The 114,417-nt window shown below is 61.3% G+C and carries 100 protein-coding genes and 1 pseudogene (1 of these 101 only partly in view); 65 read left to right on the top strand and 36 right to left on the bottom strand.

Annotation, left to right across the window (positions count from 1 at the left end):
- The 4 genes from AC07OE_RS13115 to AC07OE_RS13100 all read right to left on the bottom strand — a co-directional run.
- Window positions 1–1,442, bottom strand: the beginning of a protein-coding gene (locus AC07OE_RS13115) for a cadherin-like domain-containing protein (protein WP_495071012.1). 6,538 nt of this gene lie to the left of the window's left edge; 1,442 of the gene's 7,980 nt are visible here — the first part of the coding sequence; its start codon is at window positions 1,440–1,442; its stop codon lies off the left edge, out of view.
- A 4-nt stretch (window positions 1,443–1,446) separates the two neighbouring features.
- Complete coding sequence (locus AC07OE_RS13110; RefSeq protein WP_495071011.1) at window positions 1,447–2,274, bottom strand: hypothetical protein; 828 nt, start codon at window positions 2,272–2,274, stop codon at window positions 1,447–1,449.
- A gap of 842 nt (window positions 2,275–3,116) precedes the next feature.
- Window positions 3,117–3,701, bottom strand: a complete 585-nt coding sequence (locus tag AC07OE_RS13105) for a hypothetical protein (protein WP_495071010.1) — start codon at window positions 3,699–3,701, stop codon at window positions 3,117–3,119.
- 52 nt (window positions 3,702–3,753) lie between these two features.
- A complete protein-coding gene (locus AC07OE_RS13100; protein ID WP_495071009.1) occupies window positions 3,754–4,509 on the bottom strand; it encodes a helix-turn-helix domain-containing protein in 756 nt (251 codons plus the stop codon).
- Between AC07OE_RS13100 and AC07OE_RS13095 the strand changes: the two genes are divergently transcribed.
- The 3 genes from AC07OE_RS13095 (at window position 4,508) to istB (ending at window position 7,334) form a co-directional block, all read left to right on the top strand.
- Window positions 4,508–4,789: a helix-turn-helix domain-containing protein gene (locus tag AC07OE_RS13095; RefSeq protein WP_495071008.1), complete on the top strand. Its 282-nt coding sequence runs from the start codon at window positions 4,508–4,510 to the stop codon at window positions 4,787–4,789. The two genes, AC07OE_RS13100 and AC07OE_RS13095, sit on opposite strands and share 2 nt — an antisense overlap.
- 266 nt (window positions 4,790–5,055) lie before the next feature.
- Entirely contained in the window at window positions 5,056–6,570 is a 1,515-nt protein-coding gene (istA, locus tag AC07OE_RS13090; RefSeq protein WP_495071007.1) for an IS21 family transposase, read from the top strand.
- A 17-nt stretch (window positions 6,571–6,587) separates the two neighbouring features.
- Window positions 6,588–7,334 (top strand): IS21-like element helper ATPase IstB, encoded by a 747-nt coding sequence (gene istB / locus AC07OE_RS13085; RefSeq protein ID WP_495071006.1) that lies wholly within the window; start codon window positions 6,588–6,590, stop codon window positions 7,332–7,334.
- A 158-nt stretch (window positions 7,335–7,492) separates the two neighbouring features.
- On the opposite strand, the gene AC07OE_RS13080 is transcribed toward istB, so the two are convergent.
- Together AC07OE_RS13080 and AC07OE_RS13075 are read right to left on the bottom strand one after the other, a co-directional pair.
- Window positions 7,493–7,789: a hypothetical protein gene (locus AC07OE_RS13080; RefSeq protein WP_495071005.1), complete on the bottom strand. Its 297-nt coding sequence runs from the start codon at window positions 7,787–7,789 to the stop codon at window positions 7,493–7,495.
- Window positions 7,790–8,152: 363 nt separating this feature from the next.
- Entirely contained in the window at window positions 8,153–8,578 is a 426-nt protein-coding gene (locus AC07OE_RS13075; protein WP_495071004.1) for a winged helix-turn-helix transcriptional regulator, read from the bottom strand.
- Window positions 8,579–8,718: 140 nt separating this feature from the next.
- Here AC07OE_RS13075 and AC07OE_RS13070 point away from each other — a divergent pair, with 140 nt between their 5' ends.
- From AC07OE_RS13070 to AC07OE_RS13060, 3 genes are all read left to right on the top strand, one after another.
- Window positions 8,719–9,609, top strand: a complete 891-nt coding sequence (locus AC07OE_RS13070) for an NmrA family NAD(P)-binding protein (protein WP_495071003.1) — start codon at window positions 8,719–8,721, stop codon at window positions 9,607–9,609.
- 804 nt (window positions 9,610–10,413) lie between these two features.
- On the top strand, window positions 10,414–12,528 hold the full coding sequence (locus AC07OE_RS13065) for a hypothetical protein (protein WP_495071002.1): 2,115 nt from the start codon (window positions 10,414–10,416) through the stop codon (window positions 12,526–12,528).
- A 261-nt stretch (window positions 12,529–12,789) separates the two neighbouring features.
- Entirely contained in the window at window positions 12,790–13,551 is a 762-nt protein-coding gene (locus tag AC07OE_RS13060) for a S1/P1 nuclease (protein WP_495071001.1), read from the top strand.
- Between the two features lie 43 nt (window positions 13,552–13,594).
- Here the strand turns inward: AC07OE_RS13060 and AC07OE_RS13055 are convergent, their stop codons facing one another.
- The 3 genes from AC07OE_RS13055 to AC07OE_RS13045 form a co-directional block, all read right to left on the bottom strand.
- Complete coding sequence (locus tag AC07OE_RS13055) at window positions 13,595–13,819, bottom strand: DUF6597 domain-containing transcriptional factor (protein ID WP_495071000.1); 225 nt, start codon at window positions 13,817–13,819, stop codon at window positions 13,595–13,597.
- A 61-nt stretch (window positions 13,820–13,880) separates the two neighbouring features.
- Window positions 13,881–14,579, bottom strand: coding sequence for a hypothetical protein (locus tag AC07OE_RS13050; RefSeq protein ID WP_495070999.1), 699 nt, complete (start codon window positions 14,577–14,579; stop codon window positions 13,881–13,883).
- 178 nt (window positions 14,580–14,757) lie between these two features.
- Complete coding sequence (locus AC07OE_RS13045) at window positions 14,758–15,252, bottom strand: HAD domain-containing protein (protein WP_495070998.1); 495 nt, start codon at window positions 15,250–15,252, stop codon at window positions 14,758–14,760.
- A gap of 351 nt (window positions 15,253–15,603) precedes the next feature.
- Here AC07OE_RS13045 and AC07OE_RS13040 point away from each other — a divergent pair, with 351 nt between their 5' ends.
- Genes AC07OE_RS13040 through AC07OE_RS13025 form a run of 4 tightly spaced genes read left to right on the top strand, consistent with a single transcriptional unit; the run spans window position 15,604 to window position 24,308 of the window.
- Window positions 15,604–17,334: a ShlB/FhaC/HecB family hemolysin secretion/activation protein gene (locus AC07OE_RS13040; RefSeq protein WP_495070997.1), complete on the top strand. Its 1,731-nt coding sequence runs from the start codon at window positions 15,604–15,606 to the stop codon at window positions 17,332–17,334.
- A gap of 16 nt (window positions 17,335–17,350) precedes the next feature.
- Window positions 17,351–23,410 carry a hemagglutinin repeat-containing protein gene (locus AC07OE_RS13035; protein WP_495070996.1) on the top strand — a complete coding sequence of 2,020 codons (6,060 nt, stop codon included), beginning with the start codon at window positions 17,351–17,353 and terminating at the stop codon, window positions 23,408–23,410.
- 4 nt (window positions 23,411–23,414) lie between these two features.
- Window positions 23,415–23,921 carry a hypothetical protein gene (locus AC07OE_RS13030; RefSeq protein WP_495070995.1) on the top strand — a complete coding sequence of 169 codons (507 nt, stop codon included), beginning with the start codon at window positions 23,415–23,417 and terminating at the stop codon, window positions 23,919–23,921.
- A 9-nt stretch (window positions 23,922–23,930) separates the two neighbouring features.
- On the top strand, window positions 23,931–24,308 hold the full coding sequence (locus tag AC07OE_RS13025) for a hypothetical protein (protein WP_495070994.1): 378 nt from the start codon (window positions 23,931–23,933) through the stop codon (window positions 24,306–24,308).
- Between the two features lie 70 nt (window positions 24,309–24,378).
- Here the strand turns inward: AC07OE_RS13025 and AC07OE_RS13020 are convergent, their stop codons facing one another.
- The 5 genes and pseudogenes from AC07OE_RS13020 to AC07OE_RS13000 all read right to left on the bottom strand — a co-directional run.
- Window positions 24,379–25,644, bottom strand: a complete 1,266-nt coding sequence (locus AC07OE_RS13020; RefSeq protein WP_495070993.1) for a HipA domain-containing protein — start codon at window positions 25,642–25,644, stop codon at window positions 24,379–24,381.
- Window positions 25,645–25,655: 11 nt separating this feature from the next.
- Window positions 25,656–25,961 (bottom strand): helix-turn-helix domain-containing protein, encoded by a 306-nt coding sequence (locus tag AC07OE_RS13015; protein ID WP_495070992.1) that lies wholly within the window; start codon window positions 25,959–25,961, stop codon window positions 25,656–25,658.
- Between the two features lie 623 nt (window positions 25,962–26,584).
- A complete protein-coding gene (locus AC07OE_RS13010; protein ID WP_495070991.1) occupies window positions 26,585–26,767 on the bottom strand; it encodes a hypothetical protein in 183 nt (60 codons plus the stop codon).
- A gap of 107 nt (window positions 26,768–26,874) precedes the next feature.
- On the bottom strand, window positions 26,875–28,734 hold the full coding sequence (locus tag AC07OE_RS13005; RefSeq protein ID WP_495070990.1) for a hypothetical protein: 1,860 nt from the start codon (window positions 28,732–28,734) through the stop codon (window positions 26,875–26,877).
- 74 nt (window positions 28,735–28,808) lie between these two features.
- Window positions 28,809–29,702 (bottom strand): annotated as a pseudogene (locus tag AC07OE_RS13000) (YifB family Mg chelatase-like AAA ATPase); the annotation flags it as partial.
- A 251-nt stretch (window positions 29,703–29,953) separates the two neighbouring features.
- Here AC07OE_RS13000 and glnK point away from each other — a divergent pair.
- The 7 genes from glnK to AC07OE_RS12965 all read left to right on the top strand — a co-directional run bounded on the left by glnK (window position 29,954) and on the right by AC07OE_RS12965 (window position 37,040).
- Entirely contained in the window at window positions 29,954–30,292 is a 339-nt protein-coding gene (gene glnK, locus AC07OE_RS12995) for a P-II family nitrogen regulator (RefSeq protein ID WP_094476942.1), read from the top strand.
- 20 nt (window positions 30,293–30,312) lie between these two features.
- Window positions 30,313–31,848, top strand: coding sequence for an ammonium transporter (locus AC07OE_RS12990; protein WP_495070989.1), 1,536 nt, complete (start codon window positions 30,313–30,315; stop codon window positions 31,846–31,848).
- Window positions 31,849–31,959: 111 nt separating this feature from the next.
- Window positions 31,960–32,826, top strand: coding sequence for an aldose 1-epimerase (locus tag AC07OE_RS12985; protein ID WP_495070988.1), 867 nt, complete (start codon window positions 31,960–31,962; stop codon window positions 32,824–32,826).
- Window positions 32,823–33,734 (top strand): SMP-30/gluconolactonase/LRE family protein, encoded by a 912-nt coding sequence (locus AC07OE_RS12980; protein ID WP_495070987.1) that lies wholly within the window; start codon window positions 32,823–32,825, stop codon window positions 33,732–33,734. Before AC07OE_RS12985 ends, AC07OE_RS12980 begins: the two co-directional genes overlap by 4 nt.
- An 89-nt stretch (window positions 33,735–33,823) precedes the next feature.
- Window positions 33,824–34,981, top strand: a complete 1,158-nt coding sequence (glcE, locus tag AC07OE_RS12975) for a glycolate oxidase subunit GlcE (protein WP_495070986.1) — start codon at window positions 33,824–33,826, stop codon at window positions 34,979–34,981.
- Between the two features lie 15 nt (window positions 34,982–34,996).
- A complete protein-coding gene (gene glcF / locus AC07OE_RS12970; protein WP_495070985.1) occupies window positions 34,997–36,253 on the top strand; it encodes a glycolate oxidase subunit GlcF in 1,257 nt (418 codons plus the stop codon).
- Between the two features lie 34 nt (window positions 36,254–36,287).
- Complete coding sequence (locus AC07OE_RS12965) at window positions 36,288–37,040, top strand: FecR family protein (protein ID WP_495070984.1); 753 nt, start codon at window positions 36,288–36,290, stop codon at window positions 37,038–37,040.
- On the opposite strand, the gene AC07OE_RS12960 is transcribed toward AC07OE_RS12965, so the two are convergent.
- The 3 genes from AC07OE_RS12960 to AC07OE_RS12950 form a co-directional block, all read right to left on the bottom strand.
- A complete protein-coding gene (locus AC07OE_RS12960; RefSeq protein ID WP_495070983.1) occupies window positions 37,041–38,996 on the bottom strand; it encodes a hypothetical protein in 1,956 nt (651 codons plus the stop codon).
- 13 nt (window positions 38,997–39,009) lie between these two features.
- Window positions 39,010–42,864 (bottom strand): autotransporter domain-containing protein, encoded by a 3,855-nt coding sequence (locus AC07OE_RS12955; protein ID WP_495070982.1) that lies wholly within the window; start codon window positions 42,862–42,864, stop codon window positions 39,010–39,012.
- Between the two features lie 715 nt (window positions 42,865–43,579).
- Complete coding sequence (locus tag AC07OE_RS12950) at window positions 43,580–44,065, bottom strand: glutathione peroxidase (RefSeq protein ID WP_495070981.1); 486 nt, start codon at window positions 44,063–44,065, stop codon at window positions 43,580–43,582.
- Between the two features lie 106 nt (window positions 44,066–44,171).
- On the opposite strand from AC07OE_RS12950, the gene AC07OE_RS12945 reads away from it, so the two are divergent.
- Complete coding sequence (locus AC07OE_RS12945) at window positions 44,172–45,413, top strand: GGDEF domain-containing protein (RefSeq protein WP_495070980.1); 1,242 nt, start codon at window positions 44,172–44,174, stop codon at window positions 45,411–45,413.
- Here AC07OE_RS12945 and lplT read toward each other — a convergent pair.
- Entirely contained in the window at window positions 45,410–46,693 is a 1,284-nt protein-coding gene (lplT, locus tag AC07OE_RS12940) for a lysophospholipid transporter LplT (protein ID WP_495070979.1), read from the bottom strand. The two genes, AC07OE_RS12945 and lplT, sit on opposite strands and share 4 nt — an antisense overlap.
- Window positions 46,694–46,819: 126 nt before the next feature.
- Between lplT and alr the strand changes: the two genes are divergently transcribed.
- From alr to AC07OE_RS12925, 3 genes are all read left to right on the top strand, one after another.
- On the top strand, window positions 46,820–47,914 hold the full coding sequence (gene alr, locus AC07OE_RS12935) for an alanine racemase (protein WP_495070978.1): 1,095 nt from the start codon (window positions 46,820–46,822) through the stop codon (window positions 47,912–47,914).
- Complete coding sequence (locus AC07OE_RS12930; RefSeq protein ID WP_495070977.1) at window positions 47,911–49,134, top strand: HD-GYP domain-containing protein; 1,224 nt, start codon at window positions 47,911–47,913, stop codon at window positions 49,132–49,134. Before alr ends, AC07OE_RS12930 begins: the two co-directional genes overlap by 4 nt.
- Before the next feature lie 339 nt (window positions 49,135–49,473).
- Window positions 49,474–50,589 carry a hypothetical protein gene (locus AC07OE_RS12925; RefSeq protein ID WP_495070976.1) on the top strand — a complete coding sequence of 372 codons (1,116 nt, stop codon included), beginning with the start codon at window positions 49,474–49,476 and terminating at the stop codon, window positions 50,587–50,589.
- On the opposite strand, the gene AC07OE_RS12920 is transcribed toward AC07OE_RS12925, so the two are convergent.
- Together AC07OE_RS12920 and mgtA are read right to left on the bottom strand one after the other, a co-directional pair.
- On the bottom strand, window positions 50,586–53,180 hold the full coding sequence (locus AC07OE_RS12920; RefSeq protein ID WP_495070975.1) for a cation-translocating P-type ATPase: 2,595 nt from the start codon (window positions 53,178–53,180) through the stop codon (window positions 50,586–50,588). The genes AC07OE_RS12925 and AC07OE_RS12920 overlap by 4 nt on opposite strands.
- On the bottom strand, window positions 53,147–55,678 hold the full coding sequence (mgtA, locus tag AC07OE_RS12915) for a magnesium-translocating P-type ATPase (protein ID WP_495070974.1): 2,532 nt from the start codon (window positions 55,676–55,678) through the stop codon (window positions 53,147–53,149). The genes AC07OE_RS12920 and mgtA overlap by 34 nt, the downstream gene beginning before the upstream one ends.
- A gap of 130 nt (window positions 55,679–55,808) precedes the next feature.
- On the opposite strand from mgtA, the gene radA reads away from it, so the two are divergent.
- The 14 genes from radA (at window position 55,809) to AC07OE_RS12845 (ending at window position 68,911) form a co-directional block, all read left to right on the top strand.
- Window positions 55,809–57,176 (top strand): DNA repair protein RadA, encoded by a 1,368-nt coding sequence (radA, locus tag AC07OE_RS12910; RefSeq protein ID WP_495070973.1) that lies wholly within the window; start codon window positions 55,809–55,811, stop codon window positions 57,174–57,176.
- A gap of 89 nt (window positions 57,177–57,265) precedes the next feature.
- Window positions 57,266–59,032: a methyl-accepting chemotaxis protein gene (locus AC07OE_RS12905; RefSeq protein ID WP_495070972.1), complete on the top strand. Its 1,767-nt coding sequence runs from the start codon at window positions 57,266–57,268 to the stop codon at window positions 59,030–59,032.
- Between the two features lie 97 nt (window positions 59,033–59,129).
- Window positions 59,130–59,531 carry a DUF1924 domain-containing protein gene (locus AC07OE_RS12900; protein WP_495070971.1) on the top strand — a complete coding sequence of 134 codons (402 nt, stop codon included), beginning with the start codon at window positions 59,130–59,132 and terminating at the stop codon, window positions 59,529–59,531.
- Window positions 59,532–59,565: 34 nt separating this feature from the next.
- Entirely contained in the window at window positions 59,566–60,099 is a 534-nt protein-coding gene (locus AC07OE_RS12895; protein WP_495070970.1) for a diheme cytochrome c, read from the top strand.
- 15 nt (window positions 60,100–60,114) lie between these two features.
- Window positions 60,115–60,876 carry a cytochrome b/b6 domain-containing protein gene (locus tag AC07OE_RS12890; RefSeq protein ID WP_495070969.1) on the top strand — a complete coding sequence of 254 codons (762 nt, stop codon included), beginning with the start codon at window positions 60,115–60,117 and terminating at the stop codon, window positions 60,874–60,876.
- Window positions 60,877–60,954: 78 nt separating this feature from the next.
- Window positions 60,955–61,623 (top strand): response regulator, encoded by a 669-nt coding sequence (locus AC07OE_RS12885; protein ID WP_495070968.1) that lies wholly within the window; start codon window positions 60,955–60,957, stop codon window positions 61,621–61,623.
- 20 nt (window positions 61,624–61,643) lie between these two features.
- Entirely contained in the window at window positions 61,644–62,969 is a 1,326-nt protein-coding gene (locus AC07OE_RS12880; RefSeq protein WP_495070967.1) for an ATP-binding protein, read from the top strand.
- A 17-nt stretch (window positions 62,970–62,986) separates the two neighbouring features.
- Entirely contained in the window at window positions 62,987–63,394 is a 408-nt protein-coding gene (locus AC07OE_RS12875) for a glycerate kinase (RefSeq protein ID WP_495070966.1), read from the top strand.
- Window positions 63,395–63,442: 48 nt separating this feature from the next.
- Window positions 63,443–64,393: a branched-chain amino acid transaminase gene (locus tag AC07OE_RS12870; protein ID WP_495070965.1), complete on the top strand. Its 951-nt coding sequence runs from the start codon at window positions 63,443–63,445 to the stop codon at window positions 64,391–64,393.
- A gap of 5 nt (window positions 64,394–64,398) precedes the next feature.
- Window positions 64,399–64,605 (top strand): zinc-finger domain-containing protein, encoded by a 207-nt coding sequence (locus tag AC07OE_RS12865; protein WP_495070964.1) that lies wholly within the window; start codon window positions 64,399–64,401, stop codon window positions 64,603–64,605.
- Window positions 64,595–65,599 carry a lipopolysaccharide heptosyltransferase II gene (waaF, locus tag AC07OE_RS12860; protein WP_495070963.1) on the top strand — a complete coding sequence of 335 codons (1,005 nt, stop codon included), beginning with the start codon at window positions 64,595–64,597 and terminating at the stop codon, window positions 65,597–65,599. Before AC07OE_RS12865 ends, waaF begins: the two co-directional genes overlap by 11 nt.
- A gap of 206 nt (window positions 65,600–65,805) precedes the next feature.
- On the top strand, window positions 65,806–66,792 hold the full coding sequence (locus AC07OE_RS12855) for a substrate-binding domain-containing protein (RefSeq protein WP_495070962.1): 987 nt from the start codon (window positions 65,806–65,808) through the stop codon (window positions 66,790–66,792).
- Window positions 66,789–67,316: an Lcl C-terminal domain-containing protein gene (locus AC07OE_RS12850; protein WP_495070961.1), complete on the top strand. Its 528-nt coding sequence runs from the start codon at window positions 66,789–66,791 to the stop codon at window positions 67,314–67,316. The genes AC07OE_RS12855 and AC07OE_RS12850 overlap by 4 nt, the downstream gene beginning before the upstream one ends.
- A gap of 11 nt (window positions 67,317–67,327) precedes the next feature.
- Entirely contained in the window at window positions 67,328–68,911 is a 1,584-nt protein-coding gene (locus tag AC07OE_RS12845; RefSeq protein WP_495070960.1) for a methyl-accepting chemotaxis protein, read from the top strand.
- A 239-nt stretch (window positions 68,912–69,150) separates the two neighbouring features.
- On the opposite strand, the gene AC07OE_RS12840 is transcribed toward AC07OE_RS12845, so the two are convergent.
- Entirely contained in the window at window positions 69,151–69,801 is a 651-nt protein-coding gene (locus tag AC07OE_RS12840; RefSeq protein WP_495070959.1) for a nucleoside/nucleotide kinase family protein, read from the bottom strand.
- A gap of 134 nt (window positions 69,802–69,935) precedes the next feature.
- On the opposite strand from AC07OE_RS12840, the gene AC07OE_RS12835 reads away from it, so the two are divergent.
- From AC07OE_RS12835 to AC07OE_RS12820, 4 genes are all read left to right on the top strand, one after another.
- A complete protein-coding gene (locus AC07OE_RS12835) occupies window positions 69,936–70,922 on the top strand; it encodes a substrate-binding domain-containing protein (RefSeq protein WP_495070958.1) in 987 nt (328 codons plus the stop codon).
- 103 nt (window positions 70,923–71,025) lie between these two features.
- Window positions 71,026–71,982: an ABC transporter permease gene (locus tag AC07OE_RS12830; RefSeq protein ID WP_495070957.1), complete on the top strand. Its 957-nt coding sequence runs from the start codon at window positions 71,026–71,028 to the stop codon at window positions 71,980–71,982.
- A 1-nt stretch (window position 71,983) separates the two neighbouring features.
- Window positions 71,984–72,781 carry an ATP-binding cassette domain-containing protein gene (locus tag AC07OE_RS12825; RefSeq protein ID WP_495070956.1) on the top strand — a complete coding sequence of 266 codons (798 nt, stop codon included), beginning with the start codon at window positions 71,984–71,986 and terminating at the stop codon, window positions 72,779–72,781.
- A 97-nt stretch (window positions 72,782–72,878) separates the two neighbouring features.
- On the top strand, window positions 72,879–74,135 hold the full coding sequence (locus AC07OE_RS12820; protein ID WP_495070955.1) for an ROK family transcriptional regulator: 1,257 nt from the start codon (window positions 72,879–72,881) through the stop codon (window positions 74,133–74,135).
- Here the strand turns inward: AC07OE_RS12820 and AC07OE_RS12815 are convergent.
- From AC07OE_RS12815 to AC07OE_RS12805, 3 genes are all read right to left on the bottom strand, one after another.
- Window positions 74,132–75,412, bottom strand: a complete 1,281-nt coding sequence (locus tag AC07OE_RS12815) for a sensor histidine kinase (protein WP_495070954.1) — start codon at window positions 75,410–75,412, stop codon at window positions 74,132–74,134. The genes AC07OE_RS12820 and AC07OE_RS12815 overlap by 4 nt on opposite strands.
- A 2-nt stretch (window positions 75,413–75,414) precedes the next feature.
- Window positions 75,415–76,131 (bottom strand): response regulator, encoded by a 717-nt coding sequence (locus AC07OE_RS12810; RefSeq protein ID WP_495070953.1) that lies wholly within the window; start codon window positions 76,129–76,131, stop codon window positions 75,415–75,417.
- 142 nt (window positions 76,132–76,273) lie between these two features.
- Window positions 76,274–77,602, bottom strand: coding sequence for an AmpG family muropeptide MFS transporter (locus AC07OE_RS12805; RefSeq protein ID WP_495070952.1), 1,329 nt, complete (start codon window positions 77,600–77,602; stop codon window positions 76,274–76,276).
- Window positions 77,603–77,784: 182 nt separating this feature from the next.
- On the opposite strand from AC07OE_RS12805, the gene gntR reads away from it, so the two are divergent.
- The 3 genes from gntR to AC07OE_RS12790 all read left to right on the top strand — a co-directional run bounded on the left by gntR (window position 77,785) and on the right by AC07OE_RS12790 (window position 80,445).
- The gene (gene gntR / locus AC07OE_RS12800) at window positions 77,785–78,837 is read left to right on the top strand and encodes an HTH-type transcriptional regulator GntR (RefSeq protein WP_495070951.1); all 1,053 of its coding nucleotides are present in this window, start codon (window positions 77,785–77,787) and stop codon (window positions 78,835–78,837) included.
- Complete coding sequence (locus tag AC07OE_RS12795; RefSeq protein WP_495070950.1) at window positions 78,834–79,697, top strand: M48 family metallopeptidase; 864 nt, start codon at window positions 78,834–78,836, stop codon at window positions 79,695–79,697. Before gntR ends, AC07OE_RS12795 begins: the two co-directional genes overlap by 4 nt.
- Window positions 79,698–79,809: 112 nt before the next feature.
- A complete protein-coding gene (locus AC07OE_RS12790) occupies window positions 79,810–80,445 on the top strand; it encodes a PEP-CTERM sorting domain-containing protein (protein ID WP_495070949.1) in 636 nt (211 codons plus the stop codon).
- Window positions 80,446–80,502: 57 nt separating this feature from the next.
- Here the strand turns inward: AC07OE_RS12790 and AC07OE_RS12785 are convergent, their stop codons facing one another.
- Window positions 80,503–81,294, bottom strand: a complete 792-nt coding sequence (locus AC07OE_RS12785; RefSeq protein ID WP_495070948.1) for an exodeoxyribonuclease III — start codon at window positions 81,292–81,294, stop codon at window positions 80,503–80,505.
- 11 nt (window positions 81,295–81,305) lie between these two features.
- Between AC07OE_RS12785 and pyrE the strand changes: the two genes are divergently transcribed.
- Both pyrE and AC07OE_RS12775 read left to right on the top strand, forming a co-directional pair.
- Complete coding sequence (gene pyrE / locus AC07OE_RS12780; RefSeq protein WP_495070947.1) at window positions 81,306–81,989, top strand: orotate phosphoribosyltransferase; 684 nt, start codon at window positions 81,306–81,308, stop codon at window positions 81,987–81,989.
- Window positions 81,986–82,639 (top strand): DUF4124 domain-containing protein, encoded by a 654-nt coding sequence (locus AC07OE_RS12775; RefSeq protein WP_495070946.1) that lies wholly within the window; start codon window positions 81,986–81,988, stop codon window positions 82,637–82,639. The genes pyrE and AC07OE_RS12775 overlap by 4 nt, the downstream gene beginning before the upstream one ends.
- A gap of 41 nt (window positions 82,640–82,680) precedes the next feature.
- Here AC07OE_RS12775 and gatB read toward each other — a convergent pair whose 3' ends face one another.
- Genes gatB through gatC form a run of 3 tightly spaced genes read right to left on the bottom strand, consistent with a single transcriptional unit; the run spans window position 82,681 to window position 86,036 of the window.
- The gene (gatB, locus tag AC07OE_RS12770) at window positions 82,681–84,204 is read right to left on the bottom strand and encodes an Asp-tRNA(Asn)/Glu-tRNA(Gln) amidotransferase subunit GatB (protein ID WP_495070945.1); all 1,524 of its coding nucleotides are present in this window, start codon (window positions 84,202–84,204) and stop codon (window positions 82,681–82,683) included.
- 2 nt (window positions 84,205–84,206) lie between these two features.
- Entirely contained in the window at window positions 84,207–85,724 is a 1,518-nt protein-coding gene (gatA, locus tag AC07OE_RS12765; RefSeq protein ID WP_495070944.1) for an Asp-tRNA(Asn)/Glu-tRNA(Gln) amidotransferase subunit GatA, read from the bottom strand.
- 12 nt (window positions 85,725–85,736) lie between these two features.
- Window positions 85,737–86,036: an Asp-tRNA(Asn)/Glu-tRNA(Gln) amidotransferase subunit GatC gene (gene gatC, locus AC07OE_RS12760; protein WP_495070943.1), complete on the bottom strand. Its 300-nt coding sequence runs from the start codon at window positions 86,034–86,036 to the stop codon at window positions 85,737–85,739.
- Window positions 86,037–86,239: 203 nt separating this feature from the next.
- On the opposite strand from gatC, the gene AC07OE_RS12755 reads away from it, so the two are divergent.
- Genes AC07OE_RS12755 through mrdA form a run of 4 tightly spaced genes read left to right on the top strand, consistent with a single transcriptional unit; the run spans window position 86,240 to window position 90,708 of the window.
- On the top strand, window positions 86,240–87,283 hold the full coding sequence (locus tag AC07OE_RS12755) for a rod shape-determining protein (RefSeq protein WP_495070942.1): 1,044 nt from the start codon (window positions 86,240–86,242) through the stop codon (window positions 87,281–87,283).
- A 15-nt stretch (window positions 87,284–87,298) separates the two neighbouring features.
- On the top strand, window positions 87,299–88,219 hold the full coding sequence (gene mreC, locus AC07OE_RS12750; protein WP_495070941.1) for a rod shape-determining protein MreC: 921 nt from the start codon (window positions 87,299–87,301) through the stop codon (window positions 88,217–88,219).
- Window positions 88,216–88,746 (top strand): rod shape-determining protein MreD, encoded by a 531-nt coding sequence (gene mreD, locus AC07OE_RS12745; protein ID WP_495070940.1) that lies wholly within the window; start codon window positions 88,216–88,218, stop codon window positions 88,744–88,746. The genes mreC and mreD overlap by 4 nt, the downstream gene beginning before the upstream one ends.
- A gap of 12 nt (window positions 88,747–88,758) precedes the next feature.
- Window positions 88,759–90,708 (top strand): penicillin-binding protein 2, encoded by a 1,950-nt coding sequence (gene mrdA, locus AC07OE_RS12740; RefSeq protein ID WP_495070939.1) that lies wholly within the window; start codon window positions 88,759–88,761, stop codon window positions 90,706–90,708.
- A gap of 22 nt (window positions 90,709–90,730) precedes the next feature.
- On the opposite strand, the gene AC07OE_RS12735 is transcribed toward mrdA, so the two are convergent.
- The 4 genes from AC07OE_RS12735 to AC07OE_RS12720 all read right to left on the bottom strand — a co-directional run bounded on the left by AC07OE_RS12735 (window position 90,731) and on the right by AC07OE_RS12720 (window position 95,564).
- Entirely contained in the window at window positions 90,731–91,492 is a 762-nt protein-coding gene (locus tag AC07OE_RS12735; protein WP_495070938.1) for a sulfite exporter TauE/SafE family protein, read from the bottom strand.
- A gap of 285 nt (window positions 91,493–91,777) precedes the next feature.
- A complete protein-coding gene (locus AC07OE_RS12730; RefSeq protein ID WP_495070937.1) occupies window positions 91,778–93,496 on the bottom strand; it encodes a GMC family oxidoreductase in 1,719 nt (572 codons plus the stop codon).
- Window positions 93,493–94,767: a putative Na+/H+ antiporter gene (locus tag AC07OE_RS12725; protein ID WP_495070936.1), complete on the bottom strand. Its 1,275-nt coding sequence runs from the start codon at window positions 94,765–94,767 to the stop codon at window positions 93,493–93,495. The genes AC07OE_RS12730 and AC07OE_RS12725 overlap by 4 nt, the downstream gene beginning before the upstream one ends.
- A 5-nt stretch (window positions 94,768–94,772) precedes the next feature.
- A complete protein-coding gene (locus tag AC07OE_RS12720; protein ID WP_495070935.1) occupies window positions 94,773–95,564 on the bottom strand; it encodes an enoyl-CoA hydratase/isomerase family protein in 792 nt (263 codons plus the stop codon).
- A gap of 81 nt (window positions 95,565–95,645) precedes the next feature.
- Between AC07OE_RS12720 and AC07OE_RS12715 the strand changes: the two genes are divergently transcribed.
- Genes AC07OE_RS12715 through AC07OE_RS12695 form a run of 5 tightly spaced genes read left to right on the top strand, consistent with a single transcriptional unit; the run spans window position 95,646 to window position 99,939 of the window.
- A complete protein-coding gene (locus AC07OE_RS12715) occupies window positions 95,646–96,782 on the top strand; it encodes an MlaE family ABC transporter permease (protein WP_495070934.1) in 1,137 nt (378 codons plus the stop codon).
- Complete coding sequence (locus tag AC07OE_RS12710) at window positions 96,779–97,576, top strand: ABC transporter ATP-binding protein (RefSeq protein ID WP_495070933.1); 798 nt, start codon at window positions 96,779–96,781, stop codon at window positions 97,574–97,576. The genes AC07OE_RS12715 and AC07OE_RS12710 overlap by 4 nt, the downstream gene beginning before the upstream one ends.
- 12 nt (window positions 97,577–97,588) lie before the next feature.
- Complete coding sequence (locus AC07OE_RS12705) at window positions 97,589–98,596, top strand: MlaD family protein (RefSeq protein WP_495070932.1); 1,008 nt, start codon at window positions 97,589–97,591, stop codon at window positions 98,594–98,596.
- A 17-nt stretch (window positions 98,597–98,613) separates the two neighbouring features.
- Window positions 98,614–99,279, top strand: a complete 666-nt coding sequence (locus AC07OE_RS12700; protein WP_495070931.1) for an ABC-type transport auxiliary lipoprotein family protein — start codon at window positions 98,614–98,616, stop codon at window positions 99,277–99,279.
- A gap of 3 nt (window positions 99,280–99,282) precedes the next feature.
- The gene (locus tag AC07OE_RS12695; RefSeq protein ID WP_495070930.1) at window positions 99,283–99,939 is read left to right on the top strand and encodes an LON peptidase substrate-binding domain-containing protein; all 657 of its coding nucleotides are present in this window, start codon (window positions 99,283–99,285) and stop codon (window positions 99,937–99,939) included.
- Between the two features lie 24 nt (window positions 99,940–99,963).
- Here AC07OE_RS12695 and AC07OE_RS12690 read toward each other — a convergent pair whose 3' ends face one another.
- Together AC07OE_RS12690 and AC07OE_RS12685 are read right to left on the bottom strand one after the other, a co-directional pair.
- On the bottom strand, window positions 99,964–100,596 hold the full coding sequence (locus AC07OE_RS12690; protein ID WP_495070929.1) for a MarC family protein: 633 nt from the start codon (window positions 100,594–100,596) through the stop codon (window positions 99,964–99,966).
- Window positions 100,597–100,636: 40 nt separating this feature from the next.
- Window positions 100,637–101,383, bottom strand: a complete 747-nt coding sequence (locus AC07OE_RS12685) for an SDR family oxidoreductase (protein WP_495070928.1) — start codon at window positions 101,381–101,383, stop codon at window positions 100,637–100,639.
- 43 nt (window positions 101,384–101,426) lie between these two features.
- On the opposite strand from AC07OE_RS12685, the gene AC07OE_RS12680 reads away from it, so the two are divergent.
- From AC07OE_RS12680 to AC07OE_RS12670, 3 genes are read left to right on the top strand one after another with little or no spacing between them, the layout of a single operon-like run.
- A complete protein-coding gene (locus AC07OE_RS12680; protein ID WP_495070927.1) occupies window positions 101,427–102,173 on the top strand; it encodes an MgtC/SapB family protein in 747 nt (248 codons plus the stop codon).
- Window positions 102,174–102,198: 25 nt separating this feature from the next.
- Window positions 102,199–103,185: a Bug family tripartite tricarboxylate transporter substrate binding protein gene (locus AC07OE_RS12675; protein WP_495070926.1), complete on the top strand. Its 987-nt coding sequence runs from the start codon at window positions 102,199–102,201 to the stop codon at window positions 103,183–103,185.
- Window positions 103,182–103,871: a dienelactone hydrolase family protein gene (locus tag AC07OE_RS12670; protein WP_495070925.1), complete on the top strand. Its 690-nt coding sequence runs from the start codon at window positions 103,182–103,184 to the stop codon at window positions 103,869–103,871. Before AC07OE_RS12675 ends, AC07OE_RS12670 begins: the two co-directional genes overlap by 4 nt.
- 10 nt (window positions 103,872–103,881) lie before the next feature.
- On the opposite strand, the gene AC07OE_RS12665 is transcribed toward AC07OE_RS12670, so the two are convergent.
- Window positions 103,882–105,003 carry a magnesium transporter CorA family protein gene (locus AC07OE_RS12665; RefSeq protein WP_495070924.1) on the bottom strand — a complete coding sequence of 374 codons (1,122 nt, stop codon included), beginning with the start codon at window positions 105,001–105,003 and terminating at the stop codon, window positions 103,882–103,884.
- 86 nt (window positions 105,004–105,089) lie between these two features.
- Window positions 105,090–106,103 (bottom strand): porphobilinogen synthase, encoded by a 1,014-nt coding sequence (hemB, locus tag AC07OE_RS12660; protein WP_495070923.1) that lies wholly within the window; start codon window positions 106,101–106,103, stop codon window positions 105,090–105,092.
- A gap of 365 nt (window positions 106,104–106,468) precedes the next feature.
- Between hemB and AC07OE_RS12655 the strand changes: the two genes are divergently transcribed.
- The 9 genes from AC07OE_RS12655 to AC07OE_RS12615 all read left to right on the top strand — a co-directional run.
- Complete coding sequence (locus tag AC07OE_RS12655; RefSeq protein WP_495070922.1) at window positions 106,469–106,897, top strand: CopD family protein; 429 nt, start codon at window positions 106,469–106,471, stop codon at window positions 106,895–106,897.
- A gap of 12 nt (window positions 106,898–106,909) precedes the next feature.
- Window positions 106,910–108,004, top strand: coding sequence for a VanZ family protein (locus tag AC07OE_RS12650; protein WP_495070921.1), 1,095 nt, complete (start codon window positions 106,910–106,912; stop codon window positions 108,002–108,004).
- Between the two features lie 9 nt (window positions 108,005–108,013).
- Window positions 108,014–108,364 carry a (2Fe-2S) ferredoxin domain-containing protein gene (locus tag AC07OE_RS12645; RefSeq protein WP_495070920.1) on the top strand — a complete coding sequence of 117 codons (351 nt, stop codon included), beginning with the start codon at window positions 108,014–108,016 and terminating at the stop codon, window positions 108,362–108,364.
- Between the two features lie 69 nt (window positions 108,365–108,433).
- Window positions 108,434–109,063 (top strand): alpha/beta hydrolase, encoded by a 630-nt coding sequence (locus AC07OE_RS12640; protein ID WP_495070919.1) that lies wholly within the window; start codon window positions 108,434–108,436, stop codon window positions 109,061–109,063.
- Between the two features lie 33 nt (window positions 109,064–109,096).
- The gene (locus AC07OE_RS12635) at window positions 109,097–110,281 is read left to right on the top strand and encodes a D-alanyl-D-alanine carboxypeptidase family protein (protein ID WP_495070918.1); all 1,185 of its coding nucleotides are present in this window, start codon (window positions 109,097–109,099) and stop codon (window positions 110,279–110,281) included.
- A 113-nt stretch (window positions 110,282–110,394) separates the two neighbouring features.
- On the top strand, window positions 110,395–110,772 hold the full coding sequence (rpsL, locus tag AC07OE_RS12630) for a 30S ribosomal protein S12 (RefSeq protein WP_011466063.1): 378 nt from the start codon (window positions 110,395–110,397) through the stop codon (window positions 110,770–110,772).
- Window positions 110,773–110,951: 179 nt separating this feature from the next.
- On the top strand, window positions 110,952–111,425 hold the full coding sequence (gene rpsG, locus AC07OE_RS12625; protein ID WP_094477103.1) for a 30S ribosomal protein S7: 474 nt from the start codon (window positions 110,952–110,954) through the stop codon (window positions 111,423–111,425).
- A 144-nt stretch (window positions 111,426–111,569) separates the two neighbouring features.
- The gene (gene fusA / locus AC07OE_RS12620; protein ID WP_495070917.1) at window positions 111,570–113,672 is read left to right on the top strand and encodes an elongation factor G; all 2,103 of its coding nucleotides are present in this window, start codon (window positions 111,570–111,572) and stop codon (window positions 113,670–113,672) included.
- A 112-nt stretch (window positions 113,673–113,784) separates the two neighbouring features.
- Window positions 113,785–114,417 (top strand): GTP-binding protein (locus AC07OE_RS12615; protein ID WP_495070916.1); only part of this gene is annotated, 633 nt, incomplete at its 3' end.

The raw sequence follows: 114,417 nt of genomic DNA, 5'->3' as shown, positions 1-114,417 counted from the left end.
GCCTGCTCCAAAATGGATTGCATCACCCCATAAACACCTTTGCTACCTTTCCAGGTGGCCCCCGCGTCTGCACGTTGATCGGCAGGCAGCATTTGCAACAAGGTGTTTTGTACGTTAAGCGAGTCCACCATCAGTACCAGGCTGTGGGTGTCGCCAAAGTCGTTCAGACTGTACTTGTCTGTGAGTAACTTGATGTCAAGGTAACTCAGTGAGCGTGATAACGCTTCTGAAATGTAGTCGCCACGCTTGAGCGGCTGGTCTTCAATGAAGATCCCCACCGAGGTTCCGTAGTGCAACTGCGAGTTGGACACCGCAGACGGCGATGTGGCCCCCTGCACATCAGACTGGTTGCTCATCGGGTCGGACGCAATCTGGCTTTCTGTGAGCGCTTGTACCAAACCATCTACTAGACCAAATGCCTTGGTTTTAAGTCCCGTGAGTAGCACCGCCAGCTGGTAATCAAACGTGGCCTGTTCAATCTGGCTGATGGGAACGGTTGCCGGGTTGGTGGGAATGGTGGGGTCCGTCGAGCCAGATGAGAGCTTGGGCGCATCAGTGGCTTCCGTGATGATGGTCTGCATCCGGTCCAAGGCATTACAGACCATGAGCTGTTCTGGCGTGAGTGCGGGGTTTTCTTTACCCGCATTCAATTGGTGAACAGCTTGTTTGGCTGCACTAATGTCCCATTCTTTGTTGCCCAGTTTGGTACGGATTTGCGTCACTGCAGCCCGCAGTGCTGGGTCGGTAATCGCTCCGTCAATTTGGGTGCTGTCTGTACGCAGGCCATGGAAGTAGGCCATCACGCTGCCCAGGGTTCCCTGGTTGTTCTGGATGGTGCCAACGCCTGCACCATTGAAGGTGACGACCTTGTCTATGCGGTCTTGTGTGCCGTCTTCCCGGCGCAGCAGGTTGAACGCGGTGGCCAGGTGCCCGCCGAGGCTGTAGCCGGTGACGCTGAACTTGGCGCCATCGGGAATCAGCTTGGTATCGGTCAGGTGTTTGTACCAAGCCTCCATGTCGTCGATCTGCCCAAAGGCCCAGCCTTTATCTTTGATCTCCAGCGTGTTGGTGGCCTGGTTGTCTCGCGCCGCGTCGTCCAGAAATTCCGTGCTGCGGAAACTCATGACGTATTCGCCCGCCTTGGTGCCGGTTGCGGGGTCGTCCTTGATGGCTCTCAGCAACGTTCCAGAAAAACCCGTGGGAGTATTGGATTCGTGCTCGACAACCGTCCATTGGGTTGCAAATTCTGCGGCTTGGGTGGCGGTGAATTTGCTGGCGTGGTGATTTCCGATTACCAACATTGCTGGGTCTATGGCTCCAGCGTAAATCTTGCTAGGCGTCAGGACGACATCTTTTTTGGTCGCGTCCATGTCAAACAAAGCCTCTGCCGCCATTTGTACATTGGCGAACTTCAAATATTCAGAAATGGTTGGTGCGGTCATTTTTTTACTCTCCCTTTGGAATCAAAACTTGGTCTACGAATTTGCGGGTAGCCGCGCTTGCCCCTACCGCATGCCCCGGGCACTTGTCCGCGGTTAGCCATTCCGTCAGGCGTATGCCCCGCGGGCGATAGGCGTAACGGGTCATCTCTCCGAGCACTTCATTGGTCTTTAGGTCCAGCACTTTGACGGTGCTACTGGCCACGCCGATGGCACGCTCCTCTGGAATGACGTGGTCCTCAAAGGTCACGCCGTATCGGGGGGCAGGTGCGGTAGCCGGGGTTTTATCCAAAAAGAATTTGATGTAACCCTTGAGATATGACTTGTCGTATTGCCACGGCTCTTCTCTTCGACCGATGTACCGGTACCTTTGTCCGTCTTTGGCATCAACCACATCCACGTAGCGATAGCCTGGAAGCCCGCCAGGGCGCTTGTCGGTATTTATGTAGCCACGGTCTTCCCGTGTAACTGGTTCGCCTTTTGGGGAACTGGAATATTCATAGCCGAGGAAGGAAGTGATGTAGCTGTCCGCATAGGCTTCGATGGCAAACGCCGCCCCTGGCCACATCGGGTCTTCCAACTGGGTCTGGCTGCGATCCGGGCGCACCTTCATCAGTAGCACGCCCTCCACATCTGGCACCGTGCGGTAGATTTTTTCACCGGCTACGGTCTTACACTTTTCTTCGTAATATGCCTTCCCCGCCTGGGACATGGTGGACACCTTGTCGCGATCGGTGGAGGAGACCTGTGGGCCGTTTTGGCAGGCGCTGGCAAGAATAGCCAGCACCAAGATGGCTGTGAGCTTGCTGGTTCGAGTTAGTGTTGGCGTTTTCATAAAATCGTCCTTCTAAATTTTTTTGATGCGAGGGTGCTCTGAAAGTCAGATCGAACCGACGTTCGATAGAAGATGCACAGGCAGCCTACTAGTCCAGATGATGCGTTACGCGCAATAGATCTAAGGGCGTAGCGGAAACGGCATGGGGAATGCTCAGCAGCGGAGCTGATCGAGGCGAGGTCTCTGCGGAATATCGTGCAGGAGCCGCCAAGCGTCGCAAACACCTTGGCGCTAGCGTAGCTCGGCCGGCATTCTTAATGGGTGACATCAGCGAAGGCCACTAACAAACCAACAATCACGGCACACGGCTACATTCCTCTACCTGCTGAATAGTGAGTAATCCTACTGAGCTTGGCCGGATTGCGGTATCCCCAATATTGGGGACAAGACCACACGGAATCATCTTCGCCAAAATTGATATCCAGGATGTGGACTCCGATATGGCAACCCCGGTTCGCACGGCAATCACCATCGTGGTGCTCTCGGCATTTGCTGCCTATGTCGAAGAGCGCAGAATCCTGCACCCACTTGGTGGAAACGGGCGGTGGTGCAAAGTGCCGAAAAGGCAGTCTTGCCGGGCGCCGCAACAGCGTCCGCGACTTGGCCCCACGATGCAGAAACGCTAGCTGCGTTGATCTCTGGGCCACTTGGGCCGACTGTCTCGGACACGCAATCCCCTCAAATCCATCTCCTTCTGAATTGAAGGGACACTGAAACTACGGGCACTCTACACATCTTCACATTTTTCCGGTATCCCCCGTTCGGGTGAATTTGTAGTGAATTGGGGTGAGCACAGGCAGCTGAGCCGTAGTCGCTTGCCCACCAGTCATGGTGGGGGGCTTTCAGGTGACAGTGTTTCTGCTTGGAGCCTCTGTTTTATCTGCAACTTTGTCCAAAGCACCACATTCTTTGAGTAGCCCTCTCGGCTGAATGCATGACCTAGCTATCCACACGAGGGTAGGCGCGGAAATGAGGCCAATCAATGCAAAGCCCATCGCTTGTTCCCAACCAGGCGCTTTAGAAACCGCGATCGTTAACGACATCAAGGTAACCATGGTCACCAACATCGCAATCTGCAACCAGCCCAGGAGCGGCATCACGTAGCCTTTGTCGATTCGGAAACCTTGCCGGTCGGCCTTCAAGAAACCACTCCTCTTCAAGCGCTTGATTTCCGAGTCCAGAAGATCATGTTTCCGCTGGAACGCAATGACCTTGATGCGCATCAGCGTACAGGTCTCAAACCCAAAGCGTGCTTTGAAAAATCCAGGGTTTTCAATGGCAGTCTCATCCAGTTTTTTCGCTGGCCAGGTTGCTATCGCAAATTTGAAATTGCTCTGTGCATGGATCTCCAAATAGTTACCAGCAGCATTTCGCTGCTCGGCTGCAATATTGATTTGAACAATTTGGGCCTGCTCTTCAGTGTCCATGACATCTCCTGCTTTTTGAATTTCGTTGTTCGGGTGTTCAGGCGGGCGTGAATCAATCACTCTTATAGTCGCGCCCCGCATTGCGCTGGGAAGTGCCGATATTGATTTGTACAGTCGCACCCATGGCACGGGAGAGAACTGCCATTTTGTTGAAGGGTTTGCGGGACTCGAAGTGGGCAATAGCCGCAGCCAACAAATTGCGTTGCTGCTCGATCGGGTCCTGCGTCTCCAAATGCCCGTTGTACAACTCCAATGCGAGATCTTCGTCTTGAACAAGTGCGGTCATCTTCTCTACAAAGGTTGCAATTTCTGCTTCCTGCAGGACCTCATTGATTCGTCCATCCCGGATTAAATTTGCAACAAGCTTTGCTGTAGTGTTCTCTTCCATGACAGCAGCACGGGCCAACGCTACGTACAGTCGGATCGATCGCAGCAGGTCTAGATCGATACTGCCGGCACCCGCCATGGTCCCATCACCGGTCAGCAGCCAATCGGCAGAAATGCCGAATTCCAACCTTACTGCGCACAGAAAGTCAGCGCCAGGCCTCTTGTTACCCCGCACCATTTCACTCACGAATCCTGGCGACACCCCGATCTTGCGAGCGAACTCGCTCTGATTCAGCCCCGTGTGGGCCACTGCCTGGGCGAGTCGATCCGCAAAACCACCCAGCTTTGTGTCTGGGGAGTCGGGAGAAGGATTGTCTGAAATTCTCATTAGGTTTATATTTATGTCTTTGGAGAACTTATAAATTCTTAATAGAGATAGATTACTCCTTGTTGGATGATTTGTCACCTCACCGATCAACATGGATGCGATTGAAATCAACTACCGCCTGCGCCGTTTGGGAAAAACCCAAACCGACATTGCGCGAGAACTGGGGGTGCAGGGCGGGGTTGTCAGCAATGTGATTCACGGCCGCATCACGGCCCATGCCATCGCGCAACATATTGCGTTGCTTTTGGGGCAGACCGTCCAGGACATCTGGCCTGATCGGTATGTATTCAAACCCCGAACGTCAACGTCCAAGCGCCCAAAGCACGTTCAATTGGTGCCCATCGCAAATGAGGAGGGCCCTATGTCTGGATAGCCAGCCACTCACGTGGAGGACGCCGGAAAAGCAAAAGGGCCCAGACTGCAACATCTGGACCCTTTTTGGTGGTTCGCTAACTAACTTCAAGCGAATTATGCGATTCCCTCAGTCAGCCGTCAAGCACGCTTGATGGCCTGACAGCCCTCTTTCCCCCAATCCGAGACCCGTACGCGCAACGCGAGGATGTTGCACGTGGGTACTACAGGGAGAACACCAGTCACACACCCGTGTGGCTGGCCACCATGGTCAACAGGAGAATCACTATGCGCAAAATCAGGCAAGTCTTGCGCCTTGCCCTTGAGCAGGGATTGAGCAAGCGCGCCATTGCCAAAAGCCTCGGCGTCAGCCGGGACGCTGTCGCCGATTACGTCACGCGCGCGATGGCTGCAGGAGTCACAAGTCCAATTCCACCTGAGTTGGACGATGCCTATCTGGACCGTTTGTTGTTTCCCGCTGACCTGAGCCGACAACAGCGCCGGCCAGAGCCGTCTTGGGAAACAGTCCAACAGGACATGAAGGCCAAGGGCGCAACCCTGCAAACACTGCATCAGGAGTATTTGCAGACCCACCCCGATGGGATGGGCTACAGCCACTACTGCAATCAGTACCGCCAGTGGCAAAAGACGCTCAAACGATATATGCGTCAGCCGCACATCGCTGGTGAGCGTGCGTTTGTGGATTACGCCGGGCCTACGATTGCCATTCACAACATGCAGACGGGCGAAGTACGGACCGCGCAGATCTTCGTGGGAATATTGGGCGCCTCGAACTACACCTATGCCGAGGCCCATTGGAGCCAGAAGCTCCCCAACTGGATTGCAGCGCACGTCCGGATGTTCGAATTTTTCGGCGGTGCTCCCCAGATTGTGGTGTGTGACAACCTCAAATCGGCGGTAACCAAAGCCAGTCGGACCGAGCCGGTAATCCACTCTGCATACCAACACTTCGCTTCTCACTACAGCACGGTCATCCTTCCTGCACGGCCGCACCAACCGAAAGACAAAGCCAAAGTAGAAAACGCGGTGCTGATTGTGGAGCGCTGGATCTTGTTCCGACTTCGCAAACGCATATTTACCTCCCTCTCGGAGGCCAACGATGCGATTGTTGCGCTACTGCAGGACCTCAACAACCGGCCGTTTCAGAAGCTGGCGGGGTGCAGGCGCAGCCACTTTGAGGCCATCGACCTGCCTGCGCTTCAGCCTTTGCCAGCCCATGCCTTCGAATACACCGAATTCCGCCGTGTGCGGATCGGGATGGATGGACTCTTCGACGTGGATGGGACCCCATACAACGCACCGTTCATGCTCAGTGGGAAAGTAGTGGATTTGCGCATTACGCCTGGGACGGTAGAGGTTTTGCATCAAGGGCAGCGGGCTGCAAGCCATGAACGACAAGAAGGCGCAACCCCCGTCATCGAGTCACAGTATCTGAAGCCGGCAGATCGACACTTTGGGCAATGGAGTCCAGAGGAGTCCCTGACATGGGCTGCCGGTGCTGGAGAGAACGTGCGCGCCTATCTGGCAAAACAACTGGCTGGCAGCACGATCAAAGAGCACGGCTACCGGATGACGACTGCGATGAAACGCATGCAAACAGAGTACGGCAATGAGCGTTTGAATGCCGCATGTGGCAGGGCCTTGGAGATTGGTGCCAGTTCACTGAGCAGTGTGCGTTCCATCCTGCGCACAAAACTGGACCAGCAGGTCAACCCGGATACCACGCACCAGGAGGCTGCATTCGATCACTCCAACGTACGCGGCGCGAAGTATTACCACTAAACAAGGAACCCAACATCATGATGACGCAAGCAACCCTCAGCAAACTCCATGAGATGAAACTCTTTGGCATGGCCAATGGTTTCGAGAATCAGCTCGAAAGCCCCCAGTCCAGCAAGCTCAGCTTTGAAGAGCGATTCGGGCTTCTGGTGGATCAGGAGCACACGTACCGGGATAACCGCCGCCTGCAGCGGTTGTTGAAAGCCGCCAAGTTGCGGGAGACGGCATGTGTCGAGGACATTGACTACCGTGCAGAGCGTGGTTTGGACCGTGCCGAAATCGCATCTCTCTCGCTATGCAATTGGATCAAACATGGGCACAACCTGATTGTGACGGGCCCCACAGGTAGCGGCAAGACCTGGATGGCCTGTGCGCTGGCCACCCAGGCCTGCCGGCTGGGGATGACTGTAAGTTTCCAGCGACTGCCGTTGTTGATTGAAGATTTGGGTGTTTCCCATGGGGATGGAAGTTTCAGGAAACGTTTGGACCAGTTGGCCAAGGTCGATTTACTGATCCTAGATGACTTCGGCTTGGCCGCACTCAATGCCATTGGGCGCAACGATATGCTGGAAACCATTGAGTCACGATCTGGTGCTTTGGCGACACTGATCACCAGCCAGTTACCTGTGGATCGTTGGCATGACTATTTGAGTGGTGGAAATCCTACGGTCGCAGACGCCATTTTGGATCGCATGGTGAGCGGCTCTCAGCGACTGGAAATCAAAGGGGAGTCCATGCGCAAGAAACGCAAGCGTGCGGCTGCCTAATGCCAAGCTAAAAAGCAGAGTTCAACGCAACCCGCCCGAGTGGCGGGTTTTTACTGGAATGGGTGGCCTGGTTTGGATTGGAATAGGTGGCGCTTTTGAATCAGAACAGGTGGCGGGTTTGGACTGGAATGACTGGCTGTATTGGACTGGAATACGCATTAAGACGCTCCCATTGAATACCCAACTTCCGCACTCAAGGAAACCAGCGCAGCTGCAATCGACTCGGCTTCGGGTTTTAGTTTTGCAACAGCTAAAGTCCCCGAGCTCACGCCGCCGTAGTAGACATTCACGAACTGGCTGAAGTCTGGAGGAATCGTGTCACCGAAGTGCGCGAGTGCCTCAGAAATCGAACCGAGCACCATGGAGTCAATGGGCTGGCCTTCGATATGGACTTCATAGACACCGGCATCCAGGCGGGAAATGTAGAGATCAAGAACTGGGACTACAGCAATCATGAGACATACCTTTGTGCGGCGGTGATCAGGGCGAAGAAATGGGCGACCTCCGCATTGTCGGGTGGACTGACACCGCCCAGGCCGTGGTCACTACACACCTTCTTGGAGACCAAATGGGCCCAATGAAGGCGTGGGCGTTCCAAGGGAGGGGCACATTCTGCAGCCAAGGCGCCTCTGCGGCCTGACATGAATTGCATGGCCGTCACCGTGGACCAGTTGTTCCCCAGAGATTTCTTGAGTTTGGTCAACGCCAGTTGCATCTCGTCTTCTCCGGCCGCCAGTATCACTTCCGCGCACAGACGGGCCTTAGGTACTTCTTGGGGCGCCACGCGCCTGATGCCCGCAATTTTCTGATCGAGTGACTTAGACATGGGTTCGGCCCACGCGCACGCCTGCGCGCACCTTCATTACCGCTGAATCTTGTTCGTTGCTCGTGTCATACGCCTGCCGCGCGCTTTGAATCGACGTCTTGTTTCGCTCCGCCCATGCGGCAAGCGCGTGCACAGGCTCAACCAGTGACCTGCCTAGCGCAGTCAGCTCGTAGTCCACTCTTGGGGGGATCGTTGGAAACGCCTTGCGCGTGACCAGTCCATCACGTTCCAGTCCACGCAATGTGAGTGTCAACATGCGTTGAGAGATGCCGTTGACCAGCCGCATGAGCTCATTGAATCGTTTGGGGCCGTCTTTGAGGCTTCCAACGGTGTAGAGGCTCCACTTGTCCCCCACGCGATCCAGGATTTCCCGCACGACCCGACATTCGTCAGGCACCTCGGTGTTTCTAGGTGACATGGATGTGCCTTCTTGTGCAGTTCAAAGTGGTTCTCATACTATCCCAAGTAACAAAAGAGTACTGGTTGTTGCCGCCAGTGAAGGGGCCGCTCTGCTGGATGCCCGTCTGTCTCTCAATCCAACGCGAAAGGACTTCATCAATGTCAAAATCTCTACTGGTTACCGGTGCATCCGGTCAGCTCGGCCGCCAAGTCATCGAATCTCTGCTGGATATGCAAGTGGGGCACATCATTGCCACCACGCGCGAACCATCCAAGCTGGGAGATCTGGTGACCCAAGGTGTGGAGGTTCGTGCAGCGAATTTTGATGACCCGCAAACTTTGACCACCGCATTCGCAGGTGCCGACCGCCTGCTGCTGATCAGCACCGACTCGATCTACCAGCCAGGTCAGCGACTGGCACAGCATCGGGCGGCGATTGCTGCGGCCGAACGCGCTGGCGTGCAGCACATCGTCTACACCTCATTGCCTGCACCCCAGCCAAGCGAGACCAGTCCGATCGAAGACGACCACTTCTGGACTGAGCAGGCAATTGCGGCCAGCTCGATGAGCTGGACCTTCATGCGGCATGGACTCTATGCAGACAATCTCTTGTGGTCGCTTCCCCAAGCTGTAACCAGCGGAGTGTTGGCCACTGCGACGGCCAACCGGGGGCGTCACTGGGTGACACGTGCAGATTGCGCCCGTGCTGATGCAGCGGCCCTGGCGTCGGACGACACCTCTCGCAGGATTCACGAGATCACAGGTCCAGCGGCGGTGACCGCGGAGGAGCTTGCCGCGATGGTGACGCAGCTGACCGGGAAATTGGTCAAACATGTGAACGTCACCCCAGCTGCTTTGCACGATGGCATGGCCAGTGCTGGCTTGCCGCCAGCGATCGTGGGCGCATCCGTGGGTTTTGACCTTGCCACTGCACGTGGGTTTCACAGTACCGTGACCCCCAGCGTTGAGGAGCTGACGGGGCGTACCCCTACCTCTCTGAAGGACTTTCTGGCCAGCCAGAAGGCAAGATTGCAGGCGATGTCACAGTAGTCCGAATGGATCTTCAGTCTGACCCGTGGGGGGAATCCGCCCGTTCCAGCCCTTGCCCCAAAACGGGGCGCTGTTGTAAGACTGGGTTGACGGACTGCAATGTTAGTGCTGGCTAACGCTGTGGAGCCCATGAAATAGGCTATGGGTTCCGTATTTCTGGCCTTGAGAGGCCGTGTTTACACATGACTCTTCGAGGCACGGTCTGTGCTTTTGTGCTTTGGAGTAAGTGGGGAGCTTCGTAGAGGAATACCCCTAAGGTCCTTGCAAGGATGGCAACTGATGCTATATAAATAGGAGTGGGCATGGAGCTTGTGGCTGTACGCATGAGCAGCTTGCCCGCGTAAACGGCCCTTCGTATAATCGTGGGCTTTTCGCAAATTTGCCTGTTGGTGAATCGAAGAGGTTCAGTCCTAATAATTAAGGGCACAAAAAAGTGCTCGGGAGTGCCACGAATGGGAGCATTCGTGGGTAAACGGTCCTTGTGACCGGCATTTGACTTGGTGGAGCCGCATATGAATGAGCGTGAACGCTTAGATGTCTTGGTGAAGTTGGCTTTGGAATCCAGAAATGAGGCCTCGATCAGAAGCCAGCTGGCCAAAGTGCAAGCTGATGACAAAGTGCGCTCCCATCCCGCTCTTGACGGAGTTCTGAGTCGCGCGAAGGCAAGACAATTCGACAATAGCGACCGCCTGAATTACACGTACGGTCTCTAACCCAAGCCTTGGGCTTGCTGGGTAGAGAGGTAGATTGAAAAAACCGCCATCTGTGGCGGTTTTTTTTTGAACAGAATAAAAAGGGAGGACTATGCCGCTGAGCAATTTAACGCCATTGAGCGTCGTCGAATACAAAGAAGACTACATCATCAATTTCGTTCGACACAAAACGGGATGGAGCGAGCGCAATGAGGTCTCGCAAAAGACGCAACTGATCTACTTGAACCGCTATCTCCAGAGCAAGTCCATCGAATGCAAAACGATCGTCGCGGAAGACGAGTACATCGACAGGCACTTTCTGGAGGACTATGCGGAGTACTACGCGAGATGCTTTCCCTCCCATCCGCGGAAGTGTTCGCGGCTGCATTTTTTCAGTGAAACATTCGATGAGCACGACTTCAAAGAGGCGCTCGCCAACAGCGACAGCGAATTCAATACCAAACTACAGCAAAGTTATCTTGGCTTTGCTGTAATCAGGCCCATACCTCACACTTTTTTCGCGAAACTCTGTTTGCGCCCATTTGGAGCACATACCTCCAAGGTTGGTAGACGGGTCTTGAGGAAACAAGTTTCCGTGTCCTTGTTCGGGATTAGTCTGACCATCGACACAATTCCATTCATCGAACAAGATAAGGTTGTGTCGGCATGTGCCACCAGCGCACTATGGACGGCATTGAGTGCGACCAAAGACACGCATGTCTCCAATCTCCCTTCGCCCAGCGCCATTACGAAATCAGCGACCCATTTGCTCAATGAAGCGGCCAAGGTATTTCCAACAGCAGGACTGACACCACCGCAAGTGGCAAAGAGTTTGGCCCATTATGGGTTGGCGCCGACCGTGGTGTATCTCTCTCCAGACAACTTCATCGGTGATCTTAAAGAGCGGATTTACGCCTACATAAGCAATGAAACGCCGTTAATACTTGGCGGCGATGTGTATGAGAAGACCACAGATGGAAATAGACAATTGGGCAAGCACCTTGTCTGTGTGGTCGGCTACAACATGGATGAATCCACGAACGCAGGAGATCGCCATCTCTTGAGCGATGCCATCGACAAGATCTACATTCATGATGACCGCTTCGGGCCGTTCATCAAGGTGAAATCTGTCTTGGAGGAATTCGAATGCAACGACAAAAAGAAGTCAGGTCTGGTCTTGCAGGTTGACGATGTTCACGACAATTACTTCATCCCCGATGTTCTGATCATTGGTTTGAGCCATAAAGTTCGTATCCCGTATGACCACATCAGTGCGATCTCGGCGGCACTACAAGGTTACTTGCAATGGGCCACCGAAGATGTGTACGAGCTTCTGAAAGTTGAAGCTGATCCCTTGCGGGAAAAAAATGAGGTCATACATGAATCATTGCGCTCCATGCTGTACGGGGTTTGGGATGTCTCCCTGGTCACAAGTACCAAGGTCAAGGAAGAGCTGCGTGATCAGTCAGTTTTTTGGTCATTCAATGGGCTGGTGAACAAAACATCGTTGCTTTTGCAGAATCTACCCAAGCATATTTGGAGATGCAGGATCCATCAGCGGTGCGAGGATGGAAACAAGTTGCTCACCGATGTTCTCTTTGACGCGACGGAGATCCCGCAGGGCAGGCTTATGGTTGGGTACATTTCCTACAGTGAAGAGGCGCAGCGGATATGGCATTACGTTGAGTCTCAAATCAGAGAGCGTGTCTGGCAAAACTATGGTGGCTCCTCGGAGAGCAAAACTTACATTGGATGTGTCATCAAGTTCTTCAGCGAGCTGGGAAACAGCGCTACCCTAAACACCATGTATGGTCCGCTCGGACTGCCGCGGCGAGAGATGAAGCCTGGTGAGACGGATGACTCTCAGAATATTGCGCACAGAACCGATGTCTACACCATCCGCTCTGGAAGCGCATTGACCAACTTTGGTTTTCTTGAAAAAGCGAAGAAATACATTTGGGTGATCAATGAACTTGGGGACATAGTGATCGGGGAAGACGTTGCCAAGAACAATGAGTTCAAAGGCCATCCAACGCTGATCGATGGGAAACCTGGCCGCATTGCTGGGGAACTGTTTTTCACTGCTGATGATTCATCGTGGAAGGCCAACCTTCAATCCAGAGCGTATTCAGGCCACATAAAGAAAAATTCGCCTGAATCTGATATCTATTTGAACAATGTCATCCAAAGTAACTTGGCTCCACTGGATTGCCAAAAGGCAACCTAAATGGGCTCCGGTGTAGCACTGGGTGTTGCTTGCTTGTAGCCCTGTGAGATGAGCACTTCCAGAAAATCCGATTGGCTCATCCCTGCAATAGCAGGTTCTGCTCGCCTTGTAGCGGGTGAGCCATCCATGGGGTGGCCGTAGAGTGGATACTCATGCGCGAACGTCACGGCGAACTCCTCGCCAGCGCTCTTCCAGAGTGGTCGTAGACGAGTATCGGTCTGCCATGATGGCGTGGTACCTTGGTTCATCAGTGGAGTGCGCATGCCACGCTTCAAGAAAATCCTCCTGAGCCTCTGTCTGGTGGCCCATGTCCCTGCGGCTTTGGCCTGGGGTGCCGATGGTCACCAGATCATTGCCATGCTGGCTGAGGCCCAGCTCAGCCCCGCAGCGCGCAAAGAGGTGAATCGGTTGCTGGCGCTGGAGCCCGGTGCAACCTTGCCGAGCATCTCCACCTGGGCCGACGAACACCGCAATCCGGCGACAGCACCCTGGCACTACGTGAACTTCCCGAGAGGGGATTGCAACTACCAGCCAGAGCGTGACTGTCCTGACGGTAAATGCGTGGTGGCGGCCATTGAACGACAGCTGGAGATTTTGCGCACGCCTGGTGATGACGAGAAGCGCTTGACCGCCTTGAAGTACGTGGTGCACTTCATCGCCGATATCCACCAGCCCTTGCACGCGGGCTTTGGTGATGACCGCGGTGGGAATAGCTACCAGCTTCAGGCTTTCATGCGCGGGAGCAACCTGCATGCGGTGTGGGATACCGGGCTGATCAAGGCCTTGCAGCAGGAGAACGAGGCGATTGTTAAAAACCTTTTGACACGTCCATTACCGGGGCCGAAGTCTGCGTTTTCTGCGGCCGCCACGGCCATGGAGTCCTGCCGCATTGTGTCTCGTCCTGACTTTTACCCTGACCGGCTGGTAACGCCGGCCTATGTGGATAGCTATGTGCCCGTGATGACCTACCAGCTGGCGCTGGCAGGTTCCCGGTTGGCGCAGGTCCTCAATGAGCTGAAGTAGCCGCGATGGATATCTGATCGAGGTTGAACCGCATTGATAAAAGTTACTTCATGGAGCTCAGGCCAAACAAGTTGTCTGCCTGGTTGAACAAAATGTTCACACAGGCGTCGGGCATGGCGTGGAGACAAAAATCCTCTGCAAGAGGTGCCTCCGTTTTGAGCTCCCAGTAACAATGCACCAGGGCGGACAAATGCGCAGGGGGCTTGTCCACCGCATAGCGGACAGAGCGTGCGGTTTTCTCCACACCATCTGGAATAGGGTCATACATAGCTGGCCAAAAGGTGCAGGAGGAGGATAAGGAGACGCGAGGCAATAGGTGGATGCACCTGTTAACCGCGTGAGGCAGGGTGATGCATGGCCCCCTCTTTGGGATTGAGCCTCGGATTGCGCCACTCACGCTTCACGTCGCCATACTTGGCCAGCAGCTCCTGGCCATCCACTCCGTAAACCACGTGCGCGAGTTTGGCCATAGACACTAAGCCCTGTGTCTGCTGAAAATTCAGATACTGGAACAGGCTCATGCCGTAGACAGCTGCGGCATTGTTTCCCAGCGGAGTGCGGGAATCAAATCCAAATATGGCTTGGCTTGGGGTGTTGGTGCCCAAGTCCACACCGGCAAACACCGGGCCGCCTACGAAACCACCGCCCATATTGGGCGCGCAAATAGCGACATCGAGCACCTGGCCGTAAACCTCCACCCAAGAATGGTCAAGGCTTTCGTCTTCTACTTTCACCTCTCCGATGCACAGTGCCACATCTGTCTCGCGCAAGCCTGCTTGGCGCAACCGCATGTAGAGTACCGCTGACGTATCGTGACAGCCACCAAGGTATCTGCGGTCCACGACAAAACGCAGCATGGGCTCAAACGCAGCGTACAACTTCTCGCCTTCTGGCGTCTTGGCCGCAATTTCCTTGGCACGCTCCCTTGCGACTTCAATATATGTTTGGCGTTTTTCCCCATTCAACTTGCGGATATCACCCAGGACCAGTGACAGCCCTGCAAGTTTGCGACGTTTGGCCTCACCCATAGTGGACTTCCTTGTGTTCTGCGATGAAAGCAGCCATGGTAAGGGCCTGAGGGATGAAATTCGTCGTGTCTTCTCCACCATGAATTGATCTTCACCAATCCGGCACTGGTCAATACAAGCAGACTGGTCAGCAATTGCCGGAACGAAGTTCCGCGATTTCTCGCGTACGCAATCTGCATTAGGTGGAACCGTTCTTAAGCCTCCCAAATAGGGCGCGGGATGCCTCGGCGTCCAGTCCTATGCTCCCGTCGACCAGGAAAGTGTTGCGGCTGAAGGGGCGAAAGTTCCAGGAGCGATCGTCAACAGCCAGCCATTCCCGTGCGGCATAGCCTTGTTGCAACAACCAGGCGCGACATTCAGCTTCTCGCTCATAACCGACCAGCGTATCTGGAACGTCATCCAACTGCGGATACCGAGGCGTCACTGCGGTTACCCGTGCTGCAATATCTGCAGAAAAAAGTTCTCGCAATTCATCCAAAGAGCGAGTGAGACGCCAAGTACTGGATATGACGAGCTCAATGTCAGGGAAAGCCCGGGCTACTTCCTCGAAATAGTCCCGGTGCATGAAGTGCTTGGACGAATGGCAGAACTCCGGATGCATGACTCCATCGAAGTCCAGGAACAGGATTTGGACGGATGACGCGTGGCGAACGGGACGGTCAAAAGAATCCATAACGTGGGAGCGTTTGGTGGTTTCCTAGTGGATTCAATTCGATTTGAAATTACACGCACACAGAGGTCAAGTCTTGTCCCAAGGCATGTTGCTAGATCAGTGTGGACCACAGAAGACATCAAAGTGCACAGTCGTTCTTTTTTGGTGAACCCGAATCCAATCTCGAGTCCTCAAATCTGGATAGCGCTACTTCGTTAACTTGTTAGCACAAATTTGAGTTACGGCTCTATAACGAAGCTCAAATTCACTCTTTCGGGTGATATCCGAATGGACTATGCCGGGCTACATTTACGCCCAGTCAGTGCAGTCCCCCGGTCGTTGGTGGGTGCCATATGAGATCAAGCCCCACCCATGTCGGACCCGTCACCCGCTATTCATCGCTCGCACCCGCTTCGCTCCACACTTACGGCTGTCTTACTGATTGCGCTGTACGGAGTCGCCGGCGCCCAAACCCTGACCAACGCTGAACGTGATGCTGCGGAACAGCGCCGCATCCAGGAGCGCGATGCCCAACTGCGTGAGCAGCAAGAGAAGGCGCGGGACGTTCGCTTGAACGCGCCTACAGCCCAAGCACAGCGCCTGCCTGAATCAGAAGCCCCTTGTTTCCCCATTCGCCAGATCGAACTGCGCGGCAACAACGCAGGCCAATTCAGCTGGGTGTTAGACAGTCTGGCTGGCACACAAAAGGACGACAGTCCTCTGCGCAAATGCGTGGGTGCCCAAGGCGTGGGCGTGCTGCAGCAACGCGCTCAAGAAGCATTGGTAGCCAAGGGCTTTGTCACCAGCCGCATCCTGGTGCAACCGCAAGACCTCAGCACGGGCAATCTGGTGTTCACTGTGCTACCTGGAACGCTGCATGAAACACGGCCTGACGCCGGTATCCCGCAGCGCACCTTACGCAGTGCCATGCCCATGCGCGAAGGTGAGATTCTCAATCTGCGGGACATCGAACAGGCATTGGAGAACTTCCAGCGTGTGCCCACCACGCAGGCCGACATCCAGATCGCTCCGGCCAGCACGCCAGACCAAAGCGACCTGGTCATTCACCGCCAGACGGGTTTCCCCTTGCGGGCCAGCTTCAGCCTGGACGACAGTGGGTCTAAATCCACAGGCCGCTACCAAGCCAGCGCCACCTTGTCGTGGGATAACCCCTTGGGGCTGAACGACCTGTTCTACATCAGTCAGGGCAATGACGCCCAAGGCGGCGACCCCGGGCCACGCGGCAACCAGAGCAACACACTCCACTACTCGCTCCCGTGGGGCTACTGGACCTTTGGCCTGACTGCCTCTGACAGCAGCTACTACCAAACGGTCACGGGTAGCACCACCGGTTATGTCTACAGCGGCGCCAGCGGCAGCACCGAGCTCAAGGCCAGTCGCCTCTTCTACCGAGATGCCAGCAGCAAGGACACGGTTTACCTCAAGGCGCTGGAGCGCCATGCGCGCAACTACATCAACAGCGCCGAGATTCTTGTCCAACGCCGTGCCACTGCGCTGTGGGAACTAGGTCTGGACCACAAGGTTTTCCTTGGCCAAGGCACGTTGCAAGCCAACGTAGCTTACAAATTTGGAACCAGTGACTTCGACGCACTGCCTGCGCCTGAGGAGACCAGTGGAACAGGTACAGCCCGCCCCACTTTCTGGACGGCAGATCTAGGTTGGAGCACGCCATGGACACCTTGGAAGCTCCCCTTGGCCTACCAGGCCAACCTGCGCCTGCAAGCCACCGACGTGGCACTGGCCTCGCCAGACCGCTTTGGCCTGGGCGGGCGCTACACCATCCGCGGCTTTGATGGAGAAAACTCTCTGAGCGGCGATGCGGGCTGGCTGCTGCGGCAAGACCTGCAGTGGAACCTGGGCCAAACCGGAGGCCAGCTTTATGTGGCTTTGGACATGGGTGAAGTCGATGGACCCAACGCCAGCGGTTTGTCTGACCGCTTCATGGCCGGCACGGCTCTGGGATGGCGCATTCAGTACAAAAAACTGCAGTTCGACGCCTTTGTAGGCCATCCCGTACATACACCTTCCACGGTACGGACATCCGCATCTACTGCGGGCTTTTCTCTGAACTACGCGCTGTAAACACTGGACGCACACTATGAATAAGAATTTGTTTCGCCTTGTCTTCAATGCAGCCCGTGGCCAAGTGGTGGCTGTGTCCGAGATAGCCAGCAGCCACAGTGGTGGAAAAAGCGCCAGTGCCGGAGAGTCAAAACTAAGTCACCCCCTGGCTTCAGCAGGCATGACGCATCTGGCTATCAAGTCCACCGTGGCCGCAATAGCCATGCTGGCTGCCCCCGCTTGGCTTTCTACCGTGTGGGCCCAGGCGTTGCCCGCCACCACCATCGTGGTCAACGGCGCTACGCCTGCAAGCCAACAGCCCACTGTCACCAGCACCGCCAGTGGCATCACCCAAGTCAACATCCAGGCGGCCGTGGGCGGTGTAAGTCGCAATCGCTATACCCAGTTCGATGTGGGCAGCCCAGGCCTCATCCTGAACAACAGCCCGGTCAACAGCAACACCCAGCTTGGTGGCTGGGTCGCAGGCAATACCAACCTGGCGTCTGGCAGCGCCAACATCATCCTCAATGAGGTCAACTCCACCAACCCCAGCCAACTGCGCGGCTACATTGAAGTCGCGGGCCAAAAGGCCGAAGTGGTCATTGCCAACCCCGCAGGCATTTCGGTGAACGGCGGCGGCTTTATCAACGCCAGTGGCGCCACGCTGACCACCGGCACCCCTCAGTTCAGCGGCAACAGCTTGAATGGGTACCAAGTGAACAGCGGCACCATTACCGTCACTGGCAACGGGCTGGACACCGCCACCACCGGGATCACCAAGCTACAGGCGCAAAAGATCATCCTCCAAGGTGGCGTCTTCGCCCAAGACCTGCGAGTAACTGCTGACAACAGTGCAGGCGCCAATAACGCGGTAGCGATCGACGTGTCTGCCATTGGTGGCATGTACGCCAACAAGATCACCATCTTGGCCACAGGCCTTGGTGCAGGCGTCAACAATGCCGGCAAGCTGCAAGCCAACAGCGGCAGCTTCACCCTAAGTGCCGATGGCACCCTGACCAACACCGGCACCCTCAACAGCACGGGCACCACTCGCATCAACGCCCAGACAGTGAACAACAGCACGGGCGGTGCCATTTATGGCGGCAGCGTAGCCATTGCAGCCACCACCCTGAACAACGCAGCGGCCAACAGCACCGACACCGCACCCGTCATCGCTGCGCGTGATAGCGGTGGTCGGGTGGACATTGGCGTGCAGACTCTGAATAACCAGGAAGGTGCCTTGATTTACAGCGCGGGCGCTCTGGCCATCGGCGGAAGTTTGGACGCTAATGGTCAAGCCACTGGCCGCGCCACCACGGTCACCAACAACAGCGCGACCCTGGAAGCCGCGGGCAATGTGGCCATCACCGCGCAAACGCTTGCCAATACCTATGCCAGTCTGGGCTACCGCGTTGAGGTAGATCCAACGACCCCAGCCACCACTGGAAGCGCAGATTGTGGCGTGGACTGTACCCACACATGGGTGGATACCTACTACCGGGCGGTAGCCGTTGCCGGCCCCAATGGGGCAGCCGTCATACGCTCTGGCGCAGACATCGCCCTAGATACCACCACCAGCGCAACCAACAGCTCCAGCCAAGTATTGGCTGCAGGCACGCTCAGCACCGCTGGCGTGGCGCTCAATAACCAGGGCATTGACCTCACCAGCCAGGTTGCTACCCGCCGTGATCACACGGTGGTAGTGACTTATATGCAAAACGGCCTAGGCTGCGACTCGTTCGGATTTGGTTGCCACTCGGAACGTCGCTGGCGCACCACCACCAGCACCGACTACATCGCCCGCAACCAGACCATCGGTCCGGCGTTGGCGCAAAGCCGTAGTACCACCCCAAGCAGCACGACCCTGCCCAATTCGGCCCTGTTTGCCACCAGCAGCAATGCCAGCTACCTGGTGGAAACCAACCCCGCCTTCACCAACCGGCAAATCTGGTTGAGCAGTGACTACATGCTCTCCGCGCTGACCGTAGACCCCGACATAACCCAGAAGCGCATGGGTGACGGTTTCTACGAACAGCGCCTGATCAATGAGCAAGTGGCTCAGCTCACCGGCTATCGCCGTCTGGCCAACTACAGCAGCGACGAGCAGCAATACCAAGCCCTGATGACATCCGGCATCACCCAGGCCAAGTCCCTGCAACTGCGGGTTGGCATTGCCTTGACCGCCGAACAGGCGGCTCAACTGACTAGCGACATCGTTTGGCTAGTTCAACAAGAAGTCACCCTCAAAGACGGTAGCAAACAAAAGGTCCTCGTCCCGCAGGTCTACGCCGTGGCCCGCAGCGGCGACCTGGCCTCCAATGGAGCCTTGTTGTCTGGCAACAACGTCAACTTCAACACCACGGGTGACTTCAGCAACGCCAACGGCACTATCCAAGGACGTGAGCTCGTCAGCTTGACCGCCACCAACGTGCGCAACCTGGCCAGTCGTATCGAGGGCAAGACGGTGGCACTCAATGCCACCCAGGATATTGAAAACATCGGCGGCGCAGTGATTGCCCAGCAAGGTCTCACTGCTACGGCTGGGCGCGACATCAAGGTGCAGACCACCACGATGGAGAGCACCAACGGGAACAGTGCTGCCAATGGCTCCGCTCCCACTCAGACTGCTGGCGGCATGCTCGGTGGTGCGTCTGGTGGGGCCGGTTCTGGCCAGCAAACCCGCTCCACCGATATCAGCCGAGTCGCGGGTCTGTACGTAACGGGTGATACCGGCGTGCTCCTTGCCTCTGCCGGACGCGATGTCCAGCTCGAAGCGGCCCTGCTGCAGAGTGCAGGCAACACCCAGGTCAATGCCACGCGCAATCTGAATCTGAGTACCGTGACCACCAGCGCCAGCATGGACGCAACCAAGGACAGCGACAACTACAACCGTACCAGCCGCAGCGCTGAGGTGGGTAGCACCTTGCAAAGCGCAGGCAACACCACTCTAACCGCAGGACAAGACTTCAAGGCCCGCGCTGCTGACGTGCAGGCCACAGGCAATCTGGCGGTGACTGCTGGAAACAATGTGGTGATTGAGTCAGGCACTGCCACCAATGCGATGTCGTCCGCGAGCAAGACCAGCAATAGCGGCTTCATGAACAGCAGCTCCCGCACGGAACGCAGTAGCAGTAGTAGCACTCAGGCCATTGCGAGCAACTTTGGTGGCGGCAACGTCAGCGTCACTAGCGGTCAAGACATTGGAGTCAAAGCGTCTAACGTGGTGGCAGACAAAGACCTCAGTCTGAGCGCTGGCAAGAACGTCACTGTTGAGGCTGGAACCAATACCCAGACGCAGAGCAGCTTCTCTGCGTTGAGTGAGTCTGGATTGATGAGTGGCGGCGATCTGGGGGTGAGCGTGGGCAGTCGCGACCAGAGCACTGACCAGAAAAACACCCGCACTACGGCGGCTGCCAGCACCATAGGCAGCACAGGCGGAAACGTGCGTATTGCCGCAGGGCAGACATTTACCCAAACAGGTAGCGATGTTCTGGCAACCAACGCCACAGCAGGCAATGGAAACATCGACATCACCGCCAAGAAGGTCGACATCGTTGAAGCCCGAGAAACCAGCGCCACTGAGACCAAGTCCGAATTCAAACAAAGCGGCCTCACAGTGTCGCTAAGCAACCCGGTGGTCAGCGCTGCGCAGACCATGCAAAAAATGGCCAGTGCGGCGGAGAACACCAAGAGCGACCGCATGAAGGCCCTGGCCGCAGCAAGTGCAGCACTTGCCTCCCGTGGTGCGATCAAAGAGGTGGGTAACCTGATTAACGGCCAGACCAGCGCAGCCAAAGACCTTGAACTCAACATCAGCTTGGGCTCCTCCAGCAGTGAGAGCAAGTCCACTAGCACCAGCGACACTGCGCGTGGCAGCAGCCTCACCGCGGGTGGTAACACCACAATTCGTGCCACCGGCGACGGCGCCAACAGCAATCTGACCGTTCGAGGCAGCACCATTCAATCCGGTGATACCACCACGCTGGCAGCCGACAACCAAGTCCTGCTACTTGCTGCAGCCAACACCAGCACCCAAACCAGCGACCAGAAATCCAGCTCCGGTAGCTTGGGCGTGACGCTAGGCAAGGACAAGTTTGGTGTCTCCGTGTCGGCAAGTCAGGGCAGCGGAGACGGCAATGGCCAAGATGCCAACTTCACCAATACCCGCATCGAGAGCGGTAAGGTCGTCAACATCCAGAGCGGAGGTGACACGGCTTTGAAGGGTGCTGTTGTGAAAGCAAACACCGTGAATGCCAATGTAGGTGGCAATCTGCAGATTGAAAGCCTGTCGGACAACAGCCGCTACAAGGAGTCCAGTCAAAACAGCAGCGGCTCGCTCACCGTGGGCTATGGCGCGGGAGGCAGCGTCAGCGTAGGTGCTACCAAAATCAACAGCAACTACCAAAGCGTCACTGAACAAAGTGCCCTACGCGCAGGCGACGGCGGCTTCAACGTCAATGTGCAGGGCAACACCGACCTGAAGGCCGGCGCCATTACCAGCACGCAAAAGGCTATAGACGACAACAAGAACAGTTTCCAGACTGCCAAGCTGAGCACCAGCGACGCGAATAACAGCGCCAGCTTCCAGGCAGAAAGCTACCAGGCTACTGCGGGCACCAGTGGAGGCAGTGCCGGTGCCGGTCAAGACAGCGGCAGTGTAAACAGCACAACCAGGTCTGCCATCAGCGGGATTGCGGGCAATAAGAACGCAAGAACTGGAGATGCAGAGACCGGTATCAAGAAGATTTTTGATCAGACGGCAGTCACCAAGGACATCAATGCGCAGGTGGCTATTACCCAGGAGTTTGGTAAACAAGCCAGCAAGGCTGTGGGTGACTACGCGAGCCAAAAATATGCGGAAGCGCTCAAAAATAAAGACCAAGCAGGCATGGACATCTGGAAGGAAGGTGGTGTATCTCGCGTGGCTTTGCATGCGCTGGTAGGCGGTTTGGGTGGTGGCGTTGGAGGTGCTGCAGGGGCAGCGACGAGCCAAGCCACTATTCCCATGCTTGGGGAGGAGATTGCTAAGCTGGATATACCGGTAGAACTCAAGAGTGCATTGGTTCAAGCCGCGAGTATTGCCATAGGTGCGGCAACAGGAGGCACGGCTGGCGCAGTGGCAAGCCAGAACGCAACCGCTAACAACTACTTGACCGCAGCAGACCTACGAAACAAAGGGCAGAAACTCAAGGACTGTCGATCTAATGGTACTCCTCAGTGCGAGATCAATGTTCTCAAGGAATATGACCTCAAGAATGCAAAGAACACGGCCAATATCAATTACAAGAGCGTGCTTACGGAGGGCTCGTTACAGGCAGAAAAAACGGCATTAGAGAGACTTCTCAGTGACCCGGATATCAGTCTTGCGGGTAAGGCGGAGGCAAGGCGAAGCATTCGAGAGCTGGAGGTGGCGATCAATGTGTTTCAGAAGGCTCCTCTGCTTCAAGACGCCGCTGTTGTAACGGGCATTGCACTGGATGTCGCAACATTGGGTGAGTTTGCTGCGGCCAAAGTATTGACCTCCAAGCTGGTCACGGAAATCATTGCAAGGCGCACTGGGCAAACTATTGCGCCAGAGGCGGCCGACGTTATTGCAAGTAGCTTCTATAAGGCAGAGGTGGGGGGAAATGGTGCAGCCGCCGTGCCGACAGGAACCTCGATTCCAGCCAACTCCGCAAACGCAGGAGTGGGATTGCGGAATGATCTGTCAATCCAAGCCGGGGTTCCTACATCGACAAGCAATGTTTGGGGTGCGTCTCTAGATGATTTGAAGCAAGCGTTTAACACCGGTGGTGCAACAATTACGCCAGGTTCTGCTAGGGCGTCTAGCTCAGGAAATGCGCAAATACTCAATGTGGAAGGTAGCAGTACTGGTGTCGTGCAGGTGCAATACAGCCCCGCATCTACTGCCACCACGAAAACTAGTCACGGGGGGCAATACTACAAATTTACTTACGCAGACGGTGCCGAGCTGAAGGTAATTGATCCGGCCACCTATCGCGTTTTGGGTTGGCCGGAAAACGGTGGCAAAACCACATTTCTAAATCCTAGTGGCAAAGTGATCACTTTTGATCCCATTACAAAAACTTGGAGATAGCGCGATGAAGCTCGATTGGAAAGCACAAACCGTTCCTGGGAAATCCATGTTCAACCTTGAACTTGGGAGTAGTTATGCAGACGTGGTGAATCTGCTCAAAGGACACGAGATTTCTGAAGGCGTTGTTCAAATTGCCAACTCAAATCCCATGCGCGTGATCGTTTCCTTGGAAGAGGAAGCTATCCTTGTCAAGAAAATGGATGATGGAAACTACGATTGGCAAAGTGATCTTGCACTATTGCACTTTCAGAATGGTATTCTGAAATCAATAACAGCATATCTGAATGAGCCCTTCAGCTATCGCGGTTTGGTTTGTGGAGAAATTGGCCTAGGGCAAGAAATTCGGGCACTAGAGAAGTATTTCACCCTTGAATATGATGGCATTGATGAAGCTATGTATGCCTTCAATGATGGCAAGTTGAGCGGTTTGGAGCTACAGGGAGCATCGTGTGACTTATCCGTTGATCCAACTCAAAAAATTGGGGGGATGAAAGTCTTTATTACAGAGTAGTTGGATTAAATGCAGCAGCAACTGGCGGCCGTCCGTTGTGCACAACAAGCATTGATGGTCAACCGAGGCGCTTGGAGTGATCCCGTAAAAAACGGAACAATTGAGGCCAGGGGGCAAGAAATGAACGCCGAAGAGCTAAAGCGACATGCTATCAGTTTAGAGCAGGAGTTGTTCAATGCAACCGCCCAATCATTGGATGTAGCTGCATTTGCAAAATATGAGCCGTTATTAAGTGCAATAAGAAGAGCTAAAGCTGGTGAAATCACCAAAACTGAGGAAATACCGGGGATGCGTTATTGGATGTATGAAACAGACATCCCGGCATTTACTTCTCTTGAAACCGCATTTTCTCGATTCAGTTTGCTACTGAATGGTTGGGAACCGTGACAACAAAACCATAGTTCCCACCCGGATGCGCCATTCAAGATGGCGCAAGGCTGGGAAAGGAGGGCGCGTATCAGGCCAATCCCTCTCCATCCTCCAGCAGCCCGAACATCGACAACACGCTTTTTCTCTGAGCATTGAAGATCGCAGTCATGCTCTTGAGCATAGTCTTCTCATCTGGTGGAAGGTGGTTCTCAGCGTTGATGCGCGCTGTGACCTTGTGCCATGCATCTGGAAGCTTTTCGGCCAGCAGGATCAGCTGCGGCAGCATCTTGTCAGGCACAAACCCACAATCCACGCAAAATGCCTCCCACGAGTGTCTGCCAACGCTGGCAAACCGCTCCTCATCACCGATCCAGAGGGCCAGAGTCTCCTCGCCGTAGACCTTGGTACACAGCATGTCATAGAAGGGTGCAAGCCGGTAGGAGTTGTCCAGCACCAGGACAGAAATATTCTTGGCGTGGGCATCCCCGTTGCCGATCAGGTAGTTGAACATGACCCATCTGGCAAACTGCAGGCGGCCAGCGGCATCAACACGGCAGGCGCGAAAGGCCTGTGCAAGTTGCCTCAGACTAACCAGCTGCGCATCGGACTGGTACTTCCATTCCTGGGAGACATTCAGCAACTGGCACCCGTCGATCTGGTGCAGCTGCACGATATTGCCGGCAAACACCCTCCGGTCGTAGCGCTCCACCACATAGACCGGTTCAGGCACGCGTAGCATCCACACGTCGGGCACTGGCAGTTTCAACTCCCTGGCCAGCTTCATGCAGGCGTATTCGTTGATCACGGTAGGGCGATAGCGCTCCTGGCGGTTGTCTGGCTTGAGGATGTGCGTGGACGGAGAGGACTGCTTGCAATCACTCATCTGAAGGGTTTTACGGTTGAAACGAATGCCCAGCTTGTCCTGGGCGCCGGCGATCGACATGCGCTGCTGGCCACCGGCCAGAAGCAAGGGCTCCTCAGCTCGCTTGGAAATGCGCTGGCTCATCGCCTCGTAGGTGATGGGTTCATAGTCCTGGATGCCTTGCGGCCTCTCGTCCTCGGGCAGCAGCGACAGCACGCCGGCCAGTTCGCGACCGATCTTCTCCAGGATGGGCATCTGTGCGCCACGACGCAAGCCAAGGGCATTGAGAACGTCGTCCAGCACCATGCCCTCAGGCAGCAAGTTGGAAAAAAACTTCAACACCTCATCGCCATTGAACTCGGCGGCCGTCAGCGGAAGCCATGGAGACAGTTCGTAAGCGCCATCCTGGCTCAGCCATTGCTCGTCATATGCGAATGTCACCTTGCCGTCGATTTGTCCAAGCCAGCCCAAAGGCCGTAGGTTGGCCCACACGCGAAGTCTGTTCATTTCGACGTGCCCGGTGGCATGCGGGGAAGCCCTTTTTTTGCAATATCAGAGGCTTTAATGGTGTGCCCAAGACTGCTGGGCTCGGTGAGTACCCGCGTAGCGATGTCCATGGCCGTAGCGGAGTCGGGTGATGAAAGACCCTGGATCTGGACCTGCAGGCCCATGCTGCTGATCAGCTGCACGATGTTCACCAGCGTGCATCTGCCCGCGTTGCCCTCGGCGTCCCGAATGAAAGACACGCTCAGACCGCTGACAGCACTCAGCGCCTCGCGAGAGAGCTTTTGCTCCTTGCGTGCTGCCATGAGACTCGGGCCAAGTTGATCGATTGAGCGGGGATCTATGAGAAACATGATTGCTCCTAAGAGAGCATTTTAGGAGAATCAATCAGGAAAAGTGTAGAAAAGTGCTTTCAAGAGGACAAAAGTGTCTCGAAAGGCCGAAAAGTGCTGAAAATATGACTCTATGGGAGCGTTTTTTAATAGGTTATAGGTGGTTTCGAGAAAAATGGCTGCTACAGGGACAGTTATATCGAGTGAGGAAACGCTAGGAACGTACAGACAAAACAGCCTCATGGGCTGTAGTTGGAACATTGCGCCAGTCGCCAGCGCACACCCTGTTCCACGCAAACCAGCTAGAAGCCGATCGGGACATCCCAAAGCTGCAGCACACGCCAGCGGCGGTGCGCTTTCTGAGCATGGAGCTACTACTGAGCGCAGTTCTCCTGCCAGCCATGGAAAGGCGTCCACTGGGTCATTGCAGGCGGTGAAAGCAGTGAGCGTTTAGCCCCAAATGAGAAAAGTCAGTAGTTACTGAAACGGAGGATTTAAATGGAACCAGTTGTACAGACGAGAAGGCCCGATGTTGGCCAAGTCCGATCGGACGATGCTGCGAAACTGCTTTACCTCTTCCAGCAGTCGCTGAGGTGTCAGTCGTGAACGCCCCAGAAGGCACAGTGCCTGACTGCTAGCGGCAAGGCATAAGCCAGCCCGATGAGGGCATCACGGACATCACTCGCATTGCTGCTGCGCTTGATTTCAACCAGCACATCTCCCACGGGCCCTGACCAGCGGGCATCGGGGTTGTCAGTGGGGATAGATTCGATATCCATGAAGTAGCTACTAGATGTTTAGTAGCTACTTTAGCAAGTGGATCGGATTGTCATACCCCTGCGCCATAGTTGAATAGCACCGAGTTCTGATGCATCTTTGGAGGGAGTCAATCGGAATACGCACTCAGAAAGCGACTCTTTATTTTTTGAGCCATCTTTTGTCCATCATTCACCTTCTTGTGATGGCCCCGCAGCCCTGCAACTCTGGTCTCTTGGTTGAGTTTGAAGACTTTCTTGCGAACATCAAAAACCGGCCAACCTTTGCGCTGCACAACCGCTGTTGCAAGGTCACCCAAGAAGTTTTCTATGTCTGCATCGGGGCTCAGATAGAAGGCGGCGAGTCCAAACGGCTGCGTGCTCTTCTTGCCCATTTTTCGTTCAATGTCAGCCACGATGCAGTGGACGCCTGGGAGCTCGATGTGAATGGCCACCATGAGTCGGCTCCGGAAGGCAGGCTTTCCGTCGGCGGAGTCACCAGTACTGATGTTGACCCATGCACGTTCCGTTCTCGGTTCTGTGTCATAAGCGGCCAAGCCGATGACGGGTAGTGGCATTGCTGTAAACCCAAGCTCCGGCAGGAATGGCACTGCTGCCAGGAGCAGCTTGATGGTGGGGTCCGAGCTCTTCTCTACTGCGTCAGTGTCAATGTTGGCGGAGATGATAGGCCTGGAGCCTTTGGGCGTGCCCGTAGACATGCCGTTGGCTTTGATAAGGATGACTTTTTTCTTCTCCCCGCTGTTTTTGTACTCTTGCCGGGCTTTGGGGGCCAGCGTTGCTGTGATTTGAGACAGACCGTCAAACCGATCTTCTTCTGACGCGATAACCACTTCTTGAATCCACTTGGCTGGCGCCCCTTGTCCGTCACTGAGCTTGCCCTCATTTTTGAGGTCCTTCGAGTTTGATGCGACGATTTGTGTTTTGGGGTCGCCTTTTTGTTCAGTGCTCGTTTGAGGCTTGCCTCCAACGGACATAGGCTTTAAGTCTTTATCGTCTTTATTCTCTCCCTGTCCTGGGTGCATCATGGGATATGCATAACAGATGTCAAACGGTAGGGGACGGCGGCATTTCAGTAGCCGTGTCACAAAGTACCGCTCTTTCAAGGACGTACCAGTTGGGATAGCAACTACTTCGGCCTGAATTTCGGTGTCGTCATCGAAGGGGAAGACGCACGTCAGGGGCTCCTTGGATCGACGGTTCTGGGAGGTTGACTGAACCGAGCGCTGAATAGCGTTGAGTGCATCCTGCGTCCGGTCACTGATCAATTTGTAAGCAAGGTGTCGTGCGTCGGTAACTTTGAGCCCAAGCACAGTTTGCGTTCCCACCGTTATTTCATGGGGTAATTTTGTTGTGTCGCACTTGGGTTCCCAGATGAGGTCGTCCCATCCATGTGAGAAAGCACTTCGTGCCAGCACGCTTGAAGGGCAGAAGAAGAAACGGGCGATTTCGACGCAGGGAATCATCACGTAGTACGGATCCACCTGGTTGATATCCGAAATCGCTAGAATTTTTGATGGATTCCTTTGAGACCATGCCAGCCGTCCCAGTGTGTATTCAGAGCGGAGGATCGGCCATTGATCTTGCTGGTTCCCAAAAAAGCGGGGGATGTTGTCTTGAAGCCCCAGCAATGTGCTGTGGGCTGGCGCGATCTTGAGTCGCCGCAGATCCACCCGATTTGGGCGCAATGGGACGCGCTTGCCGCCATGGAAAATGGCGCCCTTGTACAGGAGGGGTAAGTACCCAACCCCTAGAGGTACCCTGATTTGCCGCGCGACATCGGCTGCATTCGGCGCAACCAAGATGCCCTCAACATTGGGGTAGAGAGGGCTCAAAAACACATCGATCATGTGTTGAGCGTTATGTGGCCCTTGCGGGAACACGTCGCCCAACCAGTCAATCCGCCACCTTTCCCTAGTATTTAGTAGGTTGGCTAATTCATCAATTACTACTCGTCCCTGATTCTTTGTCATAGCGCTAAGTTCTTATTTACCGCGCTACTTTCTCATAAAGCGTGAAAGTTCTCAAACAATCTGGCCATTGCCACCCCTCCTACCAGAGCCACGGCACTTGCCGTGTGGTGAGGGCTGCACGTGGGGCGCAAGCCCCAGCGCTGCAAATCAAAGCGGCCGCACAGGCTGCCAATGGCGGCGCTTTGCAGCGCTTCGTCGGTGCTCATGTCCGGTAGCAGGCCCGCAAAGCGTTGTGCCAGCATGGACTTGCCGGACCCTGGTGGTCCCACTAATAGAAGTGAGTGTCCGCCTGCCGCCGCAATTTCCAGTGCGCGCTTCGCAGCGGCCTGGCCCTTCACATCCGCCATATCAGCGTCGCGCAGGCGCAAGCCCGGCGGGGTGCCAAGCACGCGGACCCATCCGTCCGGGTCCTCCGGTTCGGGGGTTAGCTCCGCAGAGCCCGCGGGGGCAGGCAACGCAAAGTGACGCACCACATTCAGCAGGTGACGCGCCCGCACCACATGGGAGTCTGGTACCAGCGCCGCCTCTTCGGCGCTGTCGGGCGGAAGCACCAAACGGGTGCTGACCTGGGCGGTGCGCAGCGCCAGCGCCATGGCCAAGGCGCCGCGTACCGGGCGCAAGGCGCCGGACAACGACAGTTCCCCGGCAAACTCGTACTGCGCCAACGCGGTCCCGTCGATTTGCCCACTGGCCGCCAAAATTCCTAGCGCAATGGGCAAATCCAGCCGTCCAGAGTCCTTGGGCAGGTCGGCCGGGGCCAAATTGACGGTGATTCTCTTGTTATGGGGAAATTCCAGGCCGCTGTTCTGGATGGCGCAGCGCACCCGTTCGCGGGCCTCTTTCACCTCCACATCGGCCAGACCGACCAGGCTGAAGCTGGGCAGACCGTTGGCCAGATGCACTTCGACGGTGACCTTGGCTGCTTCCAGCCCCAGCAGAGCGCGACTCTGCACCAAAGACAAGCTCATGGCCCTATGCTCCCAAAACGGTGCGCTGCAAGGCAGTGCATGCGCACAGATTGCACCAGTTAAGTGCATGCTGTATTTATGTACAGGTATGTTACTCCAGTCCGCGCTGCTTGGGGCGTGGCCTTGTGAAATAGAGGGGCTTTTAACTTGGCATGGCTTCTGCTTTAGGGGTCTTATCTCCAGACCCGTGGAGAAGCAGACCAGCCAGACCCGGTGTCTGTATTCAACTGTTATCAAGCTGAGGTGAACACATGAAACTCGTAACGGCCATCATTAAACCGTTCAAGCTCGATGAGGTGCGAGAAGCCTTGTCTGGCATTGGTGTGCAAGGTATTACCGTCACCGAAGTCAAAGGCTTCGGACGTCAAAAAGGCCACACAGAGCTGTACCGCGGTGCGGAATACGTGGTGGACTTTCTGCCCAAGGTGAAGATCGAAGCGGCGATTGACGACGCTTTGGTGGACCGCGTGATCGAAGCCATCGAAGGTGCTGCCCGCACCGGCAAGATCGGCGACGGCAAGATTTTTGTCTACAACCTGGAACAGGTCGTGCGCATTCGTACCGGCGAAACCGGCAAAGAAGCGCTGTAACCCGAAAGAGAGCCAATAACATGAAAAAACTGCTTGCTTCCCTGGCCTTGGGCCTGAGCCTGCTGACAGCCGGGTCGTTCGCCCTGGCCGAAGACGCCAAACCCGCCGACGCACCCGTTGCTGCTGCACCTGCTGCAGAAGCCAAACCTGCTGACGCTGCTGCAGCTCCTGCTGCGGCACCCGCCGCCGCTCCTGCTGCTGCAGAGGCTGCACCTGCACCCGTGCCCAACAAGGGCGACACCTCCTGGATGATGGTCTCCACACTGCTGGTGATCTTGATGACAGTTCCTGGTCTGGCCCTGTTCTACGGCGGCCTGGTGCGCAGCAAGAACATGCTGTCCGTGCTGATGCAGGTCATGGTCACGTTCTCGCTGATCGTGGTGCTGTGGTTCATCTACGGCTACAGCCTGGCCTTCACCGAAGGTACCGCCTACTTTGGTGGACTGGATCGCCTGTTCATGAAGGGCATCTGGGACAACGCGGCCGGCACCTTTGCCAACGCTGCTACCTTCAGCAAGGGCGTCGTGATTCCTGAAATCGTGTTTGCCGCCTTCCAGGCCACGTTCGCCGGTATCACCTGCTGCCTGATCGTCGGCGCATTCGCAGAACGCATCAAGTTCTCCGCCGTGCTGTTGTTCATGGTGCTGTGGTTCACCTTCTCCTACGCTCCCATTGCCCACATGGTGTGGTTCTGGGCCGGCCCTGATGCCTACACCAGCAAAGACGTGGTGGACAAGGTCAACGCCACTGCAGGCTACATCTGGCAATCCGGCGCGCTGGACTTTGCCGGCGGTACCGTGGTGCACATCAACGCTGCTGTGGCTGGTCTGGTGGGCGCATTCATGGTGGGCAAGCGCATTGGCTACGGCAAGGAAGCCATGGCCCCTCACAGCCTGACATTGACCATGGTTGGCGCATCCCTGCTGTGGGTGGGCTGGTTCGGCTTCAACGCCGGCTCCGCTCTGGAAGCCAACGGCTTCGCTGCCCTGGCCTTCATCAACACCTTTGTCGCTACCGCTGCTGCCGTGTTGTCTTGGTCCTTGGGTGAAGCCCTGCACAAAGGCAAGGCCTCCATGCTCGGTGCCGCTTCCGGTGCCGTGGCTGGTTTGGTTGCCATCACACCTGCTGCCGGTAACGTCGGTATCGGTGGCGCGTTGATCATCGGTCTGCTGGCTGGCTTCGTCTGCCTGTGGGGTGTGACGGGTCTGAAGAAACTGCTGGGCGCTGACGACACACTGGACGTGTTCGGCGTGCACGGCGTGGGCGGTATTCTGGGTGCGTTGTTGACTGGCGTGTTCAACTCGCCTTCCCTGGGTGGCCCCGGTTTCGTGGCTGACTGGGTGACAGCGACTGGCATCACTGCCGCTGACTACTCCATCGCTTCGCAAGTGTGGATCCAAGCCAAGGCTGTGCTGATCACCATCGTGTGGTCCGGTATCGTGTCTGTGATCGCCTTCAAGCTGGTGGACCTGACCATCGGTCTGCGTGTCAGCGAAGAAGACGAACGCGAAGGCCTGGACATCACGTCCCACGGCGAGACCGCTTACAGCCGCTAATCCTCAGGATTCGGTTACGAGCCAGTTTCAATTCTTCTTGAGACTTCGGCCCAGCAGGATTTCGGTCCCGCTGGGCCATTTTTTTGGGATCTGCCGGTGCACAATGCCGCCATGAATTCCACACTCACCTTGCGCAACGGCGACCTGCTGTGCGACATCAAACCTGAATTGGGCGGCAGCATTGCCGGTCTGTGGCTGGGCACGGAACCTGTGCTGAGCTCGTTGCCCGGCGACCAGATGCAGACCGTGCGCCAGTCGGCCAGCTACCCGTTGGTCCCGTTTTCCAACCGCATTGGCCACGGCCAGCTGCAATGGGCCGGCACCAGTCACCCCTTGGTCAAGAACTTCGAGCCCGAGCCCCACGCCATCCACGGGGTGGCCTGGCAGCGGCCCTGGGCGGTTCTCGAGTCCACAGAGCAGTTCGCCTTGCTGTCGTTTGAGCACAAGGCCGACGCGTCCTGGCCGTTTGACTTTGACTGTTCCCAAGCTTTCAAGCTGGAGGCGGGCGCGCTGGAGATGACGTTGTCCATCACCAACCAGTCGCCCGTGGCAGCACCAGTGGGCCTGGGCTGGCACCCCTACTTCCCCAAGCGCCCAGGTACCGAGGTGCAGTTCTCGGCCACAGGCCGCTGGGAAATGGGCTCCGACAAATTGCCTACCCACCGTGTGGCCCACCCCGGCCTGCACCAAACGCTGGAGTCGCTCACGGTGGACCATTGCTTTGACGGCTGGGGCGGCGTGCTGACCCTGCGCGACAGCGTGCTGCGTGTGCAGGTGTCGTCGGCACTGAGGCATCTGGTGGTCTATACCAACCCGCAGCGCGACAACATTGCCGTGGAGCCGGTCAGCCATGTGAACAACGCGCTGAACCTGATGGCCCAGACTGGCACTGCTGGGGGCGACCTGGGCGTGGTGGTGCTGCAGCCGGGCCAGACCTATTCCTGCGAAATGCGCATCGACGTGGAGCGCGCGCTATGAGCTGGCAACCCCTGAGCCAAGACACTTTCGAACTCGGCGAATCGCCGTTCTGGCACCCCACTGAGCAGCAGCTCTACTGGGTGGACATTCCCGGCAAAAAGCTTCTGCGGGCCAACGTTTACATGGGCAGTGTGCAGGCGTGGGACATGCCCACTGAGCCCGGTTGCATTGCGCCCGCCGCCCGCGGCGGGCTCGTCATCGCGCTGCGCCACGGCGTGTTCCGTGCGCGGGAGTGGGGTGGGGCGCTCGAACCCATTGTGACCCTGCCCTATGACACGGCCGTGGTACGGGCCAACGATGGCAAGTGCGACGCGCTGGGTCGTTTTTGGGTTGGCACGATTGACGAACCCAAGGCTCGCCGTGCGGCGGCGCTGTTCTCCATTGACTGCCGCCGTGGCGTGCCCGAGGTGGTGCAGCACGCAGCCGGGGCCCTCACGGGCAACGGCTTGGCCTGGAGCCCGGACAACCAGACCATTTACTGGTCCGATACGCCCAACCATGTGGTGCACGCTTGGGACTATGACCTGGAGACCAACACCCTGGACGAACAGCGTAACTTTCAGCAGTGCGCTCCCAAGCCTGCCGGGTGGACCTTTGAGACCACCGCATACGCAGGCCGTCCCGATGGCGCGGCGGTGGACGTGCAGGGCAACTACTACGCGGCTATGTTCGAAGGCCGACGCATCTGCAAGTTCGCGCCCAATGGCACGTTGCTGGCCGAGATCCCTGTGCCCGCCCAGTGTCCCACCATGCCCTGCTTTGGGGGTGAAGACCTCAAGACCCTGTACGTGACGACTGCGCGCCATGGCCGCAGTGCGGCCGAGTTGGCAGCCATGCCGCTGTCTGGCGCGGTGTTCTCGATGCGGGTGGAAGTGCCGGGCCTGCCGGTCAACTTCTTCGTCGACTGAGTCCCGTGTCCTGCACCACCAATTTTTTGGTGGTGCAGGCACCAAAAAATTCACACCGGGGCAGAAGGCAGCGCTTTACCATCGGCGCCATGCCCGATACCCCCGCTCTTGCCCATTTGCTGGACCAGGTCCGCACGGCCGTGGCCGAGCGCACGCCGCTGCAGATCCGTGGAGGTGGCAGCAAAGACTTTGTGGGCACCATCCAGCCCGCGCAACTGCTGGACACACGGGGCCACAGGGGCATCGTGGACTACGCGCCCAGCGAACTGGTGGTCACCGTGGCCGCGGGCACCCCGCTGGCCGAGCTGGAAGCCGCGTTGGCCGAAAAGGGCCAATGCCTGCCGTTCGAGCCTCCGCATTTCGTGTGGTCCAGCGGTGCCGGCACGCCGTCGCCCGCCACCGTCGGCGGTTTGGTGGCCAGCGGCCTGGCTGGCCCAGCGCGTGCCAGTGTGGGTAGCGTGCGCGACTTTGTGCTGGGCCTGGAATGCATCAACGGCCGTGGCGAGCACCTCACCTTTGGCGGCCAGGTCATGAAGAATGTGGCGGGCTACGACGTTTCTCGCCTCATGGTGGGCGCCATGGGCACACTGGGCGTGCTCACGCAGGTGTCGCTCAAGGTGCTGCCGATGGCCCCGGCCGAGGCCACGCTGGTGTTTGGCCTGGATCAGGCCACGGCGCTGGAGCAACTGCACCGCTGGGGCGGCCAGCCCCTGCCGCTGAATGCCAGCTGCTGGGTGCATGACGACACGGCGCCCGGCGGTAGGCAAGACCTGCTGTTTGTGCGTCTGCGCGGCGCCATGGCGGCGGTGGAAGCGGCCTGCCGGAAGATGCTGGACGAAGCGCCTGGGCAGCGCATGGACGCGGCCCAGGCTGCCGCCGACTGGCTGCTGTGCCGTGACCAGCGCCTGCCGTTCTTTACGCCCCCTGCGCCGGACCTGGTGTTGTGGCGTCTGTCGGTGGCGCCCACGGCTCCGGTGCTGGACTTGCCTTGGGCGCAACTGGTGGAGTGGCACGGTGGCTTGCGCTGGCTTTGGGCGCCGCTGCAGGCGGGAGCCCAGCTGCAGGTCGCGGCCCGCCAAGCTTCGGGAAATGCTACTGTTTTTGTAGCTTCCCAAGCAGACTCCACGGGGGCTGGCTGTCAGTTTGCTACCAAGGATGCTGCCAAGGACGCCATCACCCGCCGACTCAAGGCTGCGTTTGATCCGTTGGGCTTGTTCAACCCGGGGCGCCTTTGCGCCGATCTCTAGGCACCACGTCGCGCCATGCAAACCCACCTCGCCCCCGAATACCAACACACCGCCGACGGCCAGGCCGCCGAGGCCATCCTGCGCAAGTGCGTGCACTGCGGTTTCTGCACCGCCACCTGCCCCACCTACCAGCTGCTCGGCGATGAACTGGACGGCCCGCGCGGACGCATTTACCTGATGAAGCAGGTGCTGGAGGGGCAAACACCGACCCGCGCGACCCAGTTGCACCTGGACCGCTGCCTGACCTGCCGCAACTGTGAGACCACCTGCCCCAGCGGAGTGGACTACGGCCACCTGGTCGACATAGGCCGCAAGCTGGTGGACGCCAAGGTGCCGCGGCCCCTGGGTGAAAAAGCGGTGCGCTGGGCGCTCAAAGAGGGCCTGCCTTCGCCCCTTTTCGCGCCCGCCATGAAGCTGGGGCAGTGGGTGCGCCCGCTGCTGCCGCAGGCGCTCAAGAACAAGGTGCCCGCATCGCAGCCGGCTGGCGCCTGGCCCACACGCGGCCATGCGCGCCAGATGCTCATGCTGGCCGGCTGCGTGCAGCCTGCGATGGCGCCCAACATCAACACGGCCACGGCGCGCGTGCTCGACGCTGCCGGTGTGCAGGTGCTTTTGGCGCCTGAGGCCGGCTGCTGCGGCGCCGTGAAGTTTCACCTGAATGACCAGGACGGCGGCATGGCCCAGATGCGTGCCAACATCGATGCCTGGTGGCCTTACGTGGAGCAGGGTGTGGAGGCGCTGGTCATGAATGCCTCGGGCTGCGGCGTCACCGTTAAGGAGTACGGCCACATCCTGCGCGATGACCCGCTGTACGCGGCCAAGGCCGCGCGCATCAGCGCACTCACGCAAGACCTCAGCGAGCTGCTGCCCAGCCTGCTGCCCGTCTTGCGCAAACGGTTGGATGCCAGGAGCCCTGCAGGCCAGCCTGCCCTGGTGTTCCACGCACCCTGCACGCTGCAGCACGGCCAAAAGCTTAAGGGTGATGTGGAGACGCACCTGACCGCACTGGGCTTTTCCATACGCGTGGCCGCCAACGAGGCGCACCTGTGTTGTGGCTCCGCCGGCACCTACTCGGTGCTGCAGCCGGAGCTGGCTTACGCGCTGCGTGACCGCAAGCTGCACAACCTGCAGCCGCAGGCCGACGAGGTCATCATCAGTGCCAACATCGGCTGCATCACCCACTTGCAGAGCGGCACTGACACTCCGGTGCGGCACTGGGTGGAGGTACTGGACGCTGCATTGGTGGCCCGATTGGGGGCATTCGCCGCATAATCTCGGGGTTGTCACACCGAGTTGAGGGGAGCCCATGTATTCATCCGACGAAATTGACGATCCACGCCGCCAATGGCTGATCCAGGCGCTGGCCGCTGGCGTGTTTGGTGGCGCTTTCACCCAGGCCCAAGCCCAGGGTTTCAGCATTTTCGGAACCAAGCCCAGCAAGCTGCCACCGGGCCAGTCCATCTACGGCATCTCGGGGGACGTGAAGGTCAATGACAAACCCGCCACGCTGAGCACGCCCATCAAACCGGGCGACACCTTGCAAACTGGCAAGAACAGCGAAGCCATCTTTGTCGTGAACACCCACTCGATGATTTTGCGTGGCGACAGCAAGCTGGTGATTGAGGCGCCCCCCGAAGCGCCCGCAGACATGTCGGTCACGGGCTACATCATTGGGGGCCTGCGCATGGTCACCGGCAAGCTGCTCTCCGTGTCACGCAACTCGCCCATGCGCGTGACCACGTCCACCTCCACCATCGGCATCCGCGGTACCGGTTTTTATGTCGAAGCCGACCCCGAGCAAACCTACTTCTGCACTTGCTACGGCTCCACCGAAGTGCAGGCCAATGACGACCCCGAGAGCCGTGAACAGGTGGTGGCCTCCCACCACGACCGCCCGCTCTACATCGTCAAGGACGGTGGCACCGGCAAAAACATCCGCAATGCCCCGTTTGTGAACCACACGGACCAGGAACTCGCCCTGATCGAAACCCTGGTGGGGCGCAGAACTCCCTTTGTGTTCTCCAAGGATTCGTACAGCGGTCCCCGCCGCAGCTACTGATCACTCGGGCGCGCCATTCAGAATCCAGTTGAGGATGGTGTCGTATTGGCTGCGGCCCGCGGCACCAGGCGTGAGACTGGTGTCGAAGCCACCGCCGGCCCCGCCGACAAGACCACCGTTGTGGTGATTGCCCGAGGGTTTGCGTAGCAGGGGGCTGGCTGCGATATCCGTGAAGTTGATGCGTCCGCGCAGCTCTTTGTAGAACCAGTGGTTGTCGTCCGTCGACTTGTCGTTGGTGGCCTCCACGCCGTTCACGCCGTTTCGGTCGATATCGGTGTACCAAATGGGTGGCGTCACGGTGCCATTACCGCCAGACTTGTGGCATTGGGTGCATTGACCCGCCACTTGGCCGCCGGTTTGCAGAATGGCTTTGATGTCAGTGAAACGCAGCAAGGTGGGGTCTGCCAACGCGGTATTGACCACCACCGTCAATGTTTTTGCGGTGCTGCTGGTGCTGCCGTTGCCTGTGATCAATTGCACAACGTAGGTGCCGTTGGCGGTGGTGTTGAGTGTGGCACTGGCCGAGGTGGCGTTGCTCAGGGTGGCGGTTCCTACCGGGTCGGTCACGATGGACCACTGGTAGGTGCTGGAATACAGGCTCATGGCCGCGGACAAGGTCGGCGTGAGTGTTTTCACCACACGGTCCGGTCCAGGGTCTGCCACAGGTCGGCCCGGCTGCTTGCTGGCATCGGCGCTGTACGTCGTGCCCGACAGATAGGTTGCCATCTCTGCGTTCATGGCGCTGGTAGTCCAGAACTTGTCGTAGACCAGTTTGGCCAGGGGCATATTGCCGCGGTCAATGACATGGGCCTTGATGCGGTCGGCAAAACTGTCAAATTTGGTGAACGACTCAAAGTCGATGTCCGACTGGTTGCCCGTACCCCGCAGGCTGTGGCACACACGGCACGATTCGGTGACGGTGGTGGAGTACAGCGTGCCACGCCCCAGGCTCTGCCAGTCGCCAGGCATGTACGTGTTGGTGGTCTCACTCGTGGCATTGGGCAGATTGTTGCCGCCATACATGTGTTTGATGTGTGCAGCTGCGGTGCCCTGGTACTCATTTTGGGTCGCTGCGCGCCTGCATCCGTCGAAGGTTCCGGACGTTTCACTGGCGGGTATGGGGTAGGTGCACAACACCATTTTGTTCAGCTCTTTGATATTCGCTTCCAGAACGGAGCGCGTGTAGCCGCCGATGGTGGAGAAATCAAAAGACGCCGGTTCAAACGGATGGGTTTGTGCGCCAATGTCCCCGCGCACACCGGACACCGAGTTCATTAGTTTCGGGAACAAGCCTGTGGGTGTCAGCGGATCACCGCGACCTCCATGGCAACTGATGCAGACCGTGGGCATGGCCTTGGTTCCTCGGCCGTCCAGATTGGCCACGTTCAGCCGTTGCCCGGAAACGGGGTCGAAGGTATAGAACTTGACGAATCGGGTGCCTCCCGATGGACCTGGGCTGAACTCGATGCCATTCGTACCGATGTGCCAGCGTGCCTCACTCCGGACAGCGGCCTCCACGTTGAGCGAGGTGTAGGCGCCGTACCCGCCCACCAGATAGTTTTCGACGACGAAGGCAATGCTGCCATCCGCATTTGTGCGGCCGGTCATCTTGCGGCCGTACCCCAGATCGCGTTGGTCGCCGATGACGATGCTCACCTCATTGCCACCCGTGCCGAACTGGTTTTTGCTTTTGAAGTCCGTCAGCGTGGTCCGTTCGTTGGAAGGGTCGATCGCCTGGTAATACCCCGTGGCGTAGGCTGTAGAGTTGACTTCCAGGCTGCCGTCGTCCAGCTTCTGCGGGTTCGGAAAAAGCAAGAAACTGTTGGGCCCCGCGGGCCCTTCGGTGGACGTGGTGCTGGAGCTGCTGCTTCCGCCTCCGCCACCACCGCCGCAAGCGGACAACAAGGCCAGCATGGCCGCAAGAACAACCGTTGTTGCAAAGGAAGAGAGTTTCATGGCGGGCGCTTCCTCAGAACCGCATCAGGTAGCTGGCCGACAGCTGGTTGGTGATGTAGCTGCTCGGCGAGGTGGCCCATGCGGGCCGCATGCCAGGGGTGGATTCAACACGGCGCCAGGCAATATCAATGGAATCGCGTGCCCCCAGACCCAGGTTGTAGCCCAGCGTGGTCAGCACCGTGGTGCCACCAAAGCGGTAGCTGAAGAACTGTCCTCCTGCATAGGCATCGTCCTGGACCAGAACCTTGGCCACGGTAACGTTTTCCAGCGACGAGCGGCCAGTGGACACGATGTCACCATCGCGGTATTCGGCGCCCAGATACAGCGTCGCGTTGCCGCGCAGCGCATAGTCGAGGTTCATGCGCAGGGAGGTGTCTGCCGTTTGGAACACCGTGCTGTTGGCGCTGCGGCCGTTGTAGCCCAGCGCGCTGAACAGGTTGATGCGGTCGGTGAGCGGTTTCATCACCGATGCACCCACCGAGTAGCGGTAGCCATCGCGCAGGGTGGATTGGTGTTTGAGCGCCGTGACGCGGCCAAACAGCCCGAAGGTGGGCTCATCAAACTCGGAAGACGCCCGGTACTGGTACACGGCCTCGCCAGTCAGGTTGATATTGCTCAGCCCGTTGTAGGTCTGGAAACGTTCGCCGCCCACGCTGCCGGTGAGTAGCAGCCGGCTGGTGCCGCTGAGGGAAATTGCCCGGGTCTGCCCTGCATTGAAGGTGTAGATGCTGTCCCCGCGGATATCGGAAGACACTTTGGAGCGGGTAATGTTGTCATCCCATGTGTAACCCGCATCCACCTGGATTTCGTTGTCGTCGTTGAAGTCCAGTTCGACACCCTGCAGCAGGTTGGGCAGACCCTTGGCACCCAGCTCCTTGATCAGCTTGAGCCGCAGCGCGTAGCTCGACTCCTGGGCCGACACCTGGGTCAGCTGGTAGTCCACGCCAAAGGCCCAGCCATCGCGGAACAGGAACTCGCTTCCAATGCCGAACACCAGTGCACTTTGCAGGCTGCCGGAGGGGGAGATGGAGTAGCGTGTGCCACCAATCTGGTCGGCATAGGAAATGGCGGCTTCGCTCTTGTTCTGCAGATCTTGGCGTACCTCCACGCGGGCCCGAGGAATCGCCCAACCAAACGGAGTGGAGTGGATGCTTTCACCACGCAGGCCCAGCACGCCCTGCAGCGCGGTATTGGTCTGGGTGTAGTAGTTCAGAGCAAAGGCGCCTGCACCGCTTTCGGTCGCCTCGTTGAGCTGGTCCATCGAGAAATCCAACCGGCCGTAGGGTGAGACCATGTTGGCTTTGTCGCGGAACTCCAGTCCACCACCCACCGAACCAAACAGCTGGTAACCCTTGCGGTTGGCATTGGCAAAAGCGCTGGCCGCTGTCACATAGCGTTTCGAATCAAAGTCCACCGAGCCCACGCCCAGCATGCCTTCCAGGAAACCCTTGGTACCAACCTGGCGGCTGGCGTAGACTGCCAGCGAATAGCCGCGGGAATCGTTGCGCGTGCCATCGGTGCCAATGTTGGTCGTGTCCTGGGCGTAGCCCACACCCATGCCCACGGTGAGCTTGTCGTCCCAGGCCAGGTCCACACCCATGCTGACGCCACTGGAGCTGAAGTCCGAGCCACTCATGCCGCCGCTGGCGTCACGTGCGCCAAAGCTCACCACGCCCTCTACCCAGACCTTGGGGCCAGGCAAGGCGGTGGCGCCGGTATTGCTATTGCCGCCCAGGCTTGCAGACATGCGCCCCAGATCGACAGACTGGTTCTGCACCAGCCCCGTAACCAGCCCGTAGAGCGGGTTCTGGCTCAGGCCGGTGTCATTGGCCACTTGGCTAACGGCGGACGACACAGGCAGGGAGGCCGGCGCAGTGCCCACCGGTAACTGGGTGGCGCTGTTGGTGCCCAGGCTGTTGAGCTGGGCGCTGGCTCGAGCGGCTGAGGGAGTGGCCACTGTGGCTTCACCAAACCGTGCTGCGGGCGGGGCGCTTCCAAAGCCGATGCCGCGGCCACGCAAGCCTTCCAGGTGACGGCCATAGTTGGCAATCTGGGTGCGTGAGAAGCGCAGGGCTGCCTCGGTCTGTGCTGTGACCGTGCCGACGACTGCCGCGTCCTTGGTGGGGTCGGGGCGACCAGTTACGGTCACGGTCACGATACCGGCGGTGGACGTGGCACCCCCGCTGAAGTGTGCAATAGCAGAGAACGAGTCGGTGCCGAAGAAGTTGGCCGCCGGGGTATACGTCGCGGTGACGCCGCTGATGGACAGCGTGCCATGGGCCGGCTGCATGGAGGCCGACATACCGGTCGGGCTCAGTGCCGGGAACATGCAATTTTTGAGGTTCAGCGTTGCGGCGGTGTTGGCCGTCGTCGTCAGGGTACAGGCTGCGGGGGAGGGTACACCCACTGAAAAATTGACGGTAATGGCGGCGCTGGTTCCCGCCGCATTGGTGGCAGTGAGCGTGACAGCGCTGCTGGCTGAAGGTGTGGTGGGCGTGCCAGAGATTACGCCGGTAGTGGTGTTTAGGGACACGCCAGCAGGCAGAGTCCCGCTGGCCAACGCAAATGCGGTCAGTGGCGGGTTGCTAGCCGTGATGGTGATGGGGCTCATGGCTGCGCCCAACGCCAACGCCGTGGTCGTTCCATTGCTGGGGCTACTGATCACCGGTACTGCATTGGGTGTGATGGTGAAGGTCACCGCCAGGGAGCCTGTCATTCCGCCTGAGTTGACTGCCCCCAGCGTCACCGTGGATACGCCACTGGCCGTGGGCGTGCCCGACACCACGCCCGTGCTGGTGTTCAACGTCAGGCCTGCGGGCAGGCTGCCCGATACAACCGAATAGCTGGTGATGGGACCATTCGTACCCGTTGTGGTGATGGTGTAAGCCGTGCCAGCGGACCCCACGGTGCCGGAGCCTGCCGCCCCGCTGCTGATCACGGGTGCCGCGGTGGCATGGATGCGCATGACGACGACCAGGGATCCCGCTCCACTGGCATTACTGACACCCAGAGTCACGCTGTAGTCGCCGCTGACGGTGGGTGTACCGGAGATCACCCCCGTACTCGCATTGATGGCCAAACCGGTGGGTAGGCCGGAAGCCGTAAAGCTACCCGCTGTGAGGGGGGGATTGGTACCCGCAACCGTAATGCTGCTGATCGCGGTGCCCACTGTTCCGACTACGTTGGGAGTGGGGGATGCAGAAAGCGAAGGTGTTGTAGAGACCACAGGTACGCCAGCAGACGCCACCGTGAGTGTCAACCCGCGCTGTTGCGTCCCAGAGACCGTGGTTGCTGACACGGTCAGGTTGAACGTTCCACTGTTGGTGGGAGTGCCGGTCAACTGCCCGTTGCCAGTGTTGAAGCTCAATCCAGGCGGGGTGACATCCAGGCCAAATGCACTGGCGCTAAGAAAGGACGTGATTTGGTACGTGGTCATCGCCAAACCCTGCGTGGCACTGGCCGTGCTCGCGCTGGTGATGCCATCGATAGAAATGGTCACGCTCTTGGTGACAAGCCCCACATTGAGATCGTTGAACCGTACGGTAACTGGGTATGTTCCTGCGGCCGTTGATGCTGGTGTGCCTGAAATTACGCCGCTGGATGTGTCCACACTCACGCCAGACGGCAGGGTACCCACTACGCTGTAGGGATTGGCGCCGTTGGCAGTACCTACTTTGGTGATCGAGTAGCCGAACGCTTGGCCGGTGGCTCCGCTTGCAGTTCCCGCACTGGTAATCCCGACTACGGTGACACTGATGGTGTGATTGTTGGAAGAGGCGCCGCTGGCATTGGTTGCAGTCACCACGACCGCGTCTGTTCCGATATACCCGGCTGTGGGCGTGTACTGCACGTTGTATTTCATGGCCATGTTGGCCACATCGGCGACTTGGCTGGGGGTCGCGGTTCCGTGGGAGGCGCTTGCCGCCAAACCCGCAGAATCTTGCGCTGCGCCTCCCGATGAACCTGTGTGCAAGTAGCTCCAAACATCCACTGTCGCAGAACTTCCAGCCGCGACGCTCAATGAACTGGTGGTTGTGGCAAAAGACGGTCTGAAAAACTGACCGATATACAAAGACAGGGAAATGATGTCGCTGTCAGTAGGAACATTGCCCGCAGTCGCACCAGCTTGTGCGGCCATCAGACCACCGGGAGACAAGGCCGATTTCAGGAATGCAGGATTGCGCGAAGCGGATGGGTGTCCTGGAGCAGTAACACCTTGTGTTGCGCTGTACTCCGTACCAAAGTGGCAACTGGCACAAACCCGATACGCCGCCGGGTAGGATGCCACGCCGCTCCGGTACAGAGTTTGACCTGCAGCCACGGACTGGGCGTAGACGGTTTGAAAAACACCCAACCCCAAGCTGGCAAGCAGCGCATATTTCGCAATTGACCGCGCAAGCCGCAGCAGCCTGTGACAAAACATTTCCAGACCCCAATGAACGCGGGGCCGGAACGGCCCGAGTTCCCGGACTGTAACTAAATGTGCTGAGTTTCGGGAGTTTCGACCGACGCGCGGTCCATTAGGACTAATGCCACTGTTGCATTCTCTCCACAGACCCCGGGTTTTCCTGGGGTGGCTGCTATCAATCCGCTAGCGCAGCTTCAATGTCCGATGCCAGACTCGCTGGCGTGTCCGTAGGCGCGTAGCGCTTGAGAACCTGGCCGTCCTTGCCAATCAGGAACTTGGTGAAATTCCATTTGATGGCCTTGGTGCCCAGAAAGCCCGGGGCCTCCTTCACCAGCCACTGGTAGAGCGGGTGGGCGTCGCCACCGTTCACGTCGATCTTGGCCATCATGGGAAAGCTCACGCCGTAGTTGAGCTGGCAGAACTCGGCGATCTCATCATTGCTGCCCTTGTCCTGGGCACCAAACTGGTTGCAGGGAAAGCCAAGCACCACCAGGCCCCTGTCGCCATAGGTCTTGTGCAACTCCTCCAGCCCCGCAAACTGCGGCGTGAAGCCGCAGGCGCTGGCGGTGTTCACGATCAGCAGGGGCTTACCCTCAAACTGCCGCAGAGCGACCGGTTTGCCGGAGATTTGTAGGGCTTCAAAGTCATACACGCTGGCCATAAAAAGGGTCCTTCGCAGAAGTCGGGAGCACCACCTTAACAGGTGTGAGAAAGCGCTTGTAAGAGTCGGATTTTGCTGGGAAGATTCTTTGCAAAGAGGAGCCTTGGTGAAACTCACAGCCTGGTACCGCAGAAGCGTGCAGTGGATGCAGTCCACCCAAAAAGAGTACGACCTGGTCCAGGGGGAGGGTACGCTGGAGTCGTTGCGGCGTTACCGCTGGGTCGCCGCGTTGACAGCCCCGCTGCATGCCGGGCTGGCGCTGTTCCTGCTGAACTATGCAGCGCCGCCGGACCACCCCGAGATGGCCGTATGGGCCCGCAGCGTCATGTGGGCCCACGTGGTGGTCTGCCTATTCGTGCTGGTCACTGGCCTGCTGGCGCACATGACCCTTCTGCGCAGCCGTCGCGCCAGTGCATGGGCCATCTGCCTGCAGATCGTGATTGCTGCCGGTTACTTCTACTTCGGCGCCGCCATCACCATTGCAGACTTGGTGGCCAATGCGGGGGCTGGTCCGTCCAGTTTCATGATGATTTGCATCATGTTCGGCGTAATCGGCTTGATGCGTCCGGGTATCTCGGTACCCCTGTATTTGGGAGCCTACCTGGTGTTTTCCTTCCTGCTCAGCCGGGCGCCCATTGACCCCTTGCACGCACCCAGCCTGAACATCATCGCCTTCATTGCTCCGGGGTTGGCGTTGCTGGCCTCTGTCATGGTCTGGAACCAGTATTCGCGTGCGGTGATGCTGCGTCGCGAGCTGAGCCGCAGCAACACTGCACTCATGGCGCAACAGCAAGAGCTGGCCTTTCTGGCTGACCACGATACGCTGACCGGGCTGTACAACCGTCGCGAGTTCATGCGCATGGCCAATATGGAGCTGGCGCGTGTGGCACGCGCGCCCTGTGACACCCAGCTCATCATGGTGGACCTGGATTTCTTCAAGAAAATCAATGACCAGCATGGCCACCCGGTTGGCGACGCTGTGCTCAAGCAGGTGGCAACGCTGCTGCGCGGAGGCATTCGCGCTACCGACACCGTGGCACGCCTGGGCGGCGAAGAGTTCATCGTGTTGTTGCCCGACACGTCGCGCGAGGGCGCAATGGAAGTGGCCGAGAAGCTGCGCCAGTTGCTGCGCGCACAGCCGTTGGTGATTGACGATGTGGCGGTGCCGGTGACTGCCAGCTTTGGTGTCAGCGGACTGGCCAGTGGCCAGCGCGGCACGGTAGACAGTATTTATGCGGCTGCCGATCGTGCGCTGTATGTCGCCAAGCAGTTGGGGCGCGACCGGGTGGAGTACGCCGCGCCCGAGTCGTCCGAGCTCGGTGGCCCTGCGTCGGACCTGCGCGCCTAACCGTGCAGGTTGTCGTTGCGGGCAATGGCCAGCAGGTGCTCCAGCACCGCCGCATGGTCGCGACAGTTGCGCGCATGCCAGCGCTTGATCCACCACATGAAGCCCGCGACCACCACGCCAAACACGGTGATAGCCCCGAAGGCCGAGAGGCCCATGCCCGTAGACAGGCTATAAAAAGCGCCCAGACCCAGGATGCAGGCTTGCTCGTTGAAGTTCTGCACGGCAATGGAGCGGCCAGCCCCCATCAGGTTGTGGCCGCGGTGCTGCAGCAGCGCATTCATGGGTACGACGAGAAAGCCACCCAGTCCGCCCAGCAAAATCAGGAAGGGGGCCGCCACCCAGACATTGGTGATGAAGTTCAGAAACAAAATCAGCAAGCCCATGGCAATGCCCAGCGGCATCACGTTGGTGGCGTGCTCCAGCCGCATGCGCAGGGAGGCGGCTACCGCTCCCGCCGCCGTGCCAATGGCGACCACCCCTACCAGGGCCGAGGCCTGGGTCACGCTGTAGCCCAGCGCCGCCGATGCCCAAGCCAGCACGATGTAGCGCAGGTTGCCGCTCACGCCCCAAAACAGCGTGGTGGTGCTGAGCGAGATCTGGCCTAGCCGGTCTTTCCACAGCTTGGCATTGCATTTCCAGAAGTCGGGCAACAGCGTGAGCAGGTTCTTCGGTAAGGCGCGCATGCTGGCGCCGGTCAGCGGTATGCGGGTATTGAACCAGGCCGCCGCCAGGTAAACAAAGATCAGCACGCTGATCGCGGCTTCGGGTGGGGTGTCAATGCTGGTGTCGATCAGAGGAAAGTCGAACGACAGCAGCGCGCTGGAAATGCTGGGGCTGACCAGTTGGCCACCCAGCAGCACGCCCAGGATGATCGAGGAAATCGTCAGCCCTTCGATCCAACCGTTGGCTTTGACGAGTTGGCTTGCGGGCAGCAGCTCGGTGAGGATGCCGTACTTGGCCGGGGAATAGGCCGCCGCCCCCAGGCCCACGATGGCGTAGGACATGAGCGGGTGGGTGCCAAACAGCATCATCAGGCAGCCCACAATCTTGATGCCGTTGCTGATCAGCATCACCTTGCCTTTGGGCATGGAATCCGCAAACGCCCCGACAAAAGGCGCCAACACCACGTAAAACAACGCAAACATGGGGACCAAGGCGGCTTGCTGCCATTCCGGTGCGCCTGCACTGCGTAGCAACTGCACCGCACCCACAAACAAAGCATTGTCGGCCAGCGAGCTGAAAAACTGCGCTGACATGATGGTGTAAAAACCGCGTTTCATGGGTGGGGGATAGGGCACATTAGCGTGGCTAATGCATCAGGTATTGTTGTAGGTCTCCAAACGTGCTGCGGTTATAGCACGGCGGCCAATGTCAAAATCTTCGCACCCCCTCTCTCTGCCCCTGCCATGCCACGCCCCATACACGCCACCATCCATACCCAAGCGCTGCGCCACAACCTGGAAACCGCCCGCCGTGCCGCGCCCGACGCGCGCGTCTGGGCGGTGGTCAAGGCCAATGCCTATGGCCATGGCATCGAGCGCGCGTTTGACGGCCTGCGCGGCGCCGACGGCATTGCGCTACTGGACCTGGACGAAGCCCAACGCGTGCGCAACCTGGGCTGGCGTGGCCCCATCCTTTTGTTGGAGGGCGTGTTCGAACAGCGCGACCTGGAGCTGTGCTCGCGCCTGGGCCTGTGGCATACCGTGCACTGCCAAGAGCAGATCGACATGCTGGCCATTCACAAGACCAACGAACCGCACCGCGTTTTCCTGAAGGTCAACTCGGGCATGAACCGCCTGGGTTTCCAGCCTGAGCAGGTGCGCTCGGCCTGGACGCGGCTGAACGCGCTGCCCCAGGTGGATGAGATTTCGCTGATGACCCATTTCAGCGATGCCGATGGCCCCAAGGGCATTGACGCGCAGATGGCCGTCTTCAAGGCCGCGACTGACGACCTGCCCGGCGAGCGCACGGTGAGCAACAGCGCAGCCACGTTGCGCCATTCCGGCCCCAACCTGGTGTCTGACTGGGTGCGCCCCGGTATTGCGGTGTATGGCAGCGCACCCGATTACCCGGAGCACACCGCGGCCCACTGGGGCTTACAGCCCACCATGACGCTTGCTGCAAAATTGATAGCTATTCGTTCAATAGATACGGGGGCTAGCGTCGGATATGGCTCTACCTTTGTGGCCGACAAGCCGATGCGCATTGGCGTGGTGGCCTGCGGCTATGCCGACGGTTACCCGCGCCTGTGCCCCACCGATACACCGGTGCTGGTAGACGGCGTGCGCACGCGGACCGTGGGCCGTGTCAGCATGGACATGATCACCGTGGACCTTGGCCCCGTGTCCGACGCGCGTGTGGGCAGTGAGGTCACGCTGTGGGGGCGGGCGGCCAACGGCGCCGTCCTGCCGATTGACGAGGTCGCTGCTTGCGCCGGTACCGTGGGCTATGAGCTCATGTGCGGGCTGGCGTTGCGCGTGCCGGTGGTGGTGGCCGATTGAACAAAAATACCATTCCCATTCCGGTCTCCATGCTGGAGGTGGGCAAGCCGCTTCCCGTGGATGTGTGGAGTGGTACCACGGGGCAGTTGCTGCTGCGCAAGGGCCAACCCATTCTGTCCGTCCAGCACCGTGACAAGCTGCACGACCACGAAGCCTGTTCGAGCCAGGTCGAGGGCATGGCTTGGCAGCAGGCCTATGAGCGCATGGTGCACCAGATGCTGCGCGACGGGGTGGACATCCTCACCATTGCCACCGCACCCATGCCTAGTGCCATTCTGGAGCGGGACTATGTGGTGGGGCAGCAACTCAGTGGTGGCTGGCTGGACATTCAGGAAGTGCTGCGCGGCGTGCTCTACCAGGGCGGGCTGGCCATCAACCCCTTGCCGCGTCTGGCCGGGCTGGAGCGCAAGTGCCAGTCCCTCTTGGCGGCCGATGCCGACGAGAGCCTGTTTTGCCTGTTCCAGGCGCTGGCCGACAGCAGCCTGGGCTACTGCGCCACCAATGCGCTGCTATGTGCGGTGATTGGTGAACTGGCGGGGCAGAAACTGGGGCTGGACCCCATGCAGCGCCAGACACTGCGCCGCGCTGCGCTGACCATGAACATTGGCATGGCGCGCGAGCAGGATGCCCTTTCGCGCCAGAGCGAGCCCTTGACCCCGGAACAACGTGCGTTGATTGCAGACCATCCCTTGCGCAGCGTGGATATCCTGGTGGGCTTGGGGCTGGACGACGAGGACGTGCTGGACATTGTGCGTTGGCACCATGTTCCGGAGTCACCCAAGGGCATGGCGCGCAATTTCTCCAGCCGCCGTTTGCTGCACCTGGCCGACGGCTTTGTGGCACGCATGGCGGCGCGCAAGACGCGCATGTCGTTCGCGCCGGTCAAGGCGGTCAAGTCCATGGTCATGGGCGCAGAGGGGGAAATCGTGGGCGTGGGCTCCGCCATCGCGCAGGCCGTGGGCTTTTACCCGCCGGGCAGCTACATGCAGTTGGCCAATGGCGAAACGGCTGTGTCGGTGCAGCGCGGCGAGCGCGCCAATACGCCCTGGGTGATCCCCATTCTCGACAAGGACGGCATGCCGATTGGCAAGTACGTGGGCCACAACACTGCCACCGAGCCGGCCTATGCCATTGCCGCGGCGGTGAATTTCGAGAAGGTGCGGGTCACCATCAACCGCGACAAAGTGCGCCAGGCGCGTGAGCGCATTCCGCGCGCCTAGCGCTTCAGGTCTCTGCAGGCTGTCGTAGCCACACCTGCGGCGCTTCCAATCAAACCCTGCCCCCTCTTGGGGCCTGTCACGGCTGAATCAGGCGCAACTTTTGCGTCGCTCGGTTCAGCGTCCGTGGCCGCCGTGCTACCGGATCCGTATCCATATGTAATGTTTATATGTAAATAATTTTATTTATGCGTGAATATCAGTCTTTTGATTTTTCATTCGTGTCGGAGAAAAACAAACATGCGCGTTGGCATTTTCTTGTTGGGAATTGTCCTGGCGGGTTGCGGAGGGGGCGGAGGAGGCGGTTCGTCGGGAGGCAGTACCGCCTCCATGGACTTTAGCGTGAGCACCACGCCTACCAACTCTGCGCTGAGTGTCCCTTTCATGGGGCACACCAAGGTGATGATCGGATTCTCGGGAAGTGTTGGCAATGCAGCCCCTTTCGACATGCAATACCAATACTTCAACTCCGGTGTCTGGGGTGCTGCCTACAACCACGCCAATTGTTTGAACGGCACGTCCCCTTTCAGCGATTGCAAAGGATGGGTTGCCTGGCAGGAAAGCAGCACAACGCGAGGCTTGTACGCCGGGCGGTTCGTTGGCAGTGCCAAGGCGCGTACTTGGAACGGCGTGACCCGACCGCAGATTCCGTTCCTGACCTACTACATGGTGCTGCCTGCGTCGGGTCTTACCGAGGGCATTGCCGAAACGGCCGCGCTGGACGACCAGACGTTTTTGACCAATTACTTTGATGACTGGCGATTCTTGCTGCAGAAGATCGGGAACGATCAAGCCATGCTGCACATTGAACCCGATCTGTTTGGGTACCTGAAGGCCAAAGCTGCGCAAACCACAAGCCTGCCCAGTGCGGTACCTGCCAAGGTGGCGCTCAGCAATCCCGCGGACTGCGGTGCTGGGTATACCAATGACGCCGCCGGGTATGTCAAATGCCTGATTCACATGGTGCGCGTCTATGCGCCCAATGCCACAGTGGGTTTGCATGTATCTCCCTGGAACTACACCAGTGCGGGCGACGCTACCTCCTGGGCGAACTTCATGAATGCCCTGGGTGCGGGGCAGGGCGATTTTCTGGTGGCAGACCCCAGTGACCGCGATGCGGACTGGTATCGCCTAGTGCAAGGGCAGCCGGGTCATGACTGGGATGTGGCCAAGATGACCACCTTTTTGGCGTGGGTGAAGGCCGTCTCGCTGGCGGTAGGCAAGCCTTTCTTTCTCTGGCAACTGCCGTTGGGTAACTCGTACCAGAACAACACGTACCAGCACTACAAAGACCAGCGCGTGGAATTGCTTTTCTCCCACATTGCCGAAGTGCGTGACGCCAATATTCTGGGCTTGCTATTCGGGAGCGGGGAGACTGCGCAAACCAATGTGGATACCGATGGAGGGCTGCTGGTTGGCAAGATGAAACAGCACTATGCCAACCGTGGTGGCGACTAATGTCCCGGACTACGGTGAGGGGGCAACTGGCGTCGCCAAGTCTTCAGCGCTTCAAACCAGGCCATGCACAGCAGGCCCAGGCCGGTCGCGGTGGCCAAGCCCACCGCGGGCACTGGTGCAAATGCAAACAGCCGCTGCAGCCAGGGCAGGTACACGGCCAGCAGCGTCAACACCAGTGCCACGCCGCAGACAATCCATAGCGTGCGGTTGGGTGCGCCTACCGACCGCCACAGGGGTAAGTGGCTGCGGTTGGAAAAAATCAGTCCCAGGTTGCCCAGCACCAGTGCGATGAAGGCAAAGGCCCGCCCGCCGGCCTCGCCCCAGTGCGCCATGCCCCACCACTGCGCCACCAGGACTACGGCCAGCGCACCCGTGCCTTGCAGCAAGGCCATGCCTAGCGTGCGCCGGTCCAGCAGAGGGGCTTGCACATCGCGTGGGGGCTTGCGCATGCCATCAGCCTCTGCCGGTTCGTTCTCAAACACCATGGAGCAGGCCGGGTCGATCACCAGCTCCAGAAACGCGATGTGCAGTGGGAACAACACCGTGGGCCAGCCCAGCAGCACCGGCAGCAGGGCCATGCCGGCAATCGGCACATGCACCGCCAGAATGTAGGACATGGACTTGCGCACGTTGTCAAAAATGCGCCTCCCCAGCCGGATGGCCCCCACGATGGAGGCAAAGTTGTCGTCCAGCAGGACCAGGGCTGAGGACTCGCGCGCCACATCCGTGCCGCGCCCGCCCATGGCAATGCCCACGTGCGCTGCCTTCAGTGCCGGGGCGTCGTTCACGCCATCACCGGTCATGGCCACCACCTGGCCATCGGCCTGTAGCGCTTGCACAATGCGCAGCTTTTGTGCCGGGGCCACGCGGGCACACACGGCCACCCCGCGCATGCGGGTGCGCAGGGCGGCATCGTCCAGCGTGGCAATCTCGTCACCGCTTAGCACCTCACCCGCATCGCGCTGGGGCAGCCCGGCGGTCTGTGCAATGGCCTGCGCGGTGGCCGGGTAGTCCCCGGTGATCATCACCACGCGGATGCCAGCCGCATGGCACTGGGCCACCGCCTCGGGAATCTCGGGCCGCAGCGGGTCTTGCAAGCCCAGTAGGCCGACAAAGCGGAAGCTGAAGTCGTGCTCCTGCGCAGGCCAGTCCGTGCCCTCAAACTGGCCTTGCGCCACCCCCAGCACCCGCAGGCCTTGGCCCGCCATGGCATCCACGGCGGTGGCAATGCGCAGGCGCTCGGCCTCGGGCAGGTGGCAGAGGTCCACCACAGCTTCGGGCGCGCCCTTGGCCGCCACGATGCGGGCGTGGTCCTGGGTGACCGTCGTCCACACATGCGACATGGCGCGCAGCTGGTGCGTCAGGCCGTACTCGCGCACCAGCGTCCAGTCGCGGTGCAGGTGCTCGGTGCCTTGCAGAAAGTGCGCACCCAGGCGGTGAAAGGCCAGCTCCATCGGGTCGTACGGGTCTTGCACGCTGGCGAGGATGGCGAATTCGGCCACAGTGTGGAAGGCCTCCGGCAGTGCGGATTGCGCGCTGTAGTCCACCGCCAACGTGGCGTCGGCCTCTGTGCCGCCATAGGCGTAGAGCTGGGCCACGGTCATGCGGTTTTCGGTCAGCGTGCCGGTCTTGTCCACACACAGCACCGAGGTCGCGCCCAGCGTTTCGATGGCGGCAATGCGCCGGGTGAGCACCTGCAGTTGGGACAGGCGCCATGCGCCCAGTGCTGGCAGCACGGTCAGCACCACGGTGAACTCCTGCGGCAGCAGTGCCATGGCCAGCGCAATGCCGGCCAGCACCGCCGCCACCCAGTCACCCCGCAGCAGTCCATGGGCCAGTACCAGCGACAGGCTGGCGACCAGCGCCACCACCGCCAGCGTGCGCACCAGCCGCGCGGTCTGCGCACGCAACGGCGAGGCCTCGGCCTGCAGGCTCTGCAAGGCGCTGCCAATGCGGCCCATGGCCGTGCGTTCGCCAGTAGCCAGCACACGGGCCGTGCCATGCCCCTTGACCACCAGCGTGCCGCAGTACAAAAACGGCGTCTGGTTGCCCCCGGCTTGGGGCGGCAGAGTGGTCGGAATGTCGTCACTCGCAGGTACCACCAGCTTGTCCACCGGGGTGGATTCCCCGGTCAGCAGGGATTCGTCCGCCATCACCTCGCTGCCGTCCAGCAATACGGCGTCGGCGGCAATGCGGTCGCCCTCGGCCACCAGCAGCAGGTCGCCCACCACCACATCGCGGCCGGCGATGCGCAGGGGCTGGCCGTCGCGCAGCACCAGTGCGCGGGGGCTGGAGAGCTGGCGCAGCGCCTGCATGGCGCGCTCGGTCTTGCCCTCCTGGTACAACGTGAGCCCCAGCACCACGACCACCAGGCCCATCAAAATGCCGCCCTCCTGCCAGTCGCCCAGCACGCCGTAGAGCACGGCGGCGGCCAGCAGCAGCATGAACATCGGCTCCTTCAGCGTGTCCCGCACGATGGCGGCCAGCCGGCGCGGTTGCTCGCCGGGCAGCACGTTGGGGCCATCGGTCAGCAGGCGCTTGGCCGCCTCTTGCGTGCTCAGGCCGCTGCGTTTTGGCGGCGGTAGAACCATTGTTTCCCCATTTCAACCATGCCCATGTAGGCCACCAACAAGACCGCCAGCACGCCAAAGAAGGCCGGCGGCAACGGCACAAAACCCAGTGTGGCGGCCAGCGGTGAAAAGGGCAGTGCGACGGCCACCAGCACCACGGCCAGCGAGGTGAGGGTGAGCCAGCGGTTGGGGTGGCTGCGCAGCGGGTTGCGCCGGGTGCGGATCACGAAGATCACCAGCACCTGGGTGGCCAGAGACTCCACAAACCAGCCGGTGCGAAACAGGGCCTCGTTGGCATCAAAGAGGCGGATCAAGAGGTAAAACGTCAGGAAGTCAAACAGCGAACTGATGGGGCCGATGGTGAGCATGAAGTTGCGGATAAAGCCCATGTCCCAGCGCTTGGGCTTGGCAAGGTCTTCGGCGTCCACATCGTCCAGCGGCAGCGCAATCTCCGACACGTCGTAGAGCAGGTTGTTGAGCAGGATCTGCAGCGGCAGCATCGGCAAAAACGGCAAGAACAACGTGGCAGCCGCCATGCTGAACATGTTGCCGAAGTTGGAGCTGGTGGCCATCATGATGTACTTCATCACATTGCCAAAGGTGCGCCGGCCTTCGAGCATGCCGGCGTGTAGCACCATCAGGTCTTTCTCCAGCAGGATCATGGCGGCGGCCTGTTTGGCCACGTCCACGGCGTCGTCCACCGAAATGCCGACATCGGCGGTGTGCAGCGAAGGCGCGTCGTTGATGCCGTCGCCGATATAGCCCACCACATGGCCGCGCGCCTTGAGCGCCAGGATGATGCGGTTCTTCTGCGCAGGGTTGACGCGGCAGAACAGATTGACAGCTTCGACGCGGGCGCGCAGGGCATCGTCATTCATGCTGGCCAGCTCGGTGCCGGTGAGCACCCCGGTGATGGTGATGCCCAGTTGTGTGCAGACGTGGCGTGTGACGCGTTCGTTGTCGCCGGTAACGATTTTCACCGCCACACCGCTGGCGGCCATGGCCTGCAAGGCCTGCCCCGCGCTGGCCTTGGGCGGGTCCAAAAACGCTGCAAACCCGGCAAACACCAGCGCGCTCTCGTCAGAGATGACCGCATGGCCATGGTCCGGTGCCACGGGCTTCCAGGCAATCCCCAGTACCCGGAAACCCTCTTCCCCCAGGCTGTCAAACAGCGTGTTGATGCGGGCCCGTGCAGGCGCGTCCAGTGGCAGGGGCTGGCCGGTACGGTCCTGGAAGTGCGTACAGAGCTGGAGGATGTCCTCGGGCGCGCCCTTGACGACCAGCTGGCGCTGCGCTGCTTGTTCCAGCAGCACGGAGACGCGGCGGCGCTCAAAGTCAAACGGCACCTCGTCGATCTTGGTCCAGCCGCTGGCATCCACCTCGCCGTGCGCCAGGATGGCGTCGTCCAGCGGGCTCTTCAGCCCGCTCTCAAAGAAGCTGTTGAGGTAGGCCAGGCGCAGCACCTCGGCGTTGTCCAGGCCGTCGGCATCGACATGCCGCTCCAGGCGGATGTGTGCTTCGGTCAGCGTGCCGGTCTTGTCGGTGCACAGCACATCCATGGCCCCCATGTCCTGGATGGCGGAGGGCCGCTTGACGATGACCTTGAGCGCGGCCATGCGCATGGCGCCCTTGGTGAGCGTGACGGACACCACCATGGGCAGCAACTCGGGGGTCAGGCCCACGGCCAGCGCCACGGCGAACAGAAAGGATTCGAGCAGCGTACGATGCAGTGCCACATTCACCAGCAGCGTGAATAGCACCAGCAGCAGCGTCAGGCGCATGATGAGCGCGCCGAAGTGGCGTGTGCCCATCTCAAACGCGGTGGGCGGCGCCTTGTCGGCCAGACTCACGGCAATCTGTCCCAGGGCGCTGCGGCTGCCTGTGCGCCCCAGCAGCACCGTGGCAGAACCGCTCACCACCGAGCTGCCCAGGAAGACGGTGTCCACGGCGTCGTTGTCCCAGTGCGCACTGGCGGAACTGGCGGCTGCGTCTGCCACGGTGTCGGGGCTGGCCAGACGCGCCTTTTTCTCCACGGGATACGGCTCCCCCGTGAGTTGCGCCTGGTTGACGAAGAAGTCATTGGCTTCCAGCACGCGCGCGTCTGCGGGAATGAGGTCGCCCGCCGACAGCCGCACGACATCGCCGGGCACCAGCTGTGCCACTGGCAGTTCCCGCAGCGTGCCGTCGCGCAGCACCGTGGCCGTGACTGCGACCTGCAGCGCCAGTTGGGCTGCGGCCTGGCCGGCGCGCCAGGACTGTACAAAGTCCAGCGCCACGCTCATGAGCACGATGGCGGCGATCACCAGCGCGCCGCTCCGATCACCCGTCAAGGCGGAGACGCTGGCCGCAGCCAGGAGGATCAACACCAGCGGGTTGCGAAACTGGGCCAGAAACTGCCGCCACGCCACTTGCTGTAGCGCTGGGCGCAACTGGTTGGCACCCACTTGCGCGAGCCGCTGCTCTGCCTCGGCCTGGCTCAGGCCCGCGTGCGCGACTGGCGGCATAGGAATAGGGGGCATAGTGGTGGTTGGGGTGTCAAATGGCAGTGTAGCCCCGATCCCGTATGCTTGGGTAGCTATAAAAAGCAGAGCATTGCGCAAGATCAAAGTCGACTGCATATCTGTGATTTCATACAGTATCATGCGCTCCATGGCCAAAGACAAAACAGTTTTCACCTGCAACGAGTGCGGCGGTACCAGCCCCAAGTGGCTGGGCAAATGTCCGCACTGCAACGCCTGGAATACGCTGATCGAATCGGTGGCCAGTGGCGATGGCCCGGCCAAAAACCGCTTTGCCTCGCTGGCCAAGACCGCCGAGGTGGCTGTGCTGTCTGACATCGAAGCCAGCGACGTGGAACGCACCCCCACCGGCCACGAAGAGCTGGACCGCGTGCTGGGCGGCGGCATGGTGGAGGGCGGCGTGGTGCTCATCGGCGGTGACCCTGGTATTGGCAAGTCCACGCTCTTGCTGCAGGCACTGGATTCGCTGCAGCGGTCCGGCAAAAACACTTTGTATGTGACCGGGGAAGAGAGCGGGGCGCAAGTGGCCCTGCGTTCGCGCCGCCTGGGGCTGGACCACTCGCAAGTCAAAGTGCTGGCCGAGATCCAGTTGGAAAAAATCCTCGCGACTCTTGAGGCGAATCGCCCGGACGTGGCGGTCATCGACTCCATTCAGACCGTGTATTCCGAACAACTCACCAGCGCGCCGGGTTCGGTGGCCCAGGTGCGCGAGTGCGCGGCCCACCTGACCCGCGCTGCCAAGGCCAGCGGCACGGCCATCGTGCTGGTGGGCCACGTGACCAAAGAGGGTGCGCTGGCGGGGCCGCGTGTGCTGGAGCACATGGTGGATACGGTGCTGTACTTCGAGGGCGACACGCACAGCCAGTTCCGCCTGGTGCGCGCCATCAAGAACCGCTTTGGCGCCGTGAACGAGATTGGCGTCTTCGCCATGACCGAAAAAGGCCTCAAAGGCGTGAGCAACCCCAGTGCCATCTTCCTGAGCCAGCACACCGAGCCCGTGCCCGGCAGCTGCGTGATGGTGACGCTGGAGGGCACCCGCCCCATGCTGGTCGAGATCCAGGCTTTGGTGGATAGCGGTGGCCCTTCCCCACGGCGGCTGTCTGTGGGTCTGGACAAAGACCGCCTGGCCATGCTGCTGGCGGTGCTGCACCGCCATGCCGGCGTGGCCTGCATGGACCAGGACGTCTTTGTGAACGCCGTGGGCGGTGTGCGCATCAGCGAGCCGGCGGCCGATCTGGCGGTCATGCTGTCCATCACCTCCAGCCTGCGCGGCAAGCCCCTGCCCAAAGGCTTCATCGCCTTTGGCGAAGTGGGGCTGGCCGGCGAGGTGCGCCCCGCGCCACGCGGGCAGGAGCGCCTGAAGGAGGCCGCCAAGCTGGGCTTCAGCGTGGCCGTGGTGCCCAAGGCCAATGCACCCAAAAAGCCCATCGAGGGCATGACCATCCACGCCGTGGACCGGGTGGAAGAGGCCATGAACGTGGTGCGCGGACTGGGCTGACCTGGCGCACTTGGCGTGTCGCGGATTTAGCCGCACGCGCACCAGCAGGGTGGATAAGATGCAAGGCTGCAATCACGAGGGACCTCTGCATGAAAACCACCCACCTGACCTTGGGCGCAAAGCTCTGGGTCTTCGTCGCACTCGTGATGGCTTTGCTGGTGTTCACCCTGGTGTTTGCCACCAACCGCACCACCGCCTTGCAGGCACGCGCAGATGCCGCGTTTGCGGCGCAGAGTGAAAAAATCAATCTGGCCCTGCAGTGGTCGGGCCAGGTAGAAACCCAGCTCACCCGCATTGTCGCCACCGCCTCCACCGCCGACCCTGCGGTGGACGAGCTCTTCAAAGCCCAGATTCCTGCGGCCAGTGCGCGCATCACCGACATCCAGAAGCAGGTGGAAGCCAGCGGGCTGAATGAGGCAGAGAAAACCCTGTTTGACCGCATTGGCGAAGAGCGCAAGGTGGCGCTGGTGTCCCTGGCCAAGGTGCGGGACCTCAAGGCCGCCAGTGACCAGCCCGGCGCGGCGGCTGAGGTCAAGTCCAATCTGCAGCCCGCGGTCGACAAATATGTGAAGTCCTTGCAGGAATTCAGCGAGCTGCAAAAGGGCAAAAATGCCGCCTTGAACGAAGGCTTTCAGGCGGAGCGGGCGGTCAACGCCTGGATCTCGCGCGGCCTCGTGGCGGGCTTGTTGGTGCTGCTGGTGGTGGGCACGCTGGTGCTGATTCGCCAGATTCGCCAACCCCTGAAAGATGCGATTGCGGTGGCCGAAAAAATTGCCTCCGGCGATTTGAGTGTGAAGGTGCAGGTGGACCGCGGTGACGAGTTTGGCGAAATGATGCGCGCCATTGCCCACATGCAGGACCAGCTGGTGCACCTGGTGGCCGACGTGCGCCGCGGCACCGACAACATTGCCACGGCCAGCGAGGAGATTGCGACCGGCAACCAGGACCTGGCCAACCGCACCGAGCAAACCGCCTCCAACCTGGAGAAGACCGCCTCCAGCATGCAGCAGCTCACCTCGACCGTGAAACAGTCCGCCGAGTCGGCACGCCAGGCGAACCAGCTCGCCGCGTCGGCAGCCCAGGTGGCGCAGCGCGGGGGGGCGGTGGTCAGCCAGGTGGTGTCCACCATGGACGACATCAACGCCAGCTCCCGCAAGATCAGCGACATCATCAGCGTGATCGACGGCATCGCCTTCCAGACCAACATCCTGGCGCTGAACGCGGCCGTGGAGGCCGCACGTGCCGGCGAGCAGGGGCGTGGCTTTGCCGTGGTGGCCTCCGAAGTACGCAGCCTGGCGGGTCGCAGTGCCGATGCGGCCAAGGAAATCAAGACCCTGATCAACACCAGTGTGGAGAAGGTGGACGGTGGTGCCACCCTGGTAGCCCAGGCGGGCCAGACCATGACGGAGATCGTCAGCTCGGTGCAGCGCGTGACCGACATCATGGGGGAGATCACCGCGGCAGCGTCCGAACAGTCGGATGGCATCGCCGAAGTCAATGTGGCCGTGGGCCAGCTGGACCAGATGACACAGCAAAACGCGGCGCTGGTGGAGCAGTCCGCCGCAGCCGCCAGCAGTATGAAAGACCAGGCCCAGCGTCTGGCGCAGGTGGTGGCGTCTTTCAAACTGGACCACCAACTGGCCGCACCCCGCCAAGCACCCGTGGTCAAGGCCCCGCCCCGCGTTGCACCGGCCCTCAAACGCCCGGCGCCTGCGCAGGCACCCCGCGTGGCAGCACCTGTTGCCACTCCCAAGGCCTTGGCACCCAAGCTACGCCCCACCCTGCAGGTGGCCGCGCCCAAACCGGCGCGCGCCGCGGCCCCCGCTGGCGGGGACGACGACTGGGAAACGTTCTGATCCGCACGGATCTGTCCTAGAAGGTCGCCGCTACGCCGACGGGGCGTTAAGCCGCGCTTAATTTGTGCTTCCTACCATGCGTAGACATGGAGGTGCTATGCACATGAAGCAGATCGTGGTCCGGTTGTCGGTGTTGCTCGCGGCGTTTGCCGCGGTGCCGTCATGGGCCGTGCAGCCCGCTGACCAGTTGGCCGCGCTGACCGCCCAGGCAGGCCGCAACCCCAACCCCCAGGAAGGTCAGCAATTCTTCACCACCCGGCACGGCCGCGAGTGGAGCTGTGCCTCCTGCCACACCGCACAGCCTGTTGTGGAAAGCAAGCACGCCAATACGGGCAAGCCCATCGCGGCGCTGGCTCCGGCCTTCAACCCCCAGCGCTTTACCGACCCCGCCAAAATCGAAAAGTGGTTCCGTCGCAATTGCAACGACGTGCTGGCGCGCGAGTGCAGCGCGGCTGAAAAGGCCGATGTGCTGGCCTGGCTGATCAGCCTGAAGCGCTGAGGGTCGTGTTCGCATTCCCAAGCTGGAAAGACGTATGAAAAATATGCCCCTGGCCCCCATGAAATATGCGCAAGCAGCTATCAAATGGATAGCAATTTTGGCTGCAACCTGCGCCGCAGGGTGCGCTGCCTGGGCCGAGGGCGCGCAGCGCGTGCCGCCCTTGCCCGCCTACTTGCAGGAGTGCAGCGCCTGCCACGTGGCCTACCCGCCCGGCATGCTGCCCGCAGCGTCCTGGAAGCGGGTGATGGGGACATTGGGCAAGCACTACGGCACGGACGCCTCGCTGGACGAAGCCAGCGTGCGTGCCATCGGCACCTGGTTGCAAACCAATGCCGGTAGCGGCAAGCGCGCTGCAGAAGAGCCCCCGCAGGACCGAATCACCCGCTCGCCGTGGTTTGTGCGCCAGCACCACGAGGTGGAGCCGCAAATCTGGAAGCAAGCCGCCGTCAAAAGCGCTGCCAATTGCGCCGCCTGCCACTCTGGTGCGGACAAGGGCAGCTTCCGTGAATCGGAAATCCAATTCCCCAAAGGGCTGGATGCGCGTTTTCGCCGCAACGGGTCCGATTGATCGAAGGGCACCTCCATGTCTTCCACCTCTTTCCAAGGCGCCGCAGGTGCCGACAAACCCGGCGGCAACGTGGCGGGCGTGCGCAGTCGCCGCATCGTCGATGCGCCCACACGGGTGTTCCACGCCCTGTTTGCCCTGTGCTTTCTGGGCGCCTACGCCACGGCCGAGGGCGAGTCCAAGCGTCTGTTGCATGTGACGCTGGGGTACAGCATGGCCGGTTTGCTGGCGTTCAGGCTGGTGTATGGGTTGGTGGGGCCGCGCCATGCAAGGCTCAGCCTGCTCGGGCGCAAGCTCAGTACGCTGCCGCAATGGCTGTCCTCCGTGGCCCAGGCCATCGCGGACGGTACCGGTGTGGCGGTGAACTGGCGCCAAGGGCAGAACCTGGCACTTGCTGTGGCGGTGGTGGCCCTGTTGGCGCTGGTAGTGCCCCTGACCCTGTCGGGCTATGCCACCTACAACGACTGGGGCGATTGGCTGGCTGAGGTGCACGAGGTCGTGGGCAATGCGTTTTTGTTGCTGGTGCTGGCCCACATCGGGATCGTCGTCCTGCTGAGCGTCTTGCGCCGCAGGAACTTGGCCATGCAGATGCTGCACGGCCGTACCGAGGGGCCGGGACCGGATTTGGTGCAGCGCAGCCACGGCGGGTTGGCAGTGGTGATGCTGGTGGCCCTGTTGGCTTATTGGGGCTGGGAGTGGCAGCAGTCGCCTCACGGACTGATCTCCGCGCAGGCGATCAGCGATCTGGTGAGTGGGCGGGATTCGGGTGATACCGACTGAGCGATCCGCCCCCCAGCGGGCGTGCACAATGAACGTGCGCACCGCTGTGTACCACCCCGAGGTTTGATGGAATGACCCATGCGTATCCTGCTGGCTGAAGACGATCCCATGCTGGGCGATGGCCTGCGCGCAGGGCTGCGCCAGGCCGGTTTTCAGGTGGACTGGGTGCGTGATGGGGTGGCGGCCGAGCGCGAATTGCGCGCTGTGGACTACGCGGCGGCCGTATTGGACCTGGGCTTGCCCGGGTTGGATGGCATGGAGGTTTTGCGTGCGCTGCGCGCGGCACGCAACACCACGCCGGTGCTGGTGCTCACCGCCCGGGACACGGTGCCCGAACGCATACGCGGGCTGGATGCCGGTGCGGATGACTATGTGCTCAAGCCCGTGGACCTGCACGAGCTGGCCGCGCGGCTGCGCTCGCTGGTGCGCCGCTCGCACGGCGTGGCGCAAGACCTGTTGCAGGCTGGCGCGCTGAGCCTGGACCCGGCCGCACGCCAGGTGTCGTGGCGGGGCGAGCCGGTGGCACTGTCGACCCGCGAGTTTGACCTGCTGCACACCCTGATGCGCAGTGCCGGCCGCGTGCTGTCGCGGGAGCAGCTGGAGCAGCAGATGTACAGCTGGGGTCTGGAAGTGGAGAGCAACACCATTGAGGTGCACATCCACCACCTGCGCAAAAAGCTGCAGGCGGATGCGATCCAGACGGTGCGTGGGGTGGGCTACATGCTGAACCCCCGCGCGGGCCTGTGATGCTGCGGCGCTTGCACTCCATGCAACTGCGCCTGCTGGCGTTGCTGGCAGCGGGCATTGCGCTGGTCTGGCTGGGGGCCGCCGTGTGGACCTGGGTCGATGCGCGCCACGAGGTCGATGAATTGCTGGACAGCCACCTGGCCCAGGCAGCGGCCTTGCTGGTGGTGCAGCAGGCACATGTGGACGATGACGACGAGGCCCCGGATGCCCCGGTGCTGCACAAATACGCGCCCCGGGTGGCTTTTCAGGTGTTTCATGATGGCGTGCTGGTCATGCGCTCCGGCAACGTGGGGCCGTTGCCCATGAGCCCGCAAACCCGGGGCTTTGCCACCGTGACCCTGGAGGAGGGGGCACCATGGCGCGTGTTCGGCACCCGTGGCGGCAAAAACGATGTGCAGGTGTTTGTAGGCGAGCAGCTCGACTCCCGTAACAGCATCCTGATGGCGGTGCTGCGCGGCATGTTGTTGCCCTCGGTGCTGGCACTGCCCTTGCTGGGGTTTCTGATGTGGTGGGCGGTACGCCAGGCGCTGGCACCGCTGGACGCGCTGGGCCGCACCCTGCGTGCCCGCGCGCCGCGCAGCCTGGAAGCCTTGCGCGTGGACCATTTGCCAACCGAAATGCGGCCCATGGTGGAGGAGCTCAATGCGCTGCTACGGCGCATTGAGGGCATGGTGGACACCGAGCGCCGCTTTACCGCCGATGCCGCCCATGAGTTGCGCACCCCCATTGCCGCGATCCGGGCCCAGGCGCAGGTGGCCATGGGGGCGGGGGATGATGCCCCCGAGCGCCAGCGTGCCCTGCACAACACGTTGGCGGGCTGCGACCGTGCCACGCACTTGGTAGACCAGCTGCTCACCCTGGCCCGTCTGGAGGCGGCCGACAGCGCTGGCGCCACCCGGACGGACCTGAGTGCACTGGCCCGCAGCGTCGCGGCCGACCTGGCCCCCGCCGCCCTGGCGTGCCAGCAAGACCTGGAGCTGCAGGCCCAGCCGGCCTGCATCGTGTCGGGCCACGAGGTGTTGCTGCGCGTGTTGTTGCGCAATCTGCTGGACAACGCCCTGCGCTACGCCCCCTCACAGGCCCGGGTGCAGGTGTCTGTGGGGCAGCACAAGAGGGCGGTGGAACTGGTGGTGCAAGACAGTGGCCCCGGCATGACTGAGGCCGAGATGGCGCGCCTGGGTGAACGCTTTTTCCGGGTCTTGGGGCCTTCGTCTACGGGGAGTGGTCTGGGGTGGTCCATCGTCCGGCGTGTCGCACTGGCCACCGGGGCCGACGTGCAGGTGCAACGGTCGGCGGCGCTGGGTGGGCTGCAGGTCACGGTGCGCTGGCCGGCGGCGGCACCATAGCCTGCCAAAATCGGGGCATGCTTTTTTCACACCTTCAACGTGTTTTGCTCCCCGTGGCCGCCCTTGCGGGGTTGATGGCGGCGTACCGCGGCTATGGCTGGGCTGGTGTGGCGTTCGCGGGCGGTGCGCTGATCATGTGGCAACTGCTGCACTTCACCCGCATGCTGCAGGTCCTCAAGCGCGCCGCCAACCGGCCCATCGGCTATGTGGACAGTGCGGTGATGCTGCACGCCAAGTTGCGTGCCGGACTGCCGCTGCTGCATGTGGTGGCCATGACGCGAGCGCTGGGCCAGCTGGAATCGCCCAAAGACACCCAGCCCGAACGCTTCCGCTGGACCGACGGCTCGCAGGCCAGCGTGCTCTGCGTGTTTTTGGGTGGCAAGCTGCAAAGCTGGGAGCTGACCCGGCCCACTCCGGCCCCGTAAAATCAGCGTTTTGCATTGTTTGCAGCCCACCCTACAAGGACAACCCCGATGAGCGTACTACCTCCCTCCATGTCTGATCGCGACGGCAAAATCTGGATGGATGGCCAGATGGTGGACTGGCGCGACGCCAAGATCCACGTGCTGAGCCACACGCTGCACTACGGCTGCGGCGCCTTTGAAGGCGTGCGCGCCTACAACACGGTCAACGGCCCGGCCATCTTCCGCCTCGAAGAGCACACCGAGCGCCTGTTCAACAGCGCCAAGATCCTGCGCATGAAGATCCCCTTCACGCAGCAACAGGTCAACGAGGCCCAGTGCGCCGTGATCCGCGAGAACAAGCTCGAATCCGGCTACTTGCGCCCCCTGACCTGGATTGGCGACAAGAAACTGGGCGTCTCGCCCAAAGGCAACACCATCCATCTGATGGTGGCCGCATGGCCCTGGGGCGCTTACCTGGGCGAAGAGGGCATGAAGCGCGGCATCCGCGTCAAGACCAGCAGCTACACCCGCCACCACGTCAACATCACCATGACGCAAGCCAAGGCGGTGAGCAACTACACCAACTCTATTCTGGCCAACATGGAAGCCACCGATGACGGCTACGACGAAGCCCTGCTGCTGGACAGCTCCGGCTTTGTGTCCGAAGGCGCGGGCGAAAACATTTTCGTGATCAAAAACGGAGTGATCTACACGCCCGACCTGTCGGCCGGTGCCCTCAACGGCATCACCCGCAACACCGTGTTCCACATCGCCAAGGATCTGGGCCTGGAAATTGTGCAAAAGCGCATCACGCGTGACGAGGTCTACATTGCCGACGAAGCCTTCTTCACGGGCACCGCCGCTGAAGTGACCCCCATCCGCGAGCTGGACCGCATCGAACTGGGCAAGGGCGGCTATGTGGGCTCGCGTGGCCCCATCACCGAAAAAATCCAATCCGCGTTCTTTGACATCGTCAATGGCCGCAACCCCAAGTACGCCCACTGGCTCACGAAAGTCTGATTCCCATGACCCAAGCTGTGATTGAAATCCTGGCCAAAGACCTGAACCACCAAGGCGGCGTGTTCTGCCCCAGCCCCTTGGCCGACATGAAGACCTGGAACACCCACCCCAAGGTGTACCTGGACGTGGCCCACACCGGCCAGGCCAAGTGCCCGTATTGCGGCACCGTGTACAAGCTCAAGGACGGCGAGCACTTCGCAGGTGGGCACTAGCTCCCTGATCATCGCGCCCCAATGGATTGGGGACGCGGTGATGACCGAGCCGCTCATGCGCCGCCTGGCGGCGCGCGGTGAGCGGCTCACGGTGGGGGCCTTGCCCTGGGTGGCGCCGGTGTACCGCGCCATGCCCCAGGTGGCCGAGGTCATTGAATTTCCGTTTGCCCACGGTGGCCTGCAATGGGCCGCGCGCCGCGCGATGGCCAAGACGCTGCAGGGCCGGTTCGATGCCGCCTACGTCTGCCCCAACTCCCTCAAAAGCGCCCTGATCCCATGGTGGGCTGGTACGCCGAAGCGCGTCGGCTATTCCGGCGAGACCCGCTGGGGCCTGCTGAACCAGCGCCTGCCCAACCCACCCGAGGGCGAACGCCCGCCCATGGTGGCGTTTTACTCCGCGCTCAGTGGTGAAGCGGGCCTGGACGCGGACCAACCCCATTTGCAACTGGCCCCCGGCGCTGCGGACAGCGCGCTGATTGCGCACGGCCTGCCCGCCCAAGGCTTCTATGTGCTGGCGCCGGGCGCGGAGTATGGACCGGCCAAGCGCTGGCCCGCCGCCCACTTTGCCGAATTGGCCCGCCAGCTGGCGCTGCCCGTGCTGCTGTTGGGTTCCGGCAAAGACGCCGAGGTGTGCGCCGAGATTGCTGCCGCGGTGAACGCTAAGCGGCCCGGCCAGTGCCGTGACCTGGCGGGCAAAACCACGCTGGACCAGGCGATTGCACTGATCGCCTCGGCCAAAGCCATGGTCAGCAACGATTCCGGCCTCATGCATGTGGCCGCCGCATTTGGCGTGCCCCAGGTGGCGGTGTTTGGATCGTCCAGCCCGCTGCACACGCCCCCGCTGAGCGACCGGGCCACCGTGCTCTGGCTCAAGAACGACCCTCGCTACCAGCCACCGCTGGACTGCGCACCGTGCTTTGCCCGGGAGTGTCCGCTGGGCCACACGCGCTGCCTGGTCGACATCGCGCCTGCCCAGGTGCTATCGCTTTTGTAGCTGCTTGCGCAATAACTGCGGGGGCTAGGGTCCATTTTTATAGGTGATTGCCTGGTGTACTCTGTTGCGCCAGTTCTGTACGAATCTAAGGGTTTGTATTAATTAAAACCTATTGATTTACTTTTCCGTCGAACTACACTTTCCCGCAGATTCCCCGGGCCAGCGTGCCTTGGGACCCGTTGGCAACCGTATTCGGACGGAAAGATATGCATTACAAAAACCTTTGCCTGCTGGCCATTCTGGGACTGGCAGCCATCCCGGCTCAGCCTCAAACGTCGGTCCTCATCGGCCTCATCACCAAAACTGACACCAACCCCTTCTTCGTGAAAATGAAGGAGGGCGCCAAGGCAGAGGCCCGCAAATTCGACGCCCGGCTGCTGACAGCGGCCGGCACACAGGACGGCGACACGGCCAGCCAGATTGCTGCCATCCACCGCATGGCGCTGGCGGGCGTCAAAACCATCCTCATCGCATCCAATGGCGATGCCGTGATTCCCGCGATCAAGAAGGTGCAGGCCAGCGGCGTGCAGGTGATCGCGCTGGACAGCCCCATTGAAGGCGCCGATGCGCTGTTTGCGACTGACAACTACCAAGCGGGTGTGTTGATTGGGCAGTACGCCAAAGCCGCGCTGGGTGACAAACCCGCGCGCATCGCCACGCTGGACCTGTTTCCCGGTCACCCGGTGGGCGCGCAGCGGCACAACGGGTTCATGCGCGGCTTTGGCCTGCCCGCGCCCGACGCTGCCAGCCTGGAGCTGGGCAGCGACAAGGCCGTGGTCTGTCAGGCCGACAGCTTTGCCGACCAGGACAAGGCACGAGCGGCCATGCAGGGCTGCCTGCAAAAGCACCCCGACATCAATGTGGTCTACACCATCAACGAGCCGGCGGCGGCCGGCGCCCACGAGGCACTGGTGTCCCGCGGCAAGGCCCAGGGCGTGCTGGTGGTGTCGGTGGACGGCGGCTGCAACGGCGTGGCCGACGTGGCGCAGGGCCACATCGCTGCAACTTCCCAGCAGTACCCGCTGCGCATGGCGGCCAAGGGCGTGAGTGCCGGCGTGGAGTACGCCCGCACCGGGCGCCGCACCACGGGCTATGTAGATACCGGCGTCAACCTCATCACGCGCACCGCCGTGCCCGGCGTCGAGAGCAAGGACGTGGCGGCGGGAACGCAACTCTGCTGGGGGAAAAAATGAGACACACCACGCTTCTTTGCACCGTTGCACTGGCAATGGCGGCCGGCGCCGTACCGTTGTCTGCCTGGGCCCGCTGTGACAAAAAGCCCACCAAACCCGACACGCTGTACCAGGAGGTTGCAGGTAGTCGGGGTGCGGAGGTCAAGGATCCCAGCGCGCAGCTGATCTGGCAGCGCTGCCTGGTCGGCAAGCAATGGGACGCTGCGGCCCAGCAATGCACGGGTGCCGCCAAGAAGATGAGCTGGCAGGTAGCGATGAACCCGTCCGCAGCTCTGGGCAGCGCCGACAAGCGCTGGCGCCTGCCAACCTACATCGAGCTTTTGACGCTGGTGGACCTGAACTGCACCGGCCCCGCGGTGAACGCGCGCTGGTTTGGCGATGAGGACGCGACGTACCTGTGGTCCAGCTCCAGCTACGAGCAACTGGCCGACTATGCCTGGGGCCTGAAGTACGCCCGCGGCGAAATCATCTATGACAGCAAGGTCGAGGAATTCCAGGCCCGGCTGGTGCGCTTTGCCGACTGAAAGGACTCCCCATGCAAGCCAATAACATCCGCATTGCCACGCTGCTGGCCCTCTCGTTTGGCGCGCTGATTGCAGTGGTGGCCATGGTGGCGCTGTTTGGCGCCTACATCGCCAAGAACACCAACCAGTCCATCCACGCCATCTACACCGACAGCCTGATTCCGCTGCGTCAGCTCACCAGCATTGTGGACACCTACAAGGTGGACGTGCTGGATAGCGCCAACAAGGTCGCCCTGGGCGGGCTGGAGCCCAAGGCGGCGCACACCAAGGTCAGCCAGGGGCTGGCGGCGGCCACCACCGCTTGGGCCACCTACACCGCGCAAGCGCAGACTAGCGAGGAGCGCAAGGGCATTGCCAGCATCAACACGCTGCTGGAGAAAGCCCAGCCCACGCTGGCAGAACTCATAGAAGCGCTGGACAAGGAAGACCGCTACAAGGTGTCCCTGGTCATGCTGAATCTGGATGACATGGTGACCCCCGTGGTGAAGGAGCTCAACGCGCTCATGGCGTTGCAGCTGCAGCATGTGGAGGGACAGTACACCGACGCCAACCAGCGCTACGACGGCAGCATCGGCATCTTCTCCATCACCGTGGTGCTGGCGCTGGCGGTGGGCAGCGTCGCAGCCTGGTTCATGACCAAAACCATCACCCGCCCGATCAACCGTGCGGTGGAAATCGCACGCGACGTGTCGGAGGGCGACCTGCGCAAGGATATTGCCTGCGAAGGGCGCAGCGAGACCGCGCTGATGCTGGCCGCACTCAAGGCCATGCAGGACAGCGTGGTGCAGGTGGTGGGCACGGTGCGCCGCGGCTCGGAGGGCGTAGCCACGGTCAGCGCCGAGATTGCCCAAGGCAACAACGATTTGTCGGCCCGCACCGAGCGCCAGGCCAGTTCGCTGGAAGAAACTGCGTCGTCCACCGCCGCGCTGAGCGACGCGGTGCGCCAGAACGCCGATAACGCCAAGAAGGCCAACCAGCTAGCCCTCAAGGCCACTGAGGTGGCCATGGCAGGCGGCAAGACCGTGACGCAGGTGATCCAGACCATGGAGGGCATCAACCAATCGTCCAAAAAGATTGGCGACATCATCAGCGTGATCGATGGCATTGCCTTCCAGACCAACATCCTGGCGCTGAACGCCGCTGTGGAAGCTGCCCGCGCCGGGGAGCACGGCCGTGGCTTTGCCGTGGTGGCCAGTGAAGTGCGTTCGTTGGCGGGCAGCAGTGCCGATGCGGCCAAGGAGATCAAGAAACTCATCCACGAGAGCATGCAACGCGTGCAGCAGGGCTCGGCCTTGGTGGACCAGGCTGGTGCCACCATGGGCGATGTGGTGAGCTCTATCCGCCATGTGACGGATCTGGTGGGCGAGATCAGCGCAGCCAGCCAGGCGCAGAGCGATGGCGTGGCCCAAGTGGGCGAGGCCATTGGCGAGCTGGACCGGGTGACGCAGCAGAACGCGGCGTTGGTGGAGCAGATGGCAGCCTCGGCCATGGATTTGCGCCACCAATCCGTGGCGCTGGTAGAGTCGGTCAGCGTTTTCAAGCTGCCGGACGCTACAGAGGTACCGCTGGACAGGCCCCGCTTGCTGAGCGCCTGAATGGCGGACAAAAAAAAGCCACCCGAGGGTGGCTTTGTAAAGTCCCCGAAGGGACGTCGTTGGAACCTGTTGAAGGAGACCTATTAGGTGGTTTCTCTTCGATCCTTGTGAACTGTGACAGCAGTTGGGTGAACTTTAGGCGTTGGAAACCGAAAGCGGTATCCCCCATTCGGGTGAATTTGCAGTCTTTTTTGCAAAAAAATCGAGGGTTTTCAGGTCCGTCTGGATTTTTCGGGGCCTCAGACCTCAGAAACCATCCAATCCGCCCGATGTTGGCTGGCCGCGATGCGTTCGGCATTGGGTTCGTCGGTCTGTGCCATCCATGCCAGTGCCTCTTCCCGGTTGCGGCCGAATTGCATGTGGCGCGCCAGCAGGCGCTCCCTGCGCACCTCCGGCTCCACCTCCAGGTACCACACCTCGTCCAGTAGCGCACGGGCGGCGCCCCAACCATCGTCCTGCAGCAGCAGGTAGTTGCCTTCGGTGATTACCAGGGGAACGTGTGCCTCGAGCGCAATGGCCCCTGCAATGGGTTCCTCAATGGCGCGGCGGAAGTCGGGCGCGTAGATCGTGGGGTCACCCAGGCGCTGCTGGCGTACGCGCTGCAGCAGGGCCACAAAGCCGGCGCTGTCAAAGGTATCGGGAGCGCCTTTGCGCTGGGCGCGGCCCAAGCGCTCCAGTTGCGCCTGCGCCAGGTGAAAACCGTCCATGGGCAGGTACTGGCTGTGCGGCGCGAAGTGGGTCACCAGCGCCTGCGCCAGCGTGGACTTGCCAGCACCCGGTGGCGCCACGATGCCCACCACTTTGCGGCTGCCGGTGGCCAGTAGTGCAGCCATGCGCCGCACCGTATCGGCAGGGGGTAAAAAAAGTACCGGTTGGTTAGGGTTTTCCATAACTAAAGCAACTTGATTTAAGTAGATGAAAGCAACTATAGTCCATCCACGCCGTGACCGACAGCGTAATTCCCCGGGGGTTTAGCCCCCGACATTCAGTCAAAACAAGGTCGCTTAGACCGAGGAGCAATTCCATGAAAAAGTCCACCACCCTGATCCTGACCGCACTGGCTTTGGCCACCAACGTCGCGTTTGCCGCCGACCAACCCATCATTGGCCTGATCACCAAAACCGACACCAACCCCTTCTTCGTGAAGATGAAGGAAGGCGCTGAAGCCGAAGCCAAGAAAATTGGTGCCAAGCTGTTGACCGCGGCCGGCAAGCAGGATGGTGACACCGCCACCCAAATCGCCGCCATCGAAAACATGGTTTCCGCTGGTGCCAAGACCATCCTGATCACGTCCAGCGGCGATGCCATCATCCCCACCGTGAAAAAGGTGCAGGCCAAGGGCGTGCAAGTGATCGCATTGGACAGCCCATTTGAAGGCGCTGACGCACTGTTTGCCACTGACAACTACAAGGCCGGCGAACTGATCGGCCAATACGCCAAGGCGGCCCTGGGTGGCAAGAAGGCCGTCATCGCCACGCTGGACCTGTTCCCCGGCCACCCTGTGGGCGCCCAGCGCCACAACGGTTTCATGAAGGGTTACGGTCTGCCTGCGCTGGATGCCAAGTCCAACGAGCTGTCCAAAGACGCCGCCGTGGTCTGCCAAGCCGACAGCTTCGGTGACGCCGCCAAGGGCCAGACCGCCATGGAAAACTGCCTGCAGAAGAACCCCGATATCAACCTGGTCTACACGATCAATGAACCCGCTGCGGCCGGTGCTTTCAATGCACTGAAGAAGGCTGGCAAGGAAAAAGGCGTGACCATCGTGTCGGTGGACGGCGGATGCCAGGGTATCAAGGACACCTCGGCTGGCGTGATCGCCGCCACGTCGCAGCAATACCCGCTGAAGATGGCCGCCATGGGAGTGGCCGCAGGTGCTGACTACGCCAAGGGCGGCAAAAAAGCCTCCGGCTATGTGGACACTGGCGTGACCCTGATCGCGGGCAAGGCCATGGCCGGCGTGGACAGCAAGGACACCAAGGTGGGCCTGGACCTTTGCTGGGGTAACAAGTAATCTGACTGGCGTATCCGCGTGATCCTCTGAGAAGAAAGGCGTGCTGCGGCGCGCCTTTCTTCTGCTTCTCTCCCTCTGTTTCTTGCAACTACGGTATTTCGCTATGACTACATCCACCCGCCATATCCCCTGGGGTGCGTTGGGGCCCTGGTTGGCCCTCGCGGCAGCCTGCATCTTCTTTGCCACCCAGTCCGACCGGTTTCTGACCGGTGAAAACCTGTCGCTGGTGGTCCAGCAGGTCATGGTGGTGGGTGTCCTGGCCATTGGCCAAACCCTGATTATTTTGACGGCCGGCATCGACCTGTCCTGCGGCATGGTGATGGCGCTGGGCTCCATGGTGGTGACCAAGCTGGCGGTGGAGCAGGGTCTGCACCCCGCGCTGGCCATGCTGTGCGGCGTGGCGGTGACCAGCCTGTTCGGCCTGCTCAACGGCCTGCTGGTGACGCGTGCCAAGCTGCCGTCCTTCATCGTGACCCTGGGCACCATGAACATTGCGTTCGCCGTGACCCAGCTGTACTCCAAATCGCAAACGGTGACGCACTTGCCCACGTTCCTAACCGACATTGGCAACACCTTCACCGTAGGCACCACCGAAGTGAGCGTGGGTACGCTGCTCATGGTGGGCCTGTATGTGCTGGCCTGGCGCACACTGTCGGACACGGCGCCGGGACGCCACCTGTATGCCGTGGGCAACAACGCCGAGGCAGCGCGCCTCACCGGCATCAGCGTGGAGCGCGTGCTGCTGGGCGTGTATGTGATGGCCGGTTTCTTCTACGGCATCGCAGCACTGTTGTCCATTTCCCGCACCGGTGTGGGTGACCCGCAAGCCGGGCAAACCGAGAATCTGGACACCATCACCGCCGTGGTGCTGGGCGGCACCAGCCTGTTTGGCGGGCGCGGCATCATCCTGGGCTCCCTGGTGGGCGCCGTCATCGTGGGCGTGTTCCGCAACGGTCTGACGCTGATGGGCGTGGCTTCGGTGGTGCAGACGCTGATTACCGGTGTGCTGGTCATTCTGGCCGTGGCCACCGACCAAATGTCGCGCAAAGGAGGGCGTTGAAATGAGTGCTTCCCCACAACACACCCTGGTCATGCAGGCCAAGGGCATTGTCAAACGCTACGGCCAAGTGACAGCGCTGGATGGCACCGACTTTGAGCTGCGCGCCGGTGAAATTTTGGCTGTGATCGGCGACAACGGCGCGGGCAAGTCCTCGCTGATCAAGGCGCTGTCCGGCGCCACGGTGCCCGACGAGGGCGAGCTGCTGCTGGATGGCAAACCCGTGCATTTCAAATCCCCGATCGATGCACGTCGCTCCGGCATTGAGACGGTGTACCAGGATCTGGCCGTGGCACCTGCCATGACGATTGCCGAAAACCTGTTTCTGGGCCGCGAGTTGCTCAAGGACCACGCATTGGGTCGCGCACTGCGTCTGCTCGATAAAAAAACCATGCTCGCACAAGCCGTGCAGCGCATGAACGACCTGAAAGTCGGCATTCGTTCCATGACGCAGGCGGTGGAGACCCTGTCTGGTGGCCAGCGCCAATGCGTGGCGGTGGCGCGCGCGGCGGCATTTGCGCAGCACGTGGTCATCATGGACGAACCCACCGCGGCGCTGGGGGTGAAGGAAGGCAATATGGTGCTGGAGCTGATCCGCCGGGTACGTGACAAGGGGCTGCCCGTCATCCTGATCAGCCACAACATGCCCCATGTGTTCGAGATCGCGGACCGCATTCACATCCAGCGCTTGGGCAAGCGCGCGGCGGTGGTGAACCCCAAGGTGATCAGCATGAGCGACACCGTGGCGGTGATGACCGGTGCCAAGCTGGTGGAAGAACTGCCTGCTGAAGCGCTGGCCTAAGGCTGCCAGGTGATGACCCGTACCCCGGACGCGCAGGTGACCGGGGTATGAAAATGTTTTCAGCAAGCCATCGGACATGGGTGAAAATCCTCCCATCATGAACCTTGCAGACTCCCCATCCCCCACGCAGAGTGACGCAGGCACGTCAACTGCGGCGTCACCTCCGGTGCTGCGGCCGCGTGGCTCGAACCATGTGGGCATGCGCCAGTTCAACGAGCGCGTGGTCTTGCAGGCAGTACGTCTCAACGGCAGCCTGCCCAAGGCCGATCTGGCCCGCCTGACGGGGTTGACCGCGCAAACCATTGGCCTGATCACCACCCGACTGGAAGAGGATGGCCTGCTGCTCAAGCAGGAGCGCGTGCGGGGCCGCATTGGCCAGCCCTCAGTGCCGCTGACGCTGAACCCCGACGGCGCATTTGCCATGGGTATCAAGATTGGCCGGCGCAGTGCGGACTGGTTATTGGTGGACTTCACGGGCAAGGTGCGCGTGCGTGAAACGCTGCCGTACGACTTTCCCGATGCCGATGTACTGCTGCCCATGGTGCAGTCGCACATGCGCAGCATCCTTGACGGCATGGGGCCGCTGGCGTCGCGCCTGGTGGGTGTGGGCGTGGCGGCGCCGTTCAACCTGGGCGGCTGGCACAAGATGCTCGGGCTGTCCGAGGCTGTGTCGGACCAGTGGAACCACATCGACCTGTGCGCCCAAGTGCAGGCCATGACCGATGCGCCCGTGAGCTTTGCCAAGGACACCTCGGCCGCCTGCGTGGCCGAGCTGGTCGCGGGCCGGGGCCGGGACCTCAAGAGTTTCCTCTACCTGTTTGTGGACACCTTTGTGGGCGGAGGGTTGGTCATCAACTCGCACCTGCATGGCGGTATCCACGGCAATGCGGGCGCGGTGGCCTCCATGCCACTGGCCGTGGCCGAGGGGCCGGTGCCCCCGGAGCAACTGGTGGCCCACGCCTCGTTGTGGGAACTGGAGCAGATCTTCAAGGCCTCCGGCCTGGAGCCCAGCGCCGCTTATGACGACCGCGCCATGGATGGCGCCTATGCCACGCACACCCGCACCTGGATTGCCAGCGCCGCGATGGGGCTGGCGCACAGCGTGGTCAGTGCCACGGCGTTTCTGGACATTGATGCGGTGGTGATCGACGGCTCATTCTCGCGCGCCATGCTGCAGCGCCTGATTGAAGAAACCGGAGCCGCGCTGCGCCGCTACAACTGGGAGGGGCTATGGCCCGCCACGGTGATCGCGGGCAGCATCGGGTCGGATGCACGTGCGTTGGGCGGCGCGTTGCTGCCGCTGCACGAAAACTTCGCACCCGACCGCGACCTGTTCCTCAAAGTCGCGTCCTAAGTCGGGCTGGATAGCGGCAGTCGAATCTCAAAGCAGGCGCCGCCGTCTGGGCGGTTGCTGCAGGTCACCGCGCCGTTGTGGCGCAGGGTGATGGACTTGACCAGCGCCAGGCCCAGGCCCACTCCGCCATCGCGCTCGGAGGCGCCCGGCAGGCGGTAGAACGGCTCGAAGATGCGGTCCTGCTGGGCCTCGGGTACGCCGGGGCCTCGGTCGCACACCCGTACGATGGCATGGGTGGCGTCTTGTTCCAGCTGCAGGCTCACCTCGCCCGCACCATAGCGGCGAGCGTTCTCCAGCAAGTTGCGCACCGCGCGGCGCAGCAGCTTGGCGACCCCGGGAACCGCCAGCTCGCCGGTTGCTGACTCCAGTGTGGCCTGCGTGCGGGCACATTCCTCAGCCGCCAGGCCCACCAAATCCACGGGTTCCACCGTGCCCAGGTCTGCCTCTTTGGCATCCAGACGGCTGGCCAGCAGGATCTCTTCGATCAACTGGTCCAGCTCCGCGATGTTGCGCGAAATCTCCTGTTTGAAGCTGGCGCTGGGCGTAGCGCCCATGAGCTCCAGCCCCATGCGGATGCGCGTGAGCGGCGAGCGCAACTCGTGCGAGGCATTGGCCAGGAGCGACTTTTGTGAGGCCAGCAGCGACTCATGCGATTTCACCAAGGTCTCGATTTGCTGGGCGGCGCGGTTGAAGCGCGAGGCCAGAAATCCCACTTCGTCATCACCGGTCATGGGCACGCGCACGCTCAGGTCACCGGCGCCCCAGCGCTCCACGCCGTTTTGCAGGGCCTCCAGCCGGCGCGTCAGACGCCGCACGATGGGGTAAGTGCCTAGGGCCACGGCGACGGCCACCAGCCCTAACGTCCAGAGAAATCCAAACGGTGCGCGCATGCTGGACTGCGGTGGCCGTGGCAGGTGCATGTGGATGATCTGGCCGTCTTGCATGCGTACCAGGAATTCGGGGCCGCGCCCAAACCGGCCGGGCGCATCGTCATCCGGGTTATCGCTCGGCGGGTCGCTGTTGGGGGGCTGCTTTTCGTCGGGCGCAGTGGGCGGCGGTCCGCCGAATGGGCGGTCCAGGCGCCAGCCGGAGGAGGGCGGACGGCGCAACCGCGCCTGGCCGTTGCCGATCACCTCGCCTGCTTCGTTGCGCACCACCACTTCGCGCAGCGGCGGCTCCGCGGCCATACGCCAGGCCCAGCCCACCAGCATCGTGAGTACGACCACGGCCAGCACCACGGCCAGCCAGATGCGGACGTACAGTTTGTTGAAGAACATGCTCAGTCCTGCTGGCGCGCGAACACGTAGCCCACGCCGCGCACGGTCAGGATGCGTTTGGGGTCCTTGGGGTCGGCCTCGATGGCAGCGCGGATGCGGCCCATGTGCACGTCGATGGAGCGGTCGAAGGCGTCCAGCTCACGGCCGCGCACGGCTTCCATGATCTGGTCACGCGTGAGCACGCGCCCAGCCCGCTCGGCCAGCGCCACCAGCAGGTCAAATTGGTAGGAGGTCAAATCACAGGCCGCGCCAGCGACCACCACCGTACGGGCATCGCGGTCGATTTCCAGTGTGCCAAAGCGCAAGGTCTTGCCGCTGGGCGCCGTGCTGTCCACCTTGCGGCGCAGGATGGCCCGGATGCGCGCCAGCAGCTCGCGCGGTTCAAAGGGCTTGGGCAGGTAGTCGTCGGCGCCAATTTCCAGGCCGATGATGCGGTCCATGGCGTCGCCCTTGGCGGTCAGCATGAGAACGGGCACGGTGTTCAGCGGTGCGGGCAAGGCACGCACACGGCGACAGACTTCCAGTCCGTCGATGTCCGGCAGCATCAGGTCCAGCACCAGCAGCTCGGGCGCAGCGCCTGCCGGGGGCTGGGTCAGGTGGGCAAGACCGCTCAGGCCGTCGCCGCAGTGGCTTACGGAGAAGCCGGACTGTTCCAGGTACTCGGCCACCATGGAGGCCAGGCGGGCATCGTCTTCAATCAATAGCAAGTGTTGGGGCATGGCGGCAGTCTATCGCCGCAGGCTTGTAACCGCCATGCCCACGGTTTGAAGCAGCGGTAAAGTTAGGTAAAAATTGCTATCAAAATAATAGCTATTAATTCAATATCAACGGGGCCGGGTGGCTATTTTGAACATGCCATCTTTAGCTCTTGAGCCGCTGCATGCGCCAGAGGAGCAGCAGCAGCAGCAGGGGCGGGATGGCAGTCAGACCGGTCGCGACGAACGCCGTGGCGTAAGCGCCCAGGAGTCCATGGGTTGGCGTGAGTGTTTCGACTGCGATACCGGAGAAGCCCTTCAGGAACTTGCCGAGCAACGCATAGGTGGAGGACAGCATGGCGTACTGGGTGGCGGTATAGCCCAGGCTGGTCAGGCTCGACATATAAGTCACCAGGGCAACGCCAGCGAAACACTGGGCAAAGGTGTCGAGGGCCATCACCATTGCAAACACAGGCGGGTCTGCATTAACGCTGAGCAATGCGAATCCTGCTGTGCCCAAACCTTCGAGCACGAGCCCGACGACCAAGGTCGGCAAGAAACCGAGCCGAACGGCGCTGATGCCCGCCGCGGCAATCCCGACAAATGTGGCGCCCAGGCCAAAGGTGCCGCGCACCCAGGCGACCGTGTCTTTAGAGATTCCCAGGTCGTGGTAGTACGGGTTGTACATCGGTCCCATGATGAAGTCCGGCAGGCGGTACAGCGCCACCATCAAGAGCATGACGAGTCCGGCGACCTTGTGCTTGGCAAAGAAATCGACAAACGGGCCGATGATGGCGTCACCCAGGCCCCGCAAGCTCCACAAGGGGGGCTTCTGGTGCAGCACTACGTCTGCGCGCACCGGCTCTGAGGCAAACAGGGTGGCCATGGTGCACAGTGCCATCAGCACGGCCATGCCAACGTAGGACATCGACCAGCCCACGCGGGCCGCCGCTGCGATGATCAAGGCGTCGGTAATGAGCAGGGCCACACGGTACCCGACCTGCGCTGCCGAGGTCATCAAGCCCACCTCGTCTGCATCCGCAGCCGATTCAATGCGCCAGGCGTCAATGGCAATGTCTTGCGTGGCGGAGGCGAAGGCCGTCAGTAGTGCAAAAGCGCCAATGGCGGCGAGCCCGCCCGCAGTCCCCACAGCGGCCATCCCCAGCAACCCGATGGTGATCAGAATCTGGCACAGCAGCATCCAGCCGCGGCGCCTACCCAGGCGGCCCAGCAGCGGCACATCGATGCGGTCCACCAGTGGCGACCAGTACACCTTGAAGGCATAGGCGAAACCGACCCACGAGATAAATCCAATGGCGACCAGGCTCGTGCCGTCATCCCGCAGCCAGTAGCCAAAAGTGTTGGCAGTCAGCAAAAAGGGCAGGCCCGAGGCGAAGCCCAGCGCCAGCATGACGGCGACCTTGGGCTGTCGAAGTTCCCGCAGCACCTCCATCGCGGAGCGCTTGCGGCGTGCGGCGGGATTCGCCGCGCTCATTGCGACAACCCCAGTGACAGCATGCGCAGCGAGGCGGGCTCGGCGTAGACCCACAGGGCAGCAAGCCGGCCAGTGGGGGCAATGGAAGGAGGCGTGGGGCGGGGCTGAGACATGCGGGAATAATACCTGTCACATTCCCTCTGATGTCCGCAGGCATGGGGTGCCAACCGCGAGGAGTTCCATTGAGCAACGAGGGCAAGTCCGAACCTCTCACCAGCCCGGCGCGCAAGAGCCGTGCCTCTGGCCGTGTCACGCTGGATGATGTGGCGCGGTCCGCGGGCGTGAGTCGCATCACCGCCTCGCGCGCACTGCGGGCAGAGCGCAGTGTGGACAAGGCGTTGGTGGCGCGGGTGGAGGCGGCGGCACAGGCCCTGGGCTATGTGCCCGACCCGGCCGCCCGTGCGCTGGCCAGTGCGCGCAGCAACATCGTGGTGGTGTTGATCCCCTTGCTCACCAACCACCTGTTTGTGGACCTGCTGGAGGCCGTACACCGCACCTTGCACCCGGCGGGCTATCAAATCTTGATCGGGGTGACCCACTACGACGCGGCGGAGGAAGAGGCGCTCTTGGCCAGCTACCTGGCGCACCGGCCAGCCGGCATTCTGGTCACGGGTACGGAGCGGACTGAGCGCAGCCGCGCCCTGCTGGCGGGCAGTGGGGTGCCCTGTGTGCACCTGATGGAGATTTCTCAAGACCCTGCGCTCTACTGCGTGGGATTCTCGCAGGCCGACGCCAGCCGGGCAATGACCCAGCACCTGTTGTCCACAGGGCGCAGGCGCATTGCGTTTGCCGCTGCACAGTTGGATCCGCGCGTGCTGCAGCGGCTGGAGGGCTACCGGCAGGCACTCCAAGCCGCCGACGTGTATGACCCGGCGCTGGAATGGCTGCGCAGCGAGCCTTCGTCGCTGGCGCTGGGCGGCGAGTTGCTGATTCGCCACCTGCACGACCATCCGGATGTGGATGCTGTCTTCTTTTGCAATGACGATCTGGCGCAAGGCGGTCTGTTGGCTGCGCTGCGTGTGGGGCTGGCCGTGCCGCAGCGGGTTGCCATTGCCGGCTTCAATGACCTGGCCGGCAGCGACCAGATGTGGCCAGCGCTCACCACCATTCGCACGCCACGGGCCGAAATTGGCGAGAATGCGGCCGCAATGCTGCTGCAACGTATGCGCGGCGACACTGTGGTGGCCAGCTGCATTGATGTGGGGTGGGAATTGAAAGTAAGGCAAAGCACATGACTCAGGCCATAACTTGCTGCCCTGTGCGCCACTGGGGTGCCGTTTTTTTGCTGGCCGCGACGCTAGGCTCGGCGACCCCGGCAGGCGCTCGGGAGGGGGTGGAGGTAGGCGGCAATTCGGCATTCAGCAACTTGGTGTCCGCCGAAGAGGTTGAGCATTCCGCTGCACAGCAGTACGCCCAGATGCTGTCTGCCGCCGCGGCCAAACACGCCTTGGGCGGCAAGGACGATGCACAGGTGCGCCGCTTGCGCACTATTGCGCGCCGCATCATTCCCTATACGTTGAGCTGGAATGTGCGCGCCAAGGCCTGGACGTGGGAGGTCAACCTGCTTGGCTCCAACCAGATCAACGCGTTTTGCATGCCGGGCGGCAAGATCGCCTTCTACAGTGGCATTCTGCAAAAGCTCAAGCTCACGGATGACGAAGTGGCCATGGTCATGGGCCACGAGATCGCCCACGCGCTGCGCGAGCATGCCCGCGAGCGCATGGGGAAGGGTGCGGCCACTCAAGGGCTCGCCAAGTTGGGTGGGGCTCTGGCGTCGAGCGTCTTCGGCATTGACCCACGCATTACTGACCTGGTTGCCAGCGGCGGCGCAAATTTGCTCACCTTGCGCTTCGGACGCGAAGACGAGTCCGAAGCCGACTTGGTTGGCATGGAGCTGGCGGCCCGCGCCGGATTTGACCCCCGTGCAGGCATCACGTTGTGGCAAAAAATGGGGGCAGTGAACAAGGGGGCACCGCAGGAATGGCTGTCCACCCACCCCTCAGGCAGCTCCCGCATTGCCGATATTCAGGCCGCCTTGCCCCAGGTCATGCCGCTTTATGAGAAGGCCAAGCGTGCGTCAACTGCGAACCCTTAGTCGGATTCGGGTCGAAAAGTGACGAATGTCACGCCCGGGTAGCCCGTTCGGACTATGCCAAGGCGACTTGTAACTGTGAGAATTACGTTCAGTTACAAGTACGGGAGTCATCATGAAAAATTTCCAACTCTTTGCCAGTGTGTCGGCCCTGTTGGCCGCGTTGGTCAGCCCGGCAGCCATGGCCACTCCTGCGCCTGCGGGCCCCACCTTTTCTTCCGTGGGTGGGCACAGCACGGCTTTGGGCAAAGACTTTGACCCTACCTGGGTGGCCGGTTTTAGCGCCGCAGGCTTCAACCTGCACAACATGCAGAAAAGCGGCGAGTTGGTACTGAGCTCCGCCGCCAAGCTGACCTTCAGTTTTGTGGGCAAGGAAGCCAGCTACAACAACGGCTTCTACTTCGGCAACAGCGCTGGCGGAGTGATCAATTCGACGACCAATAGCGCGGGTGCGTATAGCTTTGACGCTGGCGCCAAGATTGGCGGCGCCTTGGACTTCTGGTTCAAGTCGAACAACCAGGGTTCGGCCATCCACAATGGCGCGGACGCCTTGGGCCTGATCTTGTCCCGTGACAAGAAGAGCGCTCTGGTGCTGTTCAATGACAATTACACCGGTGACAAGGACTACGACGACATGATCATCAAGATCTCGATCGCGGCAGCGGTCCCTGAACCCGAGACCTACGCCCTGATGTTGGGCGGCTTGGCCTTGCTGGGTGTCGTGGCGCGGCGCCGCAGGAACCGCGTTTGAACGGCACGCAGATGTAAAAAGGGCCCTGGAAAGGGCCCTTTTTCATGGTGGGGTGCGTTACAGCCCGAAGTCGTAGCCGATGGTAATCGGGGCGTGGTCGGAAAATTTCTCTTGTTTGTAGATATCCACGGTGCGGGCACCTACCGCCAAAGCCGGTGTTGCCAGATGATAGTCTAGGCGCCATCCGACGTTGTTGGCGTACGCCTGACCGCGGTTGCTCCACCATGTGTAGCAGGTGTCAGTGGTGTTGGGCTCCAGTTGGCGGTAGACGTCAACAATGCCGCCTTCGGTGGTCAGCTTGGTCACCCAGGCCCGTTCCTCAGGTGTGAAGCCGCTGTTCTTTTGGTTGCTGCGCCAGTTCTTCAAGTCAGCCTCTTTGTGCGCGATGTTGATGTCGCCGCACAGAATGAAGTCGCGCTGGGCCTTGAGTGTCTGCAGGTGCGGGTACATTGCGCCCAGAAACCGGAACTTGGCCAACTGGCGCTCTTCCCCTGACGAACCACTGGGAAAGTAGGAGCTGATGATCGAATGTTTGCGGGCCGGCGTGTCAAACCGCAACTCTACATAGCGGCCTTCGCCATCGAACTCCCCGCCGTCGAAGCCGATCACCACATCGCTGGGTTCGAGATGGGTGTAGACACCCACGCCCGAGTAGCCCTTCTTCTCAGCAAAATGGAAATAGCCCTTGAGCCCGGCCAGAGACTCGAACTTGTCGGCCATGTCTGCGGCTTGGGCTTTGACCTCCTGCACGCAAATACAATCGGGCCGGGCCTGGGCAAGCCAGGCCTCAAGCCCTTTGCTGGTGGCGGAGCGAATGCCGTTGAGGTTGAGGCTGGTTAATTTAAACAAGGAATACTCCCATGTCGGATCGAGACCCGTTGGCGCAGGATTTTGTGCGGTTTGCCGTGGATTGCGGGGTGCTGCGGTTCGGCGAGTTCAAAACCAAGGCCGGGCGCATGAGCCCCTACTTCTTCAACGCGGGCCTGTTCGACGATGGAGCCAAACTGGGGCGTTTGGCCGAATTCTATGCCCAGCGGCTGCTGGCCAGCGGCATGGAGTTTGATATGGTTTTTGGCCCTGCCTACAAGGGCATCCCCCTGGGCGCGGCCGTCGCCATCGAGCTGGCGCGGCGTGGCCGCAACGTGCCGTTTGCCTACAACCGCAAGGAGGCGAAAGACCATGGGGAAGGCGGTACGCTGGTGGGGGCACCCTTGAAGGGGCGCGTGCTGGTGATTGACGATGTCATGTCCGCTGGCACGGCTGCACGGGAATCGATTGCCATCATCCAGGCAGCGGGAGCGACGGCCCACGCCGTATGCATTGCGCTGGACCGTCAGGAAAAAGCCACGGAAAACGGCCAGGATGTCCCTTACAGTGCCGTGCAGTACGTGCGCAACCAGTTGGGCCTGCAGGTCTGCGCAATTGCGAAGCTGGGTGATTTAATGCAGTATCTGGAGTCACGCCACGGGTCTGGCTCGGATGCTGATCACCAAAGGGTGCTGGCCTATCGCGAGCGCTATGGCGTGGAAGAAGGAGACGCATGACACGAATGATGAGGGCTGCGCTGCTGGGGTTGGCGGCCGCGGGAACCGTTGCTGCTGCCTGGGCGCAAACCGCGCCCATTACTGGCGGTGTGTACACCTGTGTCGATGCAAAAGGACGCAAGCTCACTGCGGACCGGCCGATTCCCGAGTGCACAGACCGCGAGCAAAAGGTGCTCAACCCCAGTGGCACGGTGCGAGCCAAGGTGGGCCCCACGCTGACGGCGCAGGAGAAGGCTGAGCAGGAACAAAAAGAAAAGCTTGCGCAGGAAGAGCTCGGGCGTGCGGCCGAAGAAAAACGCCGTGACCGTGCGCTGCTGACCCGCTACCCGAACAAGGCCGTTCATGACCAGGAGCGCGCCGATGCGGTCGCGCAGATTGCCGCGGTGACCAAAGCGGCGACCACACGCCTGGACGAGCTGGTGCGTCAGCGGGTGGCGATTGACGGCGAGATGGAGTTCTACAAAAAAGACCCCACCAAGGCCCCCGCGTACCTGCGCCGCCAGTTGGACGAAAACACGCAAAGCCAGTCGGTGCAAAAGCGCTTTATTGGTGAACAGGAAGCCGAGACCAAACGTGTGAATGCGCGCTTTGACGATGAGCTGGTGCGCCTGCGCCAGCTCTGGGCGCAGCTGGGACCCGCCAGCAAATAGAGAAAGGCCTCGCAAGAGGCCTTTCTCTTGGGGGAGCTGTTTCAGGCCAGCTTGTTGCGCAGCAGCTCGTTCACCTGCTGCGGATTCGCCTTGCCCTGGCTGGCTTTCATGATCTGGCCGACCAGCGCGTTGAGCGCCTTGTCGTTGCCCGCCTTGAATTCGGCCACGTTCTTCTCGTTCTTGTCGATCACCTGCTGCACGATGGCTTCCAGCACGCCGGTGTCGTTCATCTGTTTGAGGCCTTTGGACTCAATGAAAGCATCAATCATGGCTTGAGCTTCTGCATCCGAGCGCTTCGTCAAGATGCCTTTGTCCAGCCAGAGCGCATCGAACACTTGCTTAGCCGCATTGTTGGAAATGGTGTTGTCGTCAATTCGGATGATCAACGCAGCGAGTTGTGCCGGCTGAACCGGGGCTGCGGCGATTTCCAAACCCTCTGCGTTTAACCTGCGAGCTAATTCGCCAGTGATCCAGTTGCTGGCGAGTTTTGCTTTGCCGCTGGCCTTGGCTGCTGCTTCAAAGTAATTGGCTAGCGTCAGGCTTTGCGTGAGCTGGGTGGCATCGTACTCACTCAGGCCATAGTTGGACTGGAATCGTGCTGCCATGTTGCGAGGCAATTCGGCCATCAGCCCCCGTACATCTTGGATCCACTGCTCCGAAATACATAGCGGTGGCAGATCCGGGTCAGGGAAATAACGGTAATCGGCGGCGTCTTCTTTGGTGCGCATGGCGCGGGTTTCGCCGGTGTCGGGGTTGAACAGCACGGTGGCCTGCTGGATGGCGTGGCCGTCCTCGATCTGCTCGATCTGCCACCGCACTTCATAGTCAATGGCTTGCTGCATGAACTTGAAGCTGTTCAGGTTCTTGATTTCGCGGCGCGTGCCCAAGGGCTGGCCGGGCTTGCGAACCGACACGTTGGCATCGCAGCGGAAACTGCCTTCCTGCATGTTGCCGTCGCAGATGCCGATCCAGGTGACGATCTTGTGCAGTTCCTTGGCATAAGCCACGGCTTCTGCGCTGGAGCGCATGTCAGGCTCGGTCACGATTTCCAGTAGGGGTGTGCCGGCGCGGTTCAGGTCGATGCCGCTCTGGCCAATGAAGTCTTCGTGCAGCGACTTGCCGGCGTCTTCTTCGAGGTGGGCGCGCACCAGGCGCACCGCTTTCTTTTCGTCTCCCAGGAAAAACTCGACCGCACCACCTTGCACCACGGGGATTTCGAATTGGCTGATCTGGTAGCCCTTGGGCAGGTCGGGGTAGAAGTAATTTTTGCGCGCAAAGATGCTGCGCGGCGCGATGTGGGCACCAATCGCCAGGCCGAACTGGATGGCGCGTTCGACCGCGCCCTTGTTCATCACGGGCAATGTGCCGGGCAGGGCCAGGTCCACCGCGCAGGCCTGGGTATTGGGCTCCGCACCAAATGCGGTGCTGGCGCGCGAAAAGATCTTCGACTGGGTGGAGAGTTGGGCGTGGGTCTCAAAGCCGATGATGACTTCGTAGCCATGCACCAGCGGGCCCGTGGGGCGGCCCTGTTGTTGCGCTTCAAATGTGTTCACGGTCTCGCTCATGGTCAGAATCCTGCGGGCTTGGCCAGGTGGTAGTCGGTCGCTTGCTGGAAGCGGTGCGCGGCGTTGAGCAGGCGCGCCTCCTGGCAGTAGTTGCCCAGCAATTGCATGCCAATCGGCAAGCCCTTGTCGGCCTCGGCCTTGGCAAAGCCCACGGGGATGCTCATGCCGGGCAAACCGGCCAGGGAACCCGACAGCGTGAAGATGTCGGCCAGGTAGTTGGCCACGGGGTCGTCGGACTTTTCGCCAATCTTCCACGCCACGGTGGGCGCCACGGGGCCGGCAATCACATCGCAGTCCTTGAAGGCGTTCTGGAAGTCGTCGGCAATCATGCGGCGGATCTTCTGCGCCTGCAGGTAGTAGGCGTCGTAGTAGCCGTGGCTCAGCACATAGGTGCCGATCATGATGCGGCGTTTGACCTCATCGCCAAAACCTTCGGCACGCGTCTTTTTGTACATGTCGGCCAGATCGCCATAGTCCTTGGCGCGGTGGCCGAACTTCACACCGTCAAAGCGGCTCAGGTTGCTGGACGCTTCGGCGGGCGCAATGATGTAGTAGACCGGAATGGATAGCTCGGTGCGTGGCAGCGTAACGGGCACCAGCTTCGCGCCCAGCCGCTCGTACTGCTGGAGCGCAGCGTCCACACTGGCGCGCACATCGGCGCTCAGACCCTCACCAAAAAATTCCTTGGGCACACCGATGCGCAGGCCTTCGATGGAGTCGTTGAGCTTCTGCGCAAAGTTCTCGGCGGGCACGTCCAGCGAGGTGGAGTCACGGTCCGCATCGGGGCCGCACATGGCCGAGAGCAGCAGCGCGCAGTCTTCGGCGCTGCGGGCCATGGGGCCGGCCTGGTCCAGGCTGGAGGCAAAGGCCACCATGCCATAGCGCGAAGCGCGGCCATACGTGGGCTTGATGCCCGTGATGCCGCAGAAGGATGCGGGTTGGCGGATGGAGCCGCCAGTGTCCGTGCCGGTGGCGGCCGGTGCCAGGCGCGCTGCCACGGCGGCGGCGCTGCCACCCGACGAGCCGCCGGGAATACGTGTGGTGTCCCAGGGGTTGCGCACGGGTTGCACAGTGTCGCTGCCGACTGGCGCGATGGCGGTGTTTTCGTTGCTGGAGCCCATGGCGAACTCGTCGCAGTTGAGCTTGCCCAGCGTGACCGCGCCGGCTTGCGCCAGTTTGTCGACTACCGTGGCGTCAAACGGTGAGCGATAGCCCTGGAGCATGCGCGAGCCGGCCGTGGTGGCAAAGTCGCGTGTTACAAAAATGTCCTTGTGGGCCAAGGGCAGACCTTCCAGGGCACCGGCAGTGCCCGCGGCGATGCGGGCATCGGCTGCGCGTGCCTGGGTCAGCGTTGCCTCTTCGTGGGTGTCTACATAGGCACCCAGATGGGCATGGTCGCGGCCGCGTTGCAGGAAGTGCTGGGCGGCTTCGGCGGCCGACACCTGCTTGGTCTGTAGCGCCTGGGTGAGTTCTTGCACCGAAAGGTCGTGCAAGGCGGAGTGGGAGAGGGAAGTCGTCATAGGGGAGGCGGTTTATTCAATGACCTTGGGGACGAGGAACAGGCCGCGTTCCACGGCAGGGGCACTCTTCTGGTTGGCTTCGCGACGGTTGGGCTCGCTCACGACGTCATCGCGCAGGCGCAGGGTCACGTCCTGAATGGCGGCGACCGGGTGGGCCAGCGGTTCGATGCCGGTGGTGTCCACCGCCTGCATCTTTTCCACAATGCTGAAAAAACCGTTGAGCTGACCGAGCATGCGCTCACTCTCTGCCGTCTGCAGTTCCAGACGGGCCAAATTGGCAATGCGGGCGATATCGGAAGATGTCAGGGACATGGGAGTAGAAGAGTTGAAACCAAGGGTAATTCGGGCCAAAAACGCACTTGGCCGACCGAGTTATTCACAGGCAATGGGGTATTATCCTGCCTTTGACGCGAGGGCCGTTTTTCTGCGGACTTTGACGCCACGCTTACGATTTTGAAACGCTAAAACCCGGCGATGCGGGGCCGAAGTGCCCGGTATGCCTGAGAGGATATGTAATGTTTGGAGCTTTCCGTCGGTACTTCTCCACCGACCTGGCGATTGACTTGGGTACCGCCAACACCCTGATTTTTGTGCGCGACAAGGGCATCGTGCTCGACGAACCCTCGGTGGTTGCGATTCGCCACGAAGGCGGCCCCCAAGGCAAAAAGACTATCCAAGCCGTGGGCCGCGAAGCCAAGGCGATGCTGGGCAAGGTGCCCGGCAACATCGAAGCCATCCGCCCCATGAAAGACGGCGTGATCGCCGACTTCACCGTCACCGAGCAAATGCTCAAGCAATTCATCAAGATGGTGCACCCCCGTGGCGTCCTGAAGCCCAGCCCGCGCATCATCATCTGCGTGCCCTGCGGTTCTACCCAGGTGGAACGCCGTGCCATCCGTGAATCCGCGCTGGGTGCCGGCGCGTCCGACGTGTACCTGATCGAAGAGCCTATGGCTGCCGCCATCGGTGCTGGCCTGCCGGTGTCCGAAGCGTCCGGTTCCATGGTGGTCGACATTGGTGGTGGCACCACCGAAGTGGGCGTCATCTCCCTGGGTGGCATGGTCTACAAGGGCTCGGTCCGCGTGGGCGGCGACAAGTTCGATGAAGCCATCATCAACTACATCCGCCGCAATTACGGCATGTTGATTGGTGAGCCCACTGCAGAAGCCATCAAGAAGCAAATCGGCTCCGCCTTTCCCGGATCCGAGGTCAAGGAAATGGAAGTCCGCGGACGCAATCTGTCCGAAGGCGTGCCCCGCAGTTTCACCATCTCTTCCAATGAAATTCTGGAAGCGCTGACCGACCCGCTGAACAACATCGTGTCTGCCGTGAAGAACGCGCTGGAACAAACCCCGCCCGAACTGGGTGCCGACATTGCTGACCGCGGCATGATGCTGACCGGTGGTGGCGCGTTGTTGCGTGACCTGGATCGCCTGCTGGCCGAAGAAACCGGTCTGCCCGTGTTGGTGGCCGAAGATCCTCTGACCTGTGTGGTGCGCGGTTGCGGCATTGCACTGGAGCAGATGGAGCGACTGGGTTCCATTTTCACCAGCGAATAACGGCCGGACACAGCGATGCCACTCGGTACGCTGGACAGAGATCCTCCCCCCTTCTTCCGCCAGGGCCCTTCGGCCCTGTCCAAGCTGGCCGTCTGCAGCGCCTTGGCGTTGTTCCTGATGGTGGCCGATGCGCGTTTCAAGGTGATGCAGCCGTTGCGCGTGGCCTTGGCTGCCGTGCTCTACCCGGTGCAATGGCTGGCCCTGCAGCCCGTGGCCTTGGTGCAGAGCAGCAGTGCTTACTTCACCACGGTGGCCACGGCCGAGACCGAGCAGGAGCAATCGCGCCGCAAGCTCAGTGCCCAGTCGCTGCGCGCCAACCAGGTTGAGCAGCTCGAACTCGAAAACAGCCGCCTGCGCAAATTGCTGGACCTGAGTCCGCGCTTGAGCGCGCCGTTCAAGGCCGCACAGGTGCTGTATGACGCGGCCGACCCCTACACCCGCAAAGTCATCGTGGACAAAGGCCTGGCCCAGGGCCTGGCATTGGGCTCCCCGGTGCTGGACGAGTTCGGTGTGATTGGCCAGGTCACCCGTGTCTACCCCATGGTCAGCGAGGTCACCCTGATCACCGACCGTGACCATGCGATTCCCGTGCTCAACGCGCGTACCGGTGCGCGCGGCGTGGCCTTTGGCGATACCTCCACGCATGCCGACGCGCTGGAGCTGCGCTACATGGCCGCCAACGCCGATGTGGCCGTGGGCGACCTGTTGACCACCAGCGGTGTGGACGGTGTGTACCCACCAGGCCTGCCGGTGGCGCGGGTGGAAAAAGTGGAGCGCCGCGTGGACGCGGTGTTTGCGCGTATTTACTGCGTGCCATTGGCGATGGTTTCGGGGGCAGAGCATGTGATCGTGCTGGATCCCCTGAATGCACAGCTGGCGCCCCGCCCTGCGGCCGAACCTGCGCCCGTGGCGCCCAAACGGGGCGAAGCGAAATGATCATGCGTCCGGGGCAGCAACTGCTGTTGCCTGCCAACCCCCTGTTTATCTGGATGAGCCTGGTGGTGGCCTTGTTGCTCAACATGCTGCAAAACATGGGCCTGTGGGGCCGTGCGGCCTGGGCACCCGATGTGCTGGCCGTGGTGCTGGTGTTCTGGACCGTGCACCAGCCGCTGCGCATCAGCATTGGCGCGGCCTTTGTTTTTGGATTGCTGATGGACGTGCACCAGGGCGGATTGCTGGGGCAGCACGCCATGGCCTACACAGCGCTGAGCTTTCTGGCCATCACCGTGCACCGCCGTTTGTTGTGGTTCTCGGTGCCATCGCAGGCCGCGCAGGTACTGCCCTTGTTTGCCGTCTCTCACGGGTTGGAGTTGATCCTGCGCCTGCTGGGCGGCGGTACGTTTCCGGGCTGGTGGATGGTGCTGGCCCCTCTGATCGAGGCCGCGCTGTGGCCGATCGTGAGTGTGGTGCTGCTGGCTCCGCAACGTCGCGCACCCGATCCCGACGCCAACCGACCTCTGTAGCCTGACCCACGCATGACAGAACTGCGCAATGTTCAGGTCGATCTGGCACGCTTTCGCACGCGTGTGTTTGTGGTCAGCGTGGTGGTTCTCACCTGTTTTGTGCTGCTGGCGCTGCGTCTGGCCTATTTGCAGATCGTGCGCCACGAAGACCTGCGCGCGCAGGCCGAGAGCAACCGCACCTCCATCGTTCCCATTGTGCCCAACCGCGGACTGATTCTGGACCGCAATGGTGTGGTGCTGGCCAGCAACTATTCGGCCTACACACTCGAAATAACCCCTTCCAAGAGTCTGGGTGTGGAGCAGACGCTGGATGAGCTGTCCAGCGTGATTGACATCACGGCGCGCGACCGCCGCCGCTTCAAGAAGCTCATGGAAGAGTCCCGCAGCTTTGAGTCGCTGCCGGTGCGCACGCGTCTGACGGACACCGAAGTGGCACGCTTTGCCGCGCAGCGCTTCCGGTTTCCCGGCGTGGAAATCAAGGCGCGATTGTTCCGCAACTACCCCTACGGCGAGCTGGCCAGCCACGTGATTGGCTATATCGGCCGCATCAACCAGTCGGAAAAAGAAAAGATTGACGACAGCGACGACCAAGCCAACTACCGGGGCACCGAGTACATCGGCAAACTGGGTGTGGAGCAGAGTTTCGAGCACGAGTTGCACGGCACGACCGGTGTGGAACGCATGGAAACCTCGGCCGGTGGGCGCGCGGTGCGCAAGCTGGCCAGCACGCCCTCCACGCCGGGCAACGTGGTGGTGCTGTCTATCGACATCAAGCTGCAAAAACTGATTGAGGACATGTTTGGCACACGCCGCGGCGCGCTGGTGGCGCTGGACCCCAAGACCGGCGAGGTGCTGGCGTTCGTCAGCAAACCCACCTTTGATTCCAACCTGTTCGTCGAAGGCATTGACCAGGAAAACTGGCAAATGCTCAATGAATCCATCGACAAGCCGTTGTTGAACCGCGCGTTGCGGGGCACCTACCCGCCCGGGTCCACCTACAAGCCCTTCATGGCACTGGCGGCGCTGGAGACCAACACGCGCTCGCCCTCCACGCTGATCAACGACCCCGGCTTCTACATGTTTGGTGGCCATCGCTTTGGCAGCCCCGAGAATGAACGCGGCGGTGTGATGGACATGCGCCGCGCGATCGTGGAGTCCAGCAACGCCTACTTTTACTCCCTGGCCAATGAACTGGGCGTGGACACCATGCACGACTTCATGGCGCCCCTGGGCTTTGGGCAGATCACGGGCATCGACATCAATGGCGAGGTGCGTGGCGTGCTGCCCAGCCAGGAGTGGAAGAAGCGCTACTACAAGCGCCCCGAGCAGCAAAAGTGGTACGCCGGTGAAACCATCTCTTTGGGCATTGGGCAGGGCTACAACAGCTTCACCATGCTGCAAATAGCCCAGGCGGTGTCCACGCTGGCGAACAATGGCGTGAAACACAAACCGCAGTTGGTGATCGCCACCCAGGACGCCACCACCCGTGTGCGCACCCCTGTGGCTGCCGAGCCCGCGCAGGACCTGGGTTTCAAGCCCGAGAACATCAAGATCGTGCGCGACGCCATGGTGGGTGTGACCCAGGGTGGTACCGGCACCCGCGTGTTCGCTGGGGCGGGCTACCTCAGTGGTGGCAAGACCGGTACGGCCCAGGCCGTCAGCCTGGGCAAGAACCAGAAGTACAACGCCTCGGCCATGGAAGAGCACCAGCGTGACCATTCGCTGTATATCGCGTTTGCGCCGGCGGACGACCCCAAGATTGCACTGGCCGTGATTGTGGAAAACGCTGGCTTTGGAGCGGCTTCGGCGGCACCCATCGCACGGCGCACATTTGACTATTGGCTACTGGGCCAGTACCCCAGTGAAGAAGACCTGGCCGCTGTCAGTCGTGGCCAGGCGACTGCACCGATTGGCAAGCCCCGCAAGGCCGAAGACATACCCTGGCCCCCAGTGGCCCACTGAAGCCAGCGCGCGCCGGGGTTGGCTAGCCGCGCAAAAACGCGTCGTAGCCGGTCTTCAGGATCAGCGCCGATACCACCACGATGAAGACACTGCGCACAAAGCCGGTGCCATGCTTGAGTGCCAGGTGGGTGCCCGCCAGACTGCCCAGCACATTGGCCACGGCCATGGCCGCCACAAAATGCCACCAGACGTGGCCCTTGACGGTGAAGAGCAGCAGCGCGGCGAGGTTGGAGGCGGTGTTGAGCAACTTGGCGCCGGCCGAGGCGTTCAGAAAGTCGTAGCCCAGCAGCCGAACCAGCAGGAACACAAAGAAACTGCCGGTGCCGGGACCGAAGAAGCCGTCATAAAACCCGATGGCCAGTCCGATGGCGCAGGCCGCCAGGGTCTCGTGCTGGCCCACAAAGCGCGGCACATGGTGGCGGCCCAGGTCTTTCTTGGCCAGCGTATAGGCCAGCACACCCAACAGCACCAACGGCAAGGCCTTGCGCAGGTACTGTGGCGACACCACGGTGACCAGCCAGGCGCCCGACAGCGCTGCGGCAAAGCACACCGCCGCGGCAGGCCCAATGGTTTGCCAGCGCAGGTGCACCTTGCGGTTGTATTGCACCGTGGCCATGGCCGTGCCCCATACCGAGGCGCCCTTGTTGGTTCCGAACAGAGTGGCCGGGTGGGCTTGGGGAAAGACGGCGAAGAGTGCGGGGGTCAGAACCAGACCGCCGCCACCCACAATCGAGTCGATAAAACCGGCCAGCAGCGAGGCCAGCGTGACAAACAGCATTTCCATTTCAGGATTGTCGCATCCAGAATGTGGGTCTTATTTGCTATGAAGTTGATAGCCTGCGGCGCAGTTTTGACGGGGGCTGGGCGCCAAAAAGGCATAAAAAAAGCACCGGGATACCGGTGCTTTTGTAAAACTGCATCTTGGTGTGCAGGGTTTGTTGTTCGTTGTTAGCCGTCTCCTCGGCGTCGTTTCAAGCTTGGTCTTTGCAGACCTCGCAGTTGCTGTCAGGTGCTGCGTTGGAAAGAAATGTATCCGCCTTGCAGGGCTTGCGGCATCAGGACAAACCCTTCATTGGTGTGCCGCAGCGGCGTCCTCCGCAATCCACTGCGCGGCTTTCTCCGCAATCATTAGCGTGGGCGAGTTGGTGTTGCCGCTGGTGATCAACGGCATCACGCCCGCGTCCACCACGCGCAGGCCGGCGACGCCGCGTACCTGCAGGCGGCTGTTGACCACGGCCAGCGGATCGTCGTCTCGCCCCATCTTGGTGGTGCCCACGGGGTGGAAGATGGTGGTGGCAATGTCGCCCGCCAGTTGGGCCAGCTCGGCATCGCTCTGGAACTGCACGCCGGGCTTGTACTCCTCGGGCTGGTACTTGGCCAGCGCGGGTTGGGCCACGATCTTGCGCGTCACGCGCAGCGAGTCGGCGGCAATCTGTCGGTCGGTGTCGGTGCTCAGGTAGTTGGGGGCAATGGCGGGTGCATCCTTGAAATCCGCAGTCTTGATCTGCACCGTGCCGCGGCTGGTCGGGTTCAGGTTGCAGACGCTGGCGGTGAAGGCATTAAAGGTGTGCAAGGGCTGGCCAAAGGCGTCCAGGCTCAGCGGCTGCACGTGGTATTCCAGGTTGGGGTGGGGTTGGTTGGCGTCGCTGCGCGTGAAGGCGCCGAGCTGGCTGGGCGCCATGCTCATGGGGCCGCTGCGTTTGAACGCGTATTCGAGGCCGATCTTTGCCTTGCCCCACAGGCTGTTGGCCTGTACGTTCAGCGTGGACGTGTTCTTGACCTTGAACACCGCACGGATCTGCAGGTGGTCCTGCAGGTTGGCGCCCACTCCAGGGATGTCTTGCACCACGGCCACACCCCGTGCCTGCAGCAGCTCTGCCGGACCCAGGCCCGACAGCTGCAGGATGTGCGGTGAGCCTACGGCTCCCGCGCACAGCAGCACCTCGGCCCGCGCGGTGGCGGTCACCATTTCGGCCCCGTTCCACACCTGCACACCGGTACAGCGCAGGGGGGTATCGCCACCGGTCTGCGGCTCCACCACCAGTTTGGCTGCCTGGGCGCCCGTCCACAGTTCGAAGTTGGGGCGCGCGTAGCACATGGGGCGCAAAAAGGCCTTGGCCGTGTTCCAGCGCCAGCCGGCTTTCTGGTTGACCTCGAAGTAGCCCACGCCCTCGTTGTTGCCCCGGTTGAAATCGTCGGTGGCGGGGATGCCGGCTTGCGTGGCCGCCTGGGCAAAGGCGTCCAGCACGTCCCAGCGCAGGCGCTGCTTTTCCACACGCCATTCGCCGCCCGCTTTGTGGTGGCGCAGCACCTTGCGGTAGTCGGTGGCGCTGTCTTGCAGCAGCGGCGAGGGCGCACCCTTGGCCCCATGCAGCGCGCTGTCGCCGGCGTGGTGGTCTTCGTGCAGCTTGAAGTAGGGCAGGCTGTTCTCCCAGGTCCAGTTCGCGTCACCCGTCAGCTGGGCCCACTGGTCGTAGTCGCGGGCTTGGCCGCGCATGTAGATCATGCCGTTGATGCTGGAGCAGCCCCCCAAGGTTTTGCCACGCGGGTAGCGCAGGCTGCGACCATTCAGGCCGGCCTCGGCCTCGGTGTTGAACAGCCAGTCGGTGCGCGGGTTGCCAATGCAGTACAGGTAGCCCACGGGGATGTGGATCCAGTGGTAGTCGTCCTTGCGGCCGGCCTCGACGAGCAGCACGCGCTTGGAGGCATTGGCACTGAGCCGGTTGGCCAGCAGGCAACCGGCCGTGCCCGCGCCAATGATGATGTAGTCGAAGGTGGTGTCGTTCATAGCAGCAGAAAAAAGGCGGCAGACACCGCGGTAGGGAGCAGGGCGCCCAGCAGCAGGCCGCCCGCGCCTATGGATTGGTGGGCAAAGCCCGCGCGCAGCAGGGCGGCGCCTGCGGGGTTGGGGGCATTCGCAATCACGGTGAGGCCACCGCCGGCCACGGCACCAGCCATCAGCAGGTACTTGGCAGAGTCGGACATGCCCTCGATCAGGGAGCCCAAGTAAGTCAGCGCCGCGTTGTCGGTCACCGCGGTCAGGCCCAACGCACCAAAGAACAGGGCGGTGGGCGCCAGGCCCGACACCAGGGGCTGCAGCCACCACTGCTGCATGCCACCCAGCACCACCAGCCCGGCCAGGAAGAAGCCGACCAGCAGCCCCTCCTTGAGGATCAGCGGGTTCTGAAAGCGCGCATAGGCCTGCGTGTACCCCAGGAAGAACAGGAACAGGCCCAGAAACAGCACCGGGTGGTGCGCCAGCACCACCACACCGGCCAGAAACGCCAGGTGCACGGCGCTGACCACCCAGGGCACCGGCGTGGTGTTGGCGGGCGTGGCAACGGGGGGCGCAGTCTTCAGATGCGACCGCAGGTACAGCACCACGGCGGTGGCGTTCACCAGCACCGCCAGGGCGGCCTTCCAGCCAAAGGTGTGGACCATGAAGGCCGTGTCCCAGCCCCAGGTATTGGCCACCATGAGCACGGGTGGCGCGGCGTACGAGGTCAGCGTGCCGCCAATCGAGATGTTCACGAACAGCACGCCCAACGCGGCGTACTTGGCGCGCTCGGGCATCTGCGGCGTGAAAATTTGTGGCGCCAGCATCAGCGCGGCCAGGGTCATGGCGGCGGGTTCGGTAATGAGCGAACCCAGCAGTGGCACCACGGCCAGACCCAGCCACACCAGCACCGTGGTGGTAGGCAGTGGCACTGCGCTGGCGATGGCCAGCAGCAGCGCACGCACGGCCTCCAGCACCGGGCGCGAGGCGGCCACCACCATCACCACGCAGACAAACAGCGGCTCGGTGTATTGGCGCGACTCGGCGTAGTCAATCGCCTGCTGGCGGCCTGAGAGCAGCGCCATGCTGGCCACCAGCACAAAGGCCCAGAAACCAAACACCACCTCCACCTCACCCAGCAGGTGCAGCAGCCCGGCATGGCGCGGGTGGCGGTGCGCCAGGCGCTCAAACGCCTTGGCGCCAAAGGTGTGCAGCAGTGCCACGCCAAACAGCACGGCGCCCACGGTGTGCATCAGGTCGCCCTGCAGGGGTGCGCCGGCCATGCGGTTCAGGTCCCGGTCCAGACCGGTTTGCGCTTTTCCTGGAAGGCCTTCTGGCCCTCGCGCGCATCGTTCGTCAGCGTGAACAGGGCAATCTGGCTTTCGGTGAAGGCCATGGATTCTTCAAATGCCATGGCCTCCACGGTCTTCATGGTGTACAGCCCGCGGCGGATGGCAGCGGGGGATTTGTCCAGGATGCGGTCCAGCAGCCATTGCAGCTTGGCGTCCACGTCGTCGTCCACATGGTTCACCAGCCCGCACTGCAGCGCCTGCGTACTGGTGATGGGCTCACCGGTGATACACATCTCGGCCAGCGTGCGCCGCGGAATCAGGTGTTGCAGCACGCTGAGCACCTGTGCCGGGAACACGCCCACCTTGACTTCGGGCAGGCCAAAGGTTGCATGGGTAGCGGCCACTGCCATGTCACACATGGACAGCAGCCCCATACCGCCGGCCAGGCAGAAGCCGTTCACCCGCGCCACCATGGGGATGTGGCTGGCCCGTGCCACGCGCAAGAGCTTGGCCAGATGGGCGTGGGGTTCGGAGTAATCAGAGGTAAACACCTTGGAGGCCTGCAAATCGGCCCCGGCACAAAAGGCCTTGGGGCCTGCGCCGGTAATGACAATGGCGCGGATACTGCGGTCGCTCTGCGCATCGGCAATGGCTTGCGCCATACCGGCAATCACGCCATGGCTCATGGCGTTGCGCCGCTCCTCGCGGGTGATGGTGAGCCACAAAACCGGGCCCCGTTGCTCCACCTGCAGCTCGGTGGCACTGTCTGCGTTGTGCTGAATGTCCATGGTGTCTCCTGGAGAGCTATTTTGCTTGCAATTCGTAACGGGTACGATGCGAACCTCAGCCACTCTCTCCCAGACCTGCCCGTGGAGGATTCTCAGCCCCGCATCGCTTTGCTCACTGCCACCGCGCCCTCGGTCGTGGCCCTGCATGGCCGTTGGACGGCGGATCACCTGGCCGTGCCGGCCACTTGGCAGGCCCTGCAACAGGGCCTGCAGCAAGCGCAGGCCGCCAGCGCTGCAGGCCAGGCCCCGGTGTGGGAACTACGCAGCCTGCAGCGCCTGGACCATACGGGCGCCCAGGTGCTGTGGAATGCCTGGGGCCGCCACTGGCCCGAACAACTGGAACTGTTGCCCACGCAGCGCGCCATGCTGGCGCGCGTGGCGCAGTTTTCGGTGCCTCCGCCACCCCAGCAGCGGGCTTCGCTGACTGCGGTGCTGGCTGTGCTGGGGCGTCGCATGCTGGGCGTGCTGGCGCATCTGGAGGGCGCAGTGCGCCTCATTGGCCAGCTGTGGCTGGATCTGTTGCACCTGGTGCGCAGCCCGATGCATGCCCCCTGGCGGGATATCTCCGGCCATTTGTACCGCATTGGCGCCACCGCCCTGCCCATCACCGCGCTGGTGGGCTTTTTGATTGGTGTGGTGCTGGCGTACCTGATGTCCCAGCAGCTGCGCCAGTTTGGTGCGGACACCTTCATCGTCAACATCCTCGGGCTGTCGCTGATCCGTGAGCTGGGGCCGGTGCTGGCTGCCATCCTGATTGCCGGGCGTTCGGGCTCAGCCATCACCGCGCAGATCGGGGTGATGCGCGTGACCGAGGAGCTGGACGCCATGCGCGTGCTGGGCATTGCCAAGGGCTATCGCCTGGTCATGCCGCGCACCCTGGCCATGGCGCTGGCCATGCCGCTGCTGGCAGTGTGGACCACGCTCGCCGCGCTCCTGGGCGGCATGTTGGCCGCCGACCTCGCCATGGGCCTGTCCCCGGCCTACTTTGTGACGGCGCTGCCCAAGACGGTGGACATTGCCAACCTCTGGCTGGCCATGGCCAAGAGCACAGTGTTTGGTGTGCTCATTGCGCTCATCGGCTGCCACTATGGCCTGCGCGTGAAACCCAACACCCAGAGCCTGGGGCAGGGCACCACGGCCTCGGTGGTCACCTCCATCACCGCCGTCATCTTGGTGGACGCACTGTTCGCCGTGCTGTTCAAGGGGGTAGGCGTATGACCGAGGCGCGCAAACCCATTGTGCAGATCGAGAAGCTGTGGTCCACCTTCCGCACCGCGGGCCAGACCAGCGTGATCCACCAGGACCTGGACCTGACGATTGAACGCGGCGAGTTCCTCTCTATCGTGGGCGGGTCCGGCAGCGGCAAGACCGTGTTGCTGCGCCAGATGCTGGGCCTGGAGACGCCCACGCGCGGCCGCGTGACCGTGCAGGGTCGTCCGGCCGATCAACTGGGGCGTGCCGGCGCTGCCAGCCGCGTGGGCATGCTGTTTCAGCAGGGGGCGCTGTTCTCGTCGTTCACGGTGCTGGAGAACATTGCCTTCCCGCTGCGTGAGCTGGGCACGCTGCCGCCCCAGCTGGTGCGCGATGTGGCCATGGTCAAGCTCCAGATGGTGGGGCTGGAGGCGCGCCACGCCCACAAGATGCCCGCCGACTTGTCGGGTGGCATGGTCAAGCGCGTGGCACTGGCGCGCGCGCTGGTGATGGACCCGCCGCTGCTGCTGTTGGACGAGCCCACGGCCGGGCTGGACCCTGATAGCGCGGACGGCTTTTGTGCCCTGTTGCAAAGCCTGCACCGCGAGCTGGACCTGACCGTGGTGATGGTCACCCACGACCTGGACACGATTTTTGAACTCAGCACCCGGGTGGCCGTGGTGGCGGACAAGCATGTGGTGATCAACGCCCCGCCCCGCGAGGTGGTGGCCTTTGCGCATCCGTTTGTGCAGGACTTTTTCCGCGGTGGGCGCGGGCACCGGGCGCAGGCCCTGTTGCACCCCACCCCGGATGCCGTGTAGAAAGACAGACTTATGGAAAACAAATCCCACGCCTTTGCCGCCGGCGCCTTTGTGCTGGTGGTGGCGGCCTTGCTCACGGCGCTGGCCGCCTGGCTCACGCGCGATACGACGGAGCAGCGGGTGTTCGAGATCTCCAGCGCCGAAGGCGTGACCGGCCTGCAAACACAAGCCGGGGTGCGCTACAAGGGCGTGATGGTGGGCCGTGTGACCGACATTGCGCTGGACAGCGTGCAGCGGGGCAATGTGTTGGTGCGCATCGCGGTGAACGACGCGGCGCCCATCACCACGTCCACTTTTGCCACGCTGGGGTTTCAGGGCGTGACCGGCCTGGCCTTCATCCAGCTCGATGACAGCAACACCGCCAGCCCGATGCTGGAAGGCAGCGGTGGCCAAGTGCCACGCATTCCCATGCGTGCCAGCATGTTCTCGCGTCTGTCCGAGCAAGGCGGCAACCTGTTGAGCCAGCTGGAGCAGGCCAGTGTGCGCGTGAACGGGCTGTTGGCCGTGGACAACCAGAAGCAGCTGATGGCTGCGATTGGCAACCTGGGCCGCGCCGCGGCCAGTGTGACGGCGCTGACCGAGCACGCCGACCAGGTGCTGGGCCCCAAGACCGGGCCCGACGCCGTGAGCCTGCCGCGCATGGCCGCGCAGGCGGATGCCACCCTCAAGAGCATGCAGGCCACGGCCGATCGCCTGGGTGCAAGCGCTGACGCGGTACGCACCTCGGCCGCCGAGTTCCAGCGCACTTCGCGCCGCATGAACGAGCCTGGCGGCACGCTGGACAAAATTGCCCAGAGCACCGAGGCGCTGGCCCACACTAGCCGCCAGGTCAACGCCCAGCTGCTGCCGCGCCTGAGCCGTGCCACCGACGACACCGCACGCGCCGTGCGCCAGGTGGGCCGTGCAGCGGACACCGTGGGCGACAATCCCCAGTCCCTGCTGTGGGGCAAGGGCGCCGCCACACCGGGCCCAGGCGAACACGGCTTTGTGGCGCCCGCTGCTGGTGCGGGCGGGCCATGAACTTTCAAGGATTTGCTATGAAAAACCTAGCTGCTCGCGCATATTCCACGGGGGCTAGAGGCCTGTTTGGCTTAATATTTCTGGGCGCACTGGCTGGTTGTGGCGCCACCCGACCCAGTGTGAACGCCGCGGTCTACGACTTTGGCCCCGGCGTGGTGGCCGAGCAGCCCACGAACCGCATGGCCCCTTTGCCGCCGCTGGCGCTGGGCGAGGTGCAGGCCAGCGTTGCGCTGGACAACCTGGCCGTGGTCTACCGATTGGGCTATAGCGATTCCCAGCAACTGCGCCCCTATGCGCAGGCGCGCTGGAGCATGCCGCCAGCCCAGTTGCTGCGCCAGCGTGTGCGCGAGGCCTTGGGCCAGCGCCGCGCCGTGGTGAACCTGGCCGACGGCGTGCTGCCTGCACCCGGCAGTCTGGTGCTGCGCCTGGAGCTCGAAGAGTTCAGCCAGTTGTTTGAAACCACCGACCGCTGCGCCGGCGTGCTGCGCCTGCGTGCCACCCTGGCCCAGGTCGGCAGTGGCGGCGACAGCCTGGTGGCCCAGCGCAGTTTTGTGGCCCAGCAGCCCAGCACCAGCGCCGATGCCGCTGGCGGGGTGCGCGCCCTGACCGTGGCCACGGATGCCGTGGTGGAGCAACTGGAGCAGTGGGTGCAGCAGACCCAGGCCAGCCTGCCGGCGCGTTAGCCCATGCCCGAACGACTTGAATTGACGTCGCTGCCGCTGTTCCCGCTGAACACGGTGCTCTACCCCGGCAGCACCCTGCAGCTGCAGATCTTCGAGGTGCGCTACCTGGACCTTATGGGCAAGTGCCACAAGACCGGTGCCCCGTTTGGCGTGGTCTCGCTGACCCAGGGCAGCGAGGTGCGCCGCGTCGACCCGCAGGCGCCCAGCGGCGATGGCTTTGCACACGAGGCCTTTGTGGATGTGGGCACCCTGGCCACCATCACCGAATTTTCGTCACCCCAGGCCGGGCTCATGTTGCTGCGCTGCACCGCGGGGGAGCGGTTTCGCATCACCCAGCGCAGCCGCCTCAAACATGGGTTGTGGGTAGCCGATGTACAGGTGCTGCCGCCGGATGTGCCCACGCCAGTGCCCGACGATTTGCAATCCGTGGTGCAAGCCCTGGACAACCTGATCCAGCGGCTCAAAGACCACCCCAATGGCCAGGCCCTGCCTGTGGAACCACCCCACCGGCTGGACGATGCGGGTTGGGTGGCCAACCGCTGGTGCGAGTTGCTGCAGTTGGCGCCCCACCTCAAGCAAAGCCTGATGCAGCTGGAAAACCCGCTGCTGCGGCTGGAACTGGTGGGCGACATCCTGAACCGCTCGGGCATTGGCCCCTGAGCGGGAGGGTGGCGTGCGGCGCGCTCAGTGCGCCAGCGCCGGGAACAGCTTGGTCAGGCCGTCGGACATCACCTCTACCGCCAGTGCCGCCAGAATCAGACCCATGAGACGGGTCATCACATTGATGCCGGTCTTGCCCAGAATGCGCGCAATCGGCTGCGCCAGCGAGAAACAGATGGCGGTGGCCAGCGCAATCACCACACCGTAGCCCACCAGTGCTGTGAGCTGCAGGACGGTCTTGGCCTTGTCGGCATAAATCACCACGGTGGACATGGTGGCCGGTCCGGTCAGCAGCGGAATGGTCAGTGGCACCACGGCAATGCTGGCGCCCATGGCCGCTTTTTCGGCGCCGTCTTGCAGTTCATGGGTGCTGGTCTTGGCTTCGGCCGGCTGGGCGTTCAACATGTTGAGTGCACTGGTCAGCAGCAGCATGCCGCCACCCACCTGAAAGCTTGCCAGCGAGATACCGAAGAACTCGAGAATTTGCAGGCCCAGCAGTGCGCTGATGGCAATCACGATGAAGGCGCTGAATGACGACACCCACACCGTGTTGCGCCGCTGCTCATAGCTGAAGCCCTGCGTGTAGTGGATGAAAAACGGCACGATGGCCAGCGGGTTCACGATGGCCAGCAGGGTGATCAGCGGTTTGAGGTCCATGGAGGGGTCCTAGAGCAGTGGGTGGGGCATGGTACTGCGGCTAGCGCCCGCCGCCCACATCCAGAATCGCGCCCGTGGTGTAGCTGGCCGCATCGCTGAGCAGCCAGACGATGGCATTGGCAATCTCCTGCGCTGTGCCGGGGCGCTGCATCGGCACTTGCGGCGCCAGGCGCTGCGCGCGGTCAGGCTGGCCACCGCTGGCGTGGATCTCGGTGGCAACGATGCCGGGGCGCACCGCGTTCACGCGGATGCCCTCGTCGGCCACCTCGCGCGCCAGGCCCACGGTGAAGCTGTCAATCGCGCCCTTGCTGGCAGCGTAGTCCACATACTGGTCGGGTGAGCCCAGCGTGGCGGCCACGCTGGAGAGGTTGACGATGGCGCCGCCGCTGCCACCATGGCGCGTGCTCATGCGCAGCACGGCTTCGCGTGCGCAGACCATGCTGCCCAGCACGTTGGTGGCAAGCATGCGTTGCATGCGCGCCACCGACATGGCCTCTACGCGGCTGGCCACGTCCACCACGCCGGCGTTGTTCACCAGCGCCGTGACCGGCCCCAGCTTGGCGTCCACCTTGGCGAACATGGCCAGTACTTCGGTCTCCACCGCCACGTCAGCTTTCACGGTCAGGGCGTTGCCGCCCTGCGCGCGAATCTGGCGCACCACCTCGTCGGCGGCCAGTGAGTTGTTGCGGTAGTTCACGGCGACGGCATAGCCGGACTGTGCCAGCGAAAGGGCCGTGGCCGCGCCAATGCCGCGGGAGGCGCCGGTGATGAGTGCGATGGGCTGCATGGCGCCATGGTAGCGCGCTGGTTTTTGGGGTATGTTTGTGGCCATGCTCAATACGCAAACCTTTGCCGCCTACTGGTCCGGCCCGGTGGTGGACGCCAACATTTTTGTGCTGCTGCACCTGCTGGGGGCGTTGGCCCTCGGGCTCATGGTGGGCTATGAGCGGTCCTACCACGGGCGCGCGGCGGGCATGCGCACCTATGGGCTGGTGTGCATGGCCTCGGCCGCCCTGGCGGTTATGGGTGGCTACTCCCATTTTTGGTACGGTGGCATGAGCACCACGCTGTTCAGCAACGGCGACCTCTCGCGTGTGATGCAGGGCATCCTCACCGGCATCGGTTTTCTGTGTGCTGGCGTCATCATGAAAGAGGGCTTCAACATCAGCGGTCTGACCACGGCGGCGTCTCTGTGGGCCTCATCGGTCATCGGTATTTTGGTGGGCGTTGGCCTGTACGCGGCTGCCATGTCGCTGGCGCTGCTCAGCGCGTTCTGCATGGTTTGGGTGTCCAAGCTGGAGAGCTGGCTGCCCTCGCGCCAGGCCGTGGCCATCCGGCTCACCTTCAACCCCGGCTACCGACCGGTGGAGGCAGCCCTGCGGACCATGGCGCATGACCGGGGCTATGACATTGCGGGCGGCACCATCGTCATTTCCATGGAGGCCGAGGCCTTCACCTGGAATTTTGTTGCCGTGGCACGTAGCCGAAAGAAAATGGCCCCCATTTCCGACTTGGCGTCGGAGATGGGGCAGTTCCCTGGCGTGCAACGCTTCCACGTAGCCTACGCGCGCAACTAACCACGTACTTTTCAGGAGTTGAACCATGGGTGTTTTGTCGAAAGGATGGGGTGGCGCGTTGCGCCGCGCAGGTGTGTTGGCGCTGTCGGCCTTGTTGGCCGCGGGCGCGGTGCAGGCCCAAACCGGCCCCGTGCATTTGCTGGTGGGCTTTCCGCCCGGCGGCGGCACCGACGCGATCGCCCGCACCCTGGCGGACAAGCTCAAGGACCAGCTGGGCATGCCCGTGGTGGTGGAAAACAAGGCCGGTGCCGGTGGCCAGCTGGCCGCCCAGTCACTCAAGGCCGCTGCGCCTGACGGCCTCACGCTGTTTCTCACGCACGACCACACCATCTCCATCCTGCCCCAGGTGGTGAAGAACCCCGGCTTTGACCCCGGCAAAGACTTTGTGCCTGTGGCCGGGTTTGCCACCTTTGTGAACGCGCTGGCCGTGTCGGAGCGCACGCCGGCGAAGTCGGTCAACGAGTACGTGGCCTGGGTCAAGTCGCAAGGCGGCAAGGGCGCGGTGGGGGTTCCGGCACCAGCGTCCACCCCCGAGTTTCTGGTCGGCGTGATTGGCAAGAAATATGGGCTGGACCTGCAGGCCGTGCCCTACCGCGGCAGCGCGCCCATGATGGGTGACATGCTGGGCAACCAGATTGCCGCCGGTACCGGCTCGGTGCCTGACTTCATCGAGAACCACAAGGCCGGCAAGATCCGTGTGGTGGCGGTGCTGGGTGCGCAGCGCCAGGCCACGCTGCCCGAAGTGCCCACGCTGGCCGAGTTGGGCCTGGCAGGCTTTGAAGACATGCCGTACTACGGCATCTTTGCCCCAGCCGGTACGCCCAAGGCCGCGATTGACAAGTTCTCCGAGGCATTGGCCAAAGTGGTGGCCCAACCCGACGTCAAGGAGCGCCTGACGGCTATGGGGCTGACCGTGGGTTTCATGGACGCGGCCACGCTGGCCCGGCGCGAACAGGCCTACACCAAGGTCTGGACCAAGCTGATCAAAGACAGCGGGTTTGTCGCGCAATGAACACCGAAACCCTCAACCTCACGGCGGCCGACGGCTTCGTGGCACCTGCCTATGTGGCACACCCGGACGGAACGCCTCGGGGCGGCATTGTGGTGCTGCAAGAGATTTTTGGGATCAACGACCATATCCGTGCTGTGGCGGATAGCTACGCCGCCCAGGGCTACCTGGCCATGGCTCCGTCCACCTTTCACCGTGTGCAGGCCGGGGTGGAGCTGGGCTACACCCCCGAGGACGTGGCCGCAGGCGTGAAGCTCAAGGCCGCGGCGGAGGGCTTGCCTGCGCCTGGCGTGCTGCTGGACGTGCAGGCCGCCGTGCATGCGGCGGCCCAAGCCGGTCCGGTGGGCGTGGTCGGTTATTGCTGGGGCGGCCTGCTGACCTGGCGTGCTGCATGTTTGCTGGCGGGCATCCGCGCTGCGGTGCCGTACTATGGCGGCGGCATGACGACACCGGCCGAAGTGGCGCGCCAACCGCAGTGTCCGGTGCTGGTGCATTTTGGTGACCAGGACCATTCCATTCCGCTGGCGGGAGCGCTCGCTTTCCAGGCTGCCCACCCGGAGGTGCGCGTGGAAATCTACGACGCCCAGCACGGTTTCAATTGCGACCACCGCGCGGCCTACAACGCCGTGGCTGCAGTGCTGGCGCGCCAGCGCACGCTGGACTTTTTCGCGGAACATTTGCGCGCCTAAGGCGCGGCTGCTAGCGCTCGGCGCGGGCTAGGTAGCGCTTGCGCCAGAAGAACACGGAGAGCCCCACCGCCGTCAGCAGCATGGTGCCCAGGGCCCACCAGAAGCCGTTGTGTACATGGACGAACGGGATGAACTCGAAGTTCATGCCAAAGATGCCGGCGATCAGGTTCAGGGGCAGGAAGATGGCGGTCAGCACCGTCAGCGTGCGCATGATGTCGTTGGTGCGGCTGCCCTGCACGCTGAAGTGCATCTGCACTGCCGTCTCCACGCTCTGCTCCAGCCGGCGCACGTGGTGCACCACGCGCTCAATGTGTTCCAGCACGTCGCGGCTGCGCACCTGCAGCAGCTCCCGTTCGCGCGCTTCCGCCGGTGTCAGCGTTTCGGGCCAGGTTTTCACGGCCTCAATCCAGTCCTGGATGCTGGAGCGCTGCTCTTCGCAGGTTTCGTCCAGCTGGTGCAGCGCCATGCGTGCGTCCAGCAGAGAGGACCAGTTCTTGAACCGCGCGCGCGGGCTCAGAAGTTCCGATTGCCAGTGGTCCAGCTGTTGCGTCAACTCCCGTCGCAGGGCCAGGTAGCCGTCCACCATGTGGTTGACGATGCGCAGCATCAGGTCGGCCGGGCTGGTGGCAATGCGTGCGCCAGCGGCGCGCGATTCGCTGCTGGCGGCTTGCAGCAGTTTGGTGGCGTAGGCATCGCGCACACCACAATCGGCGGGGTGCACGGTAAGCAGCACGCGGTCAAACACGGCAAACCCGACTGGGCTGGTATCAATGCGCCGCAGAATGGGCGGGCCACCGCGCGCAGGCGCACTGTGCAGGGGCTGGCCGGGCTGGTCCAGATCCGTGGGGCGGCTGCCCGCTGCCAGGCGACGGAACACCAGCACGTCGTACTGCGAGGTGTAGTCGTAGTGCGAAGGCAGATGGTTGTTGATCAGGTCTGACACATGCAGGTCCACCAGCTGCGTGCCGCACAGGGTTTGCAGCGTGGCCTGGATCTCAGCCTGGGTCACCTCGAACTCGCGCCGCGCGCAGGCTATCCAGATGAAACCCTGCTCCGGCAGGCCCGCAGCGTTCAGTGGCGCCAACTCTTGGCTCTCGGTCACGCCGTGGGGCTGGATGTGGAAGATGCGCATGTCGGGCGTTGTGGAGGGTGTTGATGGATAAAAACAAGTGCTAGCCCCCGCCCATTATGCGCGAGCAGCTCCTGTTTTCATAGCATTCAGGCCCGCAGGGCCTTGGCTGCGTCAATGGCAAAGTAGGTCAACACGCCATCCGCCCCGGCGCGCTTGAAGGCGAGCAGGCTCTCCAGCATGACAGCGTCGTGGTCCAGCCAGCCGTTCTGTGCGGCGGCCTTGAGCATCGCGTACTCGCCGCTCACCTGGTAGGCAAAGGTGGGTACCTTGAACTCGTCCTTCACGCGGCGCACCACGTCCAGGTAGGGCATGCCGGGTTTGACCATCACCATGTCCGCACCTTCGGCAATGTCCATGGCCACTTCGCGCAGGGCCTCGTCGCTGTTGCCGGGGTCCATTTGGTAGACCTTTTTGTTGCCCTTGCCAAGATTGCCGGCCGAGCCCACGGCGTCGCGGAACGGGCCGTAGAAGGCGCTGGCGTACTTGGCGCTGTAGGCCATGATGCGGGTGTGCACCAGCTTTTCTGCTTCCAGTGCTGCGCGGATGGCGCCAATACGGCCGTCCATCATGTCGCTGGGCGCTAGGATGTCCACGCCGGCGCGGGCTTGCGTGAGCGCCTGCTGGACCAGCTGGGCCACGGTTTCCTCGTTCAGGATGTAGCCGTTCTCCTCCGGCCGCGTGTCGGGCAGACCGTCCTGGCCATGCGTGGTGAAGGGGTCCAGCGCCACATCGGTCATCACGCCCAGGTCCGGGAATTCCTTTTTCAGCGCCCGCACCACGCGTGGCACCAGGCCGTTGGGGTTCAGCGCTTCGGCGCCGTCATAGGTCTTGAGCGACTGGTCCACCACCGGGAACAGCGCCATCACCGGAATGCCGAGTTTCACGCATTCTTCCGCTACGGGCAGCAGCAGGTCCAGGCTCAGGCGCTCCACGCCGGGCATGGATGCAATCGGTACGCGCTGCTTCTGGCCGTCCACCACGAACACCGGATAGATCAGGTCATGGGCTGTGAGGGCGTTTTCGCGCACCAGGTTGCGGGTAAAGCTGTCGCGGCGCAGGCGGCGTGGGCGGCCAAGGGGGAAGGGGGCGTAAGGCGTCATGGGGAAAATTGTGCCTGAATCCGTGGGCACCCCCTTGGGTTGCGCGAGGGGCAGATCCGTGCAATACCACAGCACTTCACGGGGGATTTACAAAAAAGTGCTTGTCACACGGCCGCAACATTGCTAAATTCCACTCCGGATAGCTTGCTATCCCCCGCTTTTCCTCCCTGAGCGGGGCCTTGATGTGTGACAGCAAATAGGCTTACTACCCCAGCCCTGTGCTGGGGTTTTTTTTTGCCTGTGCTTTTGTCGTTCTCTCTTTTCTCTCGCTGGGGCGGGATGGCTGAGCGTTTTGCTCCGTGTCCCCTGCGCCGCTTCTACCGCGGGCTCCTGCGCGCATGCGTATCAACGACTACACTTTCCCCATGCTCTGGGTCAAAGCCTTTCATATCGTCTTCGTGGCCAGCTGGTTTGCAGGCCTGTTCTACCTTCCCCGCATCTTTGTGAACCTGGCCCTGGTGCCACCAGGCTCCGAGGCTGAGCGTGCCCGGTTGCTGCTCATGGCGCGCAAGCTCTTTCGCTTCGCCACCATGCTGGCGGTACCGGCGATAGCGCTCGGTGCTTGGCTGTGGCTGGGCTATGGCGTTGGCCGCGGCCCGGGCAACGGATGGATGCATGCCAAACTCTTCATGGTGCTGCTGGTGCTGGGCTACCACCACGGCTGCGGCGTGCTACTGCGCAAACTGGAGGCCGGCACCGTGCAGCGCAGCCACGTGTGGTTCCGCTGGTTCAATGAAATTCCGGTGCTCATGCTGGTGGTCATCGTGGTGCTGGTGGTGGTCAAGCCGTTCTGACGGAACTGCAGCATGCACAAATCCGCCGCTTGGCCCCTGGCCCTCTTGTATGCGGCGCTGGTGGTGTATGCCAGTCTTTATCCCTTTGTCGATTGGCGTGACCAAGGCATTGCGCCGTGGGAATTCCTGTTCGCGCCCGTAGCGCGCTATTGGACTGGCTTCGATGTCGGCGTGAATGTGGTGGGCTATGTGCCTCTGGGGGCGCTTTTCACTCTGGGCGCGCTGCGCACCGGTCGAAGCCAGCGCCCGGTCCTGGGCCCCATTCTGGGCGTGGCATTGATCTCCCTGCTGATGGAAAGTCTGCAGAGCTACCTCCCCGTGCGCGTGCCCTCCCGAGAAGACTTTTTGCTCAACACCTTGGGTGGGGCTATCGGTGCAACGGCGGCCTCCCTGCTGGAGAAGTTCGGGGCGATTGACCGGTGGAACCGCATCCGTGCGCGCTGGTTCGTCCCGCAGTCGCGGGGCGGCCTGGTATTGCTGGCGCTGTGGCCTGCGGCATTGCTATTTCCCGCTTCCGTGCCGCTGGGGCTGGGACAAGTGATGGAGCGCTTGCAGCAGGCGTTGGCGGAAGGCCTGGCGGACTCGCCCTATGTGGTGTGGTTGCCCATTCCGGATGTCGGACGCAGTGCGCTGGTGCCCGGTGCCGAGATGCTATGCGTGGCGCTGGGCCTGCTGATTCCCTGTTTGCTCGGGTTTTGCATCATTCGGGTGCTGGCGCGGCGCTGGATACTGGTGGCCTTGATGCTGGCGGTCGCGGTCGCGACCAGTGCATTGTCGGCCGCCCTGAGTTGGGGGCCTGCGCACGCCTGGGCCTGGCTGGACCTGCCGGCACAAATGGGGCTGGTAGCGGGGGTGCTGCTGGCACTGGGGTTTGCGTTCATGCCCTGGCGCGGCAGTGCTGCATTGGCGCTGGGGGCGCTGGGGGTGTATTTGAGTCTCTTGAACCAGGCGCCCGAAAGCCCTTACTTTGCCCAGACCCTGCAGGACTGGGAGCAGGGCCGTTTCATCCGTTTTCACGGGCTGGCCCAGTGGCTGGGCTGGCTGTGGCCCTACGGGGCCATGCTGTATTTGCTGTCGCTGGTGGGGCGGCGCGGCACAGAAAACTAAAATCGGCGCATGAGCGACACCACCCCTTCTCCCGCCTCGTACTACGAGCGCCACATCTTTTTCTGCTTGAACCAGCGTACCAACGGCGAAGACTGCTGTGCCCAGCACCAAGCGCAGGAAGCGTTTGACCGCTGCAAACAACAGGTCAAAGCCGCAGGCCTGGCCGGTCCCGGCAAGGTGCGCGTGAACAAAGCCGGTTGTCTGGACCGCTGCGCGGCCGGCCCCGTGGCCGTGGTGTACCCCGAAGCCGTCTGGTACAGCTTTGTGGACACCCAGGACATCGACGAAATCGTCGAGTCCCACCTCAAGAACGGCAAGGTGGTGGAGCGCCTGCTGACGCCCGCGCATCTGGGACGCTGATTAAGAGGGTTTTAGGCCTCTAGCCCCCGTCAATACTGCGCGAGCAGCTATGTAATTGATAGTGATTGAATGAACGCTTCTACCCAAAAATTCTCGGTCCCCGGCCCTGCCGGTGCCATCGAGGCGCTGCTGGACCTGCCCGCGGATGGCGTTGCGCGACGCGGCACCACGGTGATTGCCCACCCGCACCCGCTGTTTGGCGGCACCATGGACAACAAGGTGGTGCAGACCATTGCGCGGGCGTTTGTACTGTCCGGTTGGCGCGCCGTACGCTTCAATTTCCGGGGTGTAGGTGCCAGCGAGGGCGCGTACGACGAGGGGCGGGGGGAGCTGCAGGATTTGTTGGCTGTCATCGCCCACAGTGCGCCCGAGGGTGAGCTGGCGTTGGCCGGCTTCTCGTTTGGTGCGTTTGTCACCAGCCATGCGGTGGCGGCCGTAGCGCCGCGCCAGCCGGAGGCCGTGGTACTGGTGGGTACTGCCGCCAGCCGTTTCACGGTGGCGCCCATTGCCCCCGAGCTGCACGACCGTACGCTGGTGTTGCACGGTGAGCAGGACGACACCGTGCCCCTGGCCGACGCCATGGCCTGGGCCCGCCCGCAAACCCTGCCCGTGACAGTGGTCCCCGGTGGCGGACATTTCTTTCATGGACAATTGCCGCTTCTGCGCAGTCTGGTGGCACGCCACCTGCGCACTGTTTGAGTTTTTGCTTTTTCTTTTCTTCCCTACCTCCCCATGAAATCCTTTTTTGCGGCCCTGTTGGCCTTTTTGAGCCTGGCCGTTGCGGCCCAGGCGCCCCAGCCTCCGGAAGTGGCGGCCCGCGCCTACCTGTTGCTGGACGTTACCTCGAACCAGATCCTGGCTTCCAAAGACATGGACATGGCCGTAGAGCCGGCCTCGCTGACCAAGCTGATGACGGCTTATTTGGTGTTTGACGCGCTGCGCAGCAAGAAGATCGACTTCAAGCAAACCTTGCCTGTGAGCGAGCGTGCCTGGAAGATGCCTGGTTCGCGCATGTTCATCGACCCCAAGATGCAAGTGCCCGTGGAAGACCTCATCAAGGGCCTGATCGTGCAGTCTGGCAACGACGCCACCATGGCACTTGCCGAGGGGGTTGGCGGCACGGCCGAACGTTTCGTGCAAATGATGAATGACCAGGCCAAGGTGCTGGGCATGAAAAACACCACCTACAAGAACCCCGAAGGTCTGACCGAAGCCGGCCACACTACCACCGCGCGCGACCTGAGCATCCTGGCTACGCGGTTGATGGCGGACTTTCCCGAATATGTAGGCTTTTACGCGATCAAGAAGTACCGTTACCCCGGTTCCCCCGCCGCCAATGACAGCAACCGCAATCTGTTGCTGTTTCGCGACCCCACGGTGGACGGCCTGAAAACCGGCCACACCGACGCTGCCGGCTACTGCATGGTGGCCACCGCCAAGCGCGATTTTCCGCAATTGGTTACCGCCGGCGCCCCCGCTGGAACGCCGGCCGCTGCGGGTAGCCGCCGCCTGCTGTCCATCGTGTTGGGCGCTGATAGCGAGAATTCTCGCGCCAACGAATCCCAGAAATTGCTGAACTGGGGCTACACCGCGTTTGAGGCTGTCAAGCTGTTTGATGCCAACCAGGCTGTGGTCAGCCCCAAGGTCTGGAAGGGCGCCTCTTCGGAGGTCAAGGCCGGGCGCCCGCAATCCATCGTGGTGGCGGTGCCCGCCGGCACGGCCGGACGCCTGAAGACCGAGGTGGTGCGTGCGGAACCTTTGGTCGCACCTGTGTCCAAGGGCCAGCAAATTGCCACGCTGCGGGTGTTGGCGGGAGACCAGGCCGTGGCCGAAGTGCCGCTGCTGGCCCTGGAAGCCGTCGATCAGGCGGGCATTTTGGGTCGCGCTTGGGATGCCTTGCGCCTCTGGATTCGCTGAGGCCCGGCGCCAGATTGCGTGTAAACCCTCAATCTGGTACATTAGAAGGCTTTTCGGAAATTCCGAAGGGATTCACGTTTTCGTAATATTCAAACGTTTAGGGACGTTTTTCAATGCCAACCATTAACCAACTCGTGCGTCAAGGCCGTGAGGTCGAGACCATCAAGTCGAAGAGCCCTGCCATGCAGAACTCTCCGCAGCGTCGCGGTGTGTGCACCCGTGTGTACACCACAACGCCTAAAAAGCCCAATTCCGCTCTGCGTAAAGTTGCCAAAGTGCGCTTGACCAACGGTTTTGAAGTCATTTCCTACATCGGCGGTGAAGGCCACAACCTGCAGGAACACAGCGTGGTGCTGGTTCGCGGCGGTCGTGTCAAGGATTTGCCCGGTGTGCGTTACCACATCGTCCGCGGTTCGCTGGACTTGCAAGGCGTGAAAGACCGCAAGCAGTCTCGCTCCAAGTACGGTGCGAAGAAGCCAAAGGCCAAGTAAATTGACCTGGATTCGTGGTCGCAAGCCAGGAATTCGAAAAAGTAAAAGGTGTTTGTTTGCTGCGTGGCGCAGTGAATAAACGAAGTGACCCGCTGTTTGGGTCGAGTAAGTGAGAGTCTTATTGATTAACTCTCAAGGTGCCCTTCAACCGGTGCCAACTGAAGCAAAGAGGTGTAGAAATGCCACGTCGTCGCGAAGTCCCTAAACGTGAAATCCTGCCGGATCCCAAATTCGGCAATGTAGAGCTGTCCAAATTCATGAACGTGATCATGGAAGGCGGCAAGAAGGCTGTTGCAGAGCGCATCATTTACGGTGCCCTCGAGCTGATCGCCAAGAAGCACCCCGATAAGGATCCTCTGGAAGCCTTTACCGTTGCTATCAACAACGTCAAGCCCATGGTGGAAGTGAAATCCCGCCGCGTGGGTGGTGCCAACTATCAGGTGCCTGTGGAAGTGCGCCCTGTCCGTCGTCTGGCTCTGTCCATGCGTTGGATCAAGGAAGCGGCCCGCAAGCGCGGTGAAAAGTCCATGGCCCAGCGCCTGGCCAACGAAATGTTGGAAGCTACCGAAGGCCGTGGCGGCGCCATGAAGAAGCGTGACGAAGTTCACCGCATGGCTGAAGCCAACAAGGCCTTCTCTCACTTCCGCTTCTAAAGCGGTACCCGCGGCTTTCAAGCGTCGAGTGGTCCTGGCAGCGCAACAGCGCTGTCATTTAGACCGCTCACACTTTGAAGGCCGCACGCTAGGCTGCGCTGTGCAGTCGGCGGTTTACAGAATTTGATCAACCAAGGATCCATCATGGCTCGCACTACTCCCATTGAGCGCTACCGCAATATCGGTATTTCTGCGCACATTGACGCCGGCAAAACCACTACCACCGAGCGTATTCTGTTTTACACCGGTGTGAACCACAAGATTGGTGAAGTGCACGATGGTGCGGCCACCATGGACTGGATGGAGCAAGAGCAAGAGCGCGGTATTACCATTACCTCGGCTGCTACAACCTGCTTCTGGAAGGGTATGGACACGTCCTTCCCCGAGCACCGCATCAACATCATCGACACCCCCGGACACGTGGACTTCACGATTGAAGTGGAGCGCTCCATGCGCGTGCTGGACGGCGCTTGTATGGTGTACTGCGCAGTGGGTGGCGTGCAGCCCCAGTCTGAGACCGTGTGGCGTCAGGCGAACAAGTACAAGGTGCCTCGTCTGGCCTTCGTGAACAAGATGGACCGTACCGGTGCCAACTTCTTCAAGGTCGTGGACCAGATGAAGCTGCGCCTGAAGGCCAGCCCCGTGCCCATCGTGATCCCGATCGGCGCCGAAGAAAACTTCACCGGCGTGGTGGATCTGCGCAAGATGAAGGCCATCATCTGGGACGAAGCCTCTCAAGGCATGAAGTTCACCTTCGAAGACATCCCTGCCGACTTGGTCGCAACTGCCAAGGAATGGCGTGAAAAGATGGTGGAAGCTGCTGCTGAAGCCTCTGAAGAACTGATGAACAAGTACCTCGAAGAGGGCGAGCTGACCGAAGAGGAAATCACCGCTGGTCTGCGTGCGCGCACCATCGCTGGCGAAATCCAGCCCATGTTGTGCGGTACTGCGTTCAAGAACAAGGGTGTGCAGCGCATGCTGGACGCCGTGATTGAACTCATGCCTTCTCCTCTGGACGTGAAAGCCATCAAGGGCTTTGACGAAGACGAAAAAGAAACCACCCGCAAAGCGGACGACAACGAAAAGTTTGCTGCGCTGGCATTCAAGCTGATGACTGACCCGTTCGTGGGTCAGCTGACATTCGTGCGTGTGTACTCCGGCGTCTTGAAGAAGGGTGACACCGTTTACAACGCGGTCCGCGGCAAGAAAGAGCGTATCGGTCGTATCGTGCAAATGCACGCCAACAACCGCGAAGAAGTGGATGAAATCCGTGCGGGTGACATCGCTGCTTGCGTGGGTCTGAAGGATGTCACCACCGGTGAAACCCTGTGCGACCCCAATGCGGTGATTACGCTGGAGCGCATGGTGTTCCCTGACTCCGTGATCCGTCAGGCCGTGGAGCCTAAGACCAAGGCTGACCAGGAAAAAATGGGTATCGCGCTGAGCCGCTTGGCTGCAGAAGATCCTTCCTTCCGTGTGCAAACCGACGAAGAGTCCGGCCAGACCATCATCGGCGGCCAGGGCGAGCTGCACCTGGAAATTATTGTGGACCGCATGAAGCGCGAATTTGGTGTGGAAGCTAACGTGGGCAAGCCCCAGGTTGCCTACCGCGAAACCATCCGCAAGCAAGTGACCGATGTCGAAGGCAAGTTCGTGCGTCAGTCCGGCGGTAAGGGTCAGTACGGCCACGTGGTGTTGACCGTTGAACCGAACGAAGCCGGCAAGGGCTTTGAGTTCGTCGACGCCATCAAGGGCGGTGTGGTTCCTCGCGAATACATCCCTGCGGTGGAAAAGGGTGTGATCGAAGCGCTGAACCAAGGCGTGCTGGCGGGTTATCCCGTGGTGGATGTCAAAGTGACGCTGACTTTCGGCTCGTACCACGACGTGGACTCGAACGAAAACGCGTTCAAGATGGCCGCCATCTTCGGTTTCAAGGAAGGTTGCCGCAAGGCAAACCCCGTGATTCTGGAGCCCATGATGGCTGTGGAAGTGGAAACGCCTGAAGACTATGCCGGTAACGTGATGGGCGACTTGTCCTCTCGTCGCGGCATGGTGCAAGGCATGGACGACATGGTTGGCGGCGGCAAGGCTATCAAGGCTGAAGTGCCTTTGTCCGAAATGTTCGGCTACTCCACCACCCTGCGCTCCATGTCGCAAGGCCGTGCCACCTACACGATGGAATTCAAGCACTACGCGGAAGCTCCGCGCAACGTGTCTGAAGCCATCATGGCTGCACGCGCTAAGTAATTTGAATTTGTCTGCGACAGTGTGCCGCTCTGTGCCCGTGCGGAGCGAATCAGCAACACTGTGCAGACATAAAACCAACACACGGGTATAGCTCTTTTTGGAGAATTGAAAAATGGGTAAAGAAAAATTCACACGAACCAAGCCGCACGTCAACGTAGGCACGATTGGCCACGTGGACCACGGCAAGACCACCTTGACTGCTGCTATCACCACCGTGCTGGCAGCCAAGTTCGGCGGCTCTGCCAAGGCGTACGACCAGATCGACGCAGCGCCTGAAGAAAAAGCACGCGGTATTACCATCAACACCGCCCACGTGGAATACGAAACGGCCAACCGCCACTACGCCCACGTGGACTGCCCCGGACACGCCGACTATGTGAAGAACATGATCACTGGCGCTGCTCAAATGGACGGCGCCATCCTGGTCTGCTCCGCCGCTGACGGCCCCATGCCCCAAACCCGCGAACACATCCTGCTGGCTCGCCAAGTGGGCGTTCCCTACATCATCGTGTTCCTGAACAAGTGCGACATGGTGGATGACGCTGAATTGTTGGAACTGGTCGAAATGGAAGTTCGCGAACTCCTGGACAAGTACGACTTCCCCGGCGACAAGACCCCCATCATCCACGGCTCTGCCAAGCTCGCCATGGAAGGCGACAAGGGTGACTTGGGCGAAGGCGCCATCATGAAGTTGGCCGACGCACTGGACAGCTACATCCCCCTGCCCGAGCGCGCAGTGGACGGT

Source organism: Rhodoferax sp. GW821-FHT09E07, assembly GCF_059416145.1.
Note: the sequence above shows the minus strand (reverse complement) of the source record. Positions and strands in the feature narration are given on the sequence as shown.

Excerpts from the sequence above, each read along its gene's own strand:
- AC07OE_RS13110 (WP_495071011.1), bottom strand. The coding sequence starts at position 2,274 with ATGAAAACGCCAACACTAACTCGAACCAGCAAGCTCACAGCCATCTTG.
- AC07OE_RS13105 (WP_495071010.1), bottom strand. The coding sequence starts at position 3,701 with ATGGACACTGAAGAGCAGGCCCAAATTGTTCAAATCAATATTGCAGCC.
- AC07OE_RS13095 (WP_495071008.1), top strand. The coding sequence starts at position 4,508 with ATGGATGCGATTGAAATCAACTACCGCCTGCGCCGTTTGGGAAAAACC.
- AC07OE_RS13100 (WP_495071009.1), bottom strand. The coding sequence starts at position 4,509 with ATGTTGATCGGTGAGGTGACAAATCATCCAACAAGGAGTAATCTATCT.
- istA (WP_495071007.1), top strand. The coding sequence starts at position 5,056 with ATGCGCAAAATCAGGCAAGTCTTGCGCCTTGCCCTTGAGCAGGGATTG.
- istB (WP_495071006.1), top strand. The coding sequence starts at position 6,588 with ATGATGACGCAAGCAACCCTCAGCAAACTCCATGAGATGAAACTCTTT.
- AC07OE_RS13080 (WP_495071005.1), bottom strand. The coding sequence starts at position 7,789 with ATGATTGCTGTAGTCCCAGTTCTTGATCTCTACATTTCCCGCCTGGAT.
- AC07OE_RS13075 (WP_495071004.1), bottom strand. The coding sequence starts at position 8,578 with ATGTCACCTAGAAACACCGAGGTGCCTGACGAATGTCGGGTCGTGCGG.
- AC07OE_RS13070 (WP_495071003.1), top strand. The coding sequence starts at position 8,719 with ATGTCAAAATCTCTACTGGTTACCGGTGCATCCGGTCAGCTCGGCCGC.
- AC07OE_RS13065 (WP_495071002.1), top strand. The coding sequence starts at position 10,414 with ATGCCGCTGAGCAATTTAACGCCATTGAGCGTCGTCGAATACAAAGAA.
- AC07OE_RS13060 (WP_495071001.1), top strand. The coding sequence starts at position 12,790 with ATGCCACGCTTCAAGAAAATCCTCCTGAGCCTCTGTCTGGTGGCCCAT.
- AC07OE_RS13055 (WP_495071000.1), bottom strand. The coding sequence starts at position 13,819 with ATGTATGACCCTATTCCAGATGGTGTGGAGAAAACCGCACGCTCTGTC.
- AC07OE_RS13050 (WP_495070999.1), bottom strand. The coding sequence starts at position 14,579 with ATGGGTGAGGCCAAACGTCGCAAACTTGCAGGGCTGTCACTGGTCCTG.
- AC07OE_RS13045 (WP_495070998.1), bottom strand. The coding sequence starts at position 15,252 with ATGGATTCTTTTGACCGTCCCGTTCGCCACGCGTCATCCGTCCAAATC.
- AC07OE_RS13040 (WP_495070997.1), top strand. The coding sequence starts at position 15,604 with ATGTCGGACCCGTCACCCGCTATTCATCGCTCGCACCCGCTTCGCTCC.
- AC07OE_RS13035 (WP_495070996.1), top strand. The coding sequence starts at position 17,351 with ATGAATAAGAATTTGTTTCGCCTTGTCTTCAATGCAGCCCGTGGCCAA.
- AC07OE_RS13030 (WP_495070995.1), top strand. The coding sequence starts at position 23,415 with ATGAAGCTCGATTGGAAAGCACAAACCGTTCCTGGGAAATCCATGTTC.
- AC07OE_RS13025 (WP_495070994.1), top strand. The coding sequence starts at position 23,931 with ATGCAGCAGCAACTGGCGGCCGTCCGTTGTGCACAACAAGCATTGATG.
- AC07OE_RS13015 (WP_495070992.1), bottom strand. The coding sequence starts at position 25,961 with ATGGCAGCACGCAAGGAGCAAAAGCTCTCTCGCGAGGCGCTGAGTGCT.
- AC07OE_RS13010 (WP_495070991.1), bottom strand. The coding sequence starts at position 26,767 with ATGGATATCGAATCTATCCCCACTGACAACCCCGATGCCCGCTGGTCA.
- AC07OE_RS13005 (WP_495070990.1), bottom strand. The coding sequence starts at position 28,734 with ATGACAAAGAATCAGGGACGAGTAGTAATTGATGAATTAGCCAACCTA.
- glnK (WP_094476942.1), top strand. The coding sequence starts at position 29,954 with ATGAAACTCGTAACGGCCATCATTAAACCGTTCAAGCTCGATGAGGTG.
- AC07OE_RS12990 (WP_495070989.1), top strand. The coding sequence starts at position 30,313 with ATGAAAAAACTGCTTGCTTCCCTGGCCTTGGGCCTGAGCCTGCTGACA.
- AC07OE_RS12985 (WP_495070988.1), top strand. The coding sequence starts at position 31,960 with ATGAATTCCACACTCACCTTGCGCAACGGCGACCTGCTGTGCGACATC.
- AC07OE_RS12980 (WP_495070987.1), top strand. The coding sequence starts at position 32,823 with ATGAGCTGGCAACCCCTGAGCCAAGACACTTTCGAACTCGGCGAATCG.
- glcE (WP_495070986.1), top strand. The coding sequence starts at position 33,824 with ATGCCCGATACCCCCGCTCTTGCCCATTTGCTGGACCAGGTCCGCACG.
- glcF (WP_495070985.1), top strand. The coding sequence starts at position 34,997 with ATGCAAACCCACCTCGCCCCCGAATACCAACACACCGCCGACGGCCAG.
- AC07OE_RS12965 (WP_495070984.1), top strand. The coding sequence starts at position 36,288 with ATGTATTCATCCGACGAAATTGACGATCCACGCCGCCAATGGCTGATC.
- AC07OE_RS12960 (WP_495070983.1), bottom strand. The coding sequence starts at position 38,996 with ATGAAACTCTCTTCCTTTGCAACAACGGTTGTTCTTGCGGCCATGCTG.
- AC07OE_RS12955 (WP_495070982.1), bottom strand. The coding sequence starts at position 42,864 with ATGGCCATGAAATACAACGTGCAGTACACGCCCACAGCCGGGTATATC.
- AC07OE_RS12950 (WP_495070981.1), bottom strand. The coding sequence starts at position 44,065 with ATGGCCAGCGTGTATGACTTTGAAGCCCTACAAATCTCCGGCAAACCG.
- lplT (WP_495070979.1), bottom strand. The coding sequence starts at position 46,693 with ATGAAACGCGGTTTTTACACCATCATGTCAGCGCAGTTTTTCAGCTCG.
- alr (WP_495070978.1), top strand. The coding sequence starts at position 46,820 with ATGCCACGCCCCATACACGCCACCATCCATACCCAAGCGCTGCGCCAC.
- AC07OE_RS12920 (WP_495070975.1), bottom strand. The coding sequence starts at position 53,180 with ATGGTTCTACCGCCGCCAAAACGCAGCGGCCTGAGCACGCAAGAGGCG.
- mgtA (WP_495070974.1), bottom strand. The coding sequence starts at position 55,678 with ATGCCCCCTATTCCTATGCCGCCAGTCGCGCACGCGGGCCTGAGCCAG.
- radA (WP_495070973.1), top strand. The coding sequence starts at position 55,809 with ATGGCCAAAGACAAAACAGTTTTCACCTGCAACGAGTGCGGCGGTACC.
- AC07OE_RS12905 (WP_495070972.1), top strand. The coding sequence starts at position 57,266 with ATGAAAACCACCCACCTGACCTTGGGCGCAAAGCTCTGGGTCTTCGTC.
- AC07OE_RS12900 (WP_495070971.1), top strand. The coding sequence starts at position 59,130 with ATGCACATGAAGCAGATCGTGGTCCGGTTGTCGGTGTTGCTCGCGGCG.
- AC07OE_RS12895 (WP_495070970.1), top strand. The coding sequence starts at position 59,566 with ATGAAAAATATGCCCCTGGCCCCCATGAAATATGCGCAAGCAGCTATC.
- AC07OE_RS12890 (WP_495070969.1), top strand. The coding sequence starts at position 60,115 with ATGTCTTCCACCTCTTTCCAAGGCGCCGCAGGTGCCGACAAACCCGGC.
- AC07OE_RS12885 (WP_495070968.1), top strand. The coding sequence starts at position 60,955 with ATGCGTATCCTGCTGGCTGAAGACGATCCCATGCTGGGCGATGGCCTG.
- AC07OE_RS12880 (WP_495070967.1), top strand. The coding sequence starts at position 61,644 with ATGCAACTGCGCCTGCTGGCGTTGCTGGCAGCGGGCATTGCGCTGGTC.
- AC07OE_RS12875 (WP_495070966.1), top strand. The coding sequence starts at position 62,987 with ATGCTTTTTTCACACCTTCAACGTGTTTTGCTCCCCGTGGCCGCCCTT.
- AC07OE_RS12870 (WP_495070965.1), top strand. The coding sequence starts at position 63,443 with ATGAGCGTACTACCTCCCTCCATGTCTGATCGCGACGGCAAAATCTGG.
- AC07OE_RS12865 (WP_495070964.1), top strand. The coding sequence starts at position 64,399 with ATGACCCAAGCTGTGATTGAAATCCTGGCCAAAGACCTGAACCACCAA.
- AC07OE_RS12855 (WP_495070962.1), top strand. The coding sequence starts at position 65,806 with ATGCATTACAAAAACCTTTGCCTGCTGGCCATTCTGGGACTGGCAGCC.
- AC07OE_RS12850 (WP_495070961.1), top strand. The coding sequence starts at position 66,789 with ATGAGACACACCACGCTTCTTTGCACCGTTGCACTGGCAATGGCGGCC.
- AC07OE_RS12845 (WP_495070960.1), top strand. The coding sequence starts at position 67,328 with ATGCAAGCCAATAACATCCGCATTGCCACGCTGCTGGCCCTCTCGTTT.
- AC07OE_RS12840 (WP_495070959.1), bottom strand. The coding sequence starts at position 69,801 with ATGGAAAACCCTAACCAACCGGTACTTTTTTTACCCCCTGCCGATACG.
- AC07OE_RS12835 (WP_495070958.1), top strand. The coding sequence starts at position 69,936 with ATGAAAAAGTCCACCACCCTGATCCTGACCGCACTGGCTTTGGCCACC.
- AC07OE_RS12830 (WP_495070957.1), top strand. The coding sequence starts at position 71,026 with ATGACTACATCCACCCGCCATATCCCCTGGGGTGCGTTGGGGCCCTGG.
- AC07OE_RS12825 (WP_495070956.1), top strand. The coding sequence starts at position 71,984 with ATGAGTGCTTCCCCACAACACACCCTGGTCATGCAGGCCAAGGGCATT.
- AC07OE_RS12820 (WP_495070955.1), top strand. The coding sequence starts at position 72,879 with ATGAACCTTGCAGACTCCCCATCCCCCACGCAGAGTGACGCAGGCACG.
- AC07OE_RS12815 (WP_495070954.1), bottom strand. The coding sequence starts at position 75,412 with ATGTTCTTCAACAAACTGTACGTCCGCATCTGGCTGGCCGTGGTGCTG.
- AC07OE_RS12810 (WP_495070953.1), bottom strand. The coding sequence starts at position 76,131 with ATGCCCCAACACTTGCTATTGATTGAAGACGATGCCCGCCTGGCCTCC.
- AC07OE_RS12805 (WP_495070952.1), bottom strand. The coding sequence starts at position 77,602 with ATGAGCGCGGCGAATCCCGCCGCACGCCGCAAGCGCTCCGCGATGGAG.
- AC07OE_RS12795 (WP_495070950.1), top strand. The coding sequence starts at position 78,834 with ATGACTCAGGCCATAACTTGCTGCCCTGTGCGCCACTGGGGTGCCGTT.
- AC07OE_RS12790 (WP_495070949.1), top strand. The coding sequence starts at position 79,810 with ATGAAAAATTTCCAACTCTTTGCCAGTGTGTCGGCCCTGTTGGCCGCG.
- pyrE (WP_495070947.1), top strand. The coding sequence starts at position 81,306 with ATGTCGGATCGAGACCCGTTGGCGCAGGATTTTGTGCGGTTTGCCGTG.
- AC07OE_RS12775 (WP_495070946.1), top strand. The coding sequence starts at position 81,986 with ATGACACGAATGATGAGGGCTGCGCTGCTGGGGTTGGCGGCCGCGGGA.
- gatB (WP_495070945.1), bottom strand. The coding sequence starts at position 84,204 with ATGAGCGAGACCGTGAACACATTTGAAGCGCAACAACAGGGCCGCCCC.
- gatA (WP_495070944.1), bottom strand. The coding sequence starts at position 85,724 with ATGACGACTTCCCTCTCCCACTCCGCCTTGCACGACCTTTCGGTGCAA.
- gatC (WP_495070943.1), bottom strand. The coding sequence starts at position 86,036 with ATGTCCCTGACATCTTCCGATATCGCCCGCATTGCCAATTTGGCCCGT.
- AC07OE_RS12755 (WP_495070942.1), top strand. The coding sequence starts at position 86,240 with ATGTTTGGAGCTTTCCGTCGGTACTTCTCCACCGACCTGGCGATTGAC.
- mreC (WP_495070941.1), top strand. The coding sequence starts at position 87,299 with ATGCCACTCGGTACGCTGGACAGAGATCCTCCCCCCTTCTTCCGCCAG.
- mreD (WP_495070940.1), top strand. The coding sequence starts at position 88,216 with ATGATCATGCGTCCGGGGCAGCAACTGCTGTTGCCTGCCAACCCCCTG.
- mrdA (WP_495070939.1), top strand. The coding sequence starts at position 88,759 with ATGACAGAACTGCGCAATGTTCAGGTCGATCTGGCACGCTTTCGCACG.
- AC07OE_RS12735 (WP_495070938.1), bottom strand. The coding sequence starts at position 91,492 with ATGGAAATGCTGTTTGTCACGCTGGCCTCGCTGCTGGCCGGTTTTATC.
- AC07OE_RS12730 (WP_495070937.1), bottom strand. The coding sequence starts at position 93,496 with ATGAACGACACCACCTTCGACTACATCATCATTGGCGCGGGCACGGCC.
- AC07OE_RS12725 (WP_495070936.1), bottom strand. The coding sequence starts at position 94,767 with ATGGCCGGCGCACCCCTGCAGGGCGACCTGATGCACACCGTGGGCGCC.
- AC07OE_RS12720 (WP_495070935.1), bottom strand. The coding sequence starts at position 95,564 with ATGGACATTCAGCACAACGCAGACAGTGCCACCGAGCTGCAGGTGGAG.
- AC07OE_RS12710 (WP_495070933.1), top strand. The coding sequence starts at position 96,779 with ATGACCGAGGCGCGCAAACCCATTGTGCAGATCGAGAAGCTGTGGTCC.
- AC07OE_RS12705 (WP_495070932.1), top strand. The coding sequence starts at position 97,589 with ATGGAAAACAAATCCCACGCCTTTGCCGCCGGCGCCTTTGTGCTGGTG.
- AC07OE_RS12700 (WP_495070931.1), top strand. The coding sequence starts at position 98,614 with ATGAAAAACCTAGCTGCTCGCGCATATTCCACGGGGGCTAGAGGCCTG.
- AC07OE_RS12695 (WP_495070930.1), top strand. The coding sequence starts at position 99,283 with ATGCCCGAACGACTTGAATTGACGTCGCTGCCGCTGTTCCCGCTGAAC.
- AC07OE_RS12690 (WP_495070929.1), bottom strand. The coding sequence starts at position 100,596 with ATGGACCTCAAACCGCTGATCACCCTGCTGGCCATCGTGAACCCGCTG.
- AC07OE_RS12685 (WP_495070928.1), bottom strand. The coding sequence starts at position 101,383 with ATGCAGCCCATCGCACTCATCACCGGCGCCTCCCGCGGCATTGGCGCG.
- AC07OE_RS12680 (WP_495070927.1), top strand. The coding sequence starts at position 101,427 with ATGCTCAATACGCAAACCTTTGCCGCCTACTGGTCCGGCCCGGTGGTG.
- AC07OE_RS12675 (WP_495070926.1), top strand. The coding sequence starts at position 102,199 with ATGGGTGTTTTGTCGAAAGGATGGGGTGGCGCGTTGCGCCGCGCAGGT.
- AC07OE_RS12670 (WP_495070925.1), top strand. The coding sequence starts at position 103,182 with ATGAACACCGAAACCCTCAACCTCACGGCGGCCGACGGCTTCGTGGCA.
- AC07OE_RS12665 (WP_495070924.1), bottom strand. The coding sequence starts at position 105,003 with ATGCGCATCTTCCACATCCAGCCCCACGGCGTGACCGAGAGCCAAGAG.
- hemB (WP_495070923.1), bottom strand. The coding sequence starts at position 106,103 with ATGACGCCTTACGCCCCCTTCCCCCTTGGCCGCCCACGCCGCCTGCGC.
- AC07OE_RS12655 (WP_495070922.1), top strand. The coding sequence starts at position 106,469 with ATGCTCTGGGTCAAAGCCTTTCATATCGTCTTCGTGGCCAGCTGGTTT.
- AC07OE_RS12650 (WP_495070921.1), top strand. The coding sequence starts at position 106,910 with ATGCACAAATCCGCCGCTTGGCCCCTGGCCCTCTTGTATGCGGCGCTG.
- AC07OE_RS12645 (WP_495070920.1), top strand. The coding sequence starts at position 108,014 with ATGAGCGACACCACCCCTTCTCCCGCCTCGTACTACGAGCGCCACATC.
- AC07OE_RS12640 (WP_495070919.1), top strand. The coding sequence starts at position 108,434 with ATGAACGCTTCTACCCAAAAATTCTCGGTCCCCGGCCCTGCCGGTGCC.
- AC07OE_RS12635 (WP_495070918.1), top strand. The coding sequence starts at position 109,097 with ATGAAATCCTTTTTTGCGGCCCTGTTGGCCTTTTTGAGCCTGGCCGTT.
- rpsL (WP_011466063.1), top strand. The coding sequence starts at position 110,395 with ATGCCAACCATTAACCAACTCGTGCGTCAAGGCCGTGAGGTCGAGACC.
- rpsG (WP_094477103.1), top strand. The coding sequence starts at position 110,952 with ATGCCACGTCGTCGCGAAGTCCCTAAACGTGAAATCCTGCCGGATCCC.
- fusA (WP_495070917.1), top strand. The coding sequence starts at position 111,570 with ATGGCTCGCACTACTCCCATTGAGCGCTACCGCAATATCGGTATTTCT.